The sequence below is a fragment of the Ereboglobus sp. PH5-10 genome, from assembly GCF_029504735.1.
Taxonomy (GTDB): domain Bacteria; phylum Verrucomicrobiota; class Verrucomicrobiia; order Opitutales; family Opitutaceae; genus Ereboglobus.
Genome location: NZ_JAQFIP010000003.1, coordinates 1 through 115343 on the forward strand (window position 1 = coordinate 1; position 115343 = coordinate 115343).

Sequence of the window (115343 nt, forward strand, 5' to 3'; positions counted from 1 at the left end):
GGTGCCGGTGAGGTTCACGCCCGCGCCGGTGACCGCGGTCGTGCCGGTGCCGGTGATGTTGTTGGCAAAGGTGCCCGTGCCGGCGAGCTCGAGGACGGCGTTGTTGATGACGGCACTGCTACCGAGGCCGCCGAGATCGGCGAGCGTGAGCGTGCCGGCGCTGACAATGGTCTCGCCGGTGAAGGCGTTGGAGCGGCTGATCGTCAGGTTGCCGGCGGCGTCCTTTGCAAGGGTTCCCGTGCCGGTGAGCGCGTTGCCGAGGGTTTCGGCGGCGGCGTTGGCCATGGTGAACAGGCCGTCGTCAACGATTGCCGCGGTGCCGAGGTTCGCGGTCGTGGTGACGCGCAGCGCGCTTGCGGGCGCAATGACAAAGCTGCCGCTGAAGGCCGCGTTTGTGGCGGTGAGCGCGATGCTGGAGGTGTTTTGCAAGGCGAACACACCGGAGCCGGAAAGGGTTTTGGCGAAGGTGCCGGTGGCGCTCGCGGTTTGCAGGGCGGCGTTTGCGGCGATGGCGATGGTGCCGGTGGTCGTGCCGAGGGCTTGCGTGCTGGCGATGGTCGTCGTGCCGGTCACGCCGACGTTGGCGGCGAAGGCGGCGTTGGCGCTGGTGATTGTTGCCTGGCCGCCGAGGCCGAGACTGCCGGTGCCGTGCAGCGCGCCGTCGATGCGCGCGCCGTTGGCGATTGTTTGCGTGTGGCCGTTGAGGTCGTAGGCCGCGGTGCTCGTGATTGCCAGGTAGGACGTGTTGCCGAGCGCGTTGCTCGTGCCGCTGATGAGCGTGCCGGTGTTTACGAGGGTCGTGCCGGTGTGGGTGTTGGCGGTGTTGTTGAGCGTGATCGCGCGGGTGGCGTCGATTTGCAGGTTGCCCGCGCCGGTGATCAGCGCGTGCAGTTCCGCGCCGCCGGCGGGCGGCCCGGCGTCGCCGGAGAGGGTTGTGGTTTCGTTCGCGAGGAGCTCGAGCTGCGTGAGTTCGTAGGTGATCGAGAGGCCGTTGGTGTAATCGAGCGTTTGCGCGTAGGTCGCCGTCGCGGTCGTGACTGATGCGGCGTTCTTGATGGCGGCGCTCGCGGTCGTGCCGCCGGCGAGCGTGAGGTTGGTGTTACTCAGCGCAATCGCCTCAATGAGCAGTATGCGGTGGGCTTCGTCCTGTTGCAGGAGCGGCTTGGCGAACAGGCCCGTGCTTCCGCTATAAGTCGAGGTGACTGTGACCGTGCCGCTGATGGCGTCGAGCGTGCCCGTGCGGATGATGCCCTCGGCTTGCGTGCCGCTCGCGTGGGTGAAGAAAAGCGCGCCGCCGTCGATGGTCAGGTTGCCGAGTTGCTGCGTGCCGGTGGCCACGGTGGTTGTGTTGTTCGCGCCGAGGATCACATCGGCGCCGGCGAGCGCGTTGTTGTTGAGCGTGAAGGCGCTTTTCAGGAACCTGGCGGTTCCTGAGAAAAAGACTGAAGGGCTGAAGGCTGAAGGGCTGAAGGAGAAGGCGGCATCAGGCGATACGAGATCGATTTCAAGGAGACCTTCGCCGGCGAGGGTGTTGCTCCAGGTCATGCTGCCGGTGGCGACGCGCAGGGTCGCGCCGGCGGCGACGGTCGCGGTGCTCACACTGATGGCGTGCTCGTTTGCCATCACCAGCGTGCCGGTCTTGATAAGCGTGGAACCTTCGTAGTCGTTTGAGCCGGAAAGAACGAGCGTGCCACCGCCGGTTTTTTCGACGCCGTGCGTGCCGGTGATTGTTGTCGCAATGGTGGTCGTCACGAGCAGGCCGGGCGTTTGGTAATCCTCGTCGTCAACGCGCAGGATGATGTTCGCGTCGCTGCCGCTTGTCGTGAGCGTGCCGCCGGCAAGGAGATAGCCGCCGGTGCGGAACTGCGCGCCGGAAAGTTCGATGGTGGTGCCGGAGTTGACGACGGTGACCGTGCCCGAAACGCCCTTGAAGATTGCGAACCCGCCCTGCTCCCACTCGCCGTTGGAGTTGCCGTCGGTGCCCGTCCACGCGGTGTGTGTGCCCGAGAGCTGCCCGGGCGCATACCACGTGCCATTGCCTCCGTTCGCCACGCCGTTGCCCCAAAGATCCTTGTCCGCGCCGTCCCAGATCGCGTAGCCGCCGAGATCGTAGGCAAGCTTGATCCAGTTCGTTTCGCTGGTGACGATGCGGTATTTGGCGAGGTTGGTGTCGGCGTCGCCGCTGATCGTGCCGATGGCGAAGTTGGTCGAATCGCCGCCGAGCGTGCCGGTGTATTTAATCAGGTCATACTCGCCCTTGGTCAGGGTCGCCGTTGTGGTGATGTTCACGTAGCTCGTGCCCGAGGCCGTCACGTTGCCTCCGACGACCACGAGGTCGTTCGTCCCGCTTTGGTAGATGTGGCCGGGATCGGTGCGCGCGCCGAGCTCCCAGTCGAGCTGCGCGTTGTCGTTGAGGGTGAGGTTGCCCAGGATTGTGAGCAGGCCCGGGCTCGCGCCGGGTGAGAGATGGCCATGGGAGAGGATCGTCACGTTGCCCGCCGCCGTGCCGGTGCCGCCCAGGGTGGAGTTGGCTGCGACGATTGTGTGCGCGCTCGCCAGGTAACCGCGCAGGCTGAGCAGGCCGGCGTTCACGAAAGTCGTGCCCGTGTAGGTGTTGTTCGCCCAGAGCGTGAGGGTGCCGGCTCCGGTTTTGGTCAGCGCGATCGTGCCGCCCGCCGACGCGATGCCGTCGGCCGCGGCGGCGATGGAGTTGGCGTCGCCGATTTGCGCGGTGGCGTTTGCACCGATGTCGAAGGTCATGCCGCCGCTGTTTGCGTAAAGGAAGCCACCCGAAGCGTCGTCGGCAGCGGTGTTGTTGGTGGCGGTGAAGACTCCGCCGGCGGCGAGTTCGAGCGTGAAGCTGGTGCCGCTATAGATCGCACCGCCGGAGGCGACGGCCTGATTGCCGCTCATGGACATCGCGCTGACTTCAAGCGCGAGCGGGGCGTTGGTGTCCGAGTAAATCGCGCCACCGGAATTTCCGGCGTAGTTGTTTTCAAAGGTTCCCGAGGTGATGTTGATGATGCCCGATGACACGTTGTAGATCGCGCCGCCGTCGCCGGTGAGCGCGGTGTTGCTGGTGAAGACGAGATTGGTGCCGGTGACGGTGCCGGTCGTGTTGTAGATCGCGCCGCCAGAGCTTTCGGCATAATTGTCCGCAAAGGTGCCCGTGGTGATGTTCACGCTGGCGGCGCCGCTATGGTAAATCGCGCCGCCCCCGACAACCGCGGTGTTGCTGGTGAAGACGAGATTGGTGCCGCCGAAAATGCCTTGGCTCGCGACAGCCCCGCCGGCGGAGCCGGCGTAATTGCCGGAGAAGGTTGCCGAGGTTAGGATGATGCTTCCTGTGCTTCCATAATAGTAATCGAAAATGGCGCCGCCATCCGCCACGGCGGTGTTGCTTGCGAAGAGCAGATTCGTGCCGGAAACCGGGCTGTTGTAATTGAAGATGACGCCGCCGTATTCGCCAGCATGGTTGCCCTCGAACGTGCTCGAATTCAGGACGATGACGCTTGAAAGATTCGCAAGAATGGCGCCGCCATACCTTGCGGCGGTGTTGCTATCAAAGAAGAGCCCGGCGCCGGCAAAGGTGCCGGAGGCATAGACGGCGCCGCCAAACTGGGCGGCATAATTTCCCGTGAATGTGCTGGATTCGATGAGGAGCGCGCTGTTGGAACGGATGGCGCCGCCGTAGGTGCCGGAGTAGTTGTCGGTGAACACGAGATTGGAGCCTGTTAGGGTGCCGCCGGCAAGAATGGCACCGCCATGCTTCGTGGCGTAATTACCCGTGAACGTGCTCGACTCAAGGACGAGCAGGCGATCCGAGTTGTTAATCGCCCCGCCGTCGGTGCCGGCCGTGTTGCTTGTGAAAACAAGCGCCGTGCCGGTGAGCACCTTGGATGTGCGAATGGCGCCGCCGCCCTGGGAGGCATAATTGTCGATAAAGGTGCTGGAAACTAGGGTGTCGGCTTGGGTGGTTGACGCGTCACTGTAAAGCGCGCCGCCGCTGTATGCGGTGTTGCTGGAGAAATAAAGGCTGGTGCCCGTGATTGTCGCCCTGGTGCGGATGGCTCCGCCGCGTTGAGTTGTCGTGCTCGTGCGATTGCCGGTGAAAGTGCTCGAAACCAAAACCAATGCGGCACCTCCGTTGTCATTGTTGATCGCACCGCCGTATTGCCCGCCGCGGTTGTTGACAAAGACGAGGTTCGAACCACGAAGCGCGCCTCCGGTGCTTTCGTTGTGAATGGCTCCGCCGCCGCTGGACGCGATATTGCCGGAAAACGTGCCGCCGTTCAGCACGAGGGTGCCGCCATCTTGGTTGTAGATGGCACCGCCGGCGCTGGCGGTGTTGTCAGTGAAGACGACATCCGTGCCGGTAAAGGTGCCGCCACCGGTGTTGGCCATGGCGCCGCCGTTGGACTGGGAGACATTGCCTGTGAAGGTGCTCGATAGCAGCGTCACGGAGCCTTTGTTGTAAACGGCCCCGGCATAAATGCCGCCGCCGGGGCCGGCAGTATTGCTGGACAAAAGCAGGGCGGAGCCGGTGAACACGCCGGTGTTGTAAATCGCGCCGCCGGAGAGGCCCGAGCGGTTGTTCTCAATGGTGCCCGATGCGAGGGCCATGGTGCCGGTGTTGTAGATGGCGCCGGCATAACCAATGGTGGTGTTGCTGGCAAAAACCGCGCCGGTGGCTTCGAGTGAGCCGGCGTTGTAGATGACGGCGCCGGTGGCGCTGGTGGAGGTGCCGTAGTTGCCTTTGAAGGTAATGTCGCCGGTGATGCCAAAGGTGCCGCCGGCATCCACGTAAACCGCGACGCCGTTGGTGGCAAGAGGCGGAGTCGTCACGGTGAGGCTCACGCCGGGGGCCGCCTCAAGCGTGGCGTTGGCTCCGGGGGAAACGACCTGGCGCTGCGTCATGGTGCCGCTGGAAGTGAAGAGGAGGGTCGCGTCCGAGCCTGCGGCGCCGTCGTAATAAACGGCCTTCGCGCCGGAGCCGAGCGCCCAACCGGCGTTTGTGCCGGTGGCGGCGGCGAGCACGCCATTGCGAATATAAACGCCGCCCGTGTAGCTGTTGCTCGCGCTGAGGATGAGCGTGCCGCTGTTGGCGGCGGTGACCGTCAGCGACTTGCCGTCCCAGGCGGGGGCGTTTGCGCCGGCGGCGTGCCCGGTGGCGTTGCCGAGGGACACGTCAACGTTAAACACTTCGTCCGCGCCCAGGGTGAAGTTGCCGTGCGACTGAAGCGTGCCGCTGAGCCAGGCGAGTCGCGAGGCAAGGATGTAGTCGTTGTTGTTCTTGTAGGCGTCGAACACCAGGAAGTCGTGCGTGCTCGCGCCACCGGTGATTATCCTTTCCGCAAAATCACCGGTGATGCCGCCGGTGGTGTGGATGAGCACCTGGTGGTTGGCGTCGAGCTCGCTCGCCATTGTCCCGCTGGCGGTGCTTGTGGTGGCGACGCTCAGCGTGCCGCCAACCGTGGCGGTTGGGGCCGTGATAAACGCGCCGCGTTGACCAAGGGTGCCGCTGAGCGCGAGGTTCAGCGTGGAATTGGCATTTTGCACATACGTGGTGCCAACGCCAACGGTGCCGCTGTCGCTGATTGACAGGGTGCCGGCGCCGTTGTTGCCGTTGCGCAGAAGTCTAACCGCCGTGACGACGGCGGTGCCGCCGACCGTGAGGCTGCCGCTGGCGCCGCTGTTTCTGGCGATGACAATGTCGCGCCCCGCCTCCAGCCGTCCCGTGCCTGTGACGGCGACGATGCCGGTGCCGCTGTTGCCGACAATAAAATCGGTGCCGGTCTTCCACAGGCCGGCGATGTTGCCGATACCCGTGTTGGACGCCGTGTCGCCAAAGGTCGCGTTCGCGGAGCCGTCGAACGTGCCGGTTTCCGCGATGTTGATAACGCCGGTGCTTTGGTTTGACTCGAAACCGATGGCGATGCTGCTGATGGTTGCGCTGAAGTAGCCGCCCACGTTCACGGTGCCGTTGGCGCGCAACCGTTCGCCAGTGTAGGTGCCGCCAGCCAGCACGTTGAGCACGCCGCCGGCCCACACGTCCAGATGATTGCGGTTTCGCAACCAACCACCGTCCTCGATGGTGAGGACGCCCCGTTGGTTGACCCGGATGGCCTGGGTGCGATTGTTATAGAAATAGCCGTCCTGCTCGATGACCAATGTGCCGGCGCCGTTGCCCGTGTCCGATCCCACTTTCACGGTGTCGCCGGAGCCTTGGTTGCTGATCCATGTGCCGCTGACGTTGACCGTGCCGCTCGTGCCGGCCGCCGTGCCGATGCGCAAGACATTGGTATTGCTGACGACTCCAGTCACATCAAGCACGCCGCCGTTGACGGTGGTCGTGCCCGTGTAGTTGTTGCTCGCGCTGAGGATGAGCGTGCCCTCGCCGAGCTTGGTGAGCGATTTGCCGTCCCAGCCGGGCGCGACGCTGGTAGTCCGGTCAACCAGGCCCACGCCGGCGGTGCCGCTAAAGTCGGGCAGCGCGTCGATTTCAAATGTCCCGCCGGCACCGACGGTGAAGGTGCCGGACGCGCTGGTGGTGCCGGTATACCAGCGCAGGAAGTAGCCGACGTAATAGTCTTTCTTGTCGTCCGTGATGAATCTCCCGCCGTAGAGGTAATCGGCCAGGCCGGCGGTGTCGAAGCCGGAGCCGTTGATGGTGACATCGGCGAAATCGCCCAGAATCGTGCCGTTGGTGGCGTGCAGGATGAGTTTTTGGGTGGCACCCAATTCGCTCGCCTTGACGGTGTCGGCGATGTCGCCCGCGAGGATGTAATCGCTCACAGTGAGCGAACCGTTGCCGCCGCCTATGCCCGGCAACAACAGATAGCCATCCGCAATCACATACGCGGTGTCGCGATCCATGTCGAGATTCACGGTCAGCATTTGGTTGCCGGCGTTGTTTACGCGGAAATACGCGTCGGTGATGATGGTGCCGGTCGAGGCGATGTTGATCGCGCCGGAGTCGTTCAGCCAAATCTCGCTTCCGTCGCGCCACAGGCCGGCTATGTTGGCGGTGCCGCCAACATAGGTTTGCGTGTTGTTGCTCAAGAACGTGCCTGTCCGCTCGACAGTCAGCACGCCGGAGCCCGCGATTCCAATATTAACAATCGACGCGGATGCGCCGGCATCCAGCAAACCCGCGACAGTCACACTGCCGGAGGAGTTGGCGGCATGGCCGATGTTAAGACCGGCGCTTTTGACCGTGCCGGACTCGGCGATATTCAGCACGCCGGAACCGCTGTCTCCTACAAGGATGCTCGTGGCCGAAATCAAGACGCCGGTGTCGCTGACATTGAGCGTGCCGCTCGTGCCGGCGCTGCCGCCGATGACGACTTGCGCGGTGCTGCCCGTCCAGCCGGTGACGGCGAGCACGCCGCCGTTGACGAAGGTCGTGCCCGTGTAGCTGTTGCTCGCACTGAGGATGAGCGTGCCGCTGTTGCTGGCGGTGACCGTCAGCGATTTGCCGTCCCAGCCGCTGGTGGTGTAGGGACCGTTATTCTGGTCGGTGAGGGGCACGTCCATGTTGAAGCTCGTGCCGGTGTCGATGGTGAAGTTGCCGTGGCCGCGGATCGCGTTGCCAAACCACGAGAGGTCGATGCCGGCGAGGTATTGTTTTGAGTCGGCGCTCTTGTAGATGCCGCCGTAGAGATAATCGGGCAGGCTTTCGTGGTCGAAGCCGACGAGGGTGCTGCTGGCAAACACTCCACTGATGCCGCCGGTTGTTTGGATGAGCACTTGCGTGTCGTGGTCGAGCACCTTCTGCGCGGTGTCAAAATCCGTGCCCACGCCGAAGCCGGTCACGGTGATCGTGCCGCCGACGGTCGCGCTGTTCGCGGTGATGAAGGCGTCGTTCCGTCCGCGATGGTCTTCCACGGTGAGTTCCAGCGTGGAGTTGGCGTTTTGGAAGTAGGTGCCGCCGACGGTGACGAGGCCGTGGTCGCGGATGTCGAGCAGATTGGCGGTGTCGTTGTTCCACATATCGAAAAGGAAATTGGTGGCGCTTCGGAACATGCCGTTATCACTGATCAGAACAGTGCCGCTGCCCATCCCGCCGATGCCGATGTCGCCGACGAGGACGGTGCCGCTATCTTGCACGGTAAGGACGCCTCCACTAAAGTAGCCGATATACATAAGTGAGTTAGCCTCCAGCAAGCCGCTGACTGTGGCGCTGCCGCTTGCCGAGTAACCAATGGAGGTATAGTCGCCGCTGACGGTGCCGCCAGCTGCAATGTTGAGGGCGCCGTTGCCGCTATAACCGCCGACATACATGTTTTCGTAAAGCCAGAGTCCATTGACATTGGCCGTGCCGCTTCCATTGGCGGTGTAGCCGAGGACGCCCAAGCCTCTGGTGGCAACGGTGCCGCCGGAGGTGATGTTGAGAACACCGGAGCCAGTGCCGCCGATCATGAGGGAGTTATCCCAGGAGCCGTTCGCATTTATTTGCCAGTAGCCGCTGACGTTGACCGTGCCACTGTCGGTCGCCGAACCGAAACCGATGAGGCCGGCAGTGTTGCTGCCCGTCCAGCCGGTGATGTTGAGCGCGCCGCCGTTGACGGTGGTCGTGCCCGTGTAACTGTTGCTCGCGCTGAGGATGAGCGTGCCGCTGTTGCTGGCGGTGACCGTCAGCGATTTGCCGTCCCAGCCGCTGGTGGTGTAGGGACCGTTATTCTGGTCGGTGAGGGGCACGTCCATGTTGAAGCTCGTGCCAGTGTCGATGGTGAAGTTGCCGTGGCCGCGGATCGCGTTGCCAAACCACGAGAGGTCGATGCCGGCGAGGTATTGTTTTGAGTCGGCGCTCTTGTAGATGCCGCCGTAAAGATAATCGGGCAGGCTTTCGTGGTCGAAGCCGACGAGGGTGCTGCTGGCAAACACTCCACTGATGCCGCCGGTTGTTTGGATGAGCACTTGCGTGTCGTGGTCGAGCACCTTCTGTGCGGTGTCAAAATCCGTGCCCACGCCGAAGCCGGTCACGGTGATCGTGCCGCCGACGGTCGCGCTGTTCGCGGTGATGAAGGCGTCGTTCCGTCCGCGATGGTCTTCCACGGTGAGTTCCAGCGTGGAGTTGGCGTTTTGGAAGTAGGTGCCGCCGACGGTGACGAGGCCGTGGTCGCTGATGGCGAGCATGGCTCCGGAAGCTTGGTGATAGTTGCCGGCGATGCCTGCATTGCCGGTTCCATCAATGGTGAGATTGCCGGTGTTGTATAGATAGCCGCCGCCCAGCCAGCCCTGGCCGGCAATGGCGACGTGGTTGTTGGCGTGGATATAAATTTCGCCGGAAGTGACCGTGCCGCTGCCGGCAATGGCGAGCGTGCCACTGCCGCCATAGGCGCCGACATCAATCGTGTCGGCCACAACCACGCGCCCGGTGCCGCTGACGCGCACCAAGCCGGTCGCGCCGCTTTCCCGGGCAATGCCCATGTAATCGGTGTCAACTTTGCCGGTGACTTCCAACACGCCGTCGCCGTCCGCGCCGACACGCAAATCACCGAGCACACCCCAATAACCGGTGTCGCTGACGATGGCGGTGCCGTTCATGCCGGCTTGGCCGATGTAACCGGCGGCGTTGCCGCCGGTCCAGCCGGTGATGGCCAACGTGCCGCCGTTGACGATGGTCGTGCCGCTGTAGTTGTTGCTCGCGCTGAGGGTGAGCGAGCCGTCGCCGAGTTTGGTGAGCGATTTTCCGTCCCAGCCGGAGGTGATCGACTCGGCGCGGTCGTTGAGCGCAACGTCCACCAGAAAGCCCGTGCCCGAGGCGATGTTGAAGGCGCCGTGCGCGACGGCAAGATCGGGGTCATACCACGCGAGGCCGTAGCGAAGCTGATAGTCCTTGGTGTCGGCTGACACTCCGTGCTGAAGCGTGATGTAGTTAACACCCGGCTGAAACCCGCCCGGTATCATTTCGGAAAAGCGTCCGGTTATGCCGTTTTCGGTGCGGATGATTGTTGAAATGCTCGCCGCCAGGCCGCTCGCGGAGCCGGAGGTGGCACCCCAATAATCGGAAACTTTCAGCGTGCCCGAAAGGGTGGCCGTCGTCGCGGTGATGATCGGGTTGGAGGATGTTATTGTCAGGTCGAGCGTCGAGCCGGCGGCTTGCCGGAACGCGCCGGTGGCGAGCTTCGAGGAACCGCTGATGCGCGTAGCGGCGCCGGCATACGTGTCGTATGAGGTGATGGCGTTGAACGCGCCGTTTTGGGCAAACTGCATGGCGCCGTTGTAGACATTGACAATGCCCACGGCCGAACCGGCGCGGGTGAGCGTGAACGCGCCCGATCCGTCTTGCGTGAGTTGCGACAAGCTGCCCGCGCCACTGATGCCGCCATTATAGATGTAATTGTCGGAGCGCTTGATCACGAGGTTGCTCCCATCGTATATCTGGATGTCGCCGTTGACCGAGCCGGTCGCGCCGCCGTTGCCGAGTTGCAACGCGCCGCCGCCGATTATCGTGTTGCCGGTGTAGGTGTTGCTGCCGGTAAGCATGACCAAGCCCTCGCCGCCCTTGTAAAGCGGCGCGGCGCCATTGCTGCTGATAACGCCGCTGAGCTCGGTGGTGCTGTTCTGCACACCCTCGATTCCCAGCGCAGCCGAAACGATGTTGATCCTGTTTGTGATTGTCTGCTTCGCGACGGTGTTGTTGTTGATGATGCCCTCGTCGAGGCTATACTGGCCGTCGCCCTTGAGAACAAAAGCCCCGGCCGTCGAATCGAAGGCGATGCTCGTGAAGCGCATGTTGGTGGAACTCATAGTGGGGGTGAGGCGATCGTGACCCGCGAAAGTGAGTTCGATCTGGGCATCGCTGATGGGTGAAATGTCATCGTCCCAGTTTTTCGCCGTGGTCAGCATGTCGTCCGCCCCGGTGCCAGTCCATTTGAACTTGTATTTGTAGTCGATTTCGATCTTCCAGCCTTGGAGTGAACCAGCGGTAGCGACAACAGTATCGGCTGCGTAAAGATGCCATGTGTTGTTGGCATTAAGCCCGCGGAATACTGATAATGTTGTGCCATAGGGTGTGGCGGCCGGATTTCCTGGAAAAGTGTGAGTATCGCCGCTAGTTAGCTGTGTAGGCTTATATGTGCCTGAAGTAATGTTGCTGCCATAGGAAAAATAGGACGATGCATCATCGCTAAAAGTTATTGTGGCATGATTAAATCCTTGGTTTGTTCCCGTTATGGAGCCGGCACGCCCTCCCAGCAGACGAACCGACGTTCCGGAACCTACGAGCAGCAGTTGAACATTGGTTTGTCTCGCGTGATCCAAGTCCAACAATGTTACCCGAGTATCAAAGACGACACCCTTGGCGCCTGAGCTGACAATAGTTAATGGGTAAACCGAAGCAGAGCCATCATTGGTGCCCCATATGTAATTGAGCGTGACGCGCGTATTATTAGTGCCCGACACCGTGCCATCGGCGCCGGCGCGAATCTCTTGCAGGGATAGGACAGAAGCCAGAAAAACCGCAAACGTGCGGATGGTGCGCGGGAAATCGCGCGCTTGCAATGATGGGCGGGTGTTATGCATGAGGTGGTGGCGGTTGGGTGTTTGCGCAGGCTTGCTCGTGCCGGGAAAAATGTCGGCAAGGCTGCGGGCGAGTTGGGCTAAACCGTTTTTTGCATTCATTAAAATTGGTGTGGGGTTAAATCGAAATCACCGCCAGTTGGCACAACAGCCAGGGCTCTATCGGCAATGCAAATGTCACTGTCACAGGCTTCACTAAAATGATAAAAAAAGAGAAAAAATTGGATAATTTTTTTACGGGAAAATTACCTTTTCCTTAAAAAAGCACCTTTTGCAATAAATTATTAAAAAGAGTCAACCTTATGATTTCCAATAAAATATATTTTACAGCAAACAAAACATAAATGCATGCAAACACAATACAGGCATATGGCGGCACACAACTTATCCGTTCGCAAAAAAAGCCGGACCTGAATCAGGTCCGGCTTTTCGCGGATGAGTGATTGAACAGCCAGTTTACTTTATTTCGCCGGCTGTCCCTGTTGTTGGCGGTTCGCCTTACAGCGTGCCGGCGTAGATCGCCTTGGAGCCGAGCTCCTGCTCGATGCGGAGGAGCTGGTTGTATTTGGCGATGCGGTCCGTGCGGCTCGCGCTGCCGGTCTTGATCTGGCCGGCGTTGGTCGCGACGGCGATGTCCGCGATCGTCGCGTCCTCGGTTTCGCCGGAGCGGTGCGAGATGACGGCGGTGTAGGCGGCCTTGTGCGCCATTTCAACGGCGTCGAAGGTTTCCGTGAGCGAACCGATTTGGTTGACCTTGACGAGGATCGAGTTGGCGACGCCCTGCTCGATGCCCTTGCGGAGGAAGTCCACGTTGGTGACGAAGAGGTCGTCGCCGACGAGCTGCACCTTGTCGCCGATGGCGTCGGTGAGTTTTTTCCAGGTCTTCCAGTCGTTCTCGGCGCAGCCGTCCTCGATGGAGTCGATCGGATACTTGGAGGTGAGCTCCTTGTAGTATTGCACGAACTCGTCGCCGGTGAACTGCTGGCCGGTGCTCTTTTTGAAGACGTATTTGCCGGTCTTCTTGTCGATGAACTCGGAGGAGGCGACGTCGAGCGCGAGCATGATGTCCTTGCCGAGCTTGTAGCCGGCGGCCTTGACGGCGGCGGCGATGGCGTCGAGCGCGTCGGTCGTGGAGGCGAGGTTCGGGGCGAAGCCGCCCTCGTCGCCGACCGCGGTGGAGAGACCCTTGCTCTTGAGAACTTTCTTGAGCGCGTGGAAGACTTCGCAACCGGCGCGGAGCGCCTCGGAGAAGGTCGGGAAATTGACCGGGCGGATCATGAATTCCTGGAAGTCGATCGGGGCGTCGGAGTGCGCGCCGCCGTTCATGATGTTCATCATCGGAACGGGGAGAACTTTTGCGTTCACGCCGCCGAGGTAGCGGTAGAGAGGGAGGCCGACGGCGGCGGCGCCCGCGTGGGCGGCTGCCATCGAGACGCCGAGGATGGCGTTGGCGCCGAGCTTCGACTTGGTCTTGGTGCCGTCGAGCTTGAGCATTGCGCGGTCGAGGCCGACCTGGTCGGTCACGTCGTAGCCGACGAGCGCGGGGGCGATGATGCCCTTGACGTTGCCGACGGCGGCGAGCACGCCCTTGCCGCCGAAGCGGGTCTTGCCATTGACGCCCTTGGGGAGCGACTTGGCGGGAGCGGAGGCGTCGCGAAGTTCGAGCGCCTCGTGTTCGCCGGTGGAGGCCCCGGAGGGAACGGCGGCGCGTCCGACGATGCCGGAGGCGAGTTCGACATCAACTTCAACCGTGGGGTTGCCACGGGAGTCGATAATTTCACGAGCATTGATAGCGGTGATGGTTGTGTTCATATGGTGGAAAAAATACGGAATGGACACTGTATGAGTGAAAAGTGCGCGAGGTAAAATGTTTTATTGCGATCAAATTTCCCAAGGGGGTATCCAAAAAATTTGACCGAACTACGCATGCGCCCGGGAACGCGGGCATCTTGCCCGCAGGTTTGGATGCTTGGGTGGCGCGCTTGCCCCAATCAATCCCGCGCCGGGGCCGGTTGAAGCTTCCGCACCAGCCCCGGCATGCTTGCCCCGATGGGCGATCCGGCGAGGAATTGCGCGGCGCGGGTTTTGTGTCCGCGCGCGAGCAGGCTCGCGTAGACGTGCATTTCAAATTGCCCGCGGATCGTGTCGCTCTCGTTCGCGCAATCAAGCGCGTTGAGCAAGGCGATCAGCGCCTCGATGGTCGAAAAATGCCCCGCGCTGTGCTGCGCGCGCAACCAGTAACGGCTTTCGCCGCGCAACGCCGACACCGGCAGGCGCACCTTCCGCCCCCATCCATCAACGTGGCGAAGCATTTCGTTGGACTGCGACCAGGTGCCGTCGATCAGAAGCACCTGCAAATTTTTCAGCGCCCCGGCGCCGGCCTGCGGTTGTTCAAGTCCGTCAAGCCCGTCGCGCAACACATCCTCAAGCGCCTCTCCGCGCGGGTGCAAAATCCACAGCGCGTCCGCCCCGCCGTTCCCAACCACATCCTCGCGGCGCGGCAGGCACTGGTTGTGCCAAACGATCCGGCGCGACGCCGGCACGACGCGGCGAATGAGGTTTCCCGTGCTCGTCGGTTTCCACACCTCGCCGTTGTGCATCAGCACATCGAGCGCGAACGGCAGCGCGACCGCGCGCGCGCCCTCGCAGACGCACCAGCGCGGCGCAATCTGGCAATGCGGACAGCGGGGCACCCCGCGCAACACGACACTTCGAGCCATAAATTAAAAAAGTTAAAAAAACCAAATGACCCAATTTCAGGAAATATCCAAATCCCAATATTCGCCCGCATGTGAATCCTTGCCGCGCAGGACACACTTTGCAATTTTCCCGCGCCATGAGCCGCCCGCCCGACATACTCTGGATCGTAACCACGCAATGGCGCGCGCAGGCATTTGCTTTCGCGGGCGACCCGAATCTCCGCGCGCCATCGCGCACGCCCCGCCTCGACGCCCTCGCGCGCGAACCGGGCACAATCAACTTCGCGCAAGCCGTGACGCCCCACCCTTTCGGCCCCTTCGCGCGCGCCGCGATGCTCACCGGCATTCCCTCGCCCGAAAACGGCGTTCGCGATTATTACGATCCGCTGCCCGCGAGCAGCCGCACCATCGCGCACGCGCTGCGCGAGCGCGGTTACGCCACGGCATTCTTTGGAAAATGGCACTTGTCGAAACGCGACCCGCGCGCGCCGCTCGTCGGCGAGACCCACGCGCGCGCCATCGTGCCGCCCGGCGCGCGCGGCGGCTTCGATTTTTGGGAGGGTTTTGAAAGCGGCTTTTTGCTAAACGACCCGTGGCTGCACGGCACGCGCCTGCCGGAGCCGCGACAATTTCGCGGTTACCAAGGCGGCGTGCTTTGCGAACGCGCGCTGGAATACTTTTGCGGGCGCGAAACCGCACGCGAAAACCCGGCGCGCGCGCCGATGTTTTGCATCGTGAGCCTCGAGACGCCCCACCCGCCCTACGACGCGCCGGCGGCAAACGCCGTCGCGCCGAATCCGGAGCAGCTCATCCTGCCCGCAAACGTGCCGGCCGGGAGCGAAGCCGAATCAAAAGCGCGTCGCGAACTCGCCGGTTATTACGCGCACATCGAGGCGACTGACACGGCGGTCGGCCGCCTCATCGCCGGGGCGCGCGCGAAAAATCCCGGCGCGTTGATCGTGTTCACCTCGGCGCATGGCGACATGCACGGCGCGCACGGCCTGTTCCGCAAAGGCTGGCCGCACGAGGAAAGCGTGCGCGTGCCGCTGCTGGTGAATCACCCGACCCTCGCGCCGGAATCGATTTTGAGCAACGCCGCCGTCTCGCTCATCGACCTGCCGGCGATGACGCTTTCCCTCGCGGAGGAAACTACCCGGTCCGCCTTCGGGAAAAACAGCCCAGGCAGTCCGCGCCTCGATTTCACGCACGCGCTCATCTCGATGCCGAGCGTGGTGCGCCTGCCGCGCCAATGCGAGCGCGCGTGGCGCGGCGTGCGCACGCCGGCGCGCAAACTCATTCTCAACGAGGACGGCTCGCCGTGGCTGTTTTTCGATTTGGAAAACGACCCGCTCGAAATGCGCAACCTCGTTGGCGAGCCGTCGCGCATGAATGAAATCGCGGCGCTCACACCCCTGATATCAGGATAGCGCAATCAAACCGCGGACGCGTGTGAAATGATTGCGAAACAAGCTGTGCAACGCGCGAAGAGACCGCGCGCAATCCGACCGCCGCCTGAAACTTGTTGCACAAAACAATCCCTTTCCCGCATTTTAAAAACCTTTCCCATGAAAAAACACTTGTTTCCAACCCTGCTCCTTTTAATCGCACTCACACCCTGGCTTTCGGGCCAGCCCGGCGCGACCGGCAAAAAGAATTATTACACCGGCACCGCCGAGGACCTGCTTTCACTGGTTCCGCCGCCCCCCGCCGATGATTCGCCCGCGGGCATGGCCGACCTTGAAACAATCCTCCAATTGCAGCGCGACCGCACCCCCGAGCAAATTGCCCGCGCAAAACGCATCGACAACCACTCCGCCACGCAAATGGGTGCGGTGGCTTTCGGCCCGAGCTTCACCAAGGAAAATTTCCCGCGCACCACGGCGCTCATGCAGGAACTGCGCGCCACCCGCAGCAGGATGATCGGTAACGGCAAGGAAATCTGGAAACGCCCGCGCCCCTACCAACGTAGCAAGGAAGTTGTCATTTGTGTGAAAAAACCGAGGGACCTCTCCTATCCCAGCGGACACTCAGCGACCGGCGCGTTCAGGGGCGCTCTCTTTTCCGCGGCATTCCCCGAATACAAACCGATTTTTGACGCCCAAGTCCGCGAAACCATGTGGTGCCGCGTGCTCGGCGGCGTGCATTACCCAACCGACGTCATGGCGGGCCGCGACCTCGGCATACGCACAGCCGAGGCCATGCTCAAGAACCCCGACACACAGGCGGCGATCAAGGAAATCCGCGACGAAATCACCGCCTACATGAAGAAGCACCCCGAGGTCGAGGCCCACGCCAAACAACGCCTCGCGGAGGTCACGGCAAAACCGTAAAGAGCGCCTCGCTCATGATGGAGCCGGGTTGCCACTCTGATCAAAGCCTACTGGAAAAATCACGAACGTCCGTCATTGACCGTAAAAACATAGATGTTAAGAAACAGAAGACAAACCACCAACAGTGGGGTTCAACCAAACTTAAAAATCAGTATCACAACAAAAAAACGATGAAAACCACCCGCATCCTTCTCCTCGCCTTCATAGGCGCCCTCTCAATCAGCTTTTCCGGCTGCTGCAAAACGGAGAAAGGTGAATTTAAAATCATTGCCACGCTCGTCGCCAAGGAGGCCAACAAGGACGAAGTCCGCAACGCCCTCACCGCCGTGGTTGACGGCACCCGAAAGGAAGCGGGCAACATCTCCTACGTTCTCCATCAGGACACCACCAACCCGCTCAAATACACCATTATTGAAGTCTGGAAAAACCAGGAGGCCATCGACCTTCACAACAAATCCGCGCACTTCCTCGCCTTCGCCGGGACAATCAAGGACAAGGTCGACTCCCTCTCCATAGACACCATTCGCGAGATCTATTAGGAAAAATCCACACGCCCGGCGACGCTGGGGACGCTGCGTCGCCCACCGCGCACAATATCCTCGAAGGCTACACAACGCTCGAGCAGTTGATCAACGACATCAGCTGCTAAACGCTATCGGATACTCCCCGTCGTTTCCCCAGGGGTGTCGTTTGCGCTCTTTTGTTTTTTGGAAAAACACGACGGCAAAGTGACCAAACACGCCCCACCCCGTCCGGCTATTTCGTGACACGCCGGGCAGCCACGATTTTTTTAGCCTCCTCGGCGAGCTCCCCGATGCTGTCACGGAGCTTCGATCCGATTTCCTTGACAACTGGAATCAACTCCTCGCGGGGTTCCGCTGTCTCGAGGATCTCCGCCTCTTGTGTGGCGGTTGAAGGCTCATTCTCGGAGATAGCTGTAATTAAATAGCTGCAATCCTTCGCAAACGCTATCGTGAAGATTACTGTGCCCTCACGGCCATCAGCGACCGCGCGACCTCGCATGGACAAGGCCGGCAGGCCTGCGAACGAGGTTTCCCCTGCGCGTTGAGGGATAAAGTATCCGCTGTTAAGCGCTCCTTCAATAAAACCGCCCGCTTGATTGCGCATGGTCTCCGAATCAGGGGCTGCTGGCAGACGAAGAATCGCTACTTTGTCGCCCGTTTTTTCATCGGTCCAAACGTGGGGGAGCGGAGTGGGCACCTCGGAGGCCTTCGCCGCTTGTTGCCGATAGCGCAGAAGGACGGCCTCAACTTTTTTTCCAGCCCATTCCCTCGCCGCATAGAATTCCCTCTCGCCGACTTCACTGACTTTCCTTGCGTAGCTTCGCCCTAGGTCGCTTTCATAAAACGCATTTGCCGCCTTAATCTCTTCAAGCGTGAGCGCCTCGTCATATAGCTTTGCGCATATTTTCCTGATCTCATCGGAACGCAGCTCGCGTTCGATATCATCCCAAACTTCGGAAGGCAGATTTGCCTGTGCGTAGGCATGCCGTTGGATCCGCACAACGCTCGCACTCAATCGTGAAAACGACTCGCCATAGCCCAAATGATCCAGCAGTTTGTTTAGTTCCCGCGCCTTGTCAGATGTTGTCCCAGCCTTACAAAGGCCGCAGGCCAATGAGAGCATAATGATAGCAAGCAAGTATTTCATAAGTTTTTGGGGGACGTTAAACACGAGGCCGCTCACATGGATGATTGCGTATTACCTGTCAACGGCGCCGTGTCGATTGGCGCGCGTCGCACCCTTGGCCACCCTTGCAAAAAATGCGTTTCCGCATCCGCCCGAAAACTATGTTGCGCGGGGACCACTTATTTTCCGCATTTTCAAACTCGATCCATGCCCCCCGCGTCGATGCGCTGGCCCCTGGTTTTAGCTGGGTCTTTTTTGGTAAAAAAATTATCTTCTCAGCTGGTATGATCCGGAAAGACAGGTGACACTTTAGAGCATAACTATGCCGTGGGATGCCGACCAGAAAACACCTCGGTCCTTGCCTTTTGACGTAACACTAGAAGTAACGCGAACGCTGCGCCAAATCGTCCCCGCCGCGCGCACTTCTGACGCACGGCGGCACACACCAAATCAACGCCTCCCTCGAAGCCCCGCCCATTTGCATTGGCACGCATTATGCGTTAACATTCGCATTATGGATTTTCAAAAACTCACCGCAATGTCGCGCCAAGCGGTCACTGACGCGCAAAACGAAGCCCGCAACCGCAGCCACAACGAAGTCGACGCGTGGCATCTCCTTTACGCCCTGCTCCGGCAGGAAAACGGCCTTGTGCCCGCCCTCGTCGAAAAACTCGGCCTCACCACCAGCGCCCTCACGCTCGCCGCCGAGCGCGAGCTCGACCGCCTCCCGCGCGTCACCGGCAACATCGACGTCTCCAAAATCTACATCACCCAGGCTGTTAACGAAGTCTTCATCGCCGCCGAAAAGGAGGCGAAAAAACTCAAGGATGAATACATCAGCGTCGAGCACCTCTTCCTCGGCCTCATCGAAGTCGGCAAGCCGCCCGCGCTCGCGAAATATTTCAAGTCCTTCGGACTCGACCGCGACACCGTCCTGAAAACACTCCGCGACATTCGCGGCAACCAGCGCGTCACCACCGACAACCCCGAATCCACCTACCAGGCGCTCGAAAAATACGGCATCGACCTCGTCGCACAGGCCCGCAAGGGAAAAATGGATCCCGTCATCGGTCGCGACGACGAAATCCGCCGCACCATCCGCATCCTCTCGCGCAAAACCAAAAACAACCCCGTGCTTATCGGCGAACCCGGCGTCGGCAAAACCGCCATCGTCGAAGGCCTCGCGCAACGCATCGTGCGCGGCGACGTCCCCGAGGGCCTCAAGGACAAAACCCTTTTCGCGCTCGACATGGGCGCGCTCATCGCCGGCGCGAAATACCGCGGCGAATTCGAGGAACGCCTCAAGGCCGTCCTCAATGAAATCAAAAAGTCCGAGGGCCGCACGCTCCTCTTCATCGACGAGCTCCACACCATCGTCGGCGCCGGAAAAACCGAGGGCGCCATGGACGCCGGCAACCTCCTCAAGCCCATGCTCGCGCGCGGCGAGTTGCACTGCATCGGCGCCACCACGCTCGACGAATACCGCAAGCACATCGAAAAAGACGCCGCCCTCGAGCGCCGCTTCCAGCCCGTGCTTGTCGAGCCGCCCTCCGTCGAGGACGCCATCTCCATTCTCCGCGGCCTGAAGGAACGCTTCGAACTCCACCACGGCGTCCGCATCCAGGACAACGCCCTCGTCTCCGCCGTCACCCTTTCCAACCGCTACATCTCCGACCGCTTCCTCCCCGACAAGGCCATCGACCTCATCGACGAAGCCTGCGCCATGATCCGCACCGAAATGGACAGTGCCCCGCAGGAACTCGACGCCCTCCAGCGCCGCGTCCTCCAGCTCGAAATCGAGGAAGCCGCCCTCAAGCTCGAAAAAGACGAGGCCAGCAAACGCCGCCTCGAAACACTCCGCAAGGAACTCGCCGACACGCGCACCGAAACCGCCGCGTTGAAAGCGAAATGGGACAAGGAAAAAGCCGCCGTCGCCCGCGTGAGCAAAGTCCGCGAGGAACTCGACGCCGCGCGCGTGGCCATGGAAAAAGCCGAGCGCACCTACGACCTCAACAAACTCGCCGAACTCCAGCACGGCAAAATTCCGCAACTCGAAAACGAACTCAAGAAACTCGAAAAAGCCGAGGCCAGGACCGAGCTCTTCAAGCAGGAAGTCTCCGCCGAGGAAGTCGCCGAAATCGTCGCCAAGTGGAGCGGCATCCCCGTCACGCGCCTCGTCGAAAGCGAGCGCGAAAAACTCCTCCGCCTCGCCGACACGCTCCACCGGCGCGTCATCGGCCAGAACGAGGCCGTTGACCTTGTCAGCGACGCCATCCTCCGCGCCCGCGCCGGCATCAAGGACCCGCGCCGCCCCGTCGGCAGCTTCCTCTTCCTCGGCCCCACCGGCGTCGGCAAAACCGAACTCGCCAAAACACTCGCCGCCACCCTCTTCGACACCGAGGACGCCGTCATACGCATCGACATGTCCGAATACATGGAGAAGCACAGCGTCTCGCGCCTCATCGGCGCGCCCCCGGGCTACGTCGGTTACGACGAAGGCGGCCAGCTCACCGAGGCCGTGCGCCGCAAGCCCTACGCCGTCGTGCTCTTCGACGAAATCGAAAAAGCGCACCCCGACGTCTTCAACGTCCTTCTGCAAGTCCTCGACGACGGCCGCGTGACCGACAGCCAGGGCCGCACCGTGGATTTCAAGAACACGATCATCATCATGACCTCGAACCTCGGCAGCCGCCACCTGCTCGAAGGCGTCACGGGCGACACCATCCCGGAATCCGTCCGCGAAAGCGTGATGACCGAGCTGCGCAAAAGTTTCCGTCCCGAGTTCCTGAACCGCATCGACGAAACCATCCTCTTCAAGCCGCTCACGCTCGACGAAATCACGGCCATCGTTGACCTCCTCCTGGCCGACCTGAACAAGCGCCTCACCGACCGCCGCGTCACCGTGACGATGGACAAGCGGACAAAAGAATGGATCGGCGAGCGCGGTTACGACCCGGTCTTCGGCGCGCGCCCGCTCAAGCGTTATCTCCAGCGCGAAATCGAAACCAAACTCGCGCGCGCCCTGGTCGCCGGCGAAATCACCGAAGGCACCGAAGTGAAGTTCAGCGTGAAGGACGACAAGCTGGTGATGAAAGCGTAACAGCGCGCGAGAGTGTTTTGGGTAGGGCGGTTTCGCCGAAACCGCCGTCTGCACCATATTCCGCCATCATCCGGCCAAAAACCTTTTGCCATCATTGGCAAAACCACATGCTTTGGCGGCTGGCAAAGACCGGCGCATCATGCACACGCAAAACCCCACTCCTCCCGACGGCGCGCTCGGCGAGCGCGCCCTACCCTATGCGTCGCTCCCAAAACGCAAAAAACTCCCGCACGCCATCCCCTCATGGGTCAAGGACGGGGAAACTTACTTCATCACAATCAACTGCACCCCGCGCGGACTGAACCAGCTTGCCACCCCGGACATCGCGCAAACCGTGGAAAACAGTTTCATTCATCGCCAGCGCATCTGCCAATGGTGGATACAACTTCTCGTGCTCATGCCGGATCACTTGCACGGACTGGTTTCATTCAGCAGGACGGTCTCCATGCGTCGCACGGTTTTCGACTGGAAACGCTATCTTGCCCGGCACAAAAACATCCAGTGGCAGCGGGATTTTTTCGATCACCGCATACGCGATCATGCATCACTGGCTGAAAAATGGCATTACATCCAAAACAATCCCTTGCGCAAAAACCTCTGCGCGACACCCGGCGAGTGGCCGTATCAATGGCACAATGGACAGCCTCGCGCGGCGGTTTCGGTTTCGGAAGCGGCGGTTTCGGCGAAACCGCCCTACCCTCGTTAACCAACACGGCAGAAGCATGCTCGCGCGCCGGATGCCGGCTCAGCCTTGCGCGAAGCGCGGGGCGAGCGCGGCGTGAAGTTCGCGCACTAGCGACTCGGTCGTTTCCCAATCGATGCAACCGTCGGTGATCGAAACGCCGTATTTCAGCTTTTCCCGCGGCTGGGGAAAGGGCTGGTTGCCGGCGAGCAAATTGCTTTCGAGCATCGCGCCAATGATCGAGGTGTTGCCTTCGTTGATCTGGCGCACCACCTCGCGCAACACCTCGGGCTGTCGCCCGGGTTGCTTGGCGGAGTTGTCGTGGCTGCAATCGATAAGGATGGAACGCGGGAGGTTTGCCTTCGCCAGCACGCGCTCGGCCTCGGCGATGTGCTCGGACGAATAGTTCGGGCCGTGCGAACCGCCGCGCAGCACAATGTGGCACCACGGATTGCCGCGGGTGACAACCGCGGAAGCATGGCCGTCGAAATTGACGCCGAGGAAAGTCTGGGGCTGCGAACCGGCCTTGATCGCGTTGATGGCGGCGGAGAGCGAGCCGTCGGTGCCGTTTTTGAAACCGAGCGGCATGGAAAGACCGGAGGCCATTTGGCGGTGTGTTTGCGATTCGGTCGTGCGCGCGCCGATGGCCGACCAGCAGATGAGGTCGGCGATGTATTGCGGCGTCACCGGGTCGAGCAACTCGGTGGCGGTGGGCAGGCCGAGGTCGAGTATTTCGCGCAGAAACGCGCGCGCCATGCGGAGTCCGGCGGCGATGTCGTGCGAGCCGTCGAGCCGCGGATCCATGATGAGGCCCTTCCAGCCAATCGTGGTGCGCGGCTTCTCGAAATAAACACGCATGACAATGAGCACGCGGTCGGAAACCTCGCGGGCGAGCGCGGCAAGCCGGCGGGCGTAATCGGCGCTGGCCGCGGTGTCATGAATCGAGCACGGGCCGACGACGAGGAGGAATCGTTTGTCGTCGGCGAAAATGATTTTCTGGATTTGCTCGCGGGCGCTGGCGATGAAGGCGGACTGCGTATCGGTGCGCGGCTCGGCCGCCATAAGCTGGGCGGGCGACGGAAGCGCTCTTATTTCGATGATATTGATGTCGGACGTTTTATGCATGGACAAGGTCGCAACCTGAAACGCCGGGCGTTTGCCAGCAAGTTAAACCTTTCAAATGCGGCGAACAGGCCCCCGGCATGGCAATGCGTGACACGCGGGCGAATGCCCGAAAATCCACTCCTCGCATTTTTTCCTTTGCGCCTTTTGCGCCTCTTTGCGGCTATAGCGTTTGTGCAGCCCGACGAACTCCAGATCACGCTCCAGACGACTTTCGGTTATCCCGATTTTCGTCCGCTCCAGCGCGAAATCATCGAGGCGTCGCTCGCGGGTCGCGACGTGTTTGCGCTGCTCCCCACCGGCGGCGGCAAATCCATGTGCTACCAGTTGCCCGCGCTGCACCGCACCGGCCTGACGGTCGTCGTCTCGCCGCTCATCGCGTTGATGAAGGACCAGGTTGACCAGCTCCAGTCGGCGGGCGTGGCGGCCACGTTCTTGAATTCCTCGCTCGGCGAACGCGAATCGCGCGCGCGCCTCGCCGGCCTGCACCGCGGCGAATGGCGGCTGCTTTACGTCGCGCCCGAACGCCTCATGCTCGACAGTTGGGCGGAAAACCTCCGCGCATGGAACGTCGCCGCGCTCGCCATCGACGAGGCGCATTGCATCTCCGAATGGGGCCACGACTTCCGCCCCGAATACCGCCAGCTCGCGCAACTCCGCGAGCTGCTGCCCGACATCCCCGTGATGGCGCTCACCGCCACCGCCACCGAGCGCGTGCGCGCCGACATCGTCAAGCACCTCAAGCTCCGCGACCCGCAAATCTACGTCGCCAGTTTCAACCGCCCCAATCTCACCTATCGCGTCCTGCCCAAGGACGGCCCGCTCGCGCAAATCATCGCCTTCGTGAAAAAACGCGAGGACGAAAGCGGCATCGTTTACTGCGCCACGCGCGCCACCGCCGAGCGCGTCGCCGAGTCGCTCTCCTCGCGCGGCTACTCCGCCCGTCCCTACCACGCCGGGCTCACCAACAAGGAGCGCGCCGAAAACCAGGAGCTTTTCCTCCGCGACGAAACCAAGATCATTTGCGCCACCATCGCCTTCGGCATGGGCATCAACAAACCCAACGTCCGCTGGGTCATCCACTACGACCTGCCGAAAAACATCGAGGGTTATTATCAGGAAACGGGCCGCGCCGGGCGCGACGGGCTCCCCGGCGACTGCCTCCTGCTCTTCAGCGGGGGCGACGCCGCGAAACAAACGCACTTCATCGACGAGATGACCGACGAGCACGAGCGCAACGTCGCGCGCACGCAACTGCGCCTCATGCTCCACTACGCGGAAAACGCCTCGTGCCGCCGCCGCGAACTCCTCGGCTACTTCGGCGAAACCTTCCCGATCGACAATTGCGGCGCGTGTGACAACTGCCTCGAGCCGCGCGAAACATTCGACGGCACCATCGCCGCGCAAAAATTCCTCTCCTGCGTCTATCGCGTGCGCCAGGCCAGCCGCTTCGGCGTCGGCCTCAACCACATCGTCGAGGTGCTCACCGGCGCCGACACCGACAAAATCCGCCGCTGGGGCCACGACAAAGTCAGCACCTACGGCATCGGCTCCGAAATGACGCGCCCGCAATGGGCCGCCGTCGGACGCGAACTCATGCGCATGGGCTGCCTCGCGCAAGCCGAGGGCGAATTCCCCACGCTCGAACTCACCGCCGAGGGCGTTGACCTGCTCCGCTCGCGCCGTCCCGTGATGCTCACCAAGCCGATCGCGCTTCCGAAGGTGAAAAAAGTCATCCCGCGCCAGGGCAGCATCGAGTGCGACGAAATCCTCTTCGCGCGCCTGCGCGAACTCCGCAAGACACTCGCCGACGAACGCCGCGTGCCCGCCTACGTGATCTTCGGCGACGCCACGCTCCGCCAGCTCGCCCGCGAATACCCGACGCGCCTCGCCGACATGCACGACATCTTCGGCATGGGCGAAAAAAAGCGCGCCGAGTTCGGCGAAACCTTCGCAGCTACCATCGCGGAATTTTTGGAAAACAACCCGCGCATGAAGTTTGATAATAACTCGTAGGGGCGCACCTTGCGTGCGCCCTCGTGCTCGAGGACTTTGTGGATGCGCTCGCAAACAGTTCTACGAACACCAGGGCGCACGCAAGGTGCGCCCCTACGAATCGCGGTCGGCGACTTTTTCCAAATCACCGAGCCACTCAACGGGCGGCGAACCGGACGGGCCGAGGTGCTCCACAAAATCGAAACACCTCGGCTCTGGCATCCATGTGCCATCCCATCCGCCATCGCCGCATTCAATCAAGCCCGCACGATATGGATTCATATAAATGTATCGGGCATAGTCCTCGTTCATCTCATCCGGGCGCAAACGATGTTCCCAAAAATCGCGCTGCCAGCCATCACCACGCGTCGCGTTGGCTCGCGACAGGTTTTTCCATCGCGCCACACAACGCCCGACATTCGCATACACGCCGACATCCACTCCAAGCTCGAACAGCACATGCACATGATCAGGCATGCAAGTGACCGCCAGCAGCATCCACCTGCGCGCATTATGTCCGCTTTTCAAAACCTCGATCATGTGTGCACGGCACAAAGCATCATTGAGCCATGGTCGGCGACCTTCGGTCGCAAATGTCACAAAATAGCGCGCGCCGGAAATTGATATTCGCCCGACATGCAGTTGCGAGGTTCGACGCGAGTAGAACGGCATGACGCCACATAATCACTGTCGAAGTTTGCAATCAAGGCCGTAGGGGCGCACCTCGCGTGCGCCCTAGTGCTCGAGGACTTTGTGGATACGCTCGCAAACAGTTCTACGAACACCAGGGCGCACGCAAGGTGCGCCCCTACACATCACAGTCCGCAAGCCTCGCGCGCTTTTTTCAGGATGGGTGCCGCGACCTCCCTCGCTCGCGCGGCGCCGTCGGCCAGGACCTTGTTCACATAGTCCATGTTCGCGGCAAGCTCGGCACGCTTGGCGCGGGCCTCAGCGAAATAGTTCCAGTAGTGCTCGAACAGGCTTTTTTTCAGGTCGCCGTAGCCGAGCCCGCCCGCGCGCAGGCGCTCCTCGGTTTCCTTCGCGATATCGGCGGGCGCAACGAGTTTGAGTAGCTGAATTGCGAGGTTTTTGTCCGCGTCGGGTTTCGGCTCCGCGGGCGTGCGGCTGTCCATCACGATACCCATGATTTTTTTGCGCACGGTCTTTTCGTCGCCAAAAATGTCGATCGTGTTGTTGTAGCTCTTGCTCATTTTCTGACCGTCGAGGCCGGGAACGGTGGCGACTTCCTCGCGGATTTCCGGCTCGGGAACTGTAAACACCTCGCCGTAGGCCAGGTTGAATTTGATCGCGATGTCGCGGGTAATCTCCAGATGCTGCTTCTGATCCTTGCCCACGGGCACGAGGTCGGAGTTGAACAGCAAAATATCCGCGGCCATGAGCACGGGATAGGAGAACAGTCCGAAGCTCGGCGAGAAGCCGTGCGCGATCTTGTCCTTGTAACTGTGCGCGCGCTCGATGAGCCCCATCGGGGCGACGGTGCCGAGAATCCACGTCAGTTCGCACACCTCGGGCACGTCGCTTTGCTTCCAGAAAACGCTGCGCGCCGGATCTAGCCCGCACGCGAGAAAATCGAGCGCCACATTGAGCACGTTTTTGCGCCGCTGCTCCGGGTCGGTGAGCGTGGTCATCGAGTGGTAGTCGGCTATGAAATAAAACGCGTCGCCGCGCGCCTGCAATTCGACGGCGGGTTTGATGGCGCCAAAATAGTTGCCGATGTGGAGCGTGCCCGAGGGCTGGATGCCTGTGAGAATGCGCATGGGAAGAATAAAAAGGGAGCAGGATGAAAGGAGTATGGAGTCAGGAGAAGAAGAAAAACGCTCCCCGCGCAACTCAATCGCAAAACATCCGCGCGCGGCCCGAGCTAATTTCTTGCTAGATGCCGCCCGCGTGGCGACAAATGCGGGCGTGTCGAGGAACCTCAAAAACATAGGCTTGGTGTCGGGCGCGACGATGGTGTCGCGCGTGCTGGGCCTTGTGCGCGACATGCAGACCGCGGCGGTCTTCGGGTTGAGCGGGATTTCGTCGGCTTTTTTCACCGCCTACCAGCTGCCCAATTTGTTCCGGCGGCTGCTCGGCGAGGGTTCGCTCACGGCGGCGTTTGTGCCGACGCTCAACATCGAGCTCGAACAACGCCGGCGCGAGGGCGCGTTCGCGCTGGTCAACCAAGTCGCGAGCTGGCTCACGGTCGTGGCGGGCGCGGTCGTGGTGGCGGCGATGATTTTTTTCAGCCAGCCGCCGTGGATCGAGGCGGCCGCGCGCGTGTTCACCGGCGACAACGCCACCGTGCAACGCTGGCTGTTGAGCGGCAACATGACCGTGGTGCTGTTTCCCTACCTGCTCTTTGTGTGCCTGGCGTCCGTGTTCAGCTCGGCGCTGCAATCGCTCGGGCGCTTTCTCGAGCCGGCCCTGTCGCCGATCTGGCTCAACCTCGCCATGATCGGAATGCTCTGGCTCGGCGTGCGGCTCTGGCCGGACGCAAAAATGACGCAGGTTTACATGCTGTGCGCCGGCGTGCTCGTCGGCGGACTCGGGCAAATGTGCGTGCCCGGATGGGCGTTGCTGCGCGAGGGCTGGCGTCCGCGCTTCACGCTTGAGCTCAGCGAGCCTGTGCGCGCGATCTTCCGGCTCATGGCGCCGACGGTGCTCGGCTCGGCGGTTTACCTGATCAACATGACCGTGTCGCGCTACATCGCCCTGTCGCTCAACGACGGCGCGGTCGCGCTTCTCAATTTTGCCCAGCGCCTGATGGAGCTGCCCATCGGCGTGTTCGCCGTGGCGGTCTCGACGGTGGTGTTTCCGCTCATCTCGCGCTTCGCCGCGCAAAACGACACCGCCGGCATGGCAAACGCCTACCGCAAGGGAATGCGCCTGATCCTGCTCATCAACATCCCCGCCGCCGCCGGGCTTGGCGTGCTCGCGCTGCCGCTAATCCGGCTGCTGTTCCAACGCGGCGAGTTTGTCGCAAGCGACACCTTCGCGATGGCCCCCGTGCTCGCGATCTACGCGGTCGGGCTTCCGTTTTTCTCGTTTGTAAACCTGGTGCTGCGCGCCTTCTACGCGCGCCGCGACACCAAGACGCCCGTGGTGGCCGCGCTGCTGAGTTTCGTGGTGAACATCGTCCTGAGTCTCGCGCTGATGGGGCCGCTCTCGACCGCGGGCCTCGCCATCGCGGGCAACGCAGCCATCATCGTGCAAGCAGTGTTTTTGCAGGTGATGCTCACGCGCAAAGCGCCCGAGATGGCGTTCATCCACATCGGCCGCGACCTCGGAAAAATAATCATCGCGAGCGCGGCGATGGGCGCGGCGGTCTGGGGAGGCTGGCGCGCGTGGACGCACCTCGCGACAGCGACGACATTCAACACCGCCTGCGGCCTCGCCATAATGATCGCCGCCGGGGTCGCGCTCTACGCGGCCCTCGCCTGGGTGCTACGCATCGAGGGCCGCGACGAAGCGCGCGCCATGATATTGAAACGGATTCGCCCCCGATCAAGGTAACACGGACATTCCTGTCCGTGCCGTGAACCAATACCGCGGAACACAGACAGGAATGTCTGTGCCACCTTGCAAAAACCCATGCAGCGAGCAGAAGGTAAAGCTGGCAGTCCGCGCGCCCCGCATCTACTCCACGTAGCGCTCCAGCACGGTCGTCAGCTCGCGGATGCGGCGCTTGGCGTCGTTGCCGTTCGTCGCGCCCTCGATGCAATCGCGTATGTGCGCGTGCAGGATTTTTTCCGAAAGCGACTTGATCGCCTTTCGTATGGAAAGCAGTTGCAGCAGGATTTCCGCGCAGTCGCGGTCGGCCAGCAGCATGCGCTCCACTCCGTTGATCTGCCCGGCGATCTTGCGAACGCGAACCTGCAACGCCTTTGTCTCGCCCTCGGGATGATGATGTATGTCGCTCATAAAAATGTCGGGGCCTTCCCCTTTTTTGAAAATTAGATCGTGTGTCTGGCACGGACATTTTCACGTTTCTTTCGTCTTGTCAATATGGGTATAGGGGGTATAGCCCTTACTCATGACGACATCCCGCGAACAGGATCACCACGATGAAAACCATCACCATGATGACGATGATCACGAACACGGCCACGACCATGGTCATGGCCACCAATCCGGCCACGGACATCACCACCACGGCGGCGAATGGAAGAATCTCGCACTGCTCGCGGGGCTCTGCGGCGTCCTCGGCGTCACGGGATTTGTGATTGAGCGCGCGGAAGTCGGGCCCGCGTGGCTGGCCGGTGCATTCTACATCGCCGCCCTGGTCGCCGGCGCGTGGGACGCGGCGAAGGACTCCTGGGAAAACATAAAGGCGCGCACGCTCGACATCCATTTTCTAATGCTTGCGGTCGCCGTCGGCGCGGCATGCATAGGCGCGTGGCACGAGGCGGTCGTGCTGTTGTTTCTTTTTTCGGGGGCGGAGGCGATGGAAGCCTATGCGATGGACCGCACACAGCGCGAGGTCAGCTCGCTGCTCAAGAGCGCGCCAAAAACCGCCACGCTGCTCGACGACGCCGGCATGGAAACAACGGTTGAAGTCGCCGCGCTCGCCGTGGGCAACCATGTGCGCGTAAAGCCCGGCGAGGCGTTTCCAACCGACGGCACGGTGATCAAGGGCGAGAGCGCCTGCGACGAATCGACCATCACCGGCGAGGCAACCCCGGTCGAAAAGGAAGCCGGCGCCGCGGTTTACAGCGGCACGATAAACCTGTGGGGAGTGCTCGATTTCGAGGTCAACCGGCTGCCCTCCGAAAGCACGCTGCAAAAAATCATCCGCATGATTCAGACGGCGCAAAAACTCCGGGCCCCCAGCGAGCGATTCACGGATAAATTTGGCGGCCATTACACGCTCCTCGCGCTCGGCGCCTGCGCAGTCATGTTTTTTGTGTGGTGGCTCGGCTTCGGTGCGCCGCCGTTTATCAGCGGTGAAACGACATCGGCGTTTTATCGCGCCATGACGCTCCTCGTCGTCATGAGCCCCTGCGCGCTCGTGCTCTCGATTCCCTCGGCAATTCTCGCCGCCATCGCGTGGGGCGCAAGGCACGGCGTGCTGTTTCGCGGCGGGGCGGCCATCGAAAAACTCGCCGACGTGGATGTCATCGCGCTCGACAAGACCGGCACGCTCACGACGGGAAAACTAAGCGTCGCCACCGTGGAAAGTTTTCCGCCGGGCCGCGAATCCGACGTGCTGCGCCTGGCATGCGCGCTTGAAAACAATTCGCAGCATCCGCTCGCGCGCGCCATCGTCAAACACGCGCAAAACACGGGCGTGCAAACCGCCGCGGTGGAGGCGTTCGAGTCGCTCACCGGCATGGGGCTTCGCGGACGCGTGGACGGCGTGCCCGTGCTGCTTGGCCGGCGCGAATTGATCATCGAAAACCACACCGGTCCGCTGGTCGAAACGATTAAAAGTTTTCCGCCCTCGTCGCCGGACCTGAGTGAAGTATGGGTAACCGGCGGGGATGTGACGGGGCGCATTTTGCTGCGCGACGAAATACGCACAACCTCCCGCGACACGCTCGCCAAGTTGCGCGCAAACGGAGTGCGCACGGTGATGCTCACGGGCGACCGGCGCCATGCCGCGGAAAACATCGCCCGCGAACTCGGCCTCGACGAAGTGCGCTCCGGCCTGAAGCCGGAGGACAAGGTCGCGGCGATCCAGAGTTTCCGCGAGCAAGGCAAACGCATCGCGATGGTGGGCGACGGCGTGAACGACGCGCCGAGCCTCGCGGCGGCGGACGTGTCCATTGCGATGGGCGCGCGCGGCAGCGACGCGGCGCTGGAACAGGCCGAGGTCATCCTGATGCACGACCGCATTGAAAACGTGCTCGCCGCGTTTCGCCTGAGCCGCCGCGCAAAAAGAATCATCAAACAAAACCTCGCCGTTTCGCTCGGCGTGGTCGTGGTGATGGCGACAGGCTCGATTTTTGGCATCGTCCCGCTCTGGCTCGGCGTGATCGCGCACGAAGGCAGCTCCGTCGTCGTCTGCCTCAACGCGCTTCGCCTGCTGCTGGGGAAGGACAAGTAACGGCAACCGCTCACAAAAACACACATAGTCCGGCGCAACTTATGGCGAGCGGTCGCGTCACGCTTGCCAACATGAAAACGCGAGCCCCTGTTCACCACGTTAAATGCGCAACAATAAGGTTCCCGCTCTTCACAAAGATACCCCTGACGCTACTGGCCTTAATCATCGCCCTGCCGAACATCTCCCGCGCTACGGCGGCATCCAGTTCAAATCCGCGTGCGTCCCACCTCAGCGTTTACATTCAACCCCAAGACCAGTCGATTTATGTCGACGAGGCCGCCACATTTAGAGCGGTGTTCGAAAATTACTTCGCGGAACAGCTGACTCTCCAATGGGAATGTTCCGAGAATGACGGATACTCATGGTTCGATGTGCCATATCCGGGCCACGGCGGACGCCTCTCTAACTACTCGGACGACGGAAACACCGAAACACTCCGGACTTTTATGACTCCAGAGTCATTTGACGGAAACCTCTACCGATGCCGAGCCACCAACGAATACGAAACCATCTACAGCAATGAAGCCCGGCTCACGGTGCGCAAGCGCACTGGCAATAACGGAGAAGAGCCGCCCGACGATGGCAACACCACCGGTTTCCTGCCGACACAGCCCTACAACACCGGCTGGATTCCCGCCACGCTCACCGCCTTCGACGGCGAACAAATCACGCTCATCGCGCCCGCCGGAGGCGACCCGATCCCTGTCTGCCAGTGGCAAAAGTCTCCCGACAATGGCGCATCGTGGCGTGTGATCCCGGGAGCAACCGGAACAAAGTTCACCTTCACGGCAGGGGTTAGGTTTCACAATGGAGACAAAATCCGCCGTGTCGCCACCAACGGTCACCACACCGAAGCCGTCAGCAACGTCCTCACGCTCACCGTGGTTCCGACGCTCTTCACCGCGCCCGCAGCCATCGAGTTCGACGCATCGGGCAATCTCTACGTCGCCGACTCCGCGGCGCACGTCATTAGCAAAGTCACGCCCCGTCTCGCCGCCACCCACCTCGCAGGAGCTAACGGTGAAGGAGCATTGGCTGACGGCTTGGGAACAGGAGCCCGATTCCACGCGCCCGTCGCGCTCGCCCTCGACGCAACAGGCGCGTTGCTAGTCGCCGACAGTGGCAATGCAGCCGTCCGCAAAATCACCGCCGAAGGAAACGTCACCACCTTCGTCACCGGACTTTTTGAGCCGACCGGTGTCGAGACATCCCCCGATGGCTCCGTCTTCATATCCGACGCAAGCGCGCACAACATTTGGCAGGTCATGCCCGGCGGCACGCAACCCGCCGGCTTCGCAGGACTCGCGGGAGCCCCGGGATTCGCCGACGCCACCGGCTCGAGCGCACGCTTCCGCAACCCCTCCCACCTGCACGTCGATGACGCCGGTGATCTCTACATCGCCGACACCGGCAACCACCTCATTCGCACGATCGCGGCGGACGGCGCCATAATCACATGGGCGGGAGCGCCGGGCGTTTCCGGCACGACCGACTACAATCCGATCGTCGACGCCCGCTTCAACCACCCCGGCGGCATTACCTCTGACAACGACGGAAACCTCTACATTGCCGACACTGCAAACTCCACCATCCGCAAAATCAGGAATGGAATCGAGGTCACTACCATCGCCGGCAAGCCCGGCGTCACCGGCTTCACAAACGGCGTCGGGCGCAACGCATTGTTCAACCAGCCCTCGGACATCGCATACGATGGAACCGGCAGCCTCTATGTGGCTGACACCGGCAACTCTGTCATTCGAAAAATCGCGCTCGCCACCGGCGAAGTGACAACGCTGGCCATTTACAACGCCAGCGGTGAACCACCTCCGCCGACCACCTACGTGCTGGACGTCAGACTTGGCCACGGCTCCGGAAATTATGCGGCGGGGGACGCGGTGACGCTCACCGCTTACAATCCGCCCAAAGGCGGCTCTTTCGACTGCTGGATGAGCACGGCCGGAGGAGTGTTCACCGACGCCAAGTCCGCAACCACGACATTCACCATGCCACCAAACGCGACTAGCATTTATGCATTCTACAATTCAGCGGGCACGGGAGCGGGAACAGGCTCGGGCAACGACATCGCTGTCACAAATCGCAATGCCGCCGGCGGCGGTGCGCACTCGCCCAGTTTCCTTGCCTCGCTTGCCGCGCTGATCGTCCTGCGCATGCTGTTCGGAAAAAACAAATGAGCACGCGCTGTCTTGCGCTCATCGGAAGATTTCGCATCTAATCGGCCGCGAATGACCGAGACTTTCCTCACAGACCGCGCCTGGCTCTGGCTGGCGGCCGCTCTTTACCTGGGCGGCTTTTTGTTCGGCGTGGTCCCGCTCATCCGGCGCGGGCGTCATTCGAACCGCCTCGCGTTTTTTATCATGCTCGCGGGGTTCGCCGCGCAAACCCTCGGACTGTATCTGCGCGGAAAAGCAATCAGCGGCTGTCCCATCGGCAACACGTTTGAGATTTTGCAATTCACCACATGGTCGGCGGTCGCCCTGTATTTTGTCGTCGGCGCGGTTTTTCGGTTAAGTCTGCTCGGGTTTTTCACATCCGCGTTTGCCGCCGCGCTCAGCCTCGTTTCGCTCGCGGTTCCGGCGTGGGACGCGGTTCGCCGCGCGTCCGCGTCCGGCGGCAACGCGTGGGTCGAGTTTCACGCCGCGCTCGCGCTTTTTAGCTACGGCGTTTTCGGACTGCTCGCGCTCACATCCGCCATGTATCTGCTTCAGTGGTTTAGCATCAAACGCCGGCGGATGGACGGCATTTTTTCGCTCCTGCCGCCGATGCAGGCGCTTGATCAAATCAACCTGCGCCTGCTCACGACCGGGGTCGTTTTGCTCGGCGCGTCGCTCGCCGTCGCGATCATCCACTGGCAGCGCACCGCGGGCCACGCCATAAATTCCGCCATGCTGTTTCTCGGCGCGATCTGGTTTCTTTACGCGGTGGCTCTCTCATTCCGCCGCGCAAACATCGTGCCCGCCCGCCGTCTCGCGTGGGTTTGCATCGCGCTTTTTACCGTGGCGATTGCCACGCTCGGCGTCATCGACGCGCACCGCCTGCCATGAGCGCGCACGAAACAGGAGTCTTTTTTTATCTCGGCGCGAACCACCACGCCGCGCCTCTCGCGCTGCGGGAAAAACTCGCGCTCACCGAGGACAAGCTGCCCGCGTTCCAAGCGCGCCTCGCCGCCATCGACGGCCTGCGCGGAACCGTCGTGCTGAACACCTGCAACCGCGTCGAAATCTACGGCCTCGCCAACGCACCCGAAATCATCGCGCGCATCGAGGCGGAGTTTTGCGCATTGCAAGATTTTCCACCGGAGACGTTTCGCGATGTCCGCCAGCATGCGACGGGACGCGACGCCATCCAGCATCTCCTCGAAGTGGCCTCGGGGCTCGACTCGCAGATGCTCGGCGAAACCGAAATCCTCGGGCAGGTGAAGGACGCCTACGCCGACGCGCTGACGCGCCGCGCGACAGGCCCCGCGCTCAACCGCATTTTTCAAAAAACATTCCAATACGCAAAACACGTCCGCACCAGCACCGCGATCACCGCCGGCCAGGTCAGCATCGCCAATGTCGCCGTCGATCTCGCGCAAAAGATTTTCGAAGAGCTTGGGCGCACGCGCATCCTCCTGCTCGGCGCGGGAGACATCAGCGAAAAAACCGCGCGCGCGTTCCAGAGCCGCGGCGCGAGCGCCCTCACCGTGGCCAGCCGGACGTTTGAGCGCGCCATGGCGCTTGCAAGCGATCTCGGCGCCACCGCCCTGCCCTTCGGGCACGTCCCCGCGCACCTTGCCGATTATGACGTTGTTGTCTGCTCGACCGCCGCGCCCGAGGCCGTGATCCGCCGCGACGACGCCGAGGCCGCCATGCGCCGCCGCCGCGCGCAGCCGCTTTTTTTCATCGACCTGGCCATGCCGCGCGATGTCGAGCCATCCGTCGCCGACATCGAAAATGTTTTTGTCTACAACCTCGACGACCTCGCGCGCATCGCCGAAAAAAACCGCGCCGCCCGTGAAAACGAGGTCGTTCGCGCGCGCGAAATTTTGCGCGAAAAATCCGCCATGCTTTGGAGTCAGATCGCCCCGGAGTCGCCAAGCCCCGGCCCGTCTCGGCGCGGCGACGCATCCTGAAGGATTGACAGCGCCCCGCCGCGGGCAAAACTCCGCCGCGTCTAGTGACACGGGGTGCTTCCGCCCGAGGGAAGCTGAGAACAAACCCGTCGAACCTGATCCGGTTAATACCGGCGAAGGGAATCGTCACAGCCGCGCCGGGCGCGCCAGCACCGGGACGGCGGGCCGGTTCAGTCGCCGCGAAAAAACCGCGTTGAACCAAATCTCGCAAACATGGCCCAAAACAAACCAACAGTCACCGTCGACGACATCGTCCGCGTGCTCGAAACGCTCCGCGAGCGACGCCCGCTCGTGCATTGCATGACCAACGAGGTCGTCAAGGACATCACCGCAAACATACTCCTCGCCATCGGCGCGTCGCCCGCGATGGTCGAGCACGCGGAGGAGGCCGCCGAGTTCGCGGCGATCGCCGACGCGCTCCTCATCAACGTCGGCACGCTCGGCACCGCGCAAATGGAGGCGATGCGCGCCGCGATCGCCGCCGCCACGCTTGCCGGAAAACCGTGGGTGCTTGATCCCGTCGCAGTCGGCGCGATCAGCCTGCGCACGCGTTTTTCCCGCGAGATTCTTGCGCAACGCCCCGCGCTCATTCGCGGCAACGCATCCGAAATCATCGCGCTCGCGGGCCGAGCTGGAAAAGGCCGCGGCGCGGACAGCGGCGACAGCGCCGAGCACGCGCTCGATGCCGCGGCTCAACTCGTCGCGCAGACTGGAAACGCCGTTCTTGTCACCGGTTCCGTTGATTACGCGCTTGATGCCGCGCGCACGCTCGCCTGCGCCAACGGCCATCCGCTTCTCACGCGCGTGACCGGAGTCGGGTGCGCGCAAGGCTCGCTTGCCGCGGCGTGCGTCGCCGTCGCGCCGGCCAAGATTCATGGTGCCGCGGCCGCCGCCGTGTTCATGGCGATCGCGGGCGAGCTCGCCGCCGCGCGCGCGCCGCGCCCCGGAAGTTTTCGCACCGCGCTCATCGACGAACTCGACCGGCTCGACGCCGACACCATTCGCAAATACGCAAAAATCGAAAACAGAGGATAGAAGCCTGAGTGCCAGAATCCATCTTCCACCATTCACTCCTCACTACTCGCCACCCATCCCTCTTCATCTCCTGACTCCTGTATTCTGACTCCTGACTCCTTTTCCCTCATGAAACAACCCGATTACACACTCTACATGGTCACCGACATGCCGTCGGTTTATAAAAAGGGATTCCTCGAATCCATCGAAGCCGCCGTCGCGGGCGGCGTCTCCATCGTGCAATACCGCACCGATGGCGGCACGAAACACGAGCTTTACGAAAACGGCATGGCCGTGCGCGACCTGCTCAAGCGCCTCGGCGTGCCGCTCATCATCAACGACCATGTCGATCTCGCGCTCGCGCTCGATGCCGACGGCGTGCACATCGGCCAGGGCGATCTGCCCGCGCCCGTTGTCCGCCGGCTAATCGGCAAAGACAAGCTGCTCGGCCTCTCCACATCCAATCGCGAACAGGTCCTCGCGGTTGACAAGACCGTCGTCGATTACATCGGCATCGGCCCCGTTTTCCCGACGCAATCCAAGCGCAACGCCCCGCCCGCAATCGGTGCCGCCGGACTCGCCGAGCTCGTCCCTCTCTCGCCCGTGCCCATGGTTGGAATCGGCGGCATCACTGCGGAAAGCGCGCCCGCCATTTATGCGACCGGCGTGACCGGCATCGCCATTGTCTCGGCGATTTCGTATGCGGATGATCCCCGCGCCGCGGCCGCGGCGCTTCTGGCTGCGAAAAAATGACACATGGTAGGGCGAACCCTCCGGGTGAGCCGTCCACAATCCCGGCTCACCCGGAGGGTTCGCCCTACCCAAAAATTTCACAACAAAACGATCACCATGATTCCTAACGTCCTCACAATCGCAACCACCGACCCGTCGGGCGGCGCCGGCGTGCTCGCCGACTTGAAGGCATTTTCCGCAAACGGCGCCTACGGCATGGGCGTGCTCGCCGCGCTCACGGCGCAAAACACGCAAACCGTCACCGGCATTTATCCAATCCCGCTTGATTTTATCACGCGGCAAATCGACACGCTGTATGCCGACGTGCGCGTTGACTCGGTGAAAATCGGCATGCTCGGCACCGCCGAAATCACGCGCCGCGTCGCCGCCGACCTTCGCCGCCACAACGCGAAACGCATCGTCATCGATCCCGTCATGGTGTCCAAAAGCAAACACCAGTTGCTCGCCCATGACGCCATCGAGTCGCTCCGCGGCGAACTCTTCCCCCTCGCCGAAATCATCACGCCCAACATCCCCGAAACCGAGGTGCTCCTCGGCTGCGCACCGATAAAAAACCTCGACGACATGCGCAAAGCCGCGCGCGCCCTGCGCGAGCTCGGCCCGCGCATTGTCATGGTAAAAGGCGGTCATCTCGACGGTGCCGAAAGCATCGACATCGTTGATGACGGCGTCACGCAAACCGAGCTCCGCGCCCCGCGCATCGCCACAAAAAACACGCACGGCACCGGCTGCACGCTCTCCGCCGCGATCGCCGCCCAGCTTCCGCAGTGCGCCACGCCGCTCGACGCGATCCGCGCCGCCAAAGCCTACCTCACACGCGCCATCGAAACCTCCGGCGCGCTCGACGTCGGCTCCGGCCACGGCCCGACGCACCATTTTTGGAACCTGTGGAAGTAGATGCGCGGCATCGCTTGTGACGCCCGGCATAATGCGCGCGATTTAACGCGGGGCGTTTATTGCGCCTTGCCCGCGCGCGGTCTTCGCATTTTCCTCGGAGACAAAGATGAAGCCGTCGAAAAAGAATCCCAAATCATCCAAAAAGAAAACGTGCATTGGAGTTCTCACCGCCGGGGGCGACAGTCCCGGCCTCAACGCGGCCATCCGCGCCATCGGCAAAACCGCCATCGGCAAAGGCTGGAACGTCATCGGATTTCGCGACGGATTCCTCGGCATGCTTGAGGATCGCTGGGTCGAGTTAAAAAAGGAGGACCTTGCCAACATCCTCACCGTCGGCGGCACGGTGCTCGGCACGAGCCGGCTCAAGCCCCACCGCATGGGAACGCCAAAAGGCCCCGTCGATGTGCGCGACAAACTCGTGGCCACCTACAAGCGCCACAAGCTCACCGCGCTCGTTTGCATCGGCGGCGGCGGCACGCATAAAAACGCGCTCAAGCTCGCCGAAAAAGGCCTCAACATTGTCACGCTGCCAAAGACAATCGACAACGACGTCGCGCACACCGACTCCACCATCGGCTTCGCCACCGCGCTTGAAATCGCAACCGACGCCATCGACCGCCTGCACAGCACCGCGCACAGCCACCACCGCATCATCCTCGCCGAAATCATGGGACACCGCGCCGGCTGGCTCGCCATGGGCGCCGGGCTCGCGGGCGGCGCGGACGTGATCCTCGTTCCCGAAATCCCCTACGATGTGAACAAAATCGCCGCGGCCATCAAACGCCGCGTCGCGCGGGGCACGAAGTTCAGCATCGTGGCCGTCGCCGAGGGCGCGCGCTCCATCGAGGACACGCGGGCCTACGAAGCCGCGCGCCAGGCAGGCAAAAGCGCGACCAACGCCGCGCAAAAACGCATCGCCAAAACCGTGATCGCCAAGCTCGACGCCGATCACGAGGACAACATCTTTCGCCTCGCCCGCCAGCTCAACACGCTCACCGGCCTCGACTCGCGCGTATCCATTCTTGGTTACATCCAGCGCGGGGGCACGCCCTCCCACCGCGACCGGCTCCTCGGCACCCGCCTCGGCACGACCTGCGTGGAAAGGATCGCCGACGGCAAGTTTGGCATCATGGTCGGGGTTGACGGCGACCGCATCACGACAACCCCGATTTCTAAAGTCGCCGGAAACCTGAAAACACTCCCGCTCGACCATCCGCTGATCCGCTCCGCGCGGCACCTTGGGACAAACTTGGGCGATTAAATTTGCGATGCAAACATCCCGCCGCCCCCAACCTTGCGGAACGCCGCTCGATTAACCATGTCAGCAACGCGCATGAAAAACGCCATTTCCGTTCTCACCATTCTCGTTGCCGCGCTCGTGATGGCGGGATGCAGCACCGTGGACAGTCGCATAAAGGAAAAACAGCCTGTCTTCGATTCGCTGACGCCAACCGAACAGGCGAACGTCAGGCAGGGCATCATTGAGGTCGGCTACACGCCCGACATGGTTTACATGGCGATGGGCAAGGCCGACAAAGTGACAAGCCGCGCCACGGCCAAAGGCACCGTGACCACGTGGATATACAACCAATATTACAAGGAATACATGGGCCGCCGTTTCGTCGGTCACCGTCGCGACATGTATTATGATTCGCGGGCAAAAGTCTGGCGCGTGTATTACACACCGGTGTCCGAGGCGGTTTATCGCGACCGCATGGAGGAAATCGGTCGCATCGTTTTCCGCGACGGCAAGGTCGAGTCAATCGAACAAGTGCAATAAACGGGCGCCCCGGGCGAACACCAAGGCGGACGCGGCAAATTCGTGATTGCCCTCCCCGTCCGCCGCCCTTGAATGCGAGACCGTTCCCCTTTGGTTTTCGCGGGCATAGTATATCGGCTATTATGCGTGCTTCCCAAGCATGAGAGGAGGGTTCGATTCCCTCTGCCCGCACCAATGGCTCTGATTGCCGGCTGGCTCCGGCGAGCCCCCTTGCAGTCCAAATCATGAAAAATATTTTTTGCCGTCTTTTCCTCATACAACAACTTTTTGCATGGTTCGGCGCCGTGCTGGCGCTGGGAGCCGCGCAAGAGCGGGACAAGCGCCCCAACATCTTTTTCTTTTTTGCCGACGACTGGGGGCGCTACGCGGGCGTCTACAAGGAAAACCCCGTCAACCAGCTCGTGAACACGCCCGCAATCGACCGGGTGGGACTCGAAGGCGTGCGATTCACCAACGCGCATGTCAACGCGCCCAGTTGCACGCCGAGCCGCAGCGCGCTGTTCTCGGGCCAATATTTTTACCGCACCGGACGCGGCGCGATCCTGCGCCCCGCCATCTGGGACGAGTCGATTCCGACCTTCCCGCTGCTGCTCGAAAAATCCGGCTATTTTATCGGCCACACTTACAAGGCGTGGGGACCGGGAGTGCCGGCAAACGCGCCGTTCGGGGCCAAGCGCACGCAGTTCACCGGCGCGGGCAATCGTTTCAACAGGTTTTCCCAAAACGTCACCAAGCTCGTCGCAAAAGGCGCGAACCTCGACGACGCCAAGGAGCGGATATACAAGGAGTGCATCGACAACTTCGAGGCGTTTCTCGCCAGGCGGCGCGCCACGCCGGAGGACGCGACAAAACCGTTTTGTTATTACTTCGGCCCCACAAACACGCACCGAGCATGGGAAAAAGGCTCGGGCAAGGCGCTCTGGAATCTCGACCCCGAAAAACTGAAGGGGCGCATGCCCAAATTCCTGCCCGACGTGCCCGAGGTGAGGCAGGATTTTTGCGATTATCTCGGCGAAGTGCTCGCGCTCGATGCCGTGCTCGAACGGTTCATCGCCAAGCTTGAGGCAATGGGCGAGCTCGACAACACGGTCATCGTCCTGAGCGGCGATCATGGCATCCCCGGTTTTCCGCGGGCGAAGTGCAACCTCTACAACATCGGCACCGAAGTCGCGCTGCTCGTGCGCTGGGGCGACAAGGTCAAGGGCGGCCGCGCGGTGGACGACTTCATCAACCTGATGGACCTCGCGCCCACGTTTCTGGAAATCGGCGGGGAAAAACCGCCCGCCTGCATGACGGGCCGCAGCATCCTGCCGCTGCTGCTCTCCGACAAAAACGGACAGGTTGATCCGGCACGCGATTACGTCATCACCGGCCGCGAAAGGCACGTCGAACGCGCGCGCGCCGACCTCACCCCGTATCCGCAACGCGCCATCCGCACGAAGGACTTTTTGTATATCCGCAACTTCAAGCCCGAACGCTGGCCCGCAGGCGATCCTTACGCTTGGAACGCCAAAAAACTGCCCGAAAATTTTGCCGAAAAAAGCCGGGACTCCCGTTACGCGTTTGCCGACATGGACGCGAGCCCGACAAAAACCTGGCTCATGCTTCACGGCGCCAAGCCGGAGTGGATTGTGCACTGGAAATACGCCTTCGGCAAACGCCCCGCCGAGGAGCTCTATGATTTGCGCACCGACCCCGACTGCCTCGTCAACGTCGCGACCGACGCGGATTACGACAAGCGGCGCCAAACGCTCGCCGCCCGCATGATGGAGGTGCTTGCGCAAACCAACGACCCGCGCGCGACAAACGGCGGCGGCATGTTCGAAAACCCGCCCTTTGCCGGACCGGGAACGGAAGAAATCAGAAAGCCCCGGTGACAAAAATCGAAAAGGCCGGCGCGCAAAAACTGCGGAGCGCGGAACGCTCGCGGCACAAAACGCATCGTGTGAATAACAATGGCTTCCCTCATGCCGCGACTTGCGCACGTTTGATGGCGCAATGACTTTCCTGTTCTGGCTCAAAAAAATCATCGGGCTCTTTTTCATGCCGCTGCAGTTCGCGCTTATTATCGGCGTGATCGGCGTGGTGTTCATCTGGCTTCGCAAACGCGAGAAGCTCGCGCGCATCGGGCGCGTCATGATCACACTCGCCGTGCTCGTGCTCCTGCTTGCTTCAAACCGCGGCGTTGCCATCCGGCTTGCGCGTCCGCTTGAGTCCGCCTACGCGCCGATACCGGAGTTAAAATCGGCGTTTGATCCGGCGAATCCCGCCGTGCCCGCCCGGCTCGCCGCGTGCAAATACGTGCTCGTGCTCGGCAGCGGCCATGCCGACGACCCCGCGCGCTCCCGCATCAACCAGCTCAGCAATTCCGGGCGCGCGCGGCTTGCCGAGGCGTTGCGAATCCTCCGCGTGCTGCCACCCGACACGAAGTTGATCGTCTCCGGTTATCATCTGCGCGGCCCTTCGCACGCGCAAGTCAGCGCCGAGGCCGCCGAATCGCTCGGCATCGATCCCGGGCGCATCATTCGCATGGACGAAGCACGCGACACCGATGACGAAATCCGCACAGCCGTCGAAATCGCAAACGGCGCGCCGGTCGCGCTGGTCACGTCCGCCTGGCACATGCCCCGCGCGATGCACATGTGCGGACATCACAAACTCGACGCCCTCGCCTGCCCCGCCGACTATCTGCTTCCCTCAAGCGACAGCGAAGGCGCGCTGGCATGGTTTCGTTTCGAGCTCGGCGCGTTTGAATGCAGCAGCAAGGCGATCCGCGAACGCATCGGGCGTCTGTTTTTGTTGAAAAACTCGATTCTCTAAAAAAAACGCGCCGCGCTACTTTTTCTTCCGTCCCGCGAAAAACGACAGGTAGATGCCCACGGCGGCGATGAGGATCAGCCACCAGAAATAACGCAGCTCGCGCGCGGCAAGGCTGGCGAAGGCGAGCACGCGCGGGAAAATGAGGCACAGGGCGATCGCAACGAGGATCGTGACTGCGATGAGAATTCTTTTGCGTGTTTCGGGTGTCATTGTCCGGCGAATGCGAGGGGAAAACAATCTTGTGCGTCAGTCGCGAGAAAGCTCCTCCGAGCGCGCGGTGGCGGCGAGGACAGTCTCCTTGATGATGCCGCGGAAATCGCGCGCGGCCATGCGCTGCAACCCGGCATAAGTGGTGCCGTTGGGCGAGGTGACTTGATCGCGCAGCGTCTCGGCGTCCTCGCTGCTCTGCGCGAGCAGTTTCGCGGAGCCGAGAAGCGTTTCGATGGCGAGCTGTTTGGCGGAGTCGCGTTCGAGTCCCGCGGCAACCCCCGCATCGCGAAGCGCGGCGGCGAATTCAAAGACATACGCCGGGCCGCTTCCGCTCAGGCCGGTGACCGCGTCGAGTTGCGCCTCCCCAACCGCGACGACGCGGCCAAGCGAGCCAAGCACCTGGTCGATGTTCGCGCGGTCGGTTTCGGCGAGTGGCGAGAGCGACGCCCACGCGGTGACCCCGGCGCCGATTTGGCCGGGCGTGTTGGGCATGGCGCGAACAATGTTGCGCGCATTGGGAAATGTTTGCGCGAGGCGCGCGAGGCGCTTGCCCGCGAGGATCGAGATGATGAGCTTGCCGCGGGTGAGCCCGGCGAGGCTGGCATCGAGCTGGGCGAGCTGCTGCGGTTTGCAGGCAAGAACAACAGTGCCGGCTCCGGCGAGCAGTGTTTCGAGATTGTTGGTCGCGGCGATTCCGGTGCGCGCGGCGAGATCGGCCGCGGTCGTGTCGGTCGCGCTGCCGAGGCACGCGATTTGCGCGGGAGTGCGCGCCCCTTTGTTGATGAGCCCGGTGACAATCGCCGAAGCCATGCGGCCCGCGCCGAGAAATGAAATGTGGTTCATGAGCGTTGGTTTATTTTGGCAGCAGAAAGACGGGGCGCGAATTTTCGATTTTGGATTCTCGATTTTGGATTGCGCGCTACCGCGCGGTTGCGAATGCGAAAATGGAGCGGTAGCTCCCAATCCAAAATCGAGAATCCAAAATCGAAAATTTCTTCATCGTCTCAGTTCCGCGCCCTGGAAGTGGACGTGTATGTGGTGCACTTTTTTCACGCGGTTTTTAATTATGCCGGTGGCAAAGTCCACGCTCTCGGGCACCTCGATGCGGCGAAGATCCACGACGGCGTGGTAGCCGCGTTCCGAAAAAGTGTCGATGAGCATCGCAAGGGCGAGGGGATCATCGAACAGCGGGTCTTCGCTGTTGATGTCGGCGCGCCCGGAAATGGCGTGGCGGATGACGATGGGCATCAGTTTCTTTTCGATAAAACTGACGACGCGCTCGAAAAGCCCGGCGTGCTCGGTTTCGTAGGAGTCGAGGCGTTTGACGAGATCCTGGCGCGCGTGGACGATGATATCGCTGGCGAGCGGCAGGGTGCGCACGCGGTCATAGGTGCGCGGGTCGAGCTCGAGCGAGCTTTGGTAGCGGAGCTCGGCGAGGATTTTTTCATCAACCTCGGCAATGCTGCCCTCGGAGATAACGAAGTGGTAGTTGAAGTTTTCCTTGAGCGACTGGAGCGCCGCCCAGGTTTGCTCCTTGAACACACGGTAGCGATGTCGCGCGAGGGGCACGTCGAAATCGGTCGAGCGTTCCTCGAGCAACTCGCCGATGCCTGTGCGGCGAACCTCCTCGTTGTGCTGGAGAATTTCGCGTCCGCGCTGAAGCTGGCGCTCGACGCTGGTTTTCTCGTCAACGAAAAGCACCATGATGTGGATGGTGGGCTTGCGAAAATGCGCATGGAGCGGGGTGTCGAAAAATTCCGCGCGGAGCTGGTCCATTTTGGCGACAAGCATTTTCATGCACTCGACCTGGACCTGCGTGCGCGGAAATCCGTCGAGGATGACACCGTCGGCGTATTCGGGCTTGAGGAGTTCGCGCATGAGCAAACCGACAACCTCGCGGTCGCCGACCATGTTGCCGGATTCCTTGATGCGCCTGGCCTCGGGAGAGGCGAGGAGCGAACTCATGACGATGGGTTCGCAGGTGAAGCCGCGTGTTTTTTGGATGAAGTTGGCGTGAGTGCCCTTGCCGGAGCCGGGCGCGCCGCCGAGCAGGAGCAGTTCCTTGGGAAAGCGGAGGCTTTCGCGCCCGCGTTCCTGCTCGAGGTCATGCCACACGGCGTCGAAAATGATTTGCGCGTCCTTGATTTCGAGATCGTTTGTGGTGTTGGCGCGCGGAGCGGTCGCGGCGGCGCTTTTTTTGCCGCCTGCGTCCGGGTTGTTTTGATCGGGAACGGGTTTCATGGGAAGAAAACGAGCGGGGGTGGATCAATACACCTTCTCTTCGAGCAGCGCGAAGAGCTCGGCCTCGGTGATGCGGGTTTGCTGCATCGTGTCGCGGTCGCGAAGGGTGAAGGTGCCGTCCTTTTCGATTGTGTCGAAGTCGATCGTCACGCACCAGGGCGTGCCGATTTCGTCCTGGCGACGGTAGCGGCGGCCGATGGCGCCGGACTCGTCGTAGAAGGCGGTGTATTTGCGTTTGATCTTCTTGTAGAGTTCCTGCGCGCGACCGACGAGCGCCTCCTTGTTTTTGAGGAGCGGGAGCACCGCCACCTTCACCGGCGCGATGCGCGGCGAGAGGCGAAGCACGATGCGCGTCTCGGTGTTGCCCTTTTCATCGGTGACCTGTTCCTCGGCGTAGGCGGCGCAGAGCGCGGCGAGGAAAATGCGGTCGGTGCCCACGGCGGGCTCGATCACGTGCGGCACGAATTTCTTTTTCGTGGCCTCGTCGAAAATTTCCTGCGGCTTGCCGCTGGCCTCGGCGTGTTGCGTGAGGTCGTAGTTGCCGCGCGCGGCGATGCCCCAGAGTTCCTGCACGCCGAAGGGATACTTGAACATGATGTCCGTCGTGCCTTTTGAGTAGAACGAAAGCTTGGCCTTCGGGTGGTCGTAGAGCGAGAGGTGCGAATCGGGCAGGCCGATGGAAATGAGCCACTGGCGGCACCATTCAATCCAGTCCTTGTGGCACTGCGCCCAGTCGGCGTCCTCGTGGATGAAGTATTCCATCTCCATCTGCTCAAACTCGCGCGAGCGGAAGATGAAGTTGCGCGGCGTGATTTCGTTGCGAAACGACTTGCCGACTTGCGCGATGCCGAAGGGCAGTTTCACGCGGCCGGTGTCCACGACGTTCTTAAAATCGACGAACATGCCCTGCGCGGTTTCGGGGCGCAGGTAGGCGACGGCGGACGCGTCGCGGAGCGCGCCGACGTAGGTTTCGAACATCATGTTGAACGCGCGCGGCGGCGTGAGGCTGCCGGGCTCGCCGGTGGCGGGCGACGGGATGAGCGGAATCTCGTCGGGCTGCGCCTCGGTGAGGTCCTTGGGTTGCACGGGCGCGAGCTCGCCCTGGATCGCCTTCTTGCGCTTGAGCGTTTCGGCGGCGGACTGAAGCTCGGCGGCGGTGTTTTCGCCCTCGAGCGCGGAAACGTAGCCGACCGTCTTGCCATCGACGACGACGGGCGAGAAAAAGAGCTGGTCGGCGCGGTAGCGTTGTTTGCTGGCCTTGCAATCGACGAGCGGGTCGGTGAAGCCGGCGATGTGGCCCGAGGCCTCCCAAACTTTCGGGTGCATGATGATCGACGACTCGATGCCGACGATGTCGTCGCGGCGGCGCACCATATCGTTCCACCAGCAGTCGCGGATGTTTTTCTTCATCTCGGAGCCGAGCGGGCCGTAGTCAAAAAAGCCGTTGAGGCCGCCGTAGATTTCGGACGACTGGAAAATGAAACCGCGGCGCTTGCAGAGCGCGACAATGGTTTCCATGGAGACTTCGGCGGGTGTGGACTGCGTTGACATAAGTGTGTTGTGAATGGCGGTGGATGAAAAATAAAAACGACAAACAAAACGCACGCGGGGCGCGCGGTCAATGACGGGTTGCCGCGATTGCGCCGGCATCACATCCGCCATTTTGCGCGATTGGCCCCCTTGCGCGGCTCCCAACGCCTCTCATTTGCAATGCGAGATAAAGTTCTTGCTGCCGCGGCGGGGCGCACATTGTCTTTCGTGACGCCCAAAAACAATGGCTTACTCAGATCCAGTCAAGGAGAGCGCACCGCTGCCCGCGTTTCTACAAACGCTTAACCTGCGCAAGGCTCTCATACTCCTCATCCTCGCACTCGTCGTCATCACGACCATCGCGGTCACTGCGTTCCTGCCCAAATGGTATCGCTCCAAGGCGTCCATTCGCGTGCTCAAAATCGGCGCGACCAGCGCCGTCTTCCAGGCGCAGAGCAACGACTACTACGACCCCTACTTCGTGCAGGACCAGCTGCGCACGATCAAATCCCCAAAAATCATCAACCCCGTCATCGAACGCCTCAAGCTCAACGAAAAACTCGCCGCCGTGCTCGAAATCCCCGGACCGCTCCCCGTTGATTTCACCTACGATTATCTCATCAAAAAACGCCTCGTCTCCGTCGAGTCGCCAAAAACATCCTCCATAGTGGAAATCACTATCGACTCCCGCGACCCGGCGCTCTCCGCCGCCATTGCCAATGAGATTGTCGGCGTCTACACCGAGGACCGCATCAACCTCGCCACTGCCGCGCAAAAAGCCGACCTCGCCGAGCTCAACAACCAGCTCGCCGCGCAGGAAAAAATCGTCATCGCCCAGCGCGACACCGTCGAACGCCTCCGCGCGGAACTCAGCATCTCCGGCATCGACCTCACCAATCCGCGCAACAACAGCATGGAAGTCGAGCGCCTCCGCCAGATGCAAAGCACGCTCGTCGCGCTCACCGTGGACGCCAACAGCCTCAAAACCCGCTACGAAAGCTTCCGCGACATTCCGCCCGACAAACGCCTCTCGCTCGTCAACGCGCAACTCATCGAGGACCCCGGCACCCAGCGCCTCCAGCAAATCTACCTCGAGGCCGAGCAAAACGTCACCAAACTTTCCGCCCGCCTCGGCGAAGCGCACCCCGAGATGATCGTCGCCAGCGAAAACCTCTCGAAAATCAAGACCCAGCTCGAGGCGCAACTCACCGGCTACGAGTTCACGCTCAAAAGCAAGGCCGAGGAAGCCGAGGCGCGCGTCGCCGAGCTCAAGAAACAACTCGAGGAAGCCAAGACGTCCCAAATTGAGAACGCCTCCAAGCGCATGCGCCCGTTCGAGGAAGCCATGCAAAAACTCGACGAGGCCACGCGACTCTACACCACCTTCAAGCTCACCCTCCGCCAGCGCGAAATCGACTACAACCAGCCCAAGCGCCCCGTCGAAATCCTCAGCAAGGCCGAGCCCAAGCCCGAGCCCGAGCGGCCCAGCTGGCCGATCAACATCACCTTCGCGATCCTTTTCGGCGTCGTGCTCGGCATCGGCACCGCGCTGCTGATCGACATGTTCGACGCCAGCTTCCGCAGCGTGGCCGACGTGGAACGCCGCCTCCAGCGCCCCGTGCTCGGCGTCATCCCCTCGTCGCTCACCGCGCGCAAGCCCGCCGAGGAGCCGCTCGACCCCGCGGAGGACGAACCCTTCCGCGTCCTGCAAACAAACATCACCCTCGCCCTGCGCAACAAACCCTCGCACGGCGCGCAAACGCTCGTGATGCTCTCCGCCGGCCCCGGCGAAGGCAAGTCGACCACGCTCCTCCGCCTCGCCCGCGCAATGGGCGCCGCCGGCGAACGCGTCCTCCTCATCGACGCCGACCTGCGCCGCCCCACGCAACACCGCCTCTTCAACGTCGCCAAAACCCCCGGACTCGCCGACCTGCTGCAAAGCAAGGTGACGCTCGACCAATGCCGCAGCCGCAACATCGCGCCCGGACTCGACTTCATCCCCAGCGGCACGATCAGCGGTTTCACGCTCAGCCTTTTCTACGCCGACCGCCTCAAGGAAATTCTGGCCGACCTGCGCACGCAATACGACCGCATCGTGTTCGACGCGCCGCCCATAATCGGCGTGAGCGATTCCGCCGTGATCACGAGCCTGATCGACCACGTGCTCCTGCTCATCCAATATCGCCGCAACCCGCTCAGCATGGTGCTCCGCGCGCAGCAAACCATCCTCGGACTCGACAAGGAAATCCTCGGCGTGGTGCTTAACCGCGTCCCGAAAAACGCCGGCGCGGACTATGCCTATTACAGCAAAAATTACGCGTATTACGGCTCAAAAAGCGCCCGCAGCCGCGACAAAACAGCGGGCGACACAATCAATTTTTCGGAAAAGAAATAACAGGGAGTTTCCTCTGTGAGATATTGGCAGGGCGAGCCGTTCACTATCCCGGCTCACCGGGACGGTTCGCCCTACCTTCAAATAACACCGCGTTTTTATGACTGGGTGTTTTTTTCTTTTAGCAACTCCCGACGCAGCCAGTCGAGCCCGGCAGTGATGGCGCGCTGGCGGAGGGCGAGCGGCGGACCGGGATAGGTCACGGTTTTGGCCCATGCGCCATTCGGTGAATACATGCCGATGTGAACCGGGCCGCCGTGTTCGTTGCCGGCGCGCGGATTGTATTCAAACCCTGTTATCGCGAGCGCGTAGTCGGCGCCCATGCGCTCGGCGGCGCCGGTCGCCATCGCGATGGCGCCCTCGTCACTCGCGCCGTTGTGCTGGAGCAACACCTCCTCCGGCACGTCGATGAGCTGCATTTTCGATTCGTGCGTGTGGCAGACGGCGGCGCCCGCAAAAAAATGATTCTGGTCGGGAATGTCGTTGAAGCAGTTTGCGAGCATTCCGCCGGTGGCGTCCTCCGCGATGGCCAGCAGCCTCTTGTTTGCGACAAGCAGGCGCGCCACGACCTGGGGCAGCTCATCGTGGCCGACGCACAACAAATTTTCGCCAAGCTGCGCGGCGCATTCGCACGCGATGTTTTCAAGCTGCGTGCGCGAAATCAAGCCGCCGGGCGAGCTGATGCGGCAATCCACCGCGCCGGGATGCGCGCAATACGCCACGCCCAGCCTCGCGGGATCGGACGCGCCGTGCCTGTCAAAGACGGGCTGCAATTTTGTTTCGAGAAGCGATTCGCCAACGCCGATTGTGCGCATTTGCACATACGCCTCCTCGCCCGCGATGAAACCGAGGCGCGCGAGGCGCGGCATCACCTGCTCGGTGAACATGGGGCGCAGCTCGTTTGGCGGGCCGGGCAGCATGCAAAGCACCTTGCCATCCTGCTCGACCCAGAGGCCGGGCGCGGTGCCGTTCGGATTGTGCAAAATCTCGGCGCGCTCGGGACGCTGCGCCTGCTTGAGATTGTTCGCCGTCATGCACATCCCGAAACGCTCGAATCGCTCGCGAAGGGCGCGCTCCACATTTTCGTCGTGCACGAGTTTTTGGCCGAGTTCCCGCGCGACGGCCTCGCGCGTGCGGTCGTCGCAAGTGGGTCCGAGCCCGCCGGTCGTGATGACCACGTCGGCCACGCGCCAGCTTTCGGCAAACTGACGCGCGATCGCGCCGGCGTCGTCGCCCAAGGTGATGTTGCGTTGCAGCATCACGCCGCGCCGGGCGAGTTGCGAACCGATGAATGTGCCGTGGCTGTTGCCAACCAAGCCGAGCAGCAATTCGTCGCCAAGGGTAAGAAGTTCAAAATGTCGCATGGAAAAGACTCAAACGAACATGCTAATCGCAAACGTGGAAATCTCAAATTGCAAAAGACGATTTTCCATTGGCAAACCCGGCCTCATTGAGGTTTGGATACTTGAGATTCGGAATTTCCCAAACAGATGCCATCAAACGCCACAGATAGCAACGAGCCCTTGGGCTTGAAGGGGAAGGTGCGCCGCCTTCCCAACAAGCCGGGCGTGTATCTGATGAAGGACCGGCTCGGGCGAATCCTTTACGTCGGCAAGGCAAAGAACCTGAAAAAGCGCGTCTCGTCGTATTTCACGCCCTCGCGCGCCGCGATGATCACACAGCCGAAAATCCGCGCGCTCATCGGCCTGATTGCCGACTTCGACACAATCGAGGTGAAATCCGAGCCCGAGGCGCTTCTGCTCGAGGGGCGCCTCATCAAACAGTGGAAGCCAAAATACAACACGGACTTCATTGACGACAAACGCTTCCTGCTCGTGCGAATCGACCCGCGCGAGGAGCTGCCGCGCATCCGCCTCACGCGCATCCGCAAGGACTCCGTTTCGCGCTACTTCGGCCCGTTCGCGCACTCGGGTCCGCTGCGAAAAACACTCGCGCAAATGCGCCGCCAGTTCGGCGTGCTGCTCTCCGACTCGTCACCGCAAAAACTCCCCGACGGGCGCTGGCGGCTCTACGACGACATCCGCCAGGAAATCTACGGCGAGCACGCCAACATCGTCACCGCCGATGAATACCGCGCCCGGGTTGACGCCGCGTGCGCGTTTCTCGAGGGCAAGTCGCGCGAATGGCTTGAAATCCTGCGCGGCGAAATGCTCGCCGCCGCCGAAAAACACAATTTCGAAAAGGCCGCCGAGTTGCGCGACATTGTGTTTGCGCTCGAAAAAACGCTCCAGCCCGCGCGTCGTTTCGAGCGCGAGCAAAGCGTGATCCACACCGACGCCGACGCGCTCGCCTCGCTGCAAAGCGCGCTCGAACTGCCCGCGCCGCCCGCGCACATGGAGTGTTTCGACATCTCGCACATTTCGGGCACGTTTGTCGTCGCCTCGTGCGTGCACTTCACAGACGGGCGTCCCGACAAAAACAACTACCGCCGTTTCCGCATAAAGAGTTTCATGGGCAACGACGACTTTCGCGCGATGGAGGAAGTCGTGGGCCGGCGTTACTCGCGACTGCACGGCGAGGACAAAGCGTTCCCGAATCTCATCGTGATCGACGGCGGCCGCGGCCAGGTTGCCGCCGCGCTGAAGGCGTTTGTCGCGATCGACGTCGAGCCGCCCGCAATCATCGGCCTCGCAAAAAAACACGAGACAATCATTTTTCCCGACACGCGGCCGCCGCTGAACCTGCCGCTCACGCATCCGGGGTTGCAGTTGCTGCAGCGTATGCGCGACGAGGCGCACCGTTTCGCCAACACCTACAACGCCGACTTGCGCTCAAAAAAAATCCGCGAAAGCGTGCTCGACGATTTCCCCGGAATGGGCGGGGTGCGCCGCGCCGCGCTCATGTCGCATTTCGGCGACATCGACAAACTGCGCGCCGCAAGCGTGGAGCGCATCACCGAAGTCGAGGGATTCGGCGAAAAGATGGCGGCGGACTTGTGGGCGTTTTTGCATCCGGATGGATGACCGGAGCGGCGTGCAAGAAAGCGCGGTGCGTTATTGCCTGTTCGCGGAACAGGGCGGGGTTTGCGCGCGGCGCGCCGTGCGCCAGCCTTCGCGGTGCTTGCGAATCCAGTCGAGCAATGCGCGCTCAAAACCGATGTCATAGCCGAGGCGCTCGGACTCGAGCCATTTGTGGCGCAGTATCTCCTCACGCTCCGCCAGAAATTCCTGATACAAAGAGGACCGTTTCACAAAATCTTGTGATCGCTCTGATCTGTTTGACTGGAGAGTTGTCATGACGAACCGGGCTGAAAATTAAAAATTGGACGAACGTGCCGCCGGCATCCCCGATCGGTTTTGCCGGGCGTTTGGTTAATTTCCAATGAATAATGCGACGGGCAATTTCACTTGCCAGAAAAATCGCGGCGAGGCGTCTTTTTTTACGAGACAGGCTCCGTGGGCGTCCGGCTTCGAACGTCCACGGAAACTCACAAAAAAACGCAGGGCGGCCTTGTGAAACCGCCCTGCCCCACCAACTTCTTTTTGGAATTATTCCAGTCCGGTCACTTGCACATCGCTTGGATATTCGACGCTGAACTTGAGCGGAACCTCGCGTTTTTCGCCGGGTTGAAGGTCGAGGCGCCACACGAGTTTGTTGTCCTCCTCGCGCGTCACTTCCTTGCCGGGTTTTTCGAGCGTGCCCACATCCTTCTCGGCGGGCGTGATGAGTTTCACGACGATCTTTTCGTTGCGCGAAAGCGGAAGCGCCTCCTTGAACACGACGCGCTCGGCGGTCTTTTTGTTGTTCGTGATCGTGACCATGAACTCGTAGGTCACGCGGCGGCCCTTGCCGGTCAGCCCGGTGTTTTCGGCGAAACGGTTCACAACGCGGCGCTTGATTGCCACGCCCTCGTCGGCGCCGAGCGAGACCTCGAACTTTTCAGTGGGCATCACCGACTTGAGCGACGAAGTGGAGACAAACGCGTTGTCGAGGAAGATGTTCGCCGGCCCTGCGAGGAACGGATACTCGGTCGAATTTGTGACGTAGGCGCTGAGGAACGCCGTCTCCTGCATCGCGGGTGTTGCCTGATACTGGAGTTTGGCGTCGAGTTTGTTGACCGTGATGCTGACTTTCTGCGGCGTGTTGTCGCTCGGGATGCTCGTGGCCGCGAGGATTTTGAATGTCGCGCTGGTGGTGGACGCGTCCACGCTCGCGGTGGCGATGGCGATGTCCTTTTCGGCCATTTCCTCTACGACCATTTCAGTTGTGGCGGCTGCATTGAAGACTTGGGCCTCGGCCATTTTCATCTGTTGCGGTGAGGCGTATCGCCTTTCCATCATTGCATCAAGTTTAACAGCAGGCCGCGGCACGAACACGTCGAGTATCCACGGGTTGAGGACGGGCGCGGCGCTGCCAAGCGAGGGGCGCGCGGTCGAGAGCGTGAGCGCGATGTCGTCCCAATCCTCGCCGGTCGCCTGGCGCACGATGCCGAAGTAAGTGAGTTCGACCGCGCGCTCGTCGGAGCGCATGCGCACATCGTAGGACGGCGACCAGCTGGCATTAGGCACGGTGTAGGCAACGCTGAGATCGAGCGAGCCGGCTTTCGCGGCGGCAACGCGCACCGTGACAGTCTTGTAGCTTTTATTGTCGGGGCGCGCGCCGCGCATGATCATGTTTAATTGCGCGCGGAGCGTGCCGAGCTTCTTGTTTGTCTCGGCGATTTCGAGGTCGAGCGCCTGCGTGTCGGCCGCGAGTTTTTCGCGTTTCTCGCCGGAAAATTCCATGAGCTTTTGCAGGTTTTCCAACGACGGGGGCGGCGCGTCGGAACCGCTCGGCGGCGAGGCGACGATCACGCCCTCAATGCGGTCGAGCAGCTTGGCCTGCTGCTTGAGGACGGCGCCGCGGTCGTTGAGCTTGCGCATGGCCTGCTCGATGCCGGCGATCTCCTCCTGGAGTGCGTTGACTCGCGGCAGGTCAACCTCGGCGGCGTTGCTCGTGTAGGTAACGCGCGTGGAAACATCGAGGATGGTGGCCTCGGCCGTGCCGCGTCCGTTGACTTGCACGGAGGCGTCGACAAGCGACGCGGGCAGTTTTTCGAGGATGATGTGCGATTCGCCCGCCGGCAGCTCGATGCGCGCGGCGCGCGTGACGATGGCGCGGTCGGTGTAAACGGTGGCGGCGGTGATTTTTGATTGGGTGGGTGTTGGATTTGTCATGGGTTTTGAAAAGGCGCTTGTGGCGGCGAGCGTCAGGCCGAGCGCGAGTGTGATTGCGCCGGCGGAAACGCGTTTGCGGGATGGTGGTGTGGTGCGGGTTGTTTTCATGTTGGTGATGTTGATAAGCGGTTCGGGTTTTGCCTAAAAGTGTGCGCGCAGAATATCGGAAACCGGCGGAGGGATTGTCAGCGGGGCGTCAGCCATTTGTAAGGAAAATGTCATGCGTTTGGAAAATATCCCCTCGGTTCCAAAATGTATTTATGAACACGGATGAGCCCTTGAGGTCTCACGCTGCAATCTTCACACTTGTTGTTTCACATGAAAACCCGCCCACTCGCACCACTTGCAGCGTTTCTTATCGCCGCGTTCGCGTCACTTCACGCGCACGCCCAGACCGCCTCGGCCACATTTCATCCGTCGCTGCTTGAAAGTCTTTCCGCGTCCCACTCGTATTCGGGGAAATCCGGCTACAAACACAACGAGACTTCAGGAGAGACGTCGGTCAATAATTTCAGCCTGAGCGCGTCGGGGCGCCTGGCGCTCGGCAAGGCGACGTTCCTCGGGTTCGGCGCCGCGTTCTCAATAAACGAAATCGACTCCGACGACTCCGTGCCCGCGCCGGAGCGCCTCGGCACGATCACCGTGAACGCCGGCATCACGCAGGTGTTCTCTGAAAAATGGCGCGGGGCAATTTTTGCGCGCCCGGGATACTACGGCGATTTTGAGCACTACACATGGCGCACAATCAATGTGCCCGTGATGGCAATCGCCAACTACACCCAGTCCAACGGCACGATGTGGTCTTTTGGCGTGAGCGTGAATCCGTTCGGCGAATATAAAGTGATGCCGGTGGTGAGCATGCGGTGCGCGCTTGCCGAGGACTGGTCGCTCAATCTCGGGTTTCCGCGCGTCGGCGTGATGTGGCAGGCGACGAAGGCGCTCGAACTCGGTCTCGGCGCCACCATGCAAGGCGGCGGTTATCGCACCACAAAAGCCCCGGGAAAAACCAACCGCGCCGACCTGGCCAACACTTACGTGAACTATCGCGAAATACGCGCCGGCGTGAACGCCTCGTATAAAGTCGCCCGCCGCGTGAGCCTGTCACTCGAAGCCGGTTGGATGGTCGACCGGCGTTTTGATTATCACGACATTGATTACGAGCTAAAGGGAAAATCGTCCGCCTACATAACCGCCGGCGTGAATATAAAAATGTGATAATCGGGACCGCGGCTCCAATATCAATTCGCGGCCCCGGTTTCGCTCCTGGTCTTGAACACGCGCAGCAGGAAAAACAGGCTTGGGAATATAATGCAGCTGCCGACCAGCAGGGCGAGCATGAGCTGCAGCTGCGTGGCGCGCGGCGCGGCGACCTCGTAGAAACTCACCGGCCCCTCGGTCGTGATTATTGCGTTGGGCGCGTAAAGCAGCCACCAGCCAAGAAGGATCATCGTGACCTGCCCGGCGGCGACCACGCGGGCGAAAACAACATTGCGCAATTTTATAAATTTCCAAAGCGCCACGAACAAAAGCACGGCAATCACGATCGCCGAAATCGCGGCGGGGCGCTCAAGAAACAGGGCGAAAAGACTTTTGGCCTCCAGCAGCGACGCGAGAAACACCACGCCGCCGGCGACAAAAACACACACGTTGGAAATCGCCGCCCGGCGCGTGAATACGTTTCTGAGCTCGGGCTCCTTGGTCTCGCCCACCATATACACACTCGCCAAAAACGCGAAGATGCACGTCACGAACAGACCCACGCAAAACGGATACAAGTCGAGCCACGGGAGAATGTAGGCGTCCACCGCGCCGACCTCGCCGGCCGCGCGCGCAAGGGGGATTGTGCCGCGGTTCAGCGTTCCCGCAATAATGCCGAGCCACATCGCGGTCCACAGGCTCGAGCCGCCGAAAAGTATCGTGTAAACGCGCTGCGTTTTTTCATCCTGCACGGGATCGTAATGGCGAAAACTGAATGTCGCCCCCCGCACGACAATGCCGACGAGCAACGCGAGCAACGGCGCGTGCAGCGCGGTCATGAGCGTGGTGAACGCGAGGGGAAATCCCATGAACAAAATCACCACGATCAGGATGAGCCACACGTGGTTCGCCTCCCACACAGGCCCCATCGCATGATTGATAGCGCGCGTTTGCTCACGGCGCAGTTTTTTGGAGCGCATGGACAACAACTCAAGAATGCCCGCGCCATAATCCGAGCCGCCGAGCAGCACGTAAAGCAGGAGCGACGCGCCGATGAAAAAGATAAGGATGTGTGTCATGGCTCAGGCTTTCGTTGAGGGTTCCGTGTCATCGAGCCGCTTGTGCATGCCGCGCACCTGCCGCTTGAAAAGCCAGACCACCGCGACGGTGATGATCGCGTAGAGCACAAACAACAAATACAAATGATACTGCATTCCGGGCACCGGCGTGACGGCGTCCTTGGTTCTCATGACGCCTTGTATAATCCAAGGCTGCCGTCCCACCTCGGTCACGACCCACCCGGCCTCGATGGCGATAAACCCGAGCGGCGCGCAAATGATGAGCGCCTTCATAAACCAGCCCGGCCATCGTTTCTTTTTCAGGAAAACGAGATAGAGCACGGCCATCAACGCGAGGATGCCGCCGATGGCGACCATGATTTGAAACGCGAAGTGCGTGACGACCACGGGCGGCCAGTCCTCGCGCGGAATTTGGTCGAGCCCGGTGACCGCGGTGTTGAAATCGTTGTGCGCAAGAAAACTCAACGCGCCGGGGATCTCGATGGCGTAGCGCACGGTTTGCGTTTCCACGTCAGGAATGCCGCCGATGATGAGCGGGGCGTTTGTGGTCGTCACAAACAACCCCTCGGCGGCGGCGAGTTTGGCGGGCTGGTATTCCGCGACGCGCTGCCCGGCGAAGTGTCCCGAGAAAGGCATGAGCAACGACGCCACCGCGCCAAAGGTGAGCGCAATTTTGAGCGCGCCCAAGTGCATCTCCCTCGCCTTGCCGCGCAAATAAAACGCCGCGTGGATGCCCGCCACCCCGAATCCCACGGCCTGAAGCGCGGCGAGCTGCATGTGAATTGTCTGGTGAAGCCACGCCTTGTTGAACATCGCGGCGACGGGGTCGATGTTGATTGCCGCGCCCTCCACCCAGTCAAATCCGGCGGGCGTGTTCATCCAGCCGTTGGCCGCGACGACAAAAATCCCCGAGGTAAAACCCGCGATGCCGACAACGAGCCCCGTGGCCCAGTGCAGCCACGGCTTCATGCGCCCCCAGCCGTAAAGGAACAACCCGATGGCAACCGCCTCGACAAAAAATGCCGAGCCCTCCCACGAAAACGGCATGCCGAAAATCGGTCCCGCGTGTTTCATGAAGCCGGGCCAGAGCAGCCCGAGCTGGAACGCGACCACGGTGCCCGAAACCGCGCCCACGGCAAAAAGAATGGCGACGCCGCGCATCCACATTTTTGTGAGCTCAAGATGGGCGGGATCCTTGGTTTTGAGCCATCGCCAGTGAGCCGCCGACATGAAGAACGGCATGGTCATGCCAATCGACGCAAAAATGATGTGAAACCCCAGTGAGAAAGCAATCGTGGCGCGTGCAGCAAGTAGGTCGTCCATGATGCGCCGGATATTGCCGCCAAACAGCCTCAGGTAAACCCCTTTTGCATGCACACGGCCGGTCAAAACGCTTTTTTACAAAGGATTCGTAAAAAACGAGAACAATAAGCACCTAGGAAACATACGTGGCAACACTTATGCTTTTGATTTCAGAGGCAGGATAGAAACGACGAAGCAATGAGACATGTTGCATGTTATTGCCGAGAATCTGGAGTCGAAGAATCTTCGAGTGATGAAACCGTGGATTGATGATCCAAGACTTCGCGCACTATAAACAAAGCTCCGTAAGCGCCAAAGTGACCGAATCCTCTCACAAAAACATCTGTTTCCGTAATAGTTTTGGCAGACAAATCGCCATACCAATCAGCCACTGTAAAATCACCACGGCACCGCATATTACCTATCAAGCCGCCCTTAAAAGCCATAGCCTGATTCAAGCCGTTATCTATCAATTCATAAAATTGTGGGCTGTGTTTCTTAATCGAATCAATATCAAAAGAAATCCATATTCCTGAAAGTAATGCCGGTTGCTTTATTTTTTCGCCTTCATATGAAATGACTTGATATTCAAACTGAATATTGATTCCTCCACTCAACTCAACATACTGTTTATTGTATTTTAATGGATTTGAATAAAGATCGCGTGCTGTGACAGCAGTGATTTTATCTGTTTTAGGCGTCTGGGTGCAGCCACATGCAAAAAGCAAAACAATGATGACATATTTTTTCATTTCACCGCATATAACGTAAAAGTAGATACATTCTTAATAATTATTATTCACAGTCCCAGCGCCAACACTCCGGGGTCTTCGATGGCTTGTTTTACTTTGACGAGGAAGGTGACCGCTTCCTTGCCGTCCACGAGGCGGTGGTCGTAGCTCAGGGCGAGATACATCATCGGGCGGATGACCACCTGGCCGTTCATGGCGACGGGGCGGTCGTTGATGGCGTGGAGGCCGAGGATGGCGCTTTGCGGGGTGTTGATGATCGGTGTCGAGAGCATCGAGCCGAAGATGCCTCCGTTGGTAATCGTGAAGACGCCGCCTTCGAGTTCGGGGAGCGTGATTTTGGCGTCGCGGGCTTTTTTGGCGAGCGCGGCGAGTTGTTTTTCGATGTCGGCCAGGCCGGCTTTGTCGCAGTCGCGGAGGACGGGAACCATCAGGCCTTTTTCGGAGGAGACGGCGACGCCGATGTCGTAGTAGTTGTTTTGGACAATCGTGTCGCCGTCGATCTGCGCGTTGATTGCCGGGACGGCTTGCAGGGCGTGGACAACCGCCTTTGTGAAAAATGACATGAAGCCGAGTTTGATGCCGTGGCGTTTCACAAAGTCGTCCTGATATTTGGTGCGCAGGGAGATGACGGCGGACATGTCGCATTCGTTGAATGTGGTGAGCATCGCGGACTGGTGCTGCGCCTGCACGAGGCGTTCGGCGATGCGTTTGCGCAGGGGCGACATTTTCTTCCGAGTCTGCCGCTCGGAAGGAAGAACTGAAGGACTGAAGGCTGAAGGCTGAGGTGGCGCGGGCGGCGTGGATTGGGATTTCAGGCGTTCAGCCTTCAGCTCTTCAGCCTTCCCCAGCATGTCGGCTTTTGTCACGCGACCGTCCTTGCCGGTGCCTTGGATGGTCGCGGGGTCGATGCCGGTTTCGGCGGCGAGGCGTTGGACCGCGGGGGATGCGGGCGGGGTGTTCGTGTTACCCGGAGCCACGGGCGAGTCGCCCGTGCCACTCAATCCGGGCGTCGCAAGCGACGCCCCTACGGAGGTGTCGATTGTGGCGACGACTTGGCCGATTTTTACCTCGGCACCGTCGGCAACTTTGAGCGTGATTTTGCCGGCGGCCTCGGCGGTTGCCTCGCTTGTTATTTTGTCGGTTTCGAGTTCGAAGATCGGCTGGTCTTGTTTGACGATTTCGCCGTCGGCCACGTGCCACTTGGCGAGGATGCCGCTGGTTATCGATTCGCCCACGGGCGGGATTTTGACTTCGAGGAGGCTCATAGGGGGATTGGGTGGGTTGTTGTTTGTATCGACGGGAATCGACGTGTGACGACTTGTGGCGGGCTGAGTCGGGAATAGGATTTTTCAGAGGTTAAACGCGTCGCGGAGCAGCATGGTGAGTTCGCGTTTGTGCAGGGCGAGGGCGCCGACGGCGGGGCTGGCACCGGGTTTGCGGCCGGCGTAGGTGGCTTTGCGTCCGAAGATTTCCTCGAGTTGCGGCGCGATCCATGTCCACGCGCCCATGTTTTGCGGTTCCTCCTGGCACCAGACGAGGTGGCCGCCGTGACCGTAGGTGTCGGCGAGTTCGGCGATGCGGTTGCGGTGGAGCGGGTAGAGTTGCTCGATGCGCAGGATGACGGTGTCGGTGATTTTGTTGCGCGCGCGGTAGTCGCAGAGGTCGTAATAAACCTTGCCGGAGCAGAGGATGATGCGGCCCGGCGGGCGGTGCGACGTGGTTTCAATTTTTTCTTCGGGAGACGCGCCGGGGAGCGGGCAGGATTGCCAGTCGGCCCACGCGGGGTCGTCGAGAATTTCCTGAAAACCGCCTGTATTGAAATCCTGGATACGCGAGACGGCGGCGGGATGGCGCAGGAGGGATTTGGGCGACATCACGATGAGCGGTTTGCGAAAATCGCGTTTCATCTGGCGGCGCAGGAGGTGGAAGATTTGCGCGGGCGTGGTGGGATTGGCGACTTGGATGTTGTTTTCGGCGCAGGCTTGGAGGAAGCGTTCGAGGCGGGCGCTGGAGTGCTCGGGGCCCTGGCCCTCGTAGCCGTGGGGGAGCAGGAGCACGAGGCCGGTGCTGCGCTGCCATTTTGACTCGGAGCTGACGATGAACTGGTCGATGGCGACTTGCGCGCCGTTGGCGAAGTCACCGAATTGCGCCTCCCAGATGCAGAGCATTTTGGGGTAGTCCATCGAGTAGCCGTATTCGAACATGAGCACGGCGGCCTCGGAGAGGAGCGAGTTGTAGACGCAGAAGCGCTCCTGGTCGGGCGAGAGGTTTTGGAGCGGGATGTGGCGCGCGCGCGTTCCCTGGTCGTAGAGGACGGCGTGGCGGTGCGAGAATGTGCCGCGTTCGCAATCCTGCCCGCTCAGGCGCACGGGTGTGCCTTCCGCGAGCAGCGTGCCGAGCGCGAGCGCCTCGCCGTAGCCCCAATCGACGGGGCCGTCGGCGGCGAGCGCTTTTGCGCGGTTGTCGAGCAGGCGCTTGATTTTTGAGTTGATGCTGAAACCGTCGGGAATGGTTGTGAGGGCGCGCGTGACTTTTTCGATGAGTTCGCGCGGGACGCCGGTGGCGACGGGCGTGTGTTTGTAGGGCGGCTGAAAAACGGCGTTGGAGCCGCGGAAGCGCCGGGTGGCCGGATCGTATTCCTCGGGCGGGCGCGCGGCGGCGGCGGCCTCGGCGGCCTTTGCTTTTGCGAAGGCGGCGTCCATCGCGGCGGTGTATTCGGCCTGGATGGCGGCGCTGTCGGCGGCGGTGAGCGTGCCCTCGGCGATGAGTTGTTTCGTGTAGATTTCGGAGACGTGCGGGTGCGAGGCGATGCGCCGGTAGAGCGTGGGTTGCGTGAACGCGGGCTCGTCGGACTCGTTGTGCCCGTGGCGGCGGTAGCAATACATGTCAACAAACACGTCGCGATGAAACGTCTGGCGGAATTCGAGCGCGAGGAGCGCGGCGAGGCAGACGGCCTCGGGGTCGTCGCCGTTGACGTGGAAGACCGGCGCGTCGACCATTTTTGCGAGGTCGGTGCAGTAGCGCGTGGAGCGCGCGTCGTCGGGCATCGTGGTGAAACCGATCTGGTTGTTGATCACGATGTGAACGGTGCCGCCGGTGCGGTAGCCGGGGAGTTGGGAAAACTGGAGCGTCTCGGCGCCGATGCCCTGGCCCGCGAGCGCGGCGTCGCCGTGGACGAGAAGCGGGATGACTTTGCCGCGCGCCTCGGTGTCGCCGCGGATGCGCTGGCGCGCGCGCGTCTTGCCCTCGACGCCGGGGTTCACGATTTCGAGGTGCGAGGGATTTGCCGCGAGGCGCACCTCGACTTGCGCGCCGGAGGATGTTTTCAGAATCGCCCCGAAACCGAGGTGGTATTTCACGTCGCCATCGCCCGCGACGGTGTTGGGCAGGTAGTTTTCCGAGAACTGCTCGAACAAAACGTCGAATGGTTTTCTCAGGATGTTCGCGAGCACGGAGAGGCGTCCGCGATGCGCCATGCCCATCACGATTTCCTCGACGCCGAGCGAGGGGCAGCGCTCTATTATCGCGTCGAGCGCGGCGATGAACGTCTCGCCGCCCTCGAGTGAGAATCGTTTTTGGCCGACGTATTTGGTGTGGAGAAATTTTTCGAAAAGCTCGGCCTTGTGGAGCCGCCGGAGGATGCGCGTTTTCTCGGCCTTGTTGAACGCGGGCTGGAAATGATTCGGCTCGATCGCCGACTGAATCCAGCGGCGCACCTCCGTGTCCTGAATGTGGATATACTCGACGCCGATCGTGCCGCAGTAGGTTTTTTGCAGCGCGGCGATCAGGTCGCGCAAACGCATCCGCCCGCCGTCGAGATAGTGGCCGATGTCGAACGACTCGTCGAGGTCCGCCGCGGTCAGTCCGAACTCGGCGAGCGAAAGGCGCGGCGCCGGTCCGGGCGGCGGCGAAAGCGGATCGAGATGAGCCTGCAAATGCCCGATGCTGCGGTAGTGGTAAATGAGCGAGTGGACTTGCGATTGCTTGAGCGAGTCGATGGCGGGCGCGCCCGCGAGCGCGGCGCCGATTGACGCGGGCGTGGCCGACGCGCCGTTGCCGAGCATGAAGCCTTGGAAAAACGCGCGCCACGCGGGATCGACCGAATCGGGATCGTCGAGCCAGCCACGGTATGCGGCCTCGATCAAATCGGCATTCGCGCGCGTCGGAAATGAAAGCGAGTTCATTGCTGAATTGTTTGGGCGAACGATACACGCGCGGGCTCCGCGGCTCAAGATGAAAGGGGCGCCGCAACATCGCCGCGCCACGCACCGTGTTTGACCGTTAGTAATGGATTGCGCGCCGCTCCATCAAGCAGCGTAATCCGACGCAAAACACCGCCATCCGCTTCACACAAGACACACGAAACCACCGCATCATGAGCGCCGACAAACACACGCGAAAAATTCCGACCGACGGCGGACGGGACCTCACGCAAAACGTCTTCGCATCGCTTTCGGGTTTGGAAAATCTGAAACCCGCCCCCGCATCCGCGCCAGCGCCACAATCATCTCCGCCTGTAACGCAGCCCAAGTCCACCGCGCCCGCAAAAAACCGCGGCCGCGTTGACGTGGTTCGCGAAAAAGCCGGGCGCGGTGGCAAGACCGTCACGGTCGCGCGCGGTTTCACCGGCATCGGCCTCCCCGAAAAAGAGGCGCTCGCCAAAAAAATGCGCGCCGTCTGCGGCACCGGCGGCACGGTCAAGGACGGCCGCATCGAAATCCAGGGCGACAAGCGCGACGAAGTCGCCCGCATCCTTGCCGAGGCCGGCTTCCGTCCGGTGTTCGCCGGCGGCTGATTTTCGGCCTTTCGAATCCGTCCCATCGGTCTTATCTGTCTTATCCAAAAAAACATTTTCCCATGTCACAACGCCACCTCGCCGCACTCGCGCTCTTCCTTCTTTCAGCCCTTCAGTCCTTCAGTTCTTCAGCCTTTCCCGATCTCTCGGCTATCACCACAGAGCGCTACCCCGACGCCGATTCCGTTCTTGTGGACGAAATCATTCGCACACGTTACGCCGCCGACGGCTCGGCTTTCACACGCGCCGAAACATTCGTGAAAATCCTCACTGAAAAAGGCCTCCGCGAAAACCGCACCCACAGCATGGCCTATAATATCTTTTACGAAAGCACCGTCGTCACACTCGCCCGCATCATCCACCCCGACGGCACGGCCACGCCCATCGACATCGCCGCCAACACAAAGGAAATGACCAACCGCCGCTCGATGGCCGCAAACATCTACGACCCAAACAACAAAATCCTCACCCTCGCCCTCCCCGGCCTCAAGGTCGGCGACACCCTGCACATCGTCAAGGAAACCACCACCAAGCGTCCGCGCATGAAAGACACCTTCTGCGACTGGCAATCCTTCGAGAGCACCAGCCCGATCATCCGCAGCACCTACGAAGTTCGCGGCCCGAAGGACAAACCCCTCGCAGCCACCGCCATCCTCGACAAAAACGGCGACACGCTCACCGCCGCCACCCGCGTCGAGGGCGATGAAATCATCCACACATGGATCGCGCGCGACGTCCCCCAGGCGTTTCCCGAACCCTCGATGCCCGCCTTCTACATTTGCACGCAACGCCTCCTCGTCAGCACCGTCGCCACTTGGGAGGAAGTTTCCAAATGGTATTCCTCCATCTGCGAACCCCACCTCGCCAGCACGCCCGAAATCGACGCCAAGGTCGCCGAGCTCATCGCGCCGCCCGCCGGCTCCACCACGCCGCTCACCGACGACGAAAAAATCCGCCGCGTCTTCCGCTTCGTCTCGCAGGAAATCCGCTACATGGGCATCACCCTCGAAAAAGATTCGCCCGGCTTCGAACCCCACGACGTCAGCCTCACATTCAACAACCGCTACGGCGTTTGCCGCGACAAGGCCGCGCTCCTCGTCACCATGCTCCGCGCCGCCGGCTTCGACGCCGCGCCCGTCCTCATCAACGCCGGCCCGCTCGTTGATCCCGAGGTCCCGAAAATTTATTTCAACCACGCTGTCACCGCCGTCCGCCTCGCCGACGGCACCGACATCCTCATGGACTCGACCGACGAAAACACCGCCGACCTCTTCCCCAGTTACCTCGCCAACAAAAGCTACCTCGTAGCCCGCGCCGAAGGCGACACACTCCGCGTCTCGCCCGTCGCCCCGCCCGAGGAAAACATGCTCCGCGCCGCCACGCGCATCACCATTGCCGACGACGGCTCGGCCACCGGCGACATCACGCTCGACTTCAGCGGCATCAACGACAACGCCTACCGCGGCTCATTCGCCCGCGCCAAGCCCGAGGACATCCGCCGCTGGCTCGAAACCCTCCTCAAAAATCAAATCCCCGGCGCCACCCTCACCGCGCACGAAATCACCCCGCGCAACGCGATGGACACCACCCGGCCCCTCCACGCCGCGATCTCCTTCTCGGCGCCCGACTACTTCACCGTTGCCCGGGGGAAAACCATTCTCAACACACCCTGGTTCGGCGCCGACTTCTCCATCGCCTCGCGCTTTCTCGGCAACGGCACCGCGCTCGCCAAACGCCGCTTCCCCCTCGAAATCCCCTACACCTGCGGCCTCGACGAAACGCTCACGCTAAACCTCCCGCCGCGCATCGGGGACACCCTCGCCCTTCCCGACGAAACCCGCGTCGAACTCCCCGCCGTCACCTACGAAAAAACTTTCACGCGAAACAAAAACGTCATCACCGGCAAACTCGCCATGCGCCTCCGCGCCCCCCGCGTGGCCGAGGGCGAACCCTACGCGCAACTCAAGGACGCCCTCAAGGACATAGAGTATTCCGACCGCCAGGCCCCCGTGCTCGCCGCCAAATCCAAAACGCAACTCACCCCCGACATCCGCACCCTCAACAACGAACTCACCATCACGCTCGACGACGCGCACAACTGGACGCGCCGCCGCGCCGTCCGCAAGCAAGTGCTCACCTACGCGGGCAAAAAAAATCACTCCGAAATCAAGCTCAACTACAACCCCGTCTGGGAAACCGTCACGCTTGACCACGCCACCGTCACACTCAAGGACGGCGGCACGCGCACCGTCTCCCCCGAGGAAATCAACATCATGGACGCCCCCTGGGTTGCCCGCGCCCCGCGCTACCCCGCCGCAAAAACCATGGTCATCTCGCTCCCCGGCGTCGAGGAAGGCGCGACCATCGACACCCAAATCACCACCACCCACAAAAACAAACCCTGGTTCGCCCTCTCGCAGTCCTATTTTGGTTTCGATCCCATCGACGCCTACACATTCACCCTCAACACCGCCGCCGGCGTAAACCTCTCCACCACCCCCGCACTCGCCGCGCTCGCCGATTCCCCAGACGAAAACCAAAATCCGAAAACAGGAACCCGCTTCCGCGTCAGCGGCTCCCGCACCGCCTCGCCCCGCGAGGGAGCGCTCCCGCCCCGCTCCTATCTCGGCCCCGTTTATCAAGCCACCACACTCAACAACCCCGCCGATTACGCGCGCCTCATCAACGCCGCCGTCGCGCCCCTCGCCGAACCCACCGCCGCCATCCGTGCCAAGGCCGCCGAACTCACCGCCGCCGCCAAAACCGAAACCGACCGCGTCGTCGCCATCCGCGATTACATTGCCCGCCACGTCCGCAACGCCGGCCCCAACTTCACCGACCTGCCGCTCTCCTGCCTCACGCCCGCCGAAAAAACCCTGGCCGACGCCTACGGCAACACCGCCGACCGCGCCATCCTCCTCGCCGCGCTCCTACGCGCCGCCGGCCTCGAACCCGAATTCCTCCTCGCCGGCTCGCGTGTCACAAAATTCTATTGGCAGGAAGACGACCTCTTCCCCGCCGATTCCTTCAGCCACCTCGCAGTTCGCGTCCAGGCGGACGGCGAAACCTGCTACCTCGACCACCTCAGCCTCTACGCCGACCCGCACGCCACCTCGCTCGAGGATTGCATGGTCATTGCACTCGCCACCGGAAAAATCGAAACAATCACCCCCGCGCCCAAATACCAAACCACCAGCCGCACAGACTGGCAAATAATCCTCTCCCCCGAAGGCGACGCCGCGGTCACATTCACCGCGCCCCACTACGGCGCCAACCACGAAAGCCTCAAGCGCCGCTTCACCGAAATGACACCCGAGGACCGCGACCGTTATCACCAGTCGTGCATGACATGGATTTCGCAAGCCGCCCAACCACGCGGCGGCTTCGAGACCAACCTTGACTACCCCGCCACCTATTCGTTCTCCGCCGACGTCGCCCGCTACGCGGTCCGCAGCGGCGACTACCTCTACTTTCAACTCCCCGCCGCCTCAACCTCGCCCACGCCCGCCGGCCCCGACACTCGCATCCACCCCCTCTTCGCCACCGCGCACCGCGACTCCACAATCCAGTGGACAATCACGCTCCCCGAAGGTCTCGAAGTCGAAGCCGCCCCCGAAAACCTCTCATGGACCGGGCCCGGCGACTACGGCCAAATCGCAGTCATCACGGCAACCAAGACCGAAAACGCCCGCACCACGCTCACGATCACGCAAACCATCAACCTAAACCCCGCAGTGATCCCCGCCGCAAGCTACTCAACCCTCCTCGAACTCAACCGCCGCCTCAGCCAACCCAGCCAATGGCGCGTGCTACTGAAGAAAATTAAGAAGTAAGGGGTAAGTTTCGAGCGGAAAGACATTCCGTCGTTAAGAGGCAAAAACCAAAGCCTCAAAAAAGCCTCCCCTTCCCCGCATCACTGCGATAGCTTTTTCGCGCACCCACATTCACATCCGCGACTCACCACTCGCTGCACTTCCTCTTCGCCATGCACCTCCGCCGCCTCGCCCTCGCACTCCTGTTTTCACTCTTCACCCTTCACCCTACACTCTTCGCGGCAGACCGCGCCGCGGACTGGCGCGCTGTCGCCGACGCACAAAAAGCAGGCCAGCCCCAAACCGCCGCCGCCGCGCTCGACAGTATTATCACCAACGCGCTTGCCGATGGTTCTCATGCCGAGGCGCTGAAAGCCATCCTGCAAAAAACGCAAACCGACGCCTCCGGCGAAAAACAAAAAGAGCAATCCGCTTACGTTATTCGCGCACTCAATGCCTGGCTCGCCGACACGCCGCCCGCCGACACCAACGGCAATGCTCGCCCAACGCTTTCGCCGCAAATGCGCCCGCTTCTTGAAACCGCACTCGCGAAAACTTGGTGGGCGTATTATCAAGCCAACCGTTGGCAACTCCTCCGACGCACACAAACCACCGAGCCCCCCTCCGACGATTTCCTCACTTGGGGCGCACGTCGTGTTCTTACCGAAACCGCCTCGCACTTTGAAGCCGCGCTCGTCGATTCCGACACGCTTCAAAAAACACCCATCGCCACGCTCGCCCCCCTCCTCCTCAAAGGCAAATTCCCCGACGCCTACCGCCCCACCCTCTACGATTTCCTCGTCCACGAGGCTATCGCTTTCTACAGTGCGGGTGAACAAGGTGTTCCCAAATCCGAGGACGCCTTCGAACCCACTCCCGACTCCCCCATCCTCGGCACCCTCGAAGAATTCCTCGCATGGAATACTGCCAGCACTGGGAACGCCAGTGTCTCGCCGGCATTGCGCGCCATTCAACTTTACCAACAGCTCCTCCGCTTCCATCTCAGCGACCCCTTTCCCCCGCATGCCCTCGCCGACGCCGACCTCGCCCGCATCACATGGGCGGCCAAATTCCTCGGCAACAACGACACTACACGCAAACGCCACGCCGACGCCCTCCGTGCCTTCATCGACCGCTGGGAATACGACGACACGCGCATCGCTGTCTTCGCTTGCGCCCGCCTTGCCAAGCTTCTCGAAATCGCCGATCCCGCGGCCTCGCACGCAGCCGCAACACGGGGAGTCTCCATTGACAGGCGCGGCTATGACAAGACCTGCCACGAAATCATAGAGCGCCTCGAGCATCCTTCAATAACCGAACTCATCACCGAATACACATGGCCTGCAGATCCCGACGCAACCATGCCCGGCATCACCGTCCGCTATCGCAACCAAACCCAAATACACTTCCGAGCCATCCCCGTTGAGTGGGAAACCTTCCTGAAAAAAAAGAACAATCGCCTCAGTCGTTTTTCGGAAAAAAATCGCCTCGAAATCCTCTCGCTCGCCCCCTCCAAAACCTGGACTGCCGAGCTTCCCGCCACACCCGATTATTGTTATCGCGAGGAAAAACTCCCCGCCCCTCGCGATCTTGAGCCCGGCTTTTACTTCATCGTCGCCAGCCTCTACAAAACCGACCTCTTTTCCGAGGAGCACAACATCACCGCATTCTCTCCCGTCTGGGTTAGCACGCTCGCCATTGTTCGCAACGAAGCTCGCGACGGTCGCATCTCGGGCTACGTCGTTGACGCCACCACTGGCGAACCCATTGCCGACGCCACCGTCCACGCATGGCAGTCCACCGACAGCAACGAACGCGTCCCGCTCACACCCGCGCGCACAAACATCGACGGGGCATTCGAGTTCGCAAACACCGGCGCATCTTCACGCAAATACCACGATTACACCGTCCTTGCCACGGCCCTCGACGGACAAGCCATCTCAACCAAAACCCCCGTTTACATCAGAAACCCGACAGACAAAGCCAGTGCCTCCAAACAAATTTTCTTTTTCACCGACCGCTCCATCTATCGCCCCGGTCAAACGATCCAGTTCAAGGCCGTCCTCCTCCGCGCCAACGCCGCGCGCGACAACAACAAACCCCTCGCAAACCGCAGTGTGACCGTCGTCCTCAGCGACCCCAACAATAAGGAGGTCTCCCGCGTCGAATTCCGCACCAACGATTTTGGCTCCATCTCCGGCTCCTTCACCGTTCCCGCAGGACGTCTCGCGGGGCACTATCGCCTTCACGCCATCGACAAACAAGGCGGCGCCTCCTTCCGCATCGAGGAATACAAACGCCCCAAGTTTGAAGTCTCGCTCCCCGCGCCCGAAACCGCGCCCAAGCTCGACAGCGTCGTCACGCTCTCCGGCACCGCCATCGCCTACACCGGCGCGCCCATTGATGGGGCCAAGGTCAAATGGCGCGTTCGCCGCCTCGTCCGCGTGCCCGATTGGTGTTGGTGGTTCATCCCCGCAAGAACTGACCGCGAAGTAGCCCACGGCACCGGAGGCACTGATCTCGCCGGAAAATTTACCATCACCTTTGACACAATCCCCGACAAAACCGTCGACGCTAAAAATGAGCCCGTCTTCGACTACGCCATCACCGCCGAAATAACCGACGCCACAGGCGAAACCCGCACGGTCACCCGCGTCATCTCCGTGGGCTATACCGCGCTCGCTGCCACTGTTTCCGCTGGCGAATGGCAAACCACTGATGATCCAGTCTTCTTCAATCTCGCCACAAAAACCCTCGACGGCACCGCCCAAACAACCACCGGCACTCTTGCCATTCACGCCCTCAAGCAACCCTCCACAGTCCCGCAACCCGCGCTCCCCGCCATCTACCGCCACTTTAAAAGCAAGAATTCACCCGAGCCAAACCCCGCCGACATCCGGGGCTGGCCCGAGTCCGTCGTCGTCGCCACGCAAACCTTCACCACCGCCGCCGACACAGGCGTCGCCGAACTCACCGAAAAACTTCCCGCCGGCATTTACCGCGCCATTGTAAAAACCAAGGACCGTTTCGGAAAACCCGTAACCGCACGCACCGAGTTTCGTGTTCTCGAACCCGACTCCAACCGCTACGGCGTCAAGGAAAGTTTCAATCTCGCCGCGCCCTCATGGACAGCCCAACCGGGCGACACCATCAACGCCCTCTGGTCCTCCGGTTACGACAGCGCCCGCGCGCTCGTCAGCATAGAGCAAAACCAAAAAGTGCTTCGCCGCTTCTGGACAAAATCCGGCATCACCCAGCAACAAATCTCCATCCCTGTCAGTGAATCCATGCGCGGCGGCATCACCCTTCGCATCTTCCAAATGCGCGACAACCGCCTCGTCTCAAAATCCCGGGAAATCGAAATTCCGTGGGACAACAAGCGTCTCAAAATCACGTGGGAGCACTTCAATTCCAAACTCGTCCCCGGCGGACGAGAAACATGGGCAGCCAAAATCGCCGGTCCGGATGCCCGTAAAACTGCCGCTGAAATGACCGCGGCCCTCTACGACGCCTCGCTCGACCAGTTTTATTCGCACGGCTGGGGCGACCTCTCCGGCATCTTTCGCAGAAACCGCAACAACACTTCATGGACCGCGACCAACGCCCTGAATTCCTTCACTCTAAAAACTAAAAACACTCCACAGAAACGCACTCGAACTGTCATCAAGTCACCCTATCGGCACTGGAATAACGCGATCTTCCGATACTGGCATAGGAATGCGTTCTCTTTTAGGGATGGTGCTGATGTTGTTGTATTGGAAAAATTCACAGTTAGTAGTGGCCGTTCCAGAAAATCCAAAATTGCTTCGGGCAAGCAAAGCGCACAGCCGACAAGCGAACAAGATGTAGTGAGAGTCGGCGGACTGGATCCAAAGTATGCAGGCTTTAGCATGGACGGGATTACGTTGGCCAGTGGAGGCGGAAACTCGACTGACCGAGCAAACGCCTTTCGGGTATATAATGAAGATGCCGAAACAAAGACCAGGCCATCCTCATCTCCCGCCCCCGACCTGACCGCCGTCACTGCGCGCAAGAACCTCAATGAAACAGCATTCTTCTTCCCGCAACTCCTCACTGATTCGGACGGCTCCGTGCGCATGGAGTTCACCGTGCCCGAGGCGCTCACGCGCTGGAAGTTCCTCGGCTTCGCGCACGACAAACAACTGCGCTCCGCCATCCTCACCGACACCGCCGTCACCGCAAAAGACCTCATGGTGCAACCCAACCCGCCGCGCTTCCTGCGCGAGGGCGACACCGTCGAGTTCACCGTCAAAGTCACCAACATGACGGACAAGCCGCAAACCGGATCCGCCCAGCTCACCTTCGCCGACGCCAGCACGCTGAAAGACATGGATATATTCACCTTTGAAACAATAGATGGTGAAGCTAATCGCCCCAAGCGTCCTTTTACATTGGCACCAAATTCATCGAAAACAATTTCATGGCGCATTTATGTTTCCGACGGCCAGGGTTTCCTCACCTACAAAGCCGTCGCCTCCACCGGCGCGGTCAGCGACGGCGAGGAGGGTTTTCTGCCCGTCCTCAGTCGCCGCCAGCTCGTCACCGAATCCATCACGCTGCCCGTCCGCGACAAAGGCACTTACACATTCAGCTTCGACAAACTCGCCGCATCCGCAACCGACACCACCCTTCGCCACGAATCCCTGACCGTGCAAATGACCGGCAACCCCGCTTGGTATGCCGTGCTTGCGCTGCCCAACCTCATGGAATACCCGCACGAATGCACCGAGCAACTCTTCAACCGCTACTACGCCAACGCCCTCGCCGCGCACATCGCCAACTCCGACCCGAAAATCGCGCGCGTCTTCGAGCAATGGCGCAACACCCCCGCGCTCGAATCGCCCCTCCTCAAAAACGAGGACCTCAAATCCGTGCTCATCGAGGAAACCCCGTGGCTGCACGACGCCACGCGCGAAAGTGAAAACCGCCGCGCCATCGGAAATCTCTTCGATGCCAACCGCACCGCCGCGCAAACCCAGGCCATCATCGCGCAACTCGCCGAGCGCCAGATGAACGACGGACTCTGGGCATGGTTCCCCGGCGGACGCGGCAGCGACTACATCACCCGCTACCTCGTCGCCGGATTCGCGCGCCTGCGCCACTTCGAGAAAAAATCCGTCCAGGGGGGCGCGCGCGTCCCGCGTGCTGACACAGGCGTCCCGCCTGTTGCCCAAGCCATGCTCAAGCGCGCCGTCACCGCGCTCGACGCCGCCCTCGCCAAACACCACGCAGAGCTCATTGCCACGGAAGACTTCAACCCCGCCGACAACCACATCCGCAGCGCCGACGCATTCCAACTCTACACGCGCAGCTTCTACCTGAAGGAAATCCCCATCCCCGACACCGCCCGCGCCGCCTACGACTTCTACGCCGCGCAAGCCCGCAAACACTGGCTCTCGCTCCCGCGCCAATCCCAAGGCCACGCCGCTCTCGCGCTCGCCCGCATGGGCGACACCGCCACACCCGCCGCCATCGTCACCTCGCTCAAACAACACGCCAAAAACCACGACGAACTCGGCATGTATTGGGCCGACACCAACCGCGGCTGGTTCTGGTGGCAGGCCCCAATCGAAACCCAGGCGCTCATGATCGAAGTCTTCGACGAAGTCGCGCGCGACTCCCAAGCCGTCTCCGACCTCCAACTCTGGCTGCTCAAGCAAAAGCAAACCCAAGCCTGGCCCAGCACCAAGGCGACCGCCGACGCCGTCTACGCGCTGCTCCTGCGCGGCGCCGACAAACTCGCATCCGACGCCCTTGTCACCGTTTCACTTGGCGGCAAAAAAATCGCCCCTGCCCAATCCGAAGCCGGCACCGGCTATTATCGCGAACGCATCCCCGGCCCCTCGATCACACCCTCAATGGGAGAAAAAATCACCGTCACCAAAACCGACGCCGGACCGGCGTGGGGCGGCGTCACCTGGCAGTATCTTCAAACCATCGACAAAATCACCCCGCACGAAGGCACGCCGCTCACGCTCAAGAAAACCCTCTGGAAACAAATCAACACATCGAGCGGCCCAACCCTCGTCGCGCTCGACAAAACCAAGCTCGAACCCGGCGACACCCTCATCGCGCGCATCGAACTGCGCACCGACCGCGACATGGAGTTCGTGCACTTGAAAGACCAACGCGGCAGCGGCACCGAGCCGGTCAACGTCCTGAGCGGCTACCGCTGGAAAAACGGCCTCGGTTACTATGAAAGCACGCGCGACACCGCCACGCACTTCTTCATGGACTGGCTGCCCGCCGGCACGCACGTGTTCGAGTATCCGGTGCGCGTGCAACTGCGCGGCGTCTACGAAAGCGGCATCGCCGAAATCCAGTGCATGTATGCGCCCGAATACAACTCCCACTCCGCCAGCACCACCCTCGTCGTCGAATAGGAAAACCCCATCGCGGAAACGCGGAAGAGCGGAAGCACGGAAACAAATCTCATTCTGATTTCCGCCCTTCCGCGCTTCCGCGATTAAAACCGGTTTCAGCCGCGCCATTAAGAAGTGAAAGAGGCCAGGTTTTCTGACTTCTTAAATCTTAAATCTTAATTCTTAATTCCCCCGTGCTCGACCACCTCGCAATTCTCGCTCCCGGACTCCTCGGCGCATCAGTCGCCAAGGCCGCCCGCGCGCGCAACGCCGCGCGGAGCATCACCATCTGGGCGCGCCGCCCCGAAACGCGCGACGCGCTTCGCGCCCAACCCTTCGCCGACACCATCGCCGATACGCCCGCCGACGCCGTTCGCGACGCCGACCTCGTAGTGCTCGCCGCGCCCGTTGAAAAAATCATCGAGCTCGCAGTGCAAATCGCCCCCGCGCTCAAACCCGGCGCCATCGTCACCGATGTTGGCAGCGTCAAGGCCCGCATCTGCCGCGAATGCGCCGCCGCCATGCCGCCGCACGCGCTCTTCATCGGCTCGCATCCCATGGCCGGCAGCGCAAAAAGCGGCTGGGAAAACGCAGATGCCAGCCTCTTCGAAAACTGCACCACCTTCGTCATGCAGCCCGAAAACGAGCTGCAAGTCAGCGCGTTCGCCTTCGCACTCAAAGTCGCCTCAGTGTGCGATTTTTGGGACAGCCTCGGCGCCACCCCTGTCATCGTCACGCCCTCGCAGCACGACGAAATTGTCGCGCACATAAGTCACCTCCCGCAAGCGCTCGCCACCACGCTCGCCGCGCTCCTCGCGAAAAAAAATCCCGAGTGGCGCGACTACGCCGGCAACGGCCTGCGCGACACCACGCGCATCGCCGCGAGCGACGCCACCATGTGGGTTGATATCTTTCAACAAAACCGCAACGACATCCTCCGCGCCCTCGACGCCTGCCAGGCCGAGCTTGCCGCCTTCCGCGACGCCCTCGAAAAAAACGACTGGCCGCAACTCCGCGCCCGCCTCGAAACCGGCAAACAATTCCGCGACGCGTTATGAACCCGCTTCCCGCGCAACTTCCCGTCATTCCGATCACGCGCCCCGTCTCCGGCGAAATCACGCTGCCCGGCTCGAAAAGCATCACCAACCGCGCGCTCATCCTCTCCGCGCTTTGCGACGCCCCCGTCACGCTCACCGGCGCGCTTTTCAGCGAGGACACCGCGCTCATGATCGCCGCCCTGCGCCAGCTCGGCCTCGAAATTGAAACCGACGAACTCGCCCGCACAATTCGCGTCTCCGGCCAATCCGCGATTCGCAATCCGCAATCCACATTCACCGACATTCACGTTGGTCTCGCCGGCACCGCCGCCCGCTTCCTCACCGCGCTCTGCGCCGCCGCGCCGCGCGGCGTATATCGCATCGACGGCGTTCCGCAAATGCGCAAGCGCCCCATGCGCGGCCTGCTCGACGCGCTCACCTCGCTCGGCGCCGACATCCATTTCCTGGGCGAGCCGCACCACTTTCCCGTTGAAATCCACGCGCGCGGCCTGCGCGGCGGCCCGGTCGAAATCGACGCCACGGAAAGCAGCCAGATGCTCTCCGCGCTCCTCATGATTTCGCCGCTCTGCGAAACACCGCCCGACATCCGCCTCTCCGCCCCCGTGCGCCAGCCCTTCGTTGAAATGACGAAAAGAATGATGGCGCAATTCGGATTAAAAAACGCAGCGCAAACCCATGGACTGGAAGCCCGTGCCACCGCCTACGCCATCGAGCCCGACGCCACCGCGGCCAGCTATTTTCTCGCGCTCCCCCTCGTCACCGGCGGCACACTCGCGCTCAATGCCCTTCGCGGCCCCGGCTCCGGCAGTCTGCAAGGCGACACCCGCTTCGCCACCGTCCTCACGGAACTCGGCCTCGGTATCCAAGAAACGGATACAGGCCTGACCGCCACCGCCGCGCGACTGTCCGCCATTCCGCATTCTTACAATTTCAACGAATTTTCCGACACCTTCCTCACCCTCGCCGCGATCGCGCCGCTCCTTCCGCATCCCGTGCGCATCACCGGCATCGCGCACACGCGCAAACAGGAAACAGACCGCGTCGCCGGCATGGCGCGCGAGCTCGCGCGCCTCGGCCAGCACGTCATCGAAACCGGGGACTCGCTCGAAATCCACCCGCGCCCGCTCCTCGCCGGACAAACCATCGACACCTATCACGACCACCGCTTCGCCATGAGCTTCGGCATTCTCGGCTGCCACGACCTCCACGGCGACGGACGCCCCTGGCTCACCATCGACAACCCCGCCTGCTGCGCGAAAACCTTTCCTGATTTTTTCGAGCAACTCGAAAAAATCAGGGAAAAGCTGAAGGACTGAAGGACTGAAGGGCTGAAAGAAAAACAACGCATCAGCAAAAAATCTCAAATCGCGCGCACATATCCACATTTTCACACTTCACCTTTCACGCACAAATCCTACAGCCTTGGCAGATTCGCACTTCGTTCGGAACAGCCCTTCAGTTCTTCAGCCTTTCAGTCCTTCACATGTCTCCCTTCATCATTGCCATCGACGGCGGCGCAGCCTCCGGCAAATCGTCCACCGCCCGCGCGCTCAGCGAGCGTTTCAACCTTCTGCATGTTGACACCGGCTCGTTCTACCGCGCCATCGCCGCCGAGCTCCTTCGCCGAAACCTCACCCCCGACGATCTTCCCGCCATCCGCACCGCGCTTCCGGAAATCAGCCTCGACACACAAGTCAACGGACGCACCGCGCACATGAAAATCGGCGGACACCCCATAGACACCGCCGAAATCCGCACGCCCGAGGTCAACGCCACCGTCGCCCGATTCGCCGCCATCCCTGAAGTCCGCGCCGCGCTTCTCGCCTACCAGCGCGGGCAGGCCGATGTCGCCTGCACTCACGACCTTCGCGGCCTCGTGATGGAAGGCCGCGACATCGGCTCGGTTATTTTTCCCGACGCGAACCTCCGCTTTTTCCTCGACGCCGACCCCGTCAAGCGCGCCGAGCGCCGCCGGAAGGAAGGCCTGATGGACAAAGTCGCCGAGCGCGATGTCCTGGACAACATTCGCCTCCGTGAAAGCGCCAAGGGTGCGATCATGATCGACAGCACAAACCTCGACCTGCCCCAAGTCGTCGAAAAAATCTCCGGCATCGTCGCTGAAAAACTCACATGAACCGCATCAGCCAGCAAGGTAGGGCGAAGCCTCAGGCTGAGCCGCAATCATCCGCAAACCCAAGTCGCTCACGGCTCAGCCGGAGGCTTCGCCCTACCCTCGCAAACGCGCGCGCATGAGCTACGCCTTTCGCCAAATCGAAATGGATCGCTGGTATGGGTTTTTCCTCTACCTCGACGCCGTGTTGATGGACATCGCGTTTCGCGGCGATGTTTACGGCCAGGACAACCTGCCCAAGCGCGGGCCGTATATGATCGCGTGCAACCACGCCAGTTTTCTCGACCCGCCGCTCGTCGGCGCGTTTCTGCCGCACCAAGTGCGCTTCTTCGCGCGCAAGACACTTTGGAAACCCGGCTTCGCGAGCTGGTGGCTCAACGCTGTCGGCACGATTCCCGTTGACCGCGACGGCGGCTCCGACGTGAAGGCGATCAAGGCCGTGCTGCAAACGATGAAGGACAAGAAGGTCGTGATCATGTTTCCCGAGGGCACGCGCTCGCCCGACGGTAGCCTGCAAACCGCCAAGCCCGGCGTCGGCATGTTTGCCTGTCGCACGGGCGTGCCGATCGTGCCCGCGCGCATTTTTGATTCGCACAAAGCCTTCGGCACCGATGGGAAACTCCACCCCTGCACGCCGGTGCCGGTCGTCTATGGCAAACCGCTCGGCCCCGCCGACTACGACGATCCCTCAAAAGGCAAGGAACGCTACCAGCACGCCAGCGACATCATCATGTCGCGCATCGCCGAGCTCCAGCGCCCCAACCCGCCGGTGATTTGATCCAGGTGAAGACATCCGCTTGCCCAACGCAGCGGATTGCGCCACAAAAACGGATGTCCCAACGCCCCTTCCCTGATTAAAAAAATCACCGAATATGAAAACCGTGAGACAGTTCATGATAATAATGCTGGCGACTGTGCTCTCGGCTGGCGCGCTCAACGCGCGGGACATTTCGGATTACATCAAGGAACTCGACGAGAGCCCGTATCCGGAAATGGATAAGGAATATTATTTGAGGCACTGCATTTGGTTTGAGCGGGGAAAGCACAAGACGACCAATTACGCGCGCGGTGAAATGCTGCCCGTGAACACGAAGGTGACGCTCCTCTATTTGTCCGGCAGCGACATGTCCATTCGGGTGAATGAAACGGGCAAGGTTGTGAAGGTGAACAACGTGATCAATTTTTCGAGAAAACACATGTCAACGATCGCCCGCCTCATGCTGTCACCGAAAGAGGTTTCCGTCAGCGGGGAATTTGCGGAAAGCATCCGCAACGGCGAGCCGCGCCTTGGCATGACAAAGGAGGAAGTCGTCATGACGCGCGGCTGGCCCCCGGCGCACAAGACCGATTCGCTCGTCCGGGACAAATGGATGTATTGGAGCAGCAAGCTCGTCGTGCACACGCTGGAGTTTGAGGGCGAAAAGCTCGTCAAGGGACGCGGGATACACTGAGCGGAAAAACCTGATTGAGGCCTGGCGGGGAGAGACCCCGCGGCCCGCGCGCGCCCTGGGTGCAACGCGGGCTTGAATGCGTTTCCGTTTTCATTTTTTCTAGTCTTAGAACAAAAAACTTTTTCCGTTCAAAAACCTCAAAATCCAAAAAACATGAAAACGCTAAAATGGTTCGCGACATTAACAATGGCGGCTTTGCTCTCATCGGGCGCGCTCAATGCGAGGGATGTTTCCGATTACCTCAAGGAACTCGAAAAATCCCCGGCGCCCGAGCCGGGCAAGGAGTATTACCTGCGCTATTGCATCTGGCATGAAAACGACGCGCACAACACCACCAACTACACGCGCGGCGACCTCGTGCCGGCAAACACCAAGGTGACGCTTCTCGAATTGTCCGGCAGGAGAATGACCATTCGGATAAGCACGACCGGAGCCACCGTGAAAATCGACAACGCGGAAAAGTTCACCCGGAAAAACATGAAAATAATCGCCCGCAACATGCTCTCGCCGACCGAGGTTTCGATCAGCAAGGAATTCGCCGACAGCATTCGCAACGGGGAATTGCGCATCGGCATGACCAAGGAGGAGGCAATCATGGCGCGCGGCTGGCCTCCGGCGCACAAAACCGGCTCGCTTACGCGCGACACATGGACCTATTGGAGCAGCCGCTTTGTCACGCAGGCGGTCGTGTTCAAGGACGGCAAATTGGACGCGGGACGCGGCATCAATTAACCAACTGGCGCGCACCCAAACGCCCGCATGAGGAACCCCGCGAAAAGCCGCGGGGTTCTTTGTTTTTCAGAGGGAAAACAGCCCGCCATTGAAACAAAAAGGTATTTTCCCCGCGCGTCTTTTTTGTAAAAAAACTGAAAACCCAAAAACTTTCGGACTGGAATGAAAACTTTTTAGGCAATTTGAGTCTAATACCAATGTATGAAAACAATAACCCGTTTTGTGGCCGCCGCCCCCCTTGCATTCCTGCTCGCGTTTTGCGGAACGCTTCGCGCCGGAGACATCGCCGATTACGTCAAGGAAATCGAGAAGGCGCCGATCCCAGAGGAAGGGAAAGCGTATTATCTACGCCACGCCATCTGGTGCGAGATGTGGAAATATGACGCGACGAATTATGCCCGTGGCACATTGCTGCCGATCAACACAAAGGTGCGCGTCGAGAAAATGCTCGGCGAAACAATGTCGATTCGCGTGATCTCAAGCTCGCAACTCGTCTGGATTCGCAACCGGACCAAATACACCGACAAGAGCATGTATGAGGTCGCGCGGCGGATGCTTTCGGAAAAGGAAATTTCACTGAAGGGCCACGAGAAGGAAACGGCGGCGGCCATACAAAGCGGGCGAATGATTTTGGGGATGACCAAGGAGGAAGTCATCATGGCCCGCGGCTGGCCGCCCGCGCATCGCACGCCATCGCTCGACCTGAACACATGGGTTTACTGGCCGAGCCGGTTTGTCACGCAGACAATCATCTTCAAGGACGGCAAGCTCGCCGAAGGGCGGGATATCGGCAACTGACGCGCCGGGAGCGCAAAAAAAGCACAGACAGAAATGTCTGTGCTTTTTTTAACGTGTTTTGCGACGATTCGCGTGCTCAGCACTTCGCCGGCCTGCCGGTTTTGGCGCTGGTGTAGAGGGCGTCGATGATGCGCATGAGCGTCACGGCCTCGGTGGCGGTGTTGAGCGGTTTTTCGCGGCCTTCAATCGCGGCGACAAAATTCGCGGCGGCGCTGACGCGCCCCATCGTCTCATCGGGGGGAACGATAATTTCGCGGTTCACGGAATGGCCGTTTTCCTGCGAGTAGAGTTCGCAAGTGTCGGTCGCGGTGGAATCGATGCCATCCTGGCCGAAGAGACGGCGGACGAGTCCACCGGCCTTGGTGCCCTGAAAGGCGACGGAAACCTCCTCGCGTTTGACGAGCTCGGCCCAGGATGACTGCATGGTGAGCACCTGGCCGGTCTTGAAACGGATGAAGCCATGGCAGGCGTTTTCAACGTCGGTGACGCCGTTTTTTGCGTCGGGAATGCCCCACGGTCCCTTGAACTGTTTGTCGGTGATGAAGTCGGTGAAGGTTTGTCCGAGCGCCCATTCGGGTTCGGGGTAGCCCATGAAGTGGAGCGCGAGGTCGAGCATGTGGAGGAGGTCGATCACGGGACCGCCGCCGGAGAGCGCCTTGCTGGTGAACCAGCCGCCAAAGCCGGGAATGCCGGTGCGGCGAACCCATTTGGCCTGCGCGGAGTTGACGCGCCCCGCCACCCCCTGGTCGATGTAGGCTTTCATGGCGCGCGATTCGGGACGGGCGCGGTTGTTAAAATCAAACATGAGCGTGCGCCTGGCCTTTGCGGCGGCGGTGGCCATGGCGCGGGCTTCGCGGGCGTTGAGCGCGGGCGGTTTTTCGCAGAAAACGTGCTTGCCGGCCTTGAGCGCCTGAAGCGCGAGCGGCGCGTGAAATTTGTTGGGAACGATGATTGAGACCGCGTTGATTTCGGGGCAGTCGCGGAGCATTTCCTCAACACTGCCGAAAGAGCGGGCTACGTTCTCGCGCGCGGCGGTTTTTGCGGCGGCGGCGGGATTGGTGTCGGCGATGGCGGCTATTTCAGCGCCCGCGGAGCGGAAGCCTTCCGCGTGGTAGCGGGACATGCCGCCCGCGCCAATGATGCCGATGGTGGTTTTCTTCGAGGATTTTTTCATGGGTTGGGTAAAACGTGCGAAACAATGCGGAGGATGCAAGCCAACTCAATTCCTGCCCGGGCGCGGGCGGCGGGCGCGGGAGCGGCGCTTATTTTCCGGCGACGATGTAGCTCATCGACTTCACTTTCCTGCCGTTGTAATCGAAGTCCGTGGCGCGATAGTTCGTCACGATGGCCGTGCCGTCGGAAAAACTCGTCTTGAACACGTTCTCGGCAATCTGGTCGTGCCCTTCCATCGTCTCATACTGGAGATGCTTGAGGCGTTCGAATTCGTCGAAACCGCGTTTCACGGCCCTGACCGATTCAGCCAGCTCCTCGTCGGTGTCGCAGCGCAAATCCTCCACGCCCATCCAAGCTCGGTTGCCCTCGCGGTAATTCGAGTAAAAATAATACAGCGGGCGTCCGGCGAACTCGATCATCTTCAATTGTGTGAACGGTTTTTTAATCGTGTAATTCGTGGCGCGGGAAAACGGCGTGCTCAAAATGTAACCGCTGTAGACGAGTTGCCAGAACGGCACATGGCGATCCACGAGGCTGGGCAGCGGTTTGTCCGGATCGTAATGAATGGAAACATACAGGGCGTAATCCAGGTGCGGCAAACAGTGGTCGAAGCCGCCCTCCGAGGCCACGCCGCCGAAAACCGACTGGGCGTCGCCCATGATTTTCCGGGCCCATTCGGCGTAGCCTTCCTTGGTCAGGGGATGCTCCGGCGAATAGCAGGCCATCGGGGTGATGATCGAAAAAACGTCGATGTAATGCGCGCCGCGGAATCCGAGATCGCGGATTTTTCGGTGGTCGTCCCTGGCAAAGCGCTCATACATGCGCTGCGGGCAGGCCAGATACGCCACGCCGCCGCTGAGCGGTGGCTTCTGCCGGGCCATCGAGCCGTCCTTGAGGCGTATCACGTCGCGGCCATCGTCCCAAAGCCCGGCGATCCGGGAGACGCTGTAGATGTCGTAATTGCAAGTGTGGCAGACGATTTGATAACCCTCGTGTTGCGTTTTCTTAATCGCGGCCCGGAGTTTCGCCTCGCCGCCGAGCCGTTCGTCAACGGGAAACAGTTGGGGAAACCGGCCGTCGTGGCCGCCGATGTTCCAGCCGACAAGGCAGAACTCCGCCTTGTCGACGCCCTGCTTTTTGAACTCGGCGACGATTTGCTGGAAGCGGTCGAAGGAAACGGCGACTTTCATCGGCGGCTCGTTTTCGGCGTTCTGTTCCTCGACGCTGGTCGGCATCGGTTTCCATCCCATTCGAACCCTCACTTCCATCGACTCGGCGGCGTATTTTAACCCGGGGTTTTCCTTGACCCGGTCGCGAAGCGGGCGGATGAGTTTTCGTTGAAGCTGGAATTGCCGGTAAGTCCTGGCCATGTCGGCGTAGGTGGCGTCCCTGCCGAGCTGGTGAAACTCGATCTTCAGGTCGTCGCAAGCGTCGTCGCCGTGGAGTTCCAGCCGGGGAAAGACGGTGTATTTGTTATCCTCAACCCTCGCCATCTGGAAGAGATAGTAACGCATGCCGGTGGCGATCACCGTCATGGCCGCCTTCGGGGTTTTGACGCCGAACATCGGCATCGAGATGCGCGAGTTTCGATAATGGCCGTCTATCCGGGCCTTGAACTCACCATACATGCCATCGCTGAAAACGTAAAACCCGCCGTCTCCCGCCGTCGCCGTGGCGAAGGGGTGGTGGATTTCGGCGTATTTCACATTTTTAGGAATATCATTTTTTGGGATGTTGAGATAGTGAACGCCGCCCTCCTGGCGGAGCGGGGCGGTTTTCCACTCCGTTCGATCATCCATAAAGGTATAAAAAAGCCTCGCCTCGAGATCGTCCGCGCAGGACGAGACGGAACCAAGCATGAGAAGACTTAACACACACAAAACGAATTGCTGTTTCATCATAGTTTTTTGGGAGCGGGTAATAACAGGCGTTGCGCCAAGGGCTGACAAATAGGTGCCGGCCCTTGTTGTGCAAGCTGTTTTGCGGTTGATTTGGCGGGGGCAAAAACGGCATGGTGTTTTCCGAAAACCGCAAACCCCGTGAGCTTCAAAAAAAACAGGTCCCCCCGCTTTTATTTCCGCGCATTGCTTCTGGCCGTGGCGTGCATCCTCGGCGCGACGAGGGCGGGCGCGGCGGAACAATGGTTGCGGCTTTCAAGCAAGCATTTCGACATGCTCAGTTGCACGGACGAGAACGACTCGCGCCGCGTGCTCGCCGAAATGGAGCGGTTTCGCATGGCGTTTTTCACCTGGTTCGACGAGCGCAAGATGTATTACCCGCGCCCGTTGATTTTTGTGTTCAACTCCAACGCGCAATTCAAGCCATACAACAAGATGGCCGACGGCACGCATGCGCACCGGGGCGGCGTTTTTATGAGGAGCCAGCTCGGGCCGCGCATCGCGATGCCCCGGGGATCGTCGGGCCGGGGCATGACAACGGTTTTTCACGAGTGCGCGCACTCGCTGGTCGCGGCCTCGGGGCTGCGGCTTCCTCTCTGGCTCAACGAGGGTGTGGCGGAGGTGTTCGAGACGTTCGGCACGCGTGGCGGCGAGCCGGTGCTCGGCATGCGCAGCAACAAGCACATGCGGCTGCTGCTCGTTAAACAACTCATCCCAATGGACGAGTTTTTTAACGTCACCATGCAGTCGCCCCACTACACCGATCCCGCGAGGATGAGGTTGTTTTACGCTCAGGCGTGGCTGGTCACGCACTACATAATGCTCGGGCCGCGTGGCCGGTCGCAGCCGGCCGAAAACCTCCGGAAATACATTGAGCTGTATAAAAAGAAACGGAAACCGTCCGAGGCGGATTTTCGCGAGGCGTTCGGGCTCGGTTACGCGGAGCTGGAGCGCGTGCTGCGCGCTTATGTGATAAGCGACCACAACAGGCATTATTCGCCGAGGCTGCCCGCGGCGTCCACGCACGACGGCGTCACCTGCCGCAAGGCGGAAATGCGCGAGGTCGAGTGCGAACTGGCCGCCTTGAAAATCCGGATGACCCACGATCACAGCGAGCGATCCACGAAGCGTTTTGAGCGGTTGGTGAAAAAATACGGGGATTACCCGCGCGTATGGGAACTGTATGCGGAGATTTCGCCGCGCGACAAAAAAAACGCCCATGTCGAAAAAGCCGTGGCGCTCGGCTCGCGCAATCCGCTGGCGCGCCTGTGGATTTTGCGCGAAGGCGTAAACGGCATCCGCTGGTCGCTCAGCAACCACATGACGGATGAGGAGGCGGCAAAGCTGCGGCAAAATGCGGCGTCGGTGCTTGAGTTGGAACCGGATTGCATGGAGGCGCACGCATTGCTCGCGACGGTCGAGTCGCAGTGTGAAACGATGAACGATTCCGCGCTGGAGCGCGCGAAAGCGGCGATGGCCGACATGAACGAAGCCGAGTATCACCAAACACAGCTCGCGATCGCGGTGGCGTGCTGGCGGGGTGGCGACAACGAACAGGCGCGCGAGATCGCCGGGCAACTGCTCGAAGAACCCGGCTTAAGCGCGACAATAAAGCTCCGCGCGACGACGCTGCGCAATCGCATCGCGCGCTCTGCGCGGAAGAACTGAGCTAACGCGGTGCCGCCGCCAATTCCGCGAGTTCGGAAGCTTGGTGTTGCCGAGGGCGGGGAGTTTGTGTTCCATTAACGCCATTTCCCAAATGGCACCCGTCAATCTTCCAGCTCAGGACACACCACAGGCAAGGCATCCATTGCTCACGAAATTGAGAAACGGTTTTGTCGCGGGATTGGTGCTGCTGGCGCCAATCGGAATCACGGCATTTGTGTTCTCGTGGGTTTTCAAAAAATCGGGCGGCATTTTGCGTCCGCTGTTCCAGGGATACCTGCCGGAATGGATCAAGCCGGACAGCATCATCTGGGATATTTTTTCCACGCTTGTGCTGATTGCGTTGATCACAGTGCTGGGGCTTGTGTCGCGGTATGTCATGAGCCGGTGGTTCTTGAAATTCGTTGACCGGCTGATCCGGAGCATTCCCGGAGTAAGCGCGGTCTATGGCGCGGTGAAGCAGATCATCGACACGTTCAGCACCAAAAACAAAAACGTGTTCAGCAAGGTGGTGCTGGTGCAGTTTCCGAGAAAGGGCATGTATTCGGTTGGTTTCCTCACAAACGAGATGGTCGGCGAGGTGCAGGAAAAAACGGCCGAGAAGGTCTCGGCGGTGTTTGTGCCAACGACGCCAAATCCGACGACGGGCTTTCTAATCATGCTACCGAAGGAGGATATCATCGAACTGGACATGACTGTGGGCGAGGGAATGAAGATGATCGTGTCGGTGGGCGCCGTTGCCCCGCCGTGGCCCTCCGCCGCTCCGAAGCCGGAGGCTTCAGAACTAATGAAGAATGAATAATGTAGAATGGGCGGCATGTTACATCACCAATGGCACGCATGCGTAGGACGTTCCCGCCGGGACCGCCGCGTTTGTTTATTGCCGCACACGGCGAGCGAGCCCGGCCCGGGCCGGAAATGAAGGGCGGTTCGCCATGGCGAGGCTTACTCTTTCGACTGATGCGTTCGTGCTGTTGAGGCGTCCCTCGACATCGGACGCGTTTCAAGTGCTCTCGGTGTTTTCCGAGACGCAGGGATTGCTGCTGGTGTTGCAGCGTGTTTCGAAAGCAAAGCGAAAAGGCGAGGTGGCGATGGCGCTGGATCTTTTCAACGAGGTGTCGCTGATGCTCGAAAGCTCGAACCAAGGGCAAACATGGTTTGTGCGCGAGGCCCGCGTGCTGAGAAGCGCGGAGGGGATCGGGCGCAATTACGAGGCGTTGCAGTGCGCGTCGGCGTTTGCGTGGCTCGTGGCGCAAAACACAATTCCCGAGGAAACACGGGCGCGGGTGTATGCACTATTGGGACAGGCGTTTGGCGCGTTCGCGGAATCGCCGCGTCCGGATGTGGCGTATGTGAAGGCGCTGTATTGCCTGGCGCGCGACGAGGGATATCCGGTGAAACAGGAGTGGGTGCGCTCGCTCGCGGCCGCGGATCGCGCACAGGTGGCGGAACTGCTCAACAAACCGCTCGCTGAGCAATCGGCAAACGCGGAAGCCGTGGGAAGATTGCGCGAACGCCTGGAGGCATGGGTGCGCACGCAGACGGACATTATTGTTGGCTAAACCACAAATCACGCCCCCTTAAAAAAGCGTTTTTCGGCGATCCGAATTCGTATTAGAAAAACGAATACAAATTATTTCATCCCGGCAACGGCCTTGCGCCGACTGCGGACGGCTCCGGCGAGTTGCTCCAGGATCGGCTCGGTTTGCTCGAACGAAATGCAGGCGTCGGTGATGCTCACGCCGTATTTGTCCGGCTTGTCCTGCCTGCCTTCGCGCAGGTGGCTTTCGAGCATCACGCCGGCAATCGCCCGCGTGCCGGCGGCGACTTGCCGCGCCAAATCCGCGGCGACCGCAGGCTGCCGGCGATGGTCTTTCTCGCTGTTTCCATGCGAGCAATCCACGACAACAACGCCGGGGTGTCCCGCATTCGCGAGCAGCGCGGTCGCGTCGGCAATGTGCCCGGCCTTGTAATTGACGCCGGTGCGCGCGCCGCCGCGCAGGATGAGGTGCGCGTCGGGGTTGCCGGTCGTGTTGAAAACTGCCGCCGCACCGTCGTCCGCCACGGAGGGGAACCAGTGCGGACGTTTGGCCGCGCCGAGCGCGTCGACGGCTATTTGCACGCTGCCGGTGGTGTCGTTTTTGAAGCCAACCGGCATCGGCAGGCCCGACGCCAGCTCGCGGTGAACCTGACTTTGCGATGTGCGCGCGCCAATGGCGCCATAGCAAACCATGTCCGCGATGTATTTCATGATGATTGTGTCGAGAAATTCGGTCGCCGCCGGCACGCCCGTTTTAATCATGTCGCGAAGCAGTTGCCGCGCGATGCGCAGGCCGTCGTTAATCCTGAAACTATTGTCGATATACGGGTCGTTGATCAGGCCCTTCCATCCGGCGACGGTGCGCGGCTTTTCGAAATAAGCGCGCATGACGACAAACAAATCCTCCCCGTGTTTTTTCCCGAGCGCCGCCAGCCGCCGGGCGTATTCGAGCGCGGCCTCCGTGTCGTGAATCGAGCACGGGCCGGCAATGACAAGCAGGCGGTCGTCGCGCTGTTTCAAAATGTCGCCTATCTGCGCGCGCGCCCCGGTGACGAATTCGGCCTCCGACGGCGACAGGGCTAATTCCTCGATTAAAACCGCGGGCGGGAGCAGCGCGCGTGAATACGATATGCGCGGCGCGGGGGCGCGTCTTTCGTCATGGGTGACGCTTATCGTCAAGTCTGCGCAAGGCGTCGGAATGCAGGGGAGTGAGGAAATCATTTGTGTGATATGCCGGGGCGGTGAAAGTGCGGTTACCGAGCTTGAGACGCTTCCTATTCGCCGTGGTAACAACGCTCCGAATTTACAGGGGAAGGTGTGCGCGCGGCGTGCCGTGATGTTGTGGCGAGTGTGATTGTTTAGTTTTTCCTACATGATTTCTTTCAACAGCCCGCCCGTGGGGACGCCTTCGGCTGGCGTGGGCATGGCGCGCACGTCGAGGCCTTGCGGGTTTGGCAGGCGGGCGGCGGGGTCGATTCCGAGCTGGTGATAAACGCTTCCGATGACATCGCACGGATAGACGGGGCGCTCTTTCACGTCCTCGGCCTTTGCGTCCGACGCGCCGACGATTTGGCCGCCCTTGAAACCGCCGCCGGCGATCACGGTGCTGAACACCCTGCCCCAATGTCCGCGACCTCCGTTCCAGGGGGCCTCCCACATGACGCGCGGCGTGCGTCCAAACTCGCCGCCGATCCAGACGATGGTGCTTTCCAACAGCCCGCGCTCCGACAAATCCTGGAGCAGGGTCGCCACGCCTTGGTCGAACTCGGGCAGCATTCGCTTCATTTCCGGGAAGTGGTCTTTGTGCGTGTCCCAGCCGGGATATTTTATAATGACGCAGGGAACGCCGCGCTCGACCAGCCGGCGCGCGACGAGGCATGACTGCCCGAAGGTCGTCCGGCGCGGCGCGGATGCGGGCGCGGCGGAGCCGGAGCTTTGCACCACCGTGGCGCGTCCGTAGCGGTCGCGCAGCGCGTCGTTTTCGCCGGAGAGGTCGAAGGCTTTTGCGCCGTCGCCGATGATCATGTCGTAGGCCTGGTCCTGCGAGCGCGCAAACGCCTCCAGTCCCGGATTGCCCGGATGCGCGCCGTTCAGCGCGTCGAGTTTGTGGAGCAGTTCGCGCCGCTTGCGCTGTTGTTCGTCGGTGAGGCCTTCCGCGACGATTCCCTCGACGATGAACCGCTCCTGCGCCGGGTCGCCGCCGGTTGCGAAGGGCCTGTGACGCGTTCCCAAAAATCCCGCCTCGTCGAAACGTCCCAGCGGCTCGGTCAGGGTGATGTAGGGCGGAAGCTGGCCCTGGTAGCCGCCGGCGTAACCTTTGAGCAGCGAGACAACGGCGCCCGCGCACGGATAGACGAGCTGGCCGCCGGGCGTGCGTCCGGTTTGCGTCATGTAGGTCGCGGTTTCGTGGGCGTCGCTGCCGTGCGTCATGCTGCGGATGATGGAATATTTGTCCGCCTGCTTCGCGAGCAGCGGCAGCATTTCGCCGATTCGTATGCCGCTCACATTGGTCTCGATTGCCTTGCGGAGCGGACCGCAAAAATCGGCGCCGCATTCCGGTTTGGGGTCGAAGGTGTCGATGTGCGACGGGCCGCCGTCCATCCAGATTTGAATCATCGCCTTTGCCTTGCCGCCGGCTCCGGGCAGTTGCGGCTCGGCGAGCGCGCGAATCGTCGCGTTGCCGGCGAGGTAGAGTCCCGCCGCGCCCCAAAAGCTGTGTTTGAGCATTTCCCGGCGTGTGATGAGTTTTTTCATGGGTTTGTCCTCTCTTTGGTTAATGGCGGAATTGAAACTCCGCGCTGTTGATGAGAGCCCAGGCCACGTCGAGGCAGAGGGCTTGTTTGTCGGCGGCGGTTTGTTGGTGCGCTTTTATGATCGCGCGCTCGGCGTCCGTCGGCGGACGCGACAGAATCGTCAGGTAAAGTTCATCGACCAAGGCGGCGGTTGTTTTTGCGCGGTTGGCCATGGTGCGAAGCGCGGCGCTTTGCTCCAGCTTGCCGCGAATGTGATTTGAGTTCAGCAGGTGCAATTGCTGGGCGGCGGTCGGCGTGGGATTGCGTTGCTCTGACTCCAGGCCGGTGTCGCGCGGCGAGCGCCCGAACAGTTCGAGAAAAGGACTGCTGATGCTCGCGTCCGCCAGCGCGATCGCGCGCTGCTCCTCGGGCATGTAGGTGAACGGCTCGGGAATGTGGCTGATGTATTTTTCGCGCGCGCCCGTGATTTGATTGATGGCGTCGATCAGCACCTCGGCTTCCAGCCGGCGCACGGGATAAGATGCGAAGTCCGTTTCGCCGCGCGCGTTTTCGTCCGCCGGTTTCGACGAAAGCTGGTAGGTTCGCGAGTTCAGGATGAGCCGGAAAAGGTGTTTCAGGTCGTATCCGCGCGCCACCAGTTCGCGTTCCAAATAATCGAGCAATTCGGGGTTGCGCGGCGGGTTGTCGTCGCGGATGTCGTCGGGCTCGTGGACGATTCCGCGACCGAGCAGCCAATACCAAGCGCGGTTGGCGAGGCTGCGCACGAACCACGGATTTTTGGGATCGACCAGCCACGCGGCAAAAACCGCGCGCGGGTCTTGCATCGGGGAAAGCGTCACGGGCGTGCCGTCCGGGAAGCGCGCGGACGCCGGGCCGGTCGCTTTTGCGAAATCGAAGAACACAATTTCCTCCTTCCATTCCGCGGTGGCCTTGTAGCCCACGCGCGAAAAGAAGACCGCCATGTCCGCCTGTTTTTCAGCGGGCCAGCTCTCGATGCGCGCGCCCATGAACGTGAGCGCCACCGTGCGGGCGATGCCGTCGGGAGTGCGCTCGCGCATGGCGCGGTAAAAGTTGACCGGCGGCTTGCGCATGTTGCTGCCGCTGGCGGTGAGCAGCTCGCGGGCAAAGCGGTCGCACGGCACGTTGTCCCTGATGCTCGCGCGAATCCAGCGGTGATAGGATTGCGCGGCGTTGGGCCAGAGGTTGATGGGGAACTCCGATTTCACGCGCAGCAAATTGCCCCACTTCATCGCCCAGTAGTCAGCGAACTCGTCGCGTTGCAGGAGCCGGTCGATGAGAATGCCGCGCTTGTCCGGGTTTTTGTCGGACAAAAATTGCCGCGCCTCCGCGGCGCTCGGCAGCGTGCCGATGACATCGAGAAAAACACGGCGCACAAACACCTCGTCGGAGCACAACTCCGCCGGCTGGATTTCCCGCGCTTTCAAGTTTTCGAAAACAAGCGCGTCGATTTTGTCGGGAGAGGACGGCACGGGTGTTTCGTTGGAAATTGCATCGGCGCCCGACATCACCGCCGCCAGGAGCGTCGCCGCAAGGAGAAGGCTGTTGTGAGTATTCATGTGATTGCGCGCATCATAGCGGCGGCAACCTTTGCGGAAGATGAGCGCGCAAAAAAATTCGTTTTGAGAAAGAGTTCGCCCGCCGGGACAAGTTGCCGTTGAATCCGGTTTCAACCAAAGGATTCAGCCATGCAACTCACCCCCTCCGGCGGTTATCGCCGCCTTGATTCGTGGACGCTCGCGACCATCGCCCAACTGGCCAATTTGCGGTTTTGCAAAAAATTTCTCACGCGAAACATCGACCCCACCGGACGGCATTACGACCAGATGACCCAGGCGGCCCGCTCGGGAAAGGCGAACATCGTCGAAGGCTCGGCGCGCTCCGCGACGTCAAAGGAAACCGAGATGAAGCTCACGGATGTCGCCCGCGCGTCGCTCGGCGAGTTGCACAGCGATTATGAGGACTGGTTGCTTTTTCGAGGGCAGGCACCCTGGCGCAAGGATTCCCCGGAGTCGCAGGCGATCTACAACGTCCGGCTTTCGCCCGCCAAATACGGGAACGATTATGTGCACGATTCCTGCGTCCGCATTTTGGAGGAACAAAAGAAATTCGCCCGTTGGCTGGATTCTGACGACTCCTGCGTCGTGGCCAACGCCATGCTGATAATCCTGTCGCGAACGATAAACATGCTCATCCGGCAGACCGAGGCGCAGGGGGAGAAATTCACCGAGACCGGCGGTTTTCGGGAGCAGCTCACGGAGGAGCGCGTGAAGGCGCGCGCCATAAAAGAAAACGCGCCCGCCTGCCCGGAGTGCGGAAAGCCGATGAAAAAACGCGTCGCAAAATCGGGCAAAAACGCCGGCGGGGAATTCTGGGGTTGCACGGGGTATCCGGAGTGCAAGGGCACCCGGGAGGTGCAGCGAGAGGGCGACAGGTAGCGACGGGGGGCGACAGGCGGCGACCAGTTGCGACGGGCATCGACGGGGTTTAAAACACTCGCTACCTGTCGGCACCCGTCGTCCCGGTCGACCCCGTCGAAACTTCGCCCCCGACAACCTCAAACGCAATCGCCGGCAAACACCCCAGCGGCACCCGCCGGGGGTTCTTCCTCGGCGCGCCGGGCGGCGTTGTGTCTTTCGCGACGAACTCCGCGATCAGGTTGCCCGCGCCGGGTTTTATTTTTTCGGCGTCCGCCTCGATCTCGAGGACAATGTCCCCGTTTCCCAGGGAGAAATTCTTGAGCGCAATCCCCTCCGGCGGATTGAGCAGGCGCACCTGGCCCGTGTCGGACGGCAGGTAGCGCGGCACGCGGAATCGCGCCTTCACCACGCCGCCGCGCGCGGGAATTTTTAGCGGCCCGCGTCCGAGAAATTTCGCCGGGGCGGCGGGCGCGTGTTTTTCACCGACAAACACAAACCAGTCCGCGCCCGGCACGAGGTGCTGGTAAAAGAACGCCTGCGTCATTTCCTGCGCGGGAACGGCGGCGCGCACAATCTTGCGCCCGTCGATTTTCGCACGGCCCTCCAGTGCGAGTTTGAACAGCGTGTTTCCGCGCGACGCCGGCGCCGTCAGCGTGCATTGCACTTTGTCCTGATGCGCGGGAATGACTCCGCCGCCCGGCGAAAACCCGGTGCTCGCGTCTTTTAATGTCAGCGTGATTTCACCATCAAAACCGTCGCGGCGAAGCGCGTAGACAGTCACGGGCTGCGTCGCGTTGGCGCGCATGTTGAGCGTGGACGGAACGACGCGCAGCGCGAAATCCGGCTGCGGCGGACTGATTCGCAGCAGGTAGCCGTATTCGCCGCCGCCGTTTTGTTGCGTGTCGCCGATGTGCGCATAATAAACACCGTCCGCCGGAAGCGTGACCGCGAGATAGGAGTCGGCGTGGTGCGTGTTCAGGCCGGAGCCCTTGTCCTCGTGGTCGTCGTTGAAGCCGATTCGATTTCCGGCGGCGTCGGAAATGATGAGCAGCGAGTCGAGCGGCGAATCGAGCCGGCGCGCGTAAACCTCGGCCACAACACGCGCGCCCGCCTTGCCCTCGAAACGGAAAACGTCGATGTCGCCCGGTTCGTCGATGCGCCCCTTGATGACAACCGGCGGCGCAACAGGCTGCGCGTCGTCGGGCGTGTTGTTCGGCTCCTTCTCCGGCGTTTGCGCGGCGAGCGCGTTGTCAGTCGGCGCGGGTTTCGCGAGCAGCGCCGGTTCGCCAACGCGGATGCGATACACAAAATCGTCGCGCCCGCGGTAAAGGTTGTCCCGAATTTCGAGCACATACTCTCCGTCCGCGGGAATCTCATAACGAAGAACCGGGTCGGCGTGAATCTGCACATCGCCGGCGGCGCGCAATTCCTTTCCCGACGAATCAAACATCGAAACCGCCGACTGCATCCAGCCCGGAACCGTGTCGGCGAGATACGGCAAAAGTTCGCGCGCGCTGACATCGACGACGAGCGTTTGTCCGCGCCGCGCCTTGAGGCAAAAACGATCCGCCTCGCCCGGCAAAATCCGCCCGTTGATCGTCGTCGGCAGCGTGACGGCCATCGGCGGCGCATCGTTGCGACCCGCCTTCACGCGACTGTCGGGATCATTCACCGTCTTTTGTATCCGCACCCAATTTTCATCCTTCCCCGAGTCCGGCTCGCGGCATTCGGAAAGCGCGCCGACTTGAAAAACCAGCGCGTTGGTCAAGCCCGTCGCGGTGACGAGCCGCAGCTCGCGGTTTCCCGGCGGCGCATCCGGCGCGATGCTAATCTTGACGGCAACTTGTTCGCCGATTGCCGGCGTGATTTTCGATTTTTCATGCAACGCAAGTTTCCGGTTGAGCTTCCGAATCTCCTCGCGCGTCGCGGGGCTTCTTTGTTTGCGCAATTCCTTCAACTTGCCGCGCGCCTCGGCGGCCTGCTTTCCGGAGAGCAGCGGCTCCGCGGGAATCACGACCGCGCGCACGCCGTCGCCGGACACAATGGCGGCGTTGGGCGCGACGAGGTATTGTCCGCCGACAGTCACCTCAACGGTCGTCCCCTGCCCTCCGCCCGCCGGATAAACGTAGCCGATGTGCGGCGCAAAATCCTGCGCGAGCGCAAGCCCGCCCGCCGCAAGCGACAATGCCAGCAACACCGGCGCGGTCGCCAGGCGCGAGCGTGGCGGTTTCATTTTGGATTGGGTGGCGTTCATGGCGCGCATCGTGATTGTCAGGGTTGGCGGGCGTTGGCGCTTGTGGTGGTTTCATTTTTGAAAAGCAGCGGAGCAAAGTGGTAGAGGTCGTTCATCCAAACCTTCGGCTCGTGCCCGCCGGCGTTGATGCGAAAGACGTGAGGGATTTTTCGCTCCGTCAAAAACGCGTCCACCGCCGCCACGCTGCCGGCCATTAGCGTGTCCTTGTTGCCAACCGAGAGCCACAGCAAGCGCAACTGGCGGCCCGGCGAGGCCACGTCGAGTCGCGGGCTTTTCGCAAGCCGCCGCGTGCTGCCGCCGGAAAACGCGCCGATCCAGGCAAACGTGTCCGGGTTCGTCAGGCCGGTGTTGAACGCCAGCCCCGCGCCCATCGAGAGCCCCGCCAGCGCGCGATGCTCGCGGTCGGCGATCACGGGATACTTGGATTCGATGAACGGAATCAAGTCGCGCAACAACACGCCGCCAAACGCCATGCTCGCCTTCTGTTTCGCGTCGCGGCTTTCGCCCGCCTGTTTGCGCGCCACGTTTGAGAGACTCGACGGCATGACGACAATCATCGGCTCGAGCTTTTTGTCGGCGAAAAGATTATCGAGGATCGCGTAGGCCTGGATCTCGTGCGTCCAGGTGTTCTCGTCGCCGCTCGCCCCGTGAAGCAGGTAGAGCGCGGAGTATTTTTTCGAGGGGGAATAGCCCGGCGGCGTGTAAACGGTCGCGCGGAATTTTTCCCCGGTGGATTTCGACTTGAACTCAACGGTCGCGACTTTTCCGCGCGCGACGCCACCGCGTGGAGCGTTGAAGCCGGACGGCGGCTCGGGCTGGTTCGGCGTGAGCGCGACCGGGACGCTCCTCCCGGAAGCCGGAGCCGAATGCAACATGCCGCAAACGGCAAAAACTCCGGCAAGACTGGCACCGCGAATAACGCGGGTGATGATGTGAGTGGTGTGTGTTTTCATGGCGTGTGGTGGATTTCGCCCGCATCCTACTGCCGCCAACCTTTGCGGAAGATGAGCGCTCGGAAAAAATTGCCGCCGCTCCGATTTCCGACGGCCTTTTCTTGATCGGATGCGAAAAATCAAACAGCGTGCGCCTGCCCTTTAACCGTTTTCCGACATGCGACTCCTCATCATCGAAGACGAAGCCGACATGCTGCGCAGGCTCGCAAAAATCATGCGCGCCGAGGGCTACGCCGTGGACACGGCGGCGGACGGCCAAGAGGGATTATACAAGGCGCAAGAAAACGACTACGACCTGATCCTGCTCGACGCGATGCTGCCCGTGTTCGACGGATGGGAATTGCTGGCGCGATTGCGAAAAACAAAAAAGACACCCGTGCTCATGCTCACCGCGCGCGACGCCAGCGCGGACCGCGTGCGCGGCCTGGACAACGGCGCGGACGACTACGTGGCCAAACCCTTCGACCTGCCGGAACTGCTCGCGCGCGTGCGCGCGCTCATTCGCCGCGGAGCCGAGACCGCGAGCAGCCGGATCGACTTTGGCGAAATCGTCATCGACACCGCGCAACGCTGCGCGTGGCGGCGCGGCGAGGCCGTGACGCTGCAACCAAACGAATACGCGCTGCTGGAATACCTCGCGCTGCACCGCGGCAAACTCGTCACGCGCACCACGCTCTACGAGCACCTTTTCGACGAAAACGAGGAGACGCTCTCCAACCTGCTCGACGTGCGCGTGTCCAACCTGCGCCGAAAACTCGGGCAGGATTTTATCGTCACCAAACGCGGGCACGGCTACGGCATCGGCATCGAACCATGAAACGCCGCCATTCCATCCGAGTGCGTTTGCTGGGCCACATCGGTCTGCTGCTCCTCCTCGTGCTCGCCGGCTTCGGCTATGTGGCATGGCAGCGCGACAGCGCGGCGCGAATCGCCGCCGTTGACCGCGAGCTTGAGCAAAGGCTGAACCTGCTGATCGTCGGCTACCGCCCCGACACCGGGCAACGCCTGCGCGAAGTCAGCGAGCCGCGCCTGTCGCCCCGCGCGCTCGAACTCCTCGCCAACGAAGGCGGCGAGCCGTTCTACTACCGTGTGTGGCACGGCAATGGCCGCGTGCAAGGGCACTCCGACGACGCACCCGAAATACCGCGCCCCGCGCAAACGGCGAAGGGAAAAATCCTGAGGATGCGGGGCGAGTTTCGGGAACTCGTCCATTTCACGCCCACGGGTCGCTGCTTTTTAGTCGGGCGCGGCATTCGGGACGAACGCGCCGCGATGCGCGCCGACGCCCTCTCGCTCGCCGCCATCGGCGCGGGCGTGCTGTTGCTCGGCCTCGCGCTCGCCTGGTGGATCGCCTCGCGCGTGACGCGCCCGCTCGCGCAAGTCAGCCGCACCGCAAAACAAATCGCCACCGGCGACCTCTCGCGCCGCATTCCCGTCCCCACACCCGAGGACGAACTCAGCGAAGTCGCCAGCGTGCTCAACGAAACCTTCGCCCGCCTGGAGGACGCGTTCGCGCGACAAAAGCAATTCACCGCCGACGCCTCGCACGAACTTCGCACGCCGGTCTCGCTCATTCTCACGCATGCGCAAGGCGCGCTTTTGCACGAGCAAACCCCCGCCGAGTATCGCGAGGCGCTCGCCGACTGCGTGAGCGCCTCGCGGCGGATGAAAACGCTCATCGACGCACTGCTCGACTTCACGCGCTTCGACGCCGGGGCCGAGACACTCGCTCGCGAACCTTGCGACCTCGCGGAGCTCGCCGGTGATTGCGCAAAGCAACTTCGTCCTCTCGCCGATGCGAAAAACCAGCGCCTCGAAATACAACTCGCGCCCGCGCCCTGCCTCGGCGATTCCACGCGACTGGCGCAAGTCATCACCAACCTGCTCACCAACGCCATTCAGCACACACCCGCCGGCGGAACCATCACTGTGCGAACACATCTCGACGACAACGCGCGCGTCTCCATTTCCGACACCGGCGATGGAATCGCGCCGGAGCAACTTCCGCGCCTCTTTGAGCGATTCCACCGCGCCGACGCCTCGCGCGCTCGCGCCACCGGCGGCCTCGGCCTGGGCCTCGCCATCTGCAAAGCCATCATGAAAGCCCACGGCGGCGACATCACCGTCGAAAGCGAAATCGGAAAAGGAACAACATTCACGGCAACCCTGCCGACCGTCATTACACGGGCATAGCTTGCGCCCGTTCAGTCTTCGCCCTGCCAGTCTTCTATTGCGAGACCGGGCACGCGACCAAACTCGCCGACATTATGCGTAACCACGGTTGCACCGAGCGCAAGCGCGTGACCAGCGAGCATCAGGTCGTAAGGTCCGATGGGTTGCGCGTTGGGTTTGAGCGCCTCCAAATAAGCGCGCACACGAGCCGCGTGAAACGCGGCTTCCTCGTTAAATGGCGCAATATCGTCAAAAACCTCGCGTAATGTTTCCAATCGTTTCGCAAAAGCAGGAATGTCGGGGCGGCGATTCACGCCGTATTGCAACTCCATGAGCGGAATGGCGGACAGTTTACAATCCTGAATGTGCGCTAGAGCTTTGGCCTTTAGTGCAAGGTCGCGTCCGCGCAAAAAGCGCGAGAGCACGTTTGTGTCGGGCAGGTAGAGCGGCATCAGGGACGTTCGAGCGGTGGAAGAACCGGGGGGGTTTTATAGAGTTTTTCGATCGCACGGCGGCGGCGCGCCTGATCGGCGGGGTCGATAAGCGTGACCGTCGATCCGTTTTTCACCAGTTGCACAGTCTTGCTTTTGAAGCGGAAGCCCTTCGGCAGACGCACGGCCTGCGAATTGCCCGCCTTGAAAACTTTTGCCGTTGTTGTCATGTGCTCACGGTGTATCTACGCGACGTGGCTGTCAAGTGACGGCATGCCGGATTGCGCTGGATATTTCGAGGATCAGGTTATTGCTTTGCGCGTTGCGTTATTGGGGAGAGAGTGTGTGGGGGCCTTCAAAATCGAGTTTCCCTTCACTCAAACAATTACAGTGAAAATACGGGGCGCCATGCCACAGTTTGATTTTCCATTGCCTGACTATCTCAATCGTCGGGCAGCACGACTACGAGGTCGTCGGCGTGGAGGCCGCACCAGACTCGGTCGCCTTGGTGGAAGGCTTCCTGGAGCGCGCTTTCGTTCGCCACAAGCGCGGTGAGTTGCGTGGTGCCGTTCACACACTGGATGCCGAGGCGGTCGATCGCGCCTTGGAACACCTCCTCGGTGATGTGCGCCTCGAAGACGTTTTCAGCGTCGATGGGGTGTTTCGAAATAAAGACTTTTTCGGGGCGCACGGTGACGATGGCGCACGTCATTTCGGCGGGCCATTGCGAGAGGCTGATGGTGAGCTCGAGGCCGCCCTCGACACGGACGCGTCCGTTGACGCCGTTGCGCGAGATCATCTCGGCCTCAAGGAGGTTGGCCTCGCCGATGAAGTCGGCGACAAAGGCGGTTTTCGGATGGTGATAGATTTCGTCGGCGGTGCCGAGTTGCTCGAGTTTGCCCTTGTTGAAGACCGCGATGCGGTCGCTCATCGTAAGCGCCTCCTCCTGGTCGTGCGTGACAAAAACGAAAGTGATACCGAGGTGCTTTTGGAGGCGTTTGAGCTCGAACTGCATTTGCACGCGCAGCTTGGCGTCGAGCGCAGAGAGGGGTTCGTCGAGGAGAAGCACCGTCGGACGGGGAACAATGGCGCGGGCGAGCGCGACGCGCTGGCGCTGGCCGCCGGAGAGCTGGTGCGGGTAGCGGTCCTCGAAACCTTCGAGCGCGACGAGTTTAACAACGTCGGCGATGCGTTGGCGGGCCTCGGCCTCGGCGACTTTTTTCATGCGCAGCCCGAAGCCGATGTTGTCGCGCACGGTCATGTGCGGGAAGAGCGCGTAGGATTGGAAGACTTGGTTGACGTTGCGGCGGTAGGGCGCGAGGTCGGTGACGTCTTCGCCGTCGATAAAGATTGTGCCTTCAGTGGGGTGCTCAAAACCGGAGAGCATTCGGAGGAGTGTCGTTTTCCCGCAGCCGGAGGGTCCAAGGAGTGTGAGGAATTCTCCCGTCTGCACCTCAAGGGTCACGTCGTTGACCGCAGTGAAGTTTCCGAACCGTTTGGTGACTCCGTTTATCTGGATCATTATACGGCGCTGGATTCAGGCGCGCGCAGCGTTCCGGGGTCGTAGGGCGGCTGTGCGTGGTTTTCGTGCTGAGGATTTGCCTGCATTTCAATGCGTGGGTTGCGATAATGAAAATCTATGGAGGAACGAAAAAGGATATCGTGCGAAAAAATGCGATGAAAATTACGCGTGTTCGGAAAGTTTTTTGCAGTCGGCGCGCGCGCGCGAACAACCGGGCCGCTACTGGTGCTGGTTTCGTTTCGACGCGCGGTATTGAACAAAGGCGTAGGCGGCGACGAACAGGACGGTGAAGATCACGCCGAGCGCGGCGCCGAAGGGCCAGTTGCGCGCCTTGCCGAATTGGTTTTGGATGACGTTGCCGATGAGCATGTCGCGCCCGCCGCCCATGAGGTCGGTGACGGCAAACATGCCGATGGCGGGCACGAACACGAGCAGGATGCCGGCGGAGATGCCGGGCCAAGTGAGCGGGATGATAACGTCGGAAAACGCGCGCATGGGGCCGGCACCGAGGTCGTGCGCGGCGTCGACGAGCGACTCGTCCACTTTTTCCGCGCTGCCGTAGATCGGCAGAATCATGAAGGGCAGGTAGGCGTAAACGAGGCCGAGAATGACGGCGGAGGGCGTGTAGAGGATTTCGAGGGGCTGCGGGATTATTCTGGCGGACTCGAGCAGGCCGTTAAGGAGGCCGTTTTGGTTGAGGATGGTAATCCAGGCGTAGGTGCGGATGAGAAAGCTGGTCCAAAAGGGAATCATCACGAGCATGATGAGGCGGTTGCGGATCGTTTCGCTCTGTCGCGCGATGAACCACGCGACGGGGTAGCCGATGGCGATGCAGAGCACGGTGGTGATCGCCGCGTAGAGCACCGAGCGCCAGAGGATGCGCAGGTAGATGGGGTCGAACGCGCGCTGGTAATTGTCGAGCGTGAAGGTGTAAACGATGCGCCCCATGTCGTCGCGCTGGCAGAAGCTGTAAACGAGCAGGATGAGCAGGGGCGCGACGACAAAGAGGACAAGCCACAACACCATCGGCGTAATGAGCAGCCAGCCAAAGAGCCGGGGGCGCTTGGCATGGCCGGTGTTGTTGTCGGGAAGTGTTACGGCTTGCATGGGTTGGTGTGGCGCGTAGGGGCGTCGCTTGCGACGCCCCTACGTTTTAGCGTCCGGCGGCGTTTTTCAGGTCGGTGTAGAGCTGGTCGGTGAGTTCTCCGCTGCCGGGGATGTCGCGGAAGAGTTGTATGTTGGCCATGTTTGGATAGCTGGCGACATTGTCGAGCTCCTCCTGGGTGAGGAGTTTGCGCGCGGCTCCGTTCGGATTGGTGTAGGGGAAGACCCTTGAGATTTCGCGGCTGACCTCGGGGCGCATGATGTAGTCGATGAACTTGTGGGCGGCCTCGGTGTTGCGCGCATTGTGCGGAATGGCGAACACGTCCACGTAGAAATGCGCTCCCTCCGCGGGACGGACGTATTGGAATTTTTTGTTTTCAAACCAGAGGCGCGCGGCCTCGCCGTTCCAGACAACGCCGATGTCAACGTCGCCGTTGCTGAGGGAGTTTTTCGGGCTGTCGGAGTCGTAGATTTTGATGTATTTCATCCACTCAGCAATCACGGGGCGGGCACGCTCGAGGTTTTCCTTGGTGATGTTGTTGATGGGAATGCCGAGCGTCTCGAAGGCGCAGGTGACCAGTTCGCGTCCGTCGTCAAGGACGACGATGCGTCCGGCGTATTTCGGCTGGAAGATGTCCTTGTAGCCGCGGATCTGCTCCTTGACTTTCTCGGTGTTCACGACGATGCCGACGCCGCCGACCATGAAGGGCACGGTGAATTTTTGCCCGGGATCATAGGCGAGTCTTTTGAACTCGGGCATGATGTTTTCGAAGTTGGGGAGCTTTGTGTAATCGAGCGGAAGGAGCAGGTTGTTTCTTATCATGCCCTCGGCGATGTAGTCGCAGGGCTGGATGATGTCGTATTTGGTGCCGCCGGCCAGAACCTTGTTGAGCATTTCCTCGCCGGTGGCGAAGGTCTCGTAATTGACCTTGATGCCGGTTTCCTTGGTGAATTCGTCGATCACCGACTGGGGTATGTATTCGGACCAGGCAAACAGGTTGATCTGCTTGTTTGGCTCGGTGGTGCGCGAACAGGACGCGAGCCCGGCTGCAAGGGCAACCAGGGCGGAGAGCATGGCGATGAGGATTGGTTTTTTCATGGTTTTGGCTGGGACAATGGATGAGCGGTTTGCGAGGCGGGTGTTGTTGCTGGCGAGGGGTTACTTGCGCGTGCTGATCTTGCGCAGGTATTCCGAGAAGAAAACAAAAACGACGGTCGTGATCACGAACACCGTGGAGAGGGCGTTGAGGGTGAGGTCGAGGCCGACGCGCGCCTTGCCGTAAACGACGATCGGCAGCGTTTGCGAGCCGGGGCCGCGCGTGAAGAAGGTGACAATCAGCTCGTCGAGCGAAAGCGTGAAGGCCATGAGCGCGCCGGAAAGAATCGCGGGCTTCAGGCACGGAACGATGACGAGCCAGAACGCCTGGAGCGGTTTCGCGCCAAGATCGAGCGCGGCCTCCTCAAGCGCCGGGTCGAGCCCGTGCAGCCGCGCTTGCACGGCCACGAGCACAAAGGGAAAACAGAACGTGATGTGCGCGATGGTCACCGTCGTGAAACCGAGCTCCATGCGCACAACCGTGAACAGGATGAGCAGGCTTATGCCCATGACGATCTCGGGCATGATCATCGGCACGCAGATCAGCGTCTGGAGGGTTTTGGAAAACTTATACTTGTAGCGATGCAGCAGCCACGCGCCGGTTGTCCCGACGATGACGGATGCGATGGTCGTGGCGACGGCGATGACGAGGGAGTTTTTCAGCGACTCCATTATGGGCGTGTTGCTGAACAGCGCCTCATACCATTTCAGCGAAAGCCCGTCCCACGCCTTGCTGTTTTTCCCGCCGTTAAACGAAAAAACGACAAGGATGAGAATCGGCAGGTAAAGAAAAATGAACACGATCACCGTCCATGCGGCGAGGCCTCGATTTAGAATCTTGAGGCCCGACGCCGGCAGCAGGCGCATCAGGAAGGACGGTTTGCTCATCGAACGGGAAACGGAAAAATCGGTGTGAAGAAACGTGAAAAAAGAAGCGCACGTTTCAAAGGCAATTGTTCCGTAATGCAAGGCGGGTTTGCGATTTGGGGCAAAAAAATGCCCCCGCCTCGCCATTTTGAACGGGAGGCGGAGGTGTCGAGCTCTGCGAAATGCAAATAAAGCCTGGCGATGAGGCTACCGATTCCGCGCGGCTGCCGGCAGCACAACGCACAACGATGCATTGCGCCTCCCAGCTTTCGGCCTTCCCGTCTTTCCTCCCGAATCAGTGCGGAATCAAATCACCTCAAATTGCGGCGAAAGGCTCAACGCACCCCGTCCGTCGGGACGGGCGGTTTCGCGCGCGCCAGATCCCGCTGGCGATAGTGCACGATGTATTTTTCGTGAAAATAGTCCCCGGCGTCGGCAAGCGTCTCGGCGAGCGAAAGCACGCGCGAAGGGGCGATTCCGAGCGCCTCCTCCTCGGCGGCAAGAGCCCCGCCCTTCCAATAAATCACGCCGTTGCCGGGCGAACTCTTTTCACCGGGGCGCGCATGCGCGCGAATGAGCTGGATGAACGCGGGCAGCGACGTGACCGCGCGCCCCGTTACAAAATCGTATTCGCGCCGGAGCGTTTCGACGCGGATGTTCCTCGCCTCGACATTGCGCAGGTCGAGACGCTGCGCGATGTCGGCGACGACGGTGATTTTTTTGCCGACCGAATCGGCCAGCGTGAACCGCGCCTGCGGATAAAGCGCCGCGAGTATCAATCCGGGAAACCCGCCGCCGGTGCCGACATCAAGCACGGTCGCGCCATTCATGAGCCGCAGAAACTTCACCGCGGCGACGCACGGCGCGTAATGGTGCCACTCGAGGTTGTCGATGTCCTTGCGCGAAACGAGATTGATCTTCGCGTTCCACTCGCGATGCAGCGACGCCATGCGCTCAAGGAGCGCCCATTGCGCGGATGTGATCTCGGGAAAAAGCGGCTTAAGGCGTTGCATGATTTTTTTGTTACAATGAACACACGGCCAGCGCGAAAAATGAGGCAAGTCCGGATTTTTTTACCCCGGAATTTCCAACACCCCGCCAATGCGAAAAATCGCCCCAAACAATGTCATCCATTAGATGACACTCCCCGTGAAAAACAGCGCGTGTTTCAAGCGTTTTGGAGCGCCTGCTCGCCCAGCACGGTCAACAGGACCTCGCGCGTGTGGGGCTCGCGGCGATGCTCCCACAAATACACGCCCTGCCATGTGCCGAGCAACAGCCGGCCATTCTTGAGCGGCACGGTTTCGCTCGTGCGGGTGAGCGCCGTTTTTATGTGACTCGGCATGTCATCGGAACCCTCAAACGTATGCGTGAAATGAGGGTCTCGTTCCGGCACGAGGCGGTTCAACCACGCCTCCAAATCCGCGCGCGCCGACGGATCCGCGTTTTCCATGATCACCAAACTCGCGCTCGTGTGACGGCAAAACACCGTCGCAACGCCGCTCGCAATCCCCGAGCGCGCAACCTCGCGCTCAAGCTGGCCGGTGATTTCGTGAAGCCCTTGCGAGCGTGTGTGAATTGTGAACGTGGCGTGATGAACCGGCATAAAATATTCGGAAAAACTATTCGCCTGCGATGCGAGGGCGCAACCCAAAGCAATACCGCAATCAAACATTGACCGCGCGCGCGCGCATCATCACCGTGTTCGGTTTCAAAATTTCAAACATCCAGGCAAACACGCTTCCAACACCTCCCATTTTCTCAACGTGAATATCGATATCAAAGACGTCTCCACCACACGCAAAAGCATGGCTGTTTCGCTCACAAAAGACGAAGTCGCCGCCGAGCACAAGGCCGTGCTTGCCGAATACATGAAGCACGCCCGCCTCCCCGGATTCCGCCCCGGCAAGGCGCCCGCCGCCATGGTCCAGCGTCAGTTTGGCAAACAAATCGACGAGGAGTTCAAGCAACGCGTCGCCTCCAAGGCCTACCGCGACGGCATCAAGGAATCCAAGCTCGACGTCCTCACCATCACCGACATCCAGACCGGCGACATCAAGCCCGACGCCGACGCCACCATCACCGTCACCGTCGATGTGCGCCCCGAGTTCGAGCTGCCCGACTACAATGAGCTGCCCACCGCCATCGCCCCCACCGACCCGACCGACGAGGAAATTGACGCCGCCATCAACGCCCTTCGCTCCGAAAGCGCCAAGTTCGAAGTCAGCCAGGGCCCCGCCAAAAAAGGCGACTACATCAAGCTCTCCTACGAAGGCACGCTCGATGACAAACCGCTCGCTGAAATTGTCGGCGACAAACAAATCTACGCCAAGGCGCCCACCACGTGGGAGGAAGTCGAAGGCGAGCACGAGGGAGTGATCCCCGGCCTCGGCAAACACCTCGCCGACGTGAAACCCGGTGACAAAAAAACCGTGCCCGCCACCTATCCGGAACAATTCGAGGGCGTGCCCGCCCTCGCCGGCAAGACCGTCAGCTACGCCATCGAAGTGCAGGAAATCCGCACCCGCGAGCTTCCCGCCCTCGACGAGGAGTTTTTCAAGACTCAAAACGTCGAAAATCTCGACGCCCTCAAAACCCGCGTCCGCGAAGGACTCAAAAGCCGCAAGGAATACGAAAACCGCCAGTCCCAGCGCCGCCAGATCACCGACACGCTGATCGGCAAAACCGAGTTTGAAGTCCCCGCCTCGCTCCTTGAGGACGAAACGCAAGGCGTTCTCCGCAACATCGTCGAGGACAACATGCGCCGCGGCGTCCCCGAGGAGGAACTCGAGAAAAACAAAAAAGAGCTCTACGAAAGCGCCCAGAAATCCGCGCTCATCCGCGCCAAGACCCGCCTCATCCTCGCCAAGATCGCCGAGAAGGAGGACGTCAAGGTCGATGAAAAAGACATCGACGCCTTCATCTACCGCGAAGCCATGATGACCCGCCAGAGCCCTGACAAACTCGTCAAGGAACTCACCAAGGATCAGAGCCGCCTCCGCGCCGTCCAGCAGGCAATCATCATCGACAAGGCGCTTGATCTGGTCGTCTCCAAGGCCAAAATCTCCCTCGTCACGCCCAAGGCTTGACGCCTCTGGCACAATCTTAATCCAGAACAAAAACCGGTAGGGCGAACCCTCCGGGTGAGCCGTTCCGAATTCGGCTCAGCCGGAGGCTTCGCCCTACCGCTCTAAACTTAAACCTTCATGAGCTACTATCTTCCCTACGTCGTTGAAAACACAGGCCGCGAAGTCCGCCAGTGGGATATTTACAGCCGCCTTCTCAAGGACCGCATCGTTTTTATCGGTTCGCCCATCGACGATGTCGTTTCAAACAACGTCATCGCCCAGCTGCTCTTCCTTCAAATGGAAGACCCCAAGAAAGACATCCACCTCTACATCAACTCCCCCGGCGGCGTTGTCACGGGCGGCATGGCAATCTACGACACGATCAACTTTCTCCAGTGCGACGTCGTCACCTACTGCATCGGCATGGCCGCGAGCATGGCCACCGTGCTGCTCGCCGCCGGCACCAAGGGCAAGCGATTCGCGCTCCCCAACAGCCGCGTCATGATCCACCAGCCCTCCGGAGGCGCGGGCGGCCAGGCGGCCGACATCGCCATCGCCGCGCGTGAAATCATCCGCTGGCGCGCAACACTCAACGAGGTCATCGCCCGCCACACGGGAAAAACCGCCGCCCAAGTCGAAAAAGACTCCGACCGCGACTATTACATGACCGCCCACGAAGCCAAGGACTACGGCCTCGTCGACCAAGTCGTCGAATCCACCCGCCAGGTGCAAACCATCGCCACCGCTTAACCCGTCGCGTGATTCAAGGCGTCAGGCCCCGGTTCCACACCCCGGCCCGTGATCAGTTTTCCAACCCAAAACTGACCCAAACATTTTCTTGCCACACGCGCCGCAGCCCTATGTTTTTATCAGCTTTCCTCCGCACAACGCGGTTTGGAAAAACCAACAACACAACAATAACCAAAACATCCAAAACGATCGCAAGGCGGCCCGTAGGCCGGCCTGTGTAGTCGCCAAAGATACATAGATCACATGAACGTCACACCAAAAGACCTCCTCGATGCAGGCGTCCACTTCGGACACCAAACCAAGCGCTGGAACCCGCGCTCCAAGCCCTACGTCTACGACCACCGCCAGGGCATCACCATCATCGACCTCGGCAAAACGCACGAACTGCTCCAAAAAGCCTACACCACAGTCGAGGACACCATCGCCAACGGAGGCACCATCCTCTTCGTCGGCACCAAGCGCCAGGCGCAGGAAATCATCAAGGAAGCCGCGGCCACCACCAACATGCCCTACTGCGTTGATCGCTGGCTCGGCGGCACCCTCACCAATTTCGCCACCGTCAAGAAATCCATCGCCAAATACAAAAAGTATCAGCAAATGGAAACCAGCGGCGAACTCGCCAAGCTCGGCGGCAAGGAAAGCGCCGCCATCAAGCGCGAAATGTCCCGCATGCAACGCAACTTCTCCGGCATCGTCGACATGCTCGACCTCCCCTCGATCATGTTCGTCGTCGACGGCAACCACGAGAAAATCGCCGTCGCCGAAGCCGCCCGCTGCAACATCCCCTGCGTCGGACTCGTTGACACCAACTCCGACCCCACCACCCTCCCCCTTCCCGTCCCCGGCAATGACGACGCGGTGAAATCCATCCGCATCATCGTCGACACCATCGTCGAGGCCGTCCAAAGCGGACTCGCCCAGCGCGAAAGCCGCCGCACAGCGCGCGGCCAGGCCGATCTCCGCGCCGCCACCGCGGCCGTTGCCGAGGCCTCCGGCGCCACCGCCGAAACCACGGAAGCCGGCGCTCCCGCTGCCGACGCCCCCGAAACCACCGCGACCGGGGAAGCCGCCGAGGCGCCCGCCGCCAAAAAGAAACCCGCCGCCCGCAAGAAAATCGCCGCTCCCAAGACCGACGAATAATTCGCGTGCGCAACCGAGCACAAAAACTCAAAACCCAAACTTACATATAAAATTAAAAATGAGCACACCCGTTTCCGCACAAACCGTTAAGGAACTCCGCGAAAAGACCGGCGCCGGTCTCCTCGACTGCCAGAAAGCCCTCGCCGAAACCGGCGGCAACATTGAGGAAGCCGTCACCCTCCTCCGCAAAAAAGGAGCCGCCACCGCCGACAAAAAGGCCGGCCGCGCCACCAAGGAAGGCCTCATCTGGAGCTACATTCACAGCAACAACAAAGTCGGCGTCCTCATCGAAGTGAACTGCGAGACCGATTTCGTCGCCCGCAACGAAGACTTCAAGGCCTTCTGCAACGACCTCTGCCTCCAAGTCGCAGCGTCCAGCCCGCTCTACGTCACCCGTGACGAAGTGCCCGAGGCCGCCATCGCCGCCGAGCGCGAAATCGCCGTTGCCCAAGTGCAAGGCAAGCCCCCCGCGGCCATCCAGAAAATTGTCGAAGGCAAGCTCGAGAAATACTACTCGACCATCTGCCTCCTCGACCAGCCCTTCGTGAAGAACCCGGACAAAACCATCAAGGAAATCCTCACCGAGAAAATCGCGACCATCGGCGAGAACATGAGCATCCGCCGCTTCACCCGCTACCAGCTCGGCGCCTAATCCGGCCGCGCGAAAAATTCATCCAACACCACAAACGCTCCGCCCAAAACGCGGGGCGTTTTTTAGGGTCAAAACTGTTTCGCCACCGAGGCGAAGCGGCGCGCGGCTTCCGCCAAGTCCGCGGTGCCAAGCACGCCAAAGCTCAAGCGGATGAAATTCTTTTCCGGCGAATCACCGAAGCACAAATCTCCCGGCACATAAAGCACGCCCGCCTCAATGCATGCGCGGCAAAAGGCCGAGTCCATGCCCGTGTCGAGTCCGCGCGGCGCCTCGAGCCATATGTATAACCCGCCGGCCGGCTCAACCCATTTCCAGCCGCGCTCGCGCAAACCGGCACCGGCAAGCGCGCCGTGCAACGCGAGCATTTTCGCCTGGTATGCCGGCCTCAGGCGCGCGAGCTGGCGTTCGTAATTCTTGCCCGCCAGGGCATGCTCCATGATTGCCTGTCCGAAATTCGCGGAGCCAAAATCATGGTGGCCTTTCACATGGAGCATCCTGCCGCGCCACGCCTCGTCGGTGCATGCGCCGTAACCGACCTTCAAACCCGTCGCGAAGGGTTTTGTGAGCGTGGCGGTGTAAAGTTTCGGGAACGGCTTCCAAGCCGGAAGGGCGAGCACACTGCGCGCGCTGTATTCATTTTCAAAATACAATTCGCGATACGCGGCGTCCTCGATCACCGGAATGAACATGCCTCGCGCCGCGAGAGTTTCGGCGATGCCGTTCTTTTCCGACTCGTCGAGACAGCGCGCCGACGGGTTGCAGAAATAGCTCACAAAATAAACCGCGCGCACACGGCGCCCCTCCTCGCGCAAGTCATCGAGCAGCTTGCCAAGCGCAACGGTGTCGATGCGGTTTCCCGCGTCGATGGGCAGCGAGCGAGCCTCAATGCCCAGGCCGCGCAGCATTTCCAAAAAAACAAAATAGCTCGGACGATCCACCAGCACGACATCGCCCGGATCGCACAGCACCTGCATCGCCAGATACAGCGCCTGTTGCGAGCCGTTTGTAATGAACACCTCCCGCTCGGACAGGCTCCCGTCACTCCCGAGACGGTCCGCGCGCGAAATCCGTTCCGCAATCAACCGGCGCAAAATCGCGCGCCCCTGGTTTGTGCCGTATTGGAGAAACTCATTGTTGCTCGCCACCGCGTCCGCGCACAACGCCCTCCATGCCTCGCCGACAAAATCCACCGGCAGCGTGGCATTGTCCGTGAACCCCGCCGCAAGCGACAACAGCCCCGGCGTTTCCAGCGCCATCGTCATGAGGCGGGCGATTGTCGGCGGAGCGGCGCGCTCGCCGAGCCGGGAAAACATAGCGGTGTGTTCGTGCGTGTTGTGTGATGCGGACATGAGAGAAACGTCCGCAAACAAAATACTTCGGTCCCGGTTTGGCGACGCTTGTTTTTTTAAACACGGGTGCCGTGCCAAGGTTTGTTTTTTTAACAGCCGGGGCGTGCTCGCCGGGCGCGACAAGAATTACGAGGAGGAAACGCGCCGGTTTCGACGTTTCAAGCGGTGGCAACAATCCACCAACCACCCCACCCCATTAACGCCGCGCCTGAAAAATGGTCTTATTCGGATAATGGTGTCACGGAATGGCGCAAACAGCGCTTGCAAGCCGCGCCGGACATTCGTCTTAATTTGCGCTTCTTGCTGGCAGCAAACCGCTCATGCCCGGGTGGTGGAATGGCAGACACGAGGGTCTTAGAAGCCCTTGCCGAATGGCGTGCAGGTTCAAGTCCTGTCCCGGGCACCATTTTTCGCGCGTCGCAATGACCGGAAATGCGATCAGGCGGTCGCATCGCCGCCGTTTGATTTCGAATTATTTCGCCAGCAATTTTTCGAGTTGCTGTTCGAGGTCGTTACCGCGCAGGTCGGTGGCGACGATCTTGCCCTCCGCGTCCAGCAGGTATGTGGTGGGAATCGTTTCGACCCCGTATTTTTCGGAAAGCGTGTTTTGAGGATTGTCGCCTTCAAAGTATTGCGGCCACGGCATTTTTTGCTGCTCAATGTATTTCAGGAGCGCAGCCTTGTCGCGATCGAGGCTGATGCCAATTATCTCAAATCCCTTGTCGTGATATTTTTGATACGCGGCGAGGACGTTCGGAATTTCCGCGACACACGGCGGGCACCATGTCGCCCAAAAATCGATGAGCACCACCTTGCCCTTGAATTGCGAAACAGTGAGCGGTTTTCCAGCGATGTCGGTCACGGAAAAATCGGGAAACACCTTGCCGGGTTGCAGCGCGGCCCTTGTCGCCTGTATCTCGCGAAGCTGCTTGAGTTGCTTGAGCATGTCGTCGACATGCGCGGCGGCCTGGGAGGTTGGATAATCCGTCTTGATGCGTTTCACAAGCGCCTCGGCCTTGTCGAAATCGGTGAGCACCTCGGCGTAAAAACCGGACTTCATGACGAGCACTTCGGCGAGCTCATCCGCGGGCGCCTTCGGATTGGCGGCGATGATTTTATCGAACTCGGCGAGTTCGCCCGCAAACGCGGCCTCCGTTGGCTGTCCGGAAAAGTTTTGCAGCTTTTGGCGAAGCGAGGTCACCACCTTGCCCACGGCCGTCCGCACGTCGCCCGTTCCAGTCTGGGCGTTAATGGCCGGCGCGCACACGCCCGCCGCAATTGTCGCTGCAATCAAAATCATCCAGTGCTTCGTTTTCATGAATTGTATAAGCTGTGTTAGAGTCATTGGCGGCGGGTTTGTTCAACCGGCCTTCCGTAAAACGCATGCAAAATTCCAGGGTCCCACGCGGACGCGCGCGTCGCGCAAACCCGCGGGGGCGATTACTTGCCGAGCGCCTTGCGGACTTGCTTGTCGAGTTCGTCGCCGTGAAGATTTTTCGCGATGATGCGGCCTTCGCGATCGAGCAGAAATGTCGTCGGAATCGAAAGCACGCCATATTTCTCAACCAGCCCGCCGTCCCACGATTTCCCATCGCAAGCCTGCCGCCAGGGCATGTTGTTTTTCGCGATGAAAGCGCGCAATGTCGCGATGTCCTTGTCGAGACTGATGCCGATCACCTCAAAGCCGTCGGCGCGGTATTTTTGATGCGCGGCAATCACGCCGGGCATTTCTTCGCGGCACGGTGGGCACCATGTGGCCCAAAAGTCCACGAGCACGATCTTGCCGCGATACTGCTCCAGTGAAAGCGGCTTGCCGTCGATGTCCGTCAACGCAAACGCGGGGAACTGCACGCCGGGCTTGAGCGAGTCGCGGATCGCCATGCGCACTTTGCGCGCCTCGGCCTTGGCAATGTATTCCCCGACCCTGCCCGCCTGCGTGGTTGAGGGAAACTCGGTTTTTATCCGACGGTAAATTTCAATCGCCTTGTCGGGATTGTCGAGGAAGCGCTGGTAAAGCGATCCTTTCGTGACAAGCACCCGCGCCACGTCGTCGCTCTGCTCGGCCTTGTGGGTGGCGACGATTTCGTCGAGCGCGGCGATCTCCTCCTTGAGCAATTTTTCCGTGGCCTCATCGACCGCGGCCAGTTTTGCGCTGATACGTTTTTCAACCGCCTCCAATTTTGCCGCGACGCCTGTTTTCCCGGATGCGGTTTGCACGGCCGCGAGCCATGCCGCCTGATCCGCCGCGCAGCTGCCGCAGAGCTCGCGCCCGGCAAATATGACCGCAAGCGGCGCGATGATGGCGAAAAGGAGATATGCGTATGGCAGACTTTGTTTCATGGGTGGGTTTGATGGTTGGTGGTCGCAAATTGTGTGGCAGAAATCGCCGTCCGTGTCAGCCGCGCATGAGCGCCTCGATTTTATTTTTCGATTTAATCACGTTTTCCACGGACACGCGCGGGCTGAGCTCAAGCACCAGCTTGTGATGCGGTTTCCAAAAACGGCTGACCATTTCAAAATCGATTTCCCCCGCGCCGATGGGCTGGTGATCGCGGCCGTCGGCGGTCGTGTCGTGCAAATGGAATCCGGCAAGCCGCCCGGCGTTTTTCTCCAAGTGCTCGCGGTGCGAAAGGATGCCCAGCTGCTCCTTCAACCGCGCATGCCCCGTGTCGTGCCAGTAGGCGGCGGTGTTGGGCCGCGCAAGGCCGTCGAGCAATTCCCCGAACTGATCGTCAAGCGGCAGCTCGTCGGGACGCTCGCGGTTTTCAAACCCAAGCGTCACGCCGCGCTCGACCGCGTATTCGCGGATTTCCCCGATGCTCGCGCGCACCTGATTCCAGTAGGGGGGCATGCGCTCGCGAACTTTTCGGAGAACTTTTTCGCGCAACGCCGCAAAGTCCGCCTCGCCCGCAAAACGCGCCGGCGCGTCACTCGCGCTGTAATATTCATCGGCGCGGGCGAGCAGTTTTTTCACAGGATTCCTCCACCAAAAACGCACGCTGCCCAAATGTGTCACCAGCACCCGCGCGCCAACCTGCGCCGCGAAATCCAGCGAACGCCGCGTCTGCCGCACCCATTGATCGTGATGCGTAGGATCGCCGACCGACGGCTCGTAGGCGTTAGGCGCGGGACGGCTGAACCCCGTCGGAAGCGGGCAAAAATTGTGCGTCGAGCTGATCTTGATCACGCCTTTCTCAAGCGCGCGCAAAATTCCCGGCACCAGCGTGACCTGAACCCCGTGGCTCAACTCCGCATGGGAAAACCCCATATCCGCAATCTCGCGCAACATCGCGTAACCATCCGTGTGCCGGTGCGAACACCAGCACGTGGAAAGCGCGAGCGGCGGAAAACTGGATTCGGCGGGGCGCATTTGAGGTCAATGTGACAGCGTCATTTGTTTGAAATTCACAGGATAACGGTAGGGCGAAGCCTCCGGCTGAGCCGTTCATCTTTCAGGCGATTTGGCGCTTTCGGCTCAGCTGGAGGCTTCGCCCCACCCATGGAAATGCAAAAAAACACGGCCATGGGCATAACAAGCCTGCCCCTCCCCTTCCCCGCAAACACAAAAACCGCCTGCGACATCGAAGTCATCAGGCGGTTCGAAAGTGAAAACAGCGTGTCTACACTCAGTCCGCGTAACGGCGGCGGAGCATGGCGGTGAAGGCCATGACCTTCTCCTTGCGGCGGCGCTTGTCACAAGGTTTTTCGTAGTAACGCTTTGCGCGAACACCACGGATGATGTTTTCGCGCTCGAGCTTCTTCTTCATGCGGCGGAGCGCACGATCAACGGGCTCGTTTTTGCGGATTTTGATTTCGATGGACATGTGTGTTTCTTAACGGATTGGTCGGAAAAAGATGTGAACTACGCAGGATATCCGCCCCCGCGTCAAACGAAATTTGCCCGGTTTTTCGTCCTCCAGAGTTTTGTTATTCACGTCCAAATTATTTCATTCATTTTGCCCGTTGATAATTCCCGCCGCAGGCGTTGCCATTTGTTTTTTCCATCTTCGATTTCAACTTTCGGTTTTTCCATTTTTCCCGTGTCCGCTCCCATCGTCACCAACGTCACGCCCTCCGCGCCCGCGAAGGACTTTGTCCACCTCCACGTCCACTCCGACCGCTCGCTGCTCGACGGGTGCTGCCAGGTTGACAAACTTTGCAAACACGCCGCGTCGCTCGGCATGACCGCGCTCGCCCTCACCGACCACGGAAATCTCTTCGGCGCGATCGACTTTTACAACGCCGCAAAAAAGCAAAACCTCAAGCCCATCATCGGTTGCGAAATCTACCTCGTCGAGGGCTCGCGCCTCGAAAAACAGGGCCGCGCCGAGGACGGCAAATCCTACTACCACCTCGGGCTTCTCGCCAAAAATCTCACCGGATACCAAAACCTCCTCAAGCTCGTCTCCGACGCGCACCTGCACGGCTTTTATTACAAACCGCGCGCCGACTGGGAAACGCTCGCAAAATACTCCGAGGGCCTCATCGCATTCTCCGGCTGCCTCGCCGCGATCATCCCGCAACACCTCATGCACGACCGCGAGCGGGAGGCTCGCGCCGCATGCGCCCGTTTTGTCGAAATTTTCGGCAGGGAAAACTTCGTCATCGAAATCCAGGACCACGGCATCCCCGAGCAAATCAAAATCATCCCCGGACTGCTCAAGCTCGGCGAGGAATTCGGCCTGCGCGTCATCGCCTCCAACGACGTCCACTACATCCGCGACACCGACGCCGACCCGCACGACGCCATGCTCTGCATCCAGACCGGCGCCAAGCTCGACGAGCCCAACCGCATGCGTTTCGACACGAAGGAATTTTACCTCAAGTCGCACGACGAAATGGCGCGCCTCTTCGCCGAGGTTCCCGAGTCGATCACCAACACCCGCGCCATCGCCGAGATGTGCGACCTCGAAATCCCGTTCCCGAAAGGCTCCGAGCGCTACCCCAAATACCCACTGCCCGTCGAAATCAAAAGCGTGTATTCACCTTCTGAATACCTCCACAAGCTCTGCGTTGACGGCCTCAAGCAACGCTACGGCGTTGACCACGACGAAGTCGCCGCGCGCCCCGCCGTCGCCGAACGGCTCGAAAAACTCGCCACCGCCCTCGTCGCCGGGCAAAAGGCCGTCGAGGAGCGAGGCATCACAATCGACAAGCTCGCCCCCGACGAAAAACCCCAGCCGCCCGACAACAACGGCCTCGCGCCCGAGGAGATACTCGTCGTGCGCACCGCCTACGAGCTCGCCATCATCAACCTCACCACCTACGTCGATTATTTTCTCGTCGTCTGGGATTTCATCCGCTGGGCCAAGGAGCACGACATCCCCGTCGGCCCGGGCCGCGGCTCCGGCGCCGGCAGCCTTGTCGCCTACCTCCTTTCAATCACCAACATCGACCCCATCCGCTTCGGCCTGCTATTCGAACGCTTCCTCAATCCCGAGCGCGTTTCCGCGCCCGACTTCGACATCGACTTTTGCATGCGACGCCGCGGCGAGGTCATCGACTACGTCCGCGAAAAATACGGGCGCGACTGCGTCGCCAACATCATCACCTACGGCACCATGGGCGCGAAAATGGCCATCCGCGACATCGCCCGCGTCAACAGTCTCCCCTTCGCCGACTCCGACCGCATCGCGAAGATGATTCCCGACGAGCTCAACATCTCGCTCACCGACTCGATCAAAAAATCCGCCGAACTCCGCCTCGAAATCGACCGCAACCCCGGCACCAAGCGCATCATCGACACCGCCCTCGTCGTCGAAGGCATGGTGCGCAACACCGGCAAGCACGCCGCCGGCATCATCATCACCGACAAGCCGCTCGACGAGTTCGTGCCGCTCACGCTCCAGGAAGGCGACGTCACCGTGCAATACGACATGAGCGCCGTGGGCAAACTCGGCCTCCTGAAAATGGATTTTCTCGGCCTCAAAACCCTCACCATCATTTCCGACGCCGTTGAAAACATCCGCCGCACCGCCGCACCCGATTTCGACATCGAAAAAATCCCGCTCGACGATCCCGTCACCTATAAACTCCTCAACGCGGGCAAAACCGTCGGCGTCTTCCAGCTCGAATCCGAGGGCATGCAAAACGCCGCGCGCCAGGTCGGCATCTCGTCGATCGACGACATCAACGCCATCTCCGCGCTCTACCGCCCCGGCCCGATGCAATTCATCCCCACCTACGCCGCCGGCAAAAAAAATCCCGCGTCAATCGTCTATCCGCACCCGCTCCTCGAGCCCGTCCTCAAGGAAACCTTCGGCGTCATCGTCTATCAGGAGCAGGTCATGGAATGCGCGCGCGTCATCGCCGGCTTCACCCTCGGCGGCGCCGACATGCTCCGTCGCGCAATGGGAAAAAAGGACGAGGCCGAGATGAACCGCCAGCGCGGCATCTTCGTTGAAGGCGCGAAAAAGACCCTCAACCTCGACGCGAAGAAAGCCAACGAAATCTTCGACTTGCTCCACAAGTTCGCGCAATACGGCTTCAACAAATCGCACTCCGCCGCCTACGCCATGATCGCGTATCAAACCGCGTATATGAAGGCCAACTACCCCGTGCAATTCATGGCCGCCGTGCTCACCGCCGAACTCGGCAACGCCGAAAAAGTCTCGCACTTCATCGCCGAGGCCGAGGCGATGGGCATCACCGTCCTCGGCCCCGACATCAACGAGTCCGGCCCCAACTTCACCCCCGTCATCGCACGCCCCGCCAGGTCGGGTGGCACGGGCGACTCGCCCGTGGGATCGGGTGGCATGGGCGACTCGCCCATGCCCTCGGGCAAAATCCGCTTCGGCCTCGCCGGCATCAAGGGCGTCGGCGAGCAAGCCGCCGTCAAATCGCGCGACGAACGCGACGCCCACGGCCCCTACACCAGTTTCGAAAACTACATCCTCCGCTCCGACCCGCGCGCCATCAACAAGCGCGTG

The 115343-nt window shown here is 61.0% G+C and carries 83 protein-coding genes, 2 tRNA genes and 1 riboswitch (1 of these 86 running past the window's edge); of the genes, 45 read left to right on the top strand and 40 right to left on the bottom strand.

The features are described from left to right. The 3 genes from M2447_RS03455 to M2447_RS03465 form a co-directional block, all read right to left on the bottom strand. The coding region (locus tag M2447_RS03455) for an autotransporter-associated beta strand repeat-containing protein (RefSeq protein ID WP_277557411.1) at positions 1–11628 on the bottom strand (11628 nt) is incomplete at its 3' end. 396 nt (positions 11629–12024) lie between these two features. Then, entirely contained in the window at positions 12025–13338 is a 1314-nt protein-coding gene (gene eno / locus M2447_RS03460; protein WP_277510657.1) for a phosphopyruvate hydratase, read from the bottom strand. A 179-nt stretch (positions 13339–13517) separates the two neighbouring features. Then, positions 13518–14246 carry a tRNA-uridine aminocarboxypropyltransferase gene (locus tag M2447_RS03465; RefSeq protein WP_277557412.1) on the bottom strand — a complete coding sequence of 243 codons (729 nt, stop codon included), beginning with the start codon at positions 14244–14246 and terminating at the stop codon, positions 13518–13520. Positions 14247–14362: 116 nt separating this feature from the next. Here M2447_RS03465 and M2447_RS03470 point away from each other — a divergent pair, with 116 nt between their 5' ends. From M2447_RS03470 to M2447_RS03480, 3 genes are all read left to right on the top strand, one after another. Next, entirely contained in the window at positions 14363–15652 is a 1290-nt protein-coding gene (locus M2447_RS03470) for a sulfatase-like hydrolase/transferase (protein ID WP_277557413.1), read from the top strand. Positions 15653–15790: 138 nt separating this feature from the next. After that, positions 15791–16555 (top strand): phosphatase PAP2 family protein, encoded by a 765-nt coding sequence (locus M2447_RS03475; RefSeq protein WP_277557414.1) that lies wholly within the window; start codon positions 15791–15793, stop codon positions 16553–16555. Between the two features lie 170 nt (positions 16556–16725). Next, complete coding sequence (locus M2447_RS03480; protein ID WP_277510653.1) at positions 16726–17094, top strand: putative quinol monooxygenase; 369 nt, start codon at positions 16726–16728, stop codon at positions 17092–17094. 217 nt (positions 17095–17311) lie between these two features. Here the strand turns inward: M2447_RS03480 and M2447_RS03485 are convergent, their stop codons facing one another. Continuing rightward, complete coding sequence (locus M2447_RS03485; RefSeq protein ID WP_277557415.1) at positions 17312–18226, bottom strand: DUF2059 domain-containing protein; 915 nt, start codon at positions 18224–18226, stop codon at positions 17312–17314. Positions 18227–18339: 113 nt separating this feature from the next. Here M2447_RS03485 and M2447_RS03490 point away from each other — a divergent pair, with 113 nt between their 5' ends. From M2447_RS03490 to M2447_RS03500, 3 genes are all read left to right on the top strand, one after another. After that, a complete protein-coding gene (locus M2447_RS03490; protein ID WP_277557416.1) occupies positions 18340–18510 on the top strand; it encodes a hypothetical protein in 171 nt (56 codons plus the stop codon). 209 nt (positions 18511–18719) lie between these two features. Continuing rightward, positions 18720–21305 carry an ATP-dependent chaperone ClpB gene (clpB, locus tag M2447_RS03495; protein WP_343215363.1) on the top strand — a complete coding sequence of 862 codons (2586 nt, stop codon included), beginning with the start codon at positions 18720–18722 and terminating at the stop codon, positions 21303–21305. 139 nt (positions 21306–21444) lie between these two features. Continuing rightward, entirely contained in the window at positions 21445–22011 is a 567-nt protein-coding gene (locus M2447_RS03500; protein WP_277557418.1) for a transposase, read from the top strand. A 39-nt stretch (positions 22012–22050) separates the two neighbouring features. On the opposite strand, the gene M2447_RS03505 is transcribed toward M2447_RS03500, so the two are convergent. Next, the gene (locus M2447_RS03505) at positions 22051–23112 is read right to left on the bottom strand and encodes a 3-deoxy-7-phosphoheptulonate synthase (protein ID WP_277510646.1); all 1062 of its coding nucleotides are present in this window, start codon (positions 23110–23112) and stop codon (positions 22051–22053) included. Positions 23113–23283: 171 nt separating this feature from the next. Between M2447_RS03505 and recQ the strand changes: the two genes are divergently transcribed. Then, a complete protein-coding gene (recQ, locus tag M2447_RS03510) occupies positions 23284–25125 on the top strand; it encodes a DNA helicase RecQ (RefSeq protein WP_277557419.1) in 1842 nt (613 codons plus the stop codon). Positions 25126–25218: 93 nt separating this feature from the next. Here the strand turns inward: recQ and M2447_RS03515 are convergent, their stop codons facing one another. Both M2447_RS03515 and trpS read right to left on the bottom strand, forming a co-directional pair. After that, on the bottom strand, positions 25219–25776 hold the full coding sequence (locus M2447_RS03515; protein ID WP_277510640.1) for a transposase: 558 nt from the start codon (positions 25774–25776) through the stop codon (positions 25219–25221). Between the two features lie 143 nt (positions 25777–25919). Further along, entirely contained in the window at positions 25920–26882 is a 963-nt protein-coding gene (gene trpS, locus M2447_RS03520; RefSeq protein ID WP_277557420.1) for a tryptophan--tRNA ligase, read from the bottom strand. A gap of 112 nt (positions 26883–26994) precedes the next feature. Here trpS and murJ point away from each other — a divergent pair, with 112 nt between their 5' ends. Beyond that, positions 26995–28620: a murein biosynthesis integral membrane protein MurJ gene (gene murJ, locus M2447_RS03525; RefSeq protein WP_277557421.1), complete on the top strand. Its 1626-nt coding sequence runs from the start codon at positions 26995–26997 to the stop codon at positions 28618–28620. 123 nt (positions 28621–28743) lie between these two features. Here the strand turns inward: murJ and M2447_RS03530 are convergent, their stop codons facing one another. Continuing rightward, positions 28744–29028, bottom strand: a complete 285-nt coding sequence (locus tag M2447_RS03530) for a metal-sensitive transcriptional regulator (protein WP_108823829.1) — start codon at positions 29026–29028, stop codon at positions 28744–28746. Between the two features lie 112 nt (positions 29029–29140). On the opposite strand from M2447_RS03530, the gene M2447_RS03535 reads away from it, so the two are divergent. From M2447_RS03535 to M2447_RS03590, 12 genes are all read left to right on the top strand, one after another. After that, positions 29141–31153 carry a cation-translocating P-type ATPase gene (locus M2447_RS03535; RefSeq protein WP_277557422.1) on the top strand — a complete coding sequence of 671 codons (2013 nt, stop codon included), beginning with the start codon at positions 29141–29143 and terminating at the stop codon, positions 31151–31153. 446 nt (positions 31154–31599) lie between these two features. Continuing rightward, a complete protein-coding gene (locus M2447_RS03540; RefSeq protein WP_277557423.1) occupies positions 31600–33345 on the top strand; it encodes a hypothetical protein in 1746 nt (581 codons plus the stop codon). A gap of 51 nt (positions 33346–33396) precedes the next feature. After that, entirely contained in the window at positions 33397–34215 is an 819-nt protein-coding gene (gene ccsA / locus M2447_RS03545) for a cytochrome c biogenesis protein CcsA (RefSeq protein WP_277557424.1), read from the top strand. Next, positions 34212–35285 carry a glutamyl-tRNA reductase gene (gene hemA, locus M2447_RS03550; protein WP_277557425.1) on the top strand — a complete coding sequence of 358 codons (1074 nt, stop codon included), beginning with the start codon at positions 34212–34214 and terminating at the stop codon, positions 35283–35285. Before ccsA ends, hemA begins: the two co-directional genes overlap by 4 nt. Positions 35286–35325: 40 nt before the next feature. Next, positions 35326–35425: riboswitch (TPP riboswitch) on the top strand. 73 nt (positions 35426–35498) lie between these two features. Next, on the top strand, positions 35499–36320 hold the full coding sequence (thiM, locus tag M2447_RS03555; RefSeq protein ID WP_277557426.1) for a hydroxyethylthiazole kinase: 822 nt from the start codon (positions 35499–35501) through the stop codon (positions 36318–36320). A 108-nt stretch (positions 36321–36428) separates the two neighbouring features. Further along, the gene (thiE, locus tag M2447_RS03560) at positions 36429–37052 is read left to right on the top strand and encodes a thiamine phosphate synthase (RefSeq protein ID WP_277557427.1); all 624 of its coding nucleotides are present in this window, start codon (positions 36429–36431) and stop codon (positions 37050–37052) included. A gap of 96 nt (positions 37053–37148) precedes the next feature. Then, on the top strand, positions 37149–37949 hold the full coding sequence (thiD, locus tag M2447_RS03565) for a bifunctional hydroxymethylpyrimidine kinase/phosphomethylpyrimidine kinase (RefSeq protein WP_277557428.1): 801 nt from the start codon (positions 37149–37151) through the stop codon (positions 37947–37949). A gap of 106 nt (positions 37950–38055) precedes the next feature. Further along, the gene (locus M2447_RS03570; RefSeq protein WP_277557429.1) at positions 38056–39210 is read left to right on the top strand and encodes an ATP-dependent 6-phosphofructokinase; all 1155 of its coding nucleotides are present in this window, start codon (positions 38056–38058) and stop codon (positions 39208–39210) included. Between the two features lie 72 nt (positions 39211–39282). After that, on the top strand, positions 39283–39729 hold the full coding sequence (locus tag M2447_RS03575) for a hypothetical protein (protein WP_277557430.1): 447 nt from the start codon (positions 39283–39285) through the stop codon (positions 39727–39729). Positions 39730–39828: 99 nt separating this feature from the next. Continuing rightward, positions 39829–39903, top strand: a tRNA-Gly gene (locus M2447_RS03580). Between the two features lie 50 nt (positions 39904–39953). Beyond that, the gene (locus M2447_RS03585; protein ID WP_277557431.1) at positions 39954–41606 is read left to right on the top strand and encodes a sulfatase; all 1653 of its coding nucleotides are present in this window, start codon (positions 39954–39956) and stop codon (positions 41604–41606) included. A gap of 166 nt (positions 41607–41772) precedes the next feature. Beyond that, positions 41773–42549 carry an ElyC/SanA/YdcF family protein gene (locus tag M2447_RS03590; RefSeq protein WP_277557432.1) on the top strand — a complete coding sequence of 259 codons (777 nt, stop codon included), beginning with the start codon at positions 41773–41775 and terminating at the stop codon, positions 42547–42549. Positions 42550–42564: 15 nt separating this feature from the next. Here the strand turns inward: M2447_RS03590 and M2447_RS03595 are convergent, their stop codons facing one another. From M2447_RS03595 to M2447_RS03610, 4 genes are all read right to left on the bottom strand, one after another. Next, a complete protein-coding gene (locus M2447_RS03595) occupies positions 42565–42759 on the bottom strand; it encodes a hypothetical protein (RefSeq protein WP_277510613.1) in 195 nt (64 codons plus the stop codon). Between the two features lie 36 nt (positions 42760–42795). Then, positions 42796–43602 carry a pyrroline-5-carboxylate reductase gene (proC, locus tag M2447_RS03600; protein WP_277557433.1) on the bottom strand — a complete coding sequence of 269 codons (807 nt, stop codon included), beginning with the start codon at positions 43600–43602 and terminating at the stop codon, positions 42796–42798. 153 nt (positions 43603–43755) lie between these two features. Continuing rightward, positions 43756–45000 (bottom strand): nucleoside monophosphate kinase, encoded by a 1245-nt coding sequence (locus M2447_RS03605; protein ID WP_277510610.1) that lies wholly within the window; start codon positions 44998–45000, stop codon positions 43756–43758. A gap of 24 nt (positions 45001–45024) precedes the next feature. Then, complete coding sequence (locus M2447_RS03610; protein ID WP_277557434.1) at positions 45025–46551, bottom strand: glycine--tRNA ligase; 1527 nt, start codon at positions 46549–46551, stop codon at positions 45025–45027. Between the two features lie 223 nt (positions 46552–46774). On the opposite strand from M2447_RS03610, the gene M2447_RS03615 reads away from it, so the two are divergent. Next, positions 46775–48925, top strand: a complete 2151-nt coding sequence (locus M2447_RS03615) for a polysaccharide biosynthesis tyrosine autokinase (RefSeq protein ID WP_277557435.1) — start codon at positions 46775–46777, stop codon at positions 48923–48925. A 95-nt stretch (positions 48926–49020) separates the two neighbouring features. Here M2447_RS03615 and M2447_RS03620 read toward each other — a convergent pair whose 3' ends face one another. Then, the gene (locus M2447_RS03620; RefSeq protein WP_277557436.1) at positions 49021–50286 is read right to left on the bottom strand and encodes a CinA family nicotinamide mononucleotide deamidase-related protein; all 1266 of its coding nucleotides are present in this window, start codon (positions 50284–50286) and stop codon (positions 49021–49023) included. Between the two features lie 126 nt (positions 50287–50412). Here M2447_RS03620 and M2447_RS03625 point away from each other — a divergent pair, with 126 nt between their 5' ends. Then, on the top strand, positions 50413–51906 hold the full coding sequence (locus M2447_RS03625) for an excinuclease ABC subunit UvrC (RefSeq protein ID WP_277557437.1): 1494 nt from the start codon (positions 50413–50415) through the stop codon (positions 51904–51906). Positions 51907–51936: 30 nt separating this feature from the next. Here M2447_RS03625 and M2447_RS03630 read toward each other — a convergent pair whose 3' ends face one another. Then, positions 51937–52179 (bottom strand): hypothetical protein, encoded by a 243-nt coding sequence (locus tag M2447_RS03630; protein WP_343215364.1) that lies wholly within the window; start codon positions 52177–52179, stop codon positions 51937–51939. A gap of 252 nt (positions 52180–52431) precedes the next feature. Then, complete coding sequence (locus M2447_RS03635) at positions 52432–54207, bottom strand: mucoidy inhibitor MuiA family protein (RefSeq protein ID WP_277557438.1); 1776 nt, start codon at positions 54205–54207, stop codon at positions 52432–52434. Between the two features lie 210 nt (positions 54208–54417). Between M2447_RS03635 and M2447_RS03640 the strand changes: the two genes are divergently transcribed. Beyond that, the gene (locus M2447_RS03640) at positions 54418–55314 is read left to right on the top strand and encodes a DUF6268 family outer membrane beta-barrel protein (RefSeq protein WP_277557439.1); all 897 of its coding nucleotides are present in this window, start codon (positions 54418–54420) and stop codon (positions 55312–55314) included. A 23-nt stretch (positions 55315–55337) separates the two neighbouring features. Here M2447_RS03640 and M2447_RS03645 read toward each other — a convergent pair whose 3' ends face one another. The 5 genes from M2447_RS03645 to M2447_RS03665 all read right to left on the bottom strand — a co-directional run bounded on the left by M2447_RS03645 (position 55338) and on the right by M2447_RS03665 (position 62613). Beyond that, complete coding sequence (locus M2447_RS03645; RefSeq protein ID WP_277557440.1) at positions 55338–56375, bottom strand: cytochrome d ubiquinol oxidase subunit II; 1038 nt, start codon at positions 56373–56375, stop codon at positions 55338–55340. Between the two features lie 3 nt (positions 56376–56378). Beyond that, positions 56379–57698, bottom strand: coding sequence for a cytochrome ubiquinol oxidase subunit I (locus M2447_RS03650; RefSeq protein ID WP_277557441.1), 1320 nt, complete (start codon positions 57696–57698; stop codon positions 56379–56381). Positions 57699–57892: 194 nt separating this feature from the next. Further along, a complete protein-coding gene (locus tag M2447_RS03655) occupies positions 57893–58429 on the bottom strand; it encodes a hypothetical protein (RefSeq protein ID WP_277557442.1) in 537 nt (178 codons plus the stop codon). A 47-nt stretch (positions 58430–58476) separates the two neighbouring features. Continuing rightward, positions 58477–59694, bottom strand: a complete 1218-nt coding sequence (gene odhB / locus M2447_RS03660) for a 2-oxoglutarate dehydrogenase complex dihydrolipoyllysine-residue succinyltransferase (protein ID WP_277557443.1) — start codon at positions 59692–59694, stop codon at positions 58477–58479. Positions 59695–59778: 84 nt separating this feature from the next. Next, positions 59779–62613 (bottom strand): 2-oxoglutarate dehydrogenase E1 component, encoded by a 2835-nt coding sequence (locus tag M2447_RS03665; protein ID WP_277557444.1) that lies wholly within the window; start codon positions 62611–62613, stop codon positions 59779–59781. A 191-nt stretch (positions 62614–62804) separates the two neighbouring features. On the opposite strand from M2447_RS03665, the gene M2447_RS03670 reads away from it, so the two are divergent. The 10 genes from M2447_RS03670 (at position 62805) to M2447_RS03715 (ending at position 79589) form a co-directional block, all read left to right on the top strand. Further along, complete coding sequence (locus M2447_RS03670; RefSeq protein WP_277510591.1) at positions 62805–63224, top strand: translation initiation factor; 420 nt, start codon at positions 62805–62807, stop codon at positions 63222–63224. Positions 63225–63286: 62 nt separating this feature from the next. Beyond that, positions 63287–67057 (top strand): DUF3857 domain-containing protein, encoded by a 3771-nt coding sequence (locus M2447_RS03675; RefSeq protein WP_277557445.1) that lies wholly within the window; start codon positions 63287–63289, stop codon positions 67055–67057. 152 nt (positions 67058–67209) lie between these two features. Further along, entirely contained in the window at positions 67210–73440 is a 6231-nt protein-coding gene (locus M2447_RS03680) for an MG2 domain-containing protein (protein WP_277557446.1), read from the top strand. Between the two features lie 173 nt (positions 73441–73613). Continuing rightward, complete coding sequence (locus M2447_RS03685) at positions 73614–74477, top strand: prephenate dehydrogenase/arogenate dehydrogenase family protein (RefSeq protein WP_277557447.1); 864 nt, start codon at positions 73614–73616, stop codon at positions 74475–74477. After that, positions 74474–75793 carry a 3-phosphoshikimate 1-carboxyvinyltransferase gene (gene aroA, locus M2447_RS03690; protein ID WP_277557448.1) on the top strand — a complete coding sequence of 440 codons (1320 nt, stop codon included), beginning with the start codon at positions 74474–74476 and terminating at the stop codon, positions 75791–75793. Before M2447_RS03685 ends, aroA begins: the two co-directional genes overlap by 4 nt. A 167-nt stretch (positions 75794–75960) precedes the next feature. Beyond that, positions 75961–76611: a (d)CMP kinase gene (locus tag M2447_RS03695; protein ID WP_277557449.1), complete on the top strand. Its 651-nt coding sequence runs from the start codon at positions 75961–75963 to the stop codon at positions 76609–76611. Between the two features lie 115 nt (positions 76612–76726). After that, on the top strand, positions 76727–77386 hold the full coding sequence (locus M2447_RS03700; protein WP_277557450.1) for a lysophospholipid acyltransferase family protein: 660 nt from the start codon (positions 76727–76729) through the stop codon (positions 77384–77386). 94 nt (positions 77387–77480) lie between these two features. Continuing rightward, on the top strand, positions 77481–78059 hold the full coding sequence (locus M2447_RS03705; protein WP_277557451.1) for a hypothetical protein: 579 nt from the start codon (positions 77481–77483) through the stop codon (positions 78057–78059). A 153-nt stretch (positions 78060–78212) separates the two neighbouring features. Further along, positions 78213–78791, top strand: a complete 579-nt coding sequence (locus tag M2447_RS03710; RefSeq protein WP_277509877.1) for a hypothetical protein — start codon at positions 78213–78215, stop codon at positions 78789–78791. A 201-nt stretch (positions 78792–78992) separates the two neighbouring features. Beyond that, on the top strand, positions 78993–79589 hold the full coding sequence (locus M2447_RS03715; protein ID WP_277509876.1) for a hypothetical protein: 597 nt from the start codon (positions 78993–78995) through the stop codon (positions 79587–79589). Positions 79590–79665: 76 nt separating this feature from the next. Here M2447_RS03715 and M2447_RS03720 read toward each other — a convergent pair whose 3' ends face one another. Beyond that, the gene (locus M2447_RS03720) at positions 79666–80763 is read right to left on the bottom strand and encodes a Gfo/Idh/MocA family oxidoreductase (protein ID WP_277557452.1); all 1098 of its coding nucleotides are present in this window, start codon (positions 80761–80763) and stop codon (positions 79666–79668) included. 88 nt (positions 80764–80851) lie between these two features. Next, a complete protein-coding gene (locus M2447_RS03725; RefSeq protein ID WP_277557453.1) occupies positions 80852–82621 on the bottom strand; it encodes a DUF5696 domain-containing protein in 1770 nt (589 codons plus the stop codon). A gap of 180 nt (positions 82622–82801) precedes the next feature. Between M2447_RS03725 and M2447_RS03730 the strand changes: the two genes are divergently transcribed. From M2447_RS03730 to M2447_RS03740, 3 genes are all read left to right on the top strand, one after another. Continuing rightward, positions 82802–84328: a DUF1570 domain-containing protein gene (locus tag M2447_RS03730; protein WP_277557454.1), complete on the top strand. Its 1527-nt coding sequence runs from the start codon at positions 82802–82804 to the stop codon at positions 84326–84328. A gap of 91 nt (positions 84329–84419) precedes the next feature. After that, positions 84420–85127 carry a DUF502 domain-containing protein gene (locus tag M2447_RS03735; protein WP_277557455.1) on the top strand — a complete coding sequence of 236 codons (708 nt, stop codon included), beginning with the start codon at positions 84420–84422 and terminating at the stop codon, positions 85125–85127. Positions 85128–85260: 133 nt separating this feature from the next. Next, positions 85261–85887 carry a hypothetical protein gene (locus M2447_RS03740; protein ID WP_277557456.1) on the top strand — a complete coding sequence of 209 codons (627 nt, stop codon included), beginning with the start codon at positions 85261–85263 and terminating at the stop codon, positions 85885–85887. Positions 85888–85958: 71 nt separating this feature from the next. On the opposite strand, the gene M2447_RS03745 is transcribed toward M2447_RS03740, so the two are convergent. The 3 genes from M2447_RS03745 to M2447_RS03755 form a co-directional block, all read right to left on the bottom strand. Then, a complete protein-coding gene (locus M2447_RS03745) occupies positions 85959–87086 on the bottom strand; it encodes a 3-deoxy-7-phosphoheptulonate synthase (protein ID WP_277557457.1) in 1128 nt (375 codons plus the stop codon). 147 nt (positions 87087–87233) lie between these two features. Continuing rightward, a complete protein-coding gene (locus M2447_RS03750) occupies positions 87234–88619 on the bottom strand; it encodes a DUF1501 domain-containing protein (RefSeq protein ID WP_277557458.1) in 1386 nt (461 codons plus the stop codon). 19 nt (positions 88620–88638) lie between these two features. Beyond that, positions 88639–90195, bottom strand: a complete 1557-nt coding sequence (locus tag M2447_RS03755; RefSeq protein ID WP_277557459.1) for a DUF1553 domain-containing protein — start codon at positions 90193–90195, stop codon at positions 88639–88641. 129 nt (positions 90196–90324) lie between these two features. On the opposite strand from M2447_RS03755, the gene M2447_RS03760 reads away from it, so the two are divergent. Continuing rightward, the gene (locus M2447_RS03760) at positions 90325–91074 is read left to right on the top strand and encodes a four helix bundle suffix domain-containing protein (RefSeq protein ID WP_277509867.1); all 750 of its coding nucleotides are present in this window, start codon (positions 90325–90327) and stop codon (positions 91072–91074) included. A gap of 61 nt (positions 91075–91135) precedes the next feature. Here the strand turns inward: M2447_RS03760 and M2447_RS03765 are convergent, their stop codons facing one another. Together M2447_RS03765 and M2447_RS03770 are read right to left on the bottom strand one after the other, a co-directional pair. Beyond that, positions 91136–93289 (bottom strand): PPC domain-containing protein, encoded by a 2154-nt coding sequence (locus tag M2447_RS03765; RefSeq protein ID WP_277557460.1) that lies wholly within the window; start codon positions 93287–93289, stop codon positions 91136–91138. A 38-nt stretch (positions 93290–93327) separates the two neighbouring features. After that, entirely contained in the window at positions 93328–94263 is a 936-nt protein-coding gene (locus tag M2447_RS03770) for an alpha/beta hydrolase-fold protein (RefSeq protein ID WP_277557461.1), read from the bottom strand. 157 nt (positions 94264–94420) lie between these two features. On the opposite strand from M2447_RS03770, the gene M2447_RS03775 reads away from it, so the two are divergent. Beyond that, on the top strand, positions 94421–95080 hold the full coding sequence (locus M2447_RS03775; RefSeq protein ID WP_277557462.1) for a response regulator transcription factor: 660 nt from the start codon (positions 94421–94423) through the stop codon (positions 95078–95080). After that, positions 95077–96456 carry an ATP-binding protein gene (locus tag M2447_RS03780; RefSeq protein WP_277557463.1) on the top strand — a complete coding sequence of 460 codons (1380 nt, stop codon included), beginning with the start codon at positions 95077–95079 and terminating at the stop codon, positions 96454–96456. The genes M2447_RS03775 and M2447_RS03780 overlap by 4 nt, the downstream gene beginning before the upstream one ends. An 11-nt stretch (positions 96457–96467) precedes the next feature. Here M2447_RS03780 and M2447_RS03785 read toward each other — a convergent pair whose 3' ends face one another. The 8 genes from M2447_RS03785 to M2447_RS03820 form a co-directional block, all read right to left on the bottom strand. Beyond that, complete coding sequence (locus M2447_RS03785; protein ID WP_277557464.1) at positions 96468–96887, bottom strand: type II toxin-antitoxin system VapC family toxin; 420 nt, start codon at positions 96885–96887, stop codon at positions 96468–96470. Continuing rightward, positions 96887–97096, bottom strand: coding sequence for an AbrB/MazE/SpoVT family DNA-binding domain-containing protein (locus M2447_RS03790; RefSeq protein ID WP_277509860.1), 210 nt, complete (start codon positions 97094–97096; stop codon positions 96887–96889). Before M2447_RS03790 ends, M2447_RS03785 begins: the two co-directional genes overlap by 1 nt. A gap of 212 nt (positions 97097–97308) precedes the next feature. Continuing rightward, positions 97309–98388, bottom strand: a complete 1080-nt coding sequence (locus M2447_RS03795) for an ABC transporter ATP-binding protein (RefSeq protein ID WP_108823882.1) — start codon at positions 98386–98388, stop codon at positions 97309–97311. A gap of 219 nt (positions 98389–98607) precedes the next feature. Then, positions 98608–99495 (bottom strand): ABC transporter permease, encoded by an 888-nt coding sequence (locus M2447_RS03800; protein ID WP_277509858.1) that lies wholly within the window; start codon positions 99493–99495, stop codon positions 98608–98610. A gap of 46 nt (positions 99496–99541) precedes the next feature. Continuing rightward, entirely contained in the window at positions 99542–100591 is a 1050-nt protein-coding gene (locus M2447_RS03805; RefSeq protein ID WP_277509857.1) for a spermidine/putrescine ABC transporter substrate-binding protein, read from the bottom strand. Positions 100592–100651: 60 nt separating this feature from the next. Beyond that, the gene (locus M2447_RS03810; RefSeq protein ID WP_277509856.1) at positions 100652–101476 is read right to left on the bottom strand and encodes an ABC transporter permease; all 825 of its coding nucleotides are present in this window, start codon (positions 101474–101476) and stop codon (positions 100652–100654) included. Between the two features lie 314 nt (positions 101477–101790). Then, positions 101791–102468 (bottom strand): RsmG family class I SAM-dependent methyltransferase, encoded by a 678-nt coding sequence (locus M2447_RS03815; RefSeq protein ID WP_277509854.1) that lies wholly within the window; start codon positions 102466–102468, stop codon positions 101791–101793. Positions 102469–102623: 155 nt separating this feature from the next. Beyond that, the gene (locus tag M2447_RS03820) at positions 102624–103061 is read right to left on the bottom strand and encodes a secondary thiamine-phosphate synthase enzyme YjbQ (RefSeq protein ID WP_277557465.1); all 438 of its coding nucleotides are present in this window, start codon (positions 103059–103061) and stop codon (positions 102624–102626) included. A gap of 160 nt (positions 103062–103221) precedes the next feature. Between M2447_RS03820 and tig the strand changes: the two genes are divergently transcribed. The 4 genes from tig to tsf all read left to right on the top strand — a co-directional run bounded on the left by tig (position 103222) and on the right by tsf (position 107065). Beyond that, positions 103222–104544 carry a trigger factor gene (gene tig / locus M2447_RS03825; protein ID WP_277557466.1) on the top strand — a complete coding sequence of 441 codons (1323 nt, stop codon included), beginning with the start codon at positions 103222–103224 and terminating at the stop codon, positions 104542–104544. A 117-nt stretch (positions 104545–104661) separates the two neighbouring features. Then, entirely contained in the window at positions 104662–105273 is a 612-nt protein-coding gene (locus tag M2447_RS03830) for an ATP-dependent Clp protease proteolytic subunit (RefSeq protein ID WP_277509850.1), read from the top strand. 243 nt (positions 105274–105516) lie between these two features. Continuing rightward, positions 105517–106413, top strand: a complete 897-nt coding sequence (gene rpsB, locus M2447_RS03835) for a 30S ribosomal protein S2 (RefSeq protein ID WP_277557467.1) — start codon at positions 105517–105519, stop codon at positions 106411–106413. Between the two features lie 58 nt (positions 106414–106471). After that, complete coding sequence (tsf, locus tag M2447_RS03840) at positions 106472–107065, top strand: translation elongation factor Ts (protein ID WP_277509848.1); 594 nt, start codon at positions 106472–106474, stop codon at positions 107063–107065. Positions 107066–107133: 68 nt separating this feature from the next. On the opposite strand, the gene M2447_RS03845 is transcribed toward tsf, so the two are convergent. Next, positions 107134–108414, bottom strand: coding sequence for a PLP-dependent aminotransferase family protein (locus M2447_RS03845; RefSeq protein WP_277557468.1), 1281 nt, complete (start codon positions 108412–108414; stop codon positions 107134–107136). A gap of 322 nt (positions 108415–108736) precedes the next feature. On the opposite strand from M2447_RS03845, the gene M2447_RS03850 reads away from it, so the two are divergent. Continuing rightward, positions 108737–108820 (top strand) — tRNA-Leu (locus tag M2447_RS03850). Between the two features lie 66 nt (positions 108821–108886). Here M2447_RS03850 and M2447_RS03855 read toward each other — a convergent pair. The 4 genes from M2447_RS03855 to rpsU form a co-directional block, all read right to left on the bottom strand. Beyond that, positions 108887–109732, bottom strand: a complete 846-nt coding sequence (locus M2447_RS03855; RefSeq protein WP_277557469.1) for a TlpA disulfide reductase family protein — start codon at positions 109730–109732, stop codon at positions 108887–108889. Positions 109733–109854: 122 nt separating this feature from the next. Continuing rightward, positions 109855–110754, bottom strand: coding sequence for a TlpA disulfide reductase family protein (locus M2447_RS03860; protein WP_277557470.1), 900 nt, complete (start codon positions 110752–110754; stop codon positions 109855–109857). Positions 110755–110809: 55 nt separating this feature from the next. Continuing rightward, positions 110810–111784: a TIM barrel protein gene (locus tag M2447_RS03865; RefSeq protein WP_277557471.1), complete on the bottom strand. Its 975-nt coding sequence runs from the start codon at positions 111782–111784 to the stop codon at positions 110810–110812. A gap of 256 nt (positions 111785–112040) precedes the next feature. Further along, positions 112041–112238 carry a 30S ribosomal protein S21 gene (gene rpsU, locus M2447_RS03870; protein ID WP_108823894.1) on the bottom strand — a complete coding sequence of 66 codons (198 nt, stop codon included), beginning with the start codon at positions 112236–112238 and terminating at the stop codon, positions 112041–112043. A gap of 216 nt (positions 112239–112454) precedes the next feature. Between rpsU and dnaE the strand changes: the two genes are divergently transcribed. Beyond that, positions 112455–115343 carry the 5' portion of a DNA polymerase III subunit alpha gene (gene dnaE / locus M2447_RS03875; RefSeq protein WP_277557472.1) on the top strand. It continues 1083 nt past the right edge of the window, so 2889 of the gene's 3972 nt are visible here — the first part of the coding sequence; it begins with the start codon at positions 112455–112457; its stop codon lies off the right edge, out of view.

What these genes read in the sequence shown, in the direction of transcription:
- M2447_RS03775 (WP_277557462.1), top strand. Translation starts at nt 94,421, where the DNA reads ATGCGACTCCTCATCATCGAAGACGAAGCCGACATGCTGCGCAGGCTC.
- M2447_RS03485 (WP_277557415.1), bottom strand. Translation starts at nt 18,226, where the DNA reads ATGAAATACTTGCTTGCTATCATTATGCTCTCATTGGCCTGCGGCCTT.
- M2447_RS03740 (WP_277557456.1), top strand. Translation starts at nt 85,261, where the DNA reads ATGGCGAGGCTTACTCTTTCGACTGATGCGTTCGTGCTGTTGAGGCGT.
- aroA (WP_277557448.1), top strand. Translation starts at nt 74,474, where the DNA reads ATGAACCCGCTTCCCGCGCAACTTCCCGTCATTCCGATCACGCGCCCC.
- M2447_RS03795 (WP_108823882.1), bottom strand. Translation starts at nt 98,388, where the DNA reads ATGATCCAGATAAACGGAGTCACCAAACGGTTCGGAAACTTCACTGCG.
- M2447_RS03480 (WP_277510653.1), top strand. Translation starts at nt 16,726, where the DNA reads ATGAAAACCACCCGCATCCTTCTCCTCGCCTTCATAGGCGCCCTCTCA.
- M2447_RS03575 (WP_277557430.1), top strand. Translation starts at nt 39,283, where the DNA reads ATGAAAAACGCCATTTCCGTTCTCACCATTCTCGTTGCCGCGCTCGTG.
- M2447_RS03845 (WP_277557468.1), bottom strand. Translation starts at nt 108,414, where the DNA reads ATGTCCGCATCACACAACACGCACGAACACACCGCTATGTTTTCCCGG.
- M2447_RS03700 (WP_277557450.1), top strand. Translation starts at nt 76,727, where the DNA reads ATGAGCTACGCCTTTCGCCAAATCGAAATGGATCGCTGGTATGGGTTT.
- M2447_RS03815 (WP_277509854.1), bottom strand. Translation starts at nt 102,468, where the DNA reads ATGCAACGCCTTAAGCCGCTTTTTCCCGAGATCACATCCGCGCAATGG.
- M2447_RS03645 (WP_277557440.1), bottom strand. Translation starts at nt 56,375, where the DNA reads ATGACACACATCCTTATCTTTTTCATCGGCGCGTCGCTCCTGCTTTAC.
- M2447_RS03810 (WP_277509856.1), bottom strand. Translation starts at nt 101,476, where the DNA reads ATGAGCAAACCGTCCTTCCTGATGCGCCTGCTGCCGGCGTCGGGCCTC.
- thiD (WP_277557428.1), top strand. Translation starts at nt 37,149, where the DNA reads ATGATTCCTAACGTCCTCACAATCGCAACCACCGACCCGTCGGGCGGC.
- M2447_RS03540 (WP_277557423.1), top strand. Translation starts at nt 31,600, where the DNA reads ATGACTCCAGAGTCATTTGACGGAAACCTCTACCGATGCCGAGCCACC.
- M2447_RS03585 (WP_277557431.1), top strand. Translation starts at nt 39,954, where the DNA reads ATGAAAAATATTTTTTGCCGTCTTTTCCTCATACAACAACTTTTTGCA.
- M2447_RS03625 (WP_277557437.1), top strand. Translation starts at nt 50,413, where the DNA reads ATGCCATCAAACGCCACAGATAGCAACGAGCCCTTGGGCTTGAAGGGG.
- M2447_RS03720 (WP_277557452.1), bottom strand. Translation starts at nt 80,763, where the DNA reads ATGAAAAAATCCTCGAAGAAAACCACCATCGGCATCATTGGCGCGGGC.
- M2447_RS03515 (WP_277510640.1), bottom strand. Translation starts at nt 25,776, where the DNA reads ATGCCGTTCTACTCGCGTCGAACCTCGCAACTGCATGTCGGGCGAATA.
- M2447_RS03760 (WP_277509867.1), top strand. Translation starts at nt 90,325, where the DNA reads ATGCAACTCACCCCCTCCGGCGGTTATCGCCGCCTTGATTCGTGGACG.
- M2447_RS03630 (WP_343215364.1), bottom strand. Translation starts at nt 52,179, where the DNA reads ATGACAACTCTCCAGTCAAACAGATCAGAGCGATCACAAGATTTTGTG.
- M2447_RS03705 (WP_277557451.1), top strand. Translation starts at nt 77,481, where the DNA reads ATGAAAACCGTGAGACAGTTCATGATAATAATGCTGGCGACTGTGCTC.
- clpB (WP_343215363.1), top strand. Translation starts at nt 18,720, where the DNA reads ATGGATTTTCAAAAACTCACCGCAATGTCGCGCCAAGCGGTCACTGAC.
- trpS (WP_277557420.1), bottom strand. Translation starts at nt 26,882, where the DNA reads ATGCGCATTCTCACAGGCATCCAGCCCTCGGGCACGCTCCACATCGGC.
- M2447_RS03615 (WP_277557435.1), top strand. Translation starts at nt 46,775, where the DNA reads ATGGCTTACTCAGATCCAGTCAAGGAGAGCGCACCGCTGCCCGCGTTT.
- M2447_RS03675 (WP_277557445.1), top strand. Translation starts at nt 63,287, where the DNA reads ATGTCACAACGCCACCTCGCCGCACTCGCGCTCTTCCTTCTTTCAGCC.
- M2447_RS03800 (WP_277509858.1), bottom strand. Translation starts at nt 99,495, where the DNA reads ATGCAAGCCGTAACACTTCCCGACAACAACACCGGCCATGCCAAGCGC.
- M2447_RS03790 (WP_277509860.1), bottom strand. Translation starts at nt 97,096, where the DNA reads ATGACAACAACGGCAAAAGTTTTCAAGGCGGGCAATTCGCAGGCCGTG.
- M2447_RS03665 (WP_277557444.1), bottom strand. Translation starts at nt 62,613, where the DNA reads ATGAACTCGCTTTCATTTCCGACGCGCGCGAATGCCGATTTGATCGAG.
- M2447_RS03500 (WP_277557418.1), top strand. Translation starts at nt 21,445, where the DNA reads ATGCACACGCAAAACCCCACTCCTCCCGACGGCGCGCTCGGCGAGCGC.
- ccsA (WP_277557424.1), top strand. Translation starts at nt 33,397, where the DNA reads ATGACCGAGACTTTCCTCACAGACCGCGCCTGGCTCTGGCTGGCGGCC.
- M2447_RS03855 (WP_277557469.1), bottom strand. Translation starts at nt 109,732, where the DNA reads ATGAAAACGAAGCACTGGATGATTTTGATTGCAGCGACAATTGCGGCG.
- M2447_RS03620 (WP_277557436.1), bottom strand. Translation starts at nt 50,286, where the DNA reads ATGCGACATTTTGAACTTCTTACCCTTGGCGACGAATTGCTGCTCGGC.
- M2447_RS03475 (WP_277557414.1), top strand. Translation starts at nt 15,791, where the DNA reads ATGAAAAAACACTTGTTTCCAACCCTGCTCCTTTTAATCGCACTCACA.
- M2447_RS03770 (WP_277557461.1), bottom strand. Translation starts at nt 94,263, where the DNA reads ATGAAAACACACACCACTCACATCATCACCCGCGTTATTCGCGGTGCC.
- M2447_RS03735 (WP_277557455.1), top strand. Translation starts at nt 84,420, where the DNA reads ATGGCACCCGTCAATCTTCCAGCTCAGGACACACCACAGGCAAGGCAT.
- thiM (WP_277557426.1), top strand. Translation starts at nt 35,499, where the DNA reads ATGGCCCAAAACAAACCAACAGTCACCGTCGACGACATCGTCCGCGTG.
- M2447_RS03750 (WP_277557458.1), bottom strand. Translation starts at nt 88,619, where the DNA reads ATGAAAAAACTCATCACACGCCGGGAAATGCTCAAACACAGCTTTTGG.
- M2447_RS03635 (WP_277557438.1), bottom strand. Translation starts at nt 54,207, where the DNA reads ATGAAAACAACCCGCACCACACCACCATCCCGCAAACGCGTTTCCGCC.
- M2447_RS03755 (WP_277557459.1), bottom strand. Translation starts at nt 90,195, where the DNA reads ATGAATACTCACAACAGCCTTCTCCTTGCGGCGACGCTCCTGGCGGCG.
- M2447_RS03465 (WP_277557412.1), bottom strand. Translation starts at nt 14,246, where the DNA reads ATGGCTCGAAGTGTCGTGTTGCGCGGGGTGCCCCGCTGTCCGCATTGC.
- M2447_RS03530 (WP_108823829.1), bottom strand. Translation starts at nt 29,028, where the DNA reads ATGAGCGACATACATCATCATCCCGAGGGCGAGACAAAGGCGTTGCAG.
- M2447_RS03470 (WP_277557413.1), top strand. Translation starts at nt 14,363, where the DNA reads ATGAGCCGCCCGCCCGACATACTCTGGATCGTAACCACGCAATGGCGC.
- M2447_RS03650 (WP_277557441.1), bottom strand. Translation starts at nt 57,698, where the DNA reads ATGGACGACCTACTTGCTGCACGCGCCACGATTGCTTTCTCACTGGGG.
- M2447_RS03605 (WP_277510610.1), bottom strand. Translation starts at nt 45,000, where the DNA reads ATGAAACCCGTTCCCGATCAAAACAACCCGGACGCAGGCGGCAAAAAA.
- M2447_RS03695 (WP_277557449.1), top strand. Translation starts at nt 75,961, where the DNA reads ATGTCTCCCTTCATCATTGCCATCGACGGCGGCGCAGCCTCCGGCAAA.
- M2447_RS03535 (WP_277557422.1), top strand. Translation starts at nt 29,141, where the DNA reads ATGACGACATCCCGCGAACAGGATCACCACGATGAAAACCATCACCAT.
- hemA (WP_277557425.1), top strand. Translation starts at nt 34,212, where the DNA reads ATGAGCGCGCACGAAACAGGAGTCTTTTTTTATCTCGGCGCGAACCAC.
- M2447_RS03640 (WP_277557439.1), top strand. Translation starts at nt 54,418, where the DNA reads ATGAAAACCCGCCCACTCGCACCACTTGCAGCGTTTCTTATCGCCGCG.
- M2447_RS03680 (WP_277557446.1), top strand. Translation starts at nt 67,210, where the DNA reads ATGCACCTCCGCCGCCTCGCCCTCGCACTCCTGTTTTCACTCTTCACC.
- odhB (WP_277557443.1), bottom strand. Translation starts at nt 59,694, where the DNA reads ATGAGCCTCCTCGAAGTCAAAATCCCGCCCGTGGGCGAATCGATAACC.
- M2447_RS03780 (WP_277557463.1), top strand. Translation starts at nt 95,077, where the DNA reads ATGAAACGCCGCCATTCCATCCGAGTGCGTTTGCTGGGCCACATCGGT.
- M2447_RS03860 (WP_277557470.1), bottom strand. Translation starts at nt 110,754, where the DNA reads ATGAAACAAAGTCTGCCATACGCATATCTCCTTTTCGCCATCATCGCG.
- M2447_RS03505 (WP_277510646.1), bottom strand. Translation starts at nt 23,112, where the DNA reads ATGCATAAAACGTCCGACATCAATATCATCGAAATAAGAGCGCTTCCG.
- M2447_RS03785 (WP_277557464.1), bottom strand. Translation starts at nt 96,887, where the DNA reads ATGCCGCTCTACCTGCCCGACACAAACGTGCTCTCGCGCTTTTTGCGC.
- M2447_RS03725 (WP_277557453.1), bottom strand. Translation starts at nt 82,621, where the DNA reads ATGCTTGGTTCCGTCTCGTCCTGCGCGGACGATCTCGAGGCGAGGCTT.
- M2447_RS03610 (WP_277557434.1), bottom strand. Translation starts at nt 46,551, where the DNA reads ATGTCAACGCAGTCCACACCCGCCGAAGTCTCCATGGAAACCATTGTC.
- M2447_RS03805 (WP_277509857.1), bottom strand. Translation starts at nt 100,591, where the DNA reads ATGAAAAAACCAATCCTCATCGCCATGCTCTCCGCCCTGGTTGCCCTT.
- M2447_RS03710 (WP_277509877.1), top strand. Translation starts at nt 78,213, where the DNA reads ATGAAAACGCTAAAATGGTTCGCGACATTAACAATGGCGGCTTTGCTC.
- rpsU (WP_108823894.1), bottom strand. Translation starts at nt 112,238, where the DNA reads ATGTCCATCGAAATCAAAATCCGCAAAAACGAGCCCGTTGATCGTGCG.
- M2447_RS03570 (WP_277557429.1), top strand. Translation starts at nt 38,056, where the DNA reads ATGAAGCCGTCGAAAAAGAATCCCAAATCATCCAAAAAGAAAACGTGC.
- M2447_RS03745 (WP_277557457.1), bottom strand. Translation starts at nt 87,086, where the DNA reads ATGATTTCCTCACTCCCCTGCATTCCGACGCCTTGCGCAGACTTGACG.
- M2447_RS03655 (WP_277557442.1), bottom strand. Translation starts at nt 58,429, where the DNA reads ATGAAAAAATATGTCATCATTGTTTTGCTTTTTGCATGTGGCTGCACC.
- M2447_RS03865 (WP_277557471.1), bottom strand. Translation starts at nt 111,784, where the DNA reads ATGCGCCCCGCCGAATCCAGTTTTCCGCCGCTCGCGCTTTCCACGTGC.
- M2447_RS03765 (WP_277557460.1), bottom strand. Translation starts at nt 93,289, where the DNA reads ATGAAACCGCCACGCTCGCGCCTGGCGACCGCGCCGGTGTTGCTGGCA.
- M2447_RS03595 (WP_277510613.1), bottom strand. Translation starts at nt 42,759, where the DNA reads ATGACACCCGAAACACGCAAAAGAATTCTCATCGCAGTCACGATCCTC.
- M2447_RS03670 (WP_277510591.1), top strand. Translation starts at nt 62,805, where the DNA reads ATGAGCGCCGACAAACACACGCGAAAAATTCCGACCGACGGCGGACGG.
- M2447_RS03590 (WP_277557432.1), top strand. Translation starts at nt 41,773, where the DNA reads ATGCCGCTGCAGTTCGCGCTTATTATCGGCGTGATCGGCGTGGTGTTC.
- M2447_RS03490 (WP_277557416.1), top strand. Translation starts at nt 18,340, where the DNA reads ATGCGTTTCCGCATCCGCCCGAAAACTATGTTGCGCGGGGACCACTTA.
- rpsB (WP_277557467.1), top strand. Translation starts at nt 105,517, where the DNA reads ATGAACGTCACACCAAAAGACCTCCTCGATGCAGGCGTCCACTTCGGA.
- thiE (WP_277557427.1), top strand. Translation starts at nt 36,429, where the DNA reads ATGAAACAACCCGATTACACACTCTACATGGTCACCGACATGCCGTCG.
- M2447_RS03830 (WP_277509850.1), top strand. Translation starts at nt 104,662, where the DNA reads ATGAGCTACTATCTTCCCTACGTCGTTGAAAACACAGGCCGCGAAGTC.
- M2447_RS03715 (WP_277509876.1), top strand. Translation starts at nt 78,993, where the DNA reads ATGAAAACAATAACCCGTTTTGTGGCCGCCGCCCCCCTTGCATTCCTG.
- tsf (WP_277509848.1), top strand. Translation starts at nt 106,472, where the DNA reads ATGAGCACACCCGTTTCCGCACAAACCGTTAAGGAACTCCGCGAAAAG.
- eno (WP_277510657.1), bottom strand. Translation starts at nt 13,338, where the DNA reads ATGAACACAACCATCACCGCTATCAATGCTCGTGAAATTATCGACTCC.
- proC (WP_277557433.1), bottom strand. Translation starts at nt 43,602, where the DNA reads ATGAACCACATTTCATTTCTCGGCGCGGGCCGCATGGCTTCGGCGATT.
- M2447_RS03820 (WP_277557465.1), bottom strand. Translation starts at nt 103,061, where the DNA reads ATGCCGGTTCATCACGCCACGTTCACAATTCACACACGCTCGCAAGGG.